This window comes from Streptomyces sp. R302, from assembly GCF_012927245.1.
Lineage (GTDB): Bacteria > Actinomycetota > Actinomycetes > Streptomycetales > Streptomycetaceae > Streptomyces.
In genome coordinates this window covers 55294-169557 of sequence record NZ_JABBGE010000002.1, presented here as the reverse complement: position 1 = coordinate 169557, position 114264 = coordinate 55294, and the positions used below count along the sequence as shown (strand labels likewise).

Sequence of the window (114264 nt, the reverse complement as noted above, 5' to 3'; positions counted from 1 at the left end):
CCGCCGCCACCGGCCTCCTGCTGCTCCTCGCCGCCGTCAGCGGCCTCAGCCTCCCCGTCGTCTACGGGCTCCGCGAGGGCCGGCTGCTGCTCGCCACCGCCAACGCCTGCCTCCTCGCCGCCGTCTGCGCCGCCTCCCGGCGCCCCGGCCTCGCCGCCCTCCCGCTCGCCGCCGCGATCGTCGCCGAGGCGCTGCGCGCCCACCCCGAGAGCCCCGGCTTCGGCGTCGGCACCGGACTCACCGTCGTCCACCTCACCGCCGCCTCGCTCTGGACCGGCACCCTGCTGTACGTCCTGCGGGTCCTGCGGGCGCGCGACGAGGGCGGGCGCGCGGTGCTCCTCCGGTACGCCCGGATGGCGGCCTGCGTCTACGCGGCCCTGGCCGTCACCGGCACCGTCTCCACCCTGCGCCGCCTCCCCCTGGAGGCCGCGTTCACCACCGCGTACGGCAGGGTCCTGCTGGTGAAGCTCGCCCTCTTCGGCGCCGCCAGCCTGCTGGCCCTCGCGGCCCGCTCCCGCCTGCGCTCCGACGCCGACGCCACGCCCCCGGCCCGCGTGGAACTCGCCGTCCTCGCCGTCATCGTCGCCCTCTCCTCCCTCCTCACGGTGGTCCCCGACCCGCACTGGCTGCTGTTCTGAGGGCCGGTCGTGCGAACGGCCGGCCCCGAACGCGAGACGGCCGGTCCCGTGGAGGCGGGACCGGCCGTTCCGTGAGCGAACGATTCAGCACTCGATGATGTTCACCGCGAGGCCGCCGCGCGCGGTCTCCTTGTACTTGACGCTCATGTCGGCGCCCGTCTCCTTCATGGTCTTGATGACCTTGTCGAGGGAGACCAGGTGGCTGCCGTCGCCGCGCATCGACATCTTCGCCGCCGTGACGGCCTTGACCGCCGCCATGCCGTTGCGCTCGATGCACGGGATCTGGACCAGGCCGCCGACCGGGTCGCAGGTCAGGCCCAGGTTGTGCTCCATGCCGATCTCGGCCGCGTTCTCCACCTGCTCGGGGGAGCCGCCGAGGACCTCGGCGAGGGCGCCGGCCGCCATCGAGCAGGCGGAGCCGACCTCGCCCTGGCAGCCGACCTCGGCGCCGGAGATCGAGGCGTTCTCCTTGAAGAGCATGCCGATCGCGCCGGCCGCGAGGAGGAAGCGGACGATGCCGTCCTCCCTCTCCTCTTCCGAGGCGCCGCCGGCCCCGAAGTTCATGTAGTAGTGCAGGACCGCCGGGATGATGCCGGCCGCGCCGTTCGTCGGGGCGGTGACCACCCGGCCGCCCGCCGCGTTCTCCTCGTTCACCGCCATCGCGTAGAGGGTGATCCACTCCATCGCGTGCATGGCCGGGTCGCCCTCGGAGCGCAGCTTGCGGGCCAGGGTCGCGGCGCGGCGGCGGACCTTCAGGCCGCCGGGGAGGATGCCCTCGCGGGACATGCCGCGCGAGACGCAGGCCTGCATGACCCGCCAGATCTCCAGGAGGCCCGCCCGGATCTCGTCCTCGGTGCGCCAGGCCTTCTCGTTCTCCAGCATCAGGGAGGAGATCGACAGGCCGGTCTCCTTGGTGAGGCGGAGCAGCTCGTCGCCGGTGCGGAAGGGGTGCTTCAGGACGGTGTCGTCCGGGATGATCGGGTTCTCGCCGGCCACGGCGTCCTCGTCGACGACGAAGCCGCCGCCGACGGAGTAGTACGTCTTCTCCAGGACGAGCCCGCCCTCGGCGTCGTACGCGAAGACCGTCATGCCGTTGGCGTGGTACGGCAGCGCCTTGCGGCGGTGCAGGATCAGGTCGTCGTCGAAGGAGAACGGGATCTCGTGGGCGCCGAGCAGGTTGATCCGCCCGCTCGCCTTGATCCGCTCGAACTCCTCGTCGGCGTGCTCCACGTCGACCGTGCGGGGCGAGTTGCCCTCCAGGCCGAGGAGGACCGCCTTCGGGGTGCCGTGGCCGTGGCCGGTGGCGCCCAGCGAGCCGTACAGCTCCGCACGGACCTTCGCCGTGTGGGCGAGCAGGCCCTCGTTCTTCAGCCGGCGGGCGAACATCCGGGCAGCGCGCATCGGGCCCACCGTGTGGGAGCTGGACGGGCCGATGCCGATCGAGAACAGGTCGAAGACCGAGATGGCCACGGGAGGACTCCTTGTGGGGCTAGACGCCGTTGTCTGCCGGGGTGGAGCAGAAAAGCGTGGAAGGCGGGGGTGGAGATGGGGGGTGGAGACGGGGGTGGAGACGGGGTGGAGACATGGGGCGGGGCACCGCGCTCACTGTCCAGTGTGCGCGGTGCCCCGGAGCTTTCGTACGAACAAAAGCGTACGAAATTACTTCAGGCCGGGGTACAGCGGGTGCTTCTCGGCCAGCGCGGTCACGCGGGCCTTCAGCGACTCGGCCTTCTCACCGTCGAAGCCGGGCTTCAGCGTCTCGGCGATGATGTCGGCGACCTCGGTGAAGTCCTCGGTCGTGAAGCCGCGGGTGGCGAGGGCCGGCGTGCCGATGCGCAGACCGGAGGTGACCATCGGCGGGCGCGGGTCGTTCGGAACGGCGTTCCGGTTGACCGTGATGCCGACCTCGTGGAGCCGGTCCTCGGCCTGCTGGCCGTCGAGCTCGGAGGCGCGCAGGTCCACCAGGACCAGGTGCACGTCCGTGCCGCCGGAGAGGACCGAGACACCGTGCGCCGTGACGTCGTCCTGGACCAGGCGCTCGGCCAGGATCCGGGCGCCGTCCAGGGTGCGCTGCTGGCGCTCCTTGAACTCCTCCGAGGCCGCGACCTTGAAGGAGACGGCCTTGGCCGCGATCACGTGCTCCAGGGGGCCGCCCTGGAAGCCCGGGAAGACGGAGGAGTTCAGCTTCTTCGCGAACTCCTTCTTCGCCAGGATGATGCCGCCGCGCGGGCCGCCGAGCGTCTTGTGCGTGGTGGAGGTCACCACGTCCGCGTACTCGACCGGGTTCGGGTGCAGACCGGCCGCGACCAGGCCCGCGAAGTGGGCCATGTCGACCCACAGGTACGCCCCGACCTCGTCGGCGATCCGGCGGAACTCCGCGAAGTCCAGCTGGCGCGGGTACGCCGACCAGCCGGCGATGATCACCTTCGGGCGGTGCTCCTTGGCGAGGCGCTCGACCTCGGCCATGTCGACCAGGCCGGCCTCGTCCACGTGGTACGCGACCACGTTGAACTGCTTGCCCGAGAAGTTCAGGCGCATGCCGTGGGTGAGGTGGCCGCCGTGCGCCAGGTCGAGACCCAGGATCGTGTCGCCCGGCTGGGCGATCGCGAAGAGCGCGGCCTGGTTGGCGGAGGCGCCGGAGTGCGGCTGCACGTTGGCGTACTCGGCGCCGAACAGGTCCTTGATCCGGTCGATCGCGATCTGCTCGGCCACGTCGACGTGCTCGCAGCCGCCGTAGTAGCGGCGGCCCGGGTAGCCCTCGGCGTACTTGTTGGTGAGGACGGAGCCCTGGGCCTCCATGACCGCGACCGGAGCGAAGTTCTCCGAGGCGATCATTTCCAGGGTGGACTGCTGGCGGCGGAGCTCGGCGTCGACGGCGGCGGCGACGTCCGGGTCCAGCTCGTGGAGGGGAGTGTTCAGAAGCGACATGAAGCGATCCCTAGGGGGTCTCGGTCAGCCTGCGGTGAAGGCGGTGTACTCGTCGGCGGTGAGCAGGTCGTCCTGCTCGGCCGTGAGGCGCACCTTGAACAGCCAGCCGCCCTCGAACGGAGCGGAGTTCACCAGCGACGGGTCGTCCACGACGTCCTGGTTCGCCTCGACGACCTCACCGGTCACCGGGGAGTACAGCTCGCTCACGGACTTGGTCGACTCCAGCTCGCCGCACTCCTCGGTCGCGGTCACGGTGGAGCCGACCTCGGGGAGCTGGACGAACACGATGTCACCGAGGGCGTTGGCCGCGTGCTCCGTGATGCCGACCGTGGCGACGCCGTCCTCGACGGCCGACAGCCACTCGTGCTCCTTGCTGTAGCGAAGCTGCTGGGGGTTGCTCATGACCTGATTCTCCTGTACCGGGGGAGTGCGGATGTACGTGGGTCTTGCGGGGTGAGACGGAATCCGGGACGACCGCGTCACGTCCGGAGCGGGTCCCGGGCGGAACCGCGCCTACTTCTGACGCTTGTAGAACGGCAGCGCCACGACCTTGTACGGCTCGTGGGTGCCGCGGATGTCCACCCCTACACCCTCGGTGCCGGGAGCCGCGTGCGCCGCGTCGACGTACGCCATCGCGATCGGCTCGCCGAGCGTGGGGGAGGGGGCGCCCGAGGTGATCTCGCCGACGACCTCGCCGCCGAAGACCACCTGCATGCCGGCGCGCGGGACGCGGCGGCCCTCGGCGACCAGGCCGACGAGCTTGCGCGGCGGGGCGGTCTCGGCGCGCTCGGCGGCGGCCTCCAGCGCCTTGCGGCCGACGAAGTCGCCCGGCTTCTCGAACTTCACGACCCGGCCGAGACCGGCGTCGAAGGGGGTGAGGGAGGTGGTGAGCTCGTGCCCGTACAGCGGCATGCCCGCCTCCAGGCGCAGCGTGTCGCGGCAGGACAGGCCGCACGGGATGAGGCCGACGCCCGCGCCCGCCTCGGTCAGCGCCTTCCAGACGCCCTCGGCGTGCTCCGGCTTCAGGAAGAGCTCGAAGCCGTCCTCGCCGGTGTAGCCGGTGCGGGCGATCAGCGCCGGGACGCCGGCGACGGTGCCGGGGAGGCCCGCGTAGTACTTCAGGCCGTCCAGGTCGGCGTCGGTGAGCTGTCCCAGGATGCCGGGGGACTCGGGGCCCTGCACGGCGATCAGGGCGTACGCGTCGCGGTCGTCGCGGACCTCGGCGTCGAAGCCGCCGGCGCGGGCGACCAGGGCGTCCAGGACGATCTGGGCGTTGGAGGCGTTGGCGACGACCATGTACTCGGTCTCGCCGAGGCGGTAGACGATCAGGTCGTCGAGGATGCCGCCGTCCTCCTGGCAGATCATCGTGTAGCGCGCGCGGCCGTTGCCCACGGTGGAGATGTTGCCGACCAGGGCGTAGTCGAGCAGGTCGACGGCCTGCGGGCCGGTGACGGTGATCTCGCCCATGTGGGAGAGGTCGAAGAGGCCGGCCCGGGTGCGGACGGCGTTGTGCTCGTCGCGCTCGCTGCCGTACCGCAGCGGCATGTCCCAGCCGGCGAAGTCGGTCATGGTCGCGCCCAGCGAACGATGCAGGGCATCGAGGGCGGTCAGGCGGGGGGTGGTGCTCATGATGGACGTGGCTCCCGGTTCCCGAAGGCGGAAAACATGACAGGCAAGGACGTTCCTCCCCATCTGTCATGGAACCTGAGAGGTTCACCGGGGGCATCCCCGGCTTGCACCTTGGGTGGGGACACGACGGGTGTCCCGCTTTTCAGATCTGCCTCATCCACGCGGTACGGGGCCTGAGAGATTCAAGGGAGGGTCTTGCTCCTTCGGCGCCCGGGCGGCCCAGGGGGCCGGTCCGGAACTCTCCCGCGCGGATTCGAGCGGCCGGTATGCGGTTGTACGGCGCAGCGCGCGCCTGGCGCGCACATCCTCGCATACGGTGTCGGCGCCGCAAATCGCTTGTCTCGGATTACCGTTTCTTTACACTTCGTGGGCAAGGGTCTTCCGTGAGGTCTCCCGACACGCCCCCGGGGACCCGACAGGGGGAGCAGCGATGAGGATCCAGCACACCGGCGTCTTCGCGGGCGATGCCGCCCTACCGGCCCAGCGGGCCCGCGCCAGGACCCGGCGGCGCGGGCGCGTGGTGCGGGACCTGCGCGACCGGGGCGGCCGCGGCCCGCGCGTCCTCGCCTTCGCCGCCGGGGACGTCGTGGTCGTCTCCGGGCTGCCCGGCAGCGGCAAGTCCACCCTGCTGCGGCGGGCCGCCGGCGGCCTCGGCATCGACTCCCAGGACGCCCGGGAGCGCTGGGAGGCCCGGATGCCCGCCTTCCTGCCGTACGCGTTCTACCGCCCGCTGGTCCGGGTCGCGCACTACGCCGGGCTCCACCGGGCCCTGCGCTCCGGCGCCGGGGTCGTCGTGCACGACTGCGGCACCCAGTCCTGGGTCCGCGGCTGGCTCGCCCGCGCGGCCGCCCGGCGCGGCCGCGCCCTCCACCTGGTCCTCCTCGACGTCGACCCGGCCACCGCGAGGGACGGCCAGCGGGAGCGGGGCCGGGGGGTGTCCGCGTACGCCTTCGCCCGGCACCGCAGGGCCGTCGGCCGGCTCGTCGCCGCCGTCGAGGCGGGCCGCCCGCCGCGCGGCTGCGCCTCCGCCACCCTCCTCGACCGGGACGCGGCGGCCGCGCTGCGCCGGATCGGCTTCCGCGCCCCGGTGTGAGGCCCGCGCGCCGGGGTTCTGGTCACAGCCGGGGCGGGGCGGCGTTAGGGTGCTGCGGGACGGCCGGGACCAGGGCCGTACGAGAAGGGGACGGAACCACCGTGGACGTGACGTGGCCGGGCAACGAGCTGGAGGAGGCGCTCGCCGCCGCGCTCGGGGAGCCCGCTGCCGGAGGCCGGCTCATCGAGGTGCTCGGCCGCAGCCAGGTGTGGGTCCCGCTGCCCAACGGCGGCGGCCCCGACAGCCCCGACCTGGACCTCGCCACGATGGAGATCGGCGGCGGTGCCTTCGTCCCCGTCTTCAGCTCCCAGGAGCAGTTCCTCGCCTGCGTCGGCGACCACATGTCCTTCACCGTCGCGCCCGCTCGTGAATTCGCCCGCGGCCTGCCCCCGCAGCTCGGCATCGCGGTGAACCCCGGCGGCACCGTCGGCGTCCCGCTGCCCCCGCCCGCCGTCGCCGAGCTCTGCCGGGTCGGCCGCACCGCCCTCGACGGGCCCGCGTCCGGCGGCCGGGTCCGGCTCTTCGAGCCCGACTGGCAGGACGACCCGGTCGACTTCCTCGCCGCCGCCTCCGCCGAGTTCGAGGCCGCCGGCGTCGTCGCCACCGCCCGCCGCGCCCTCGCCAGCGTCGAGGGCACCGAACCGGCCCTCTTCATCGGCGTCCAGCTCCTGGGCTGGGACGGCGTCGACCGCAACGCCCCGCTGGACGCGCTGGGCCGCGCCCTCGGCCGCGTCGAGGTCGCCTGGCCGGTGAACCTGATCCTCCTCGACATGGCGGCCGACCCCGTCGGAGACTGGATGCTGGAGCGGGTGCGCCCCTTCTACCAGCGCGCGGTCCACTGATCCACCGATCCACCGAACACGAGCCGTACGAGACAGACAGAGGGGCGGGACCCAGGGTGAGCGCGTCAGGCAGCGCCGCGACCGGAGAGGTCGAGCAGATGCTGCGCCAGGTGGCGCCAGGACGCTACGACGCGTACGAGGGCCTGCTGCACGCCCTGGCCGACGGCGAGCTGTACATGCTGCTCTGGCAGGGCGCTCCGGGTTCGCCCGACGCCCAGTACGGCAACATGGAGGTCGACGGGCACGGCTACGCGCCCTGCGTCACCTCGCCCGGCGAGCTCGCCGCCTCCGGCTGGCACCGCGCCCACGAGCGCGTCACCGGCCGCGAGATCGCCCGCTCCCTCTACCCCGAGCGCTGGGGCGTCTGGCTCAACCCGCACGCGCCCGGCGGCGGCGTCGGCATCCCGTGGGCGGATCTCCGCCGGATCGCCACCGGCCTCGACCGGATGCCCGCCGGGCCGCTGCGGGTCTCCGAACCCGCCCTGGAGATCCCGCAGTTCTACGCCCAGCTCACCCAGAACGCGCACCGGACCCCGGCCGTCCGCTCGCTGCGCCGCGGCTGGGTGCAGCCCGCGCTCGGGACTCCGTACCTGGTCATCGGCCTGGATCTGTACGACGGTTCGGCGGCGACCGTCGACGAGGTGCGGACGATGATGCGCCAGTCGATCGGCTCCGTGCCCGAGGGGCTGCCCGTCTCGACGGTCGCGCTCTCCGACGCGTACGACCCGGTGGCGCTCTGGCTGAAGGCGCACGCCCGGCCCTTCTACGACCGCGGCGCGCACGGAGCCCCGTCTCAGGATGCGGGATCCCACCGTCCGGGATACGGCTACCCGCCCGCGCAGCACCGCTGACTCCTTCTGCTCCACTCCTGCCCCGTTCTGGCCGAAATTCCTTGCCAGGGCGGGGTTTTGCGTCCGCTTTGGGACCACTCAGGCCGTCGATGTCCGGCATCGGACCGTTTTGGTGAGTGTCCGGGTCTCAGGTTGGTATCACCGCTATGCGGACTGTTCTCTGCCGCGTCACTCGCCAGTAGCGTTCGGCCGGTCAAGACCACAACAGGGCGAGCCAGGGGTGGACCCATGCGCATACTCAATTCCCGGTCGACCCGGGCTCTGACGGCGGCCATCGCGGTCGGCCTCATCGCCACGGGCTGTGCGAGCGAGCGGAAGGAGGGGGACAAGGGCGGAGCCAAGGACACCTTCGTGTTCGGCGCTCCGGGCGACCCCGCCTCCCTCGACCCGGCCCTCGCGAGCGACGGCGAGACCTTCCGGATCACCCGCCAGGCGTTCGAGGCACTCCTGGAGCACGAGTCCGGCGGCAGCGAGCTCGTCGGCGGGCTCGCCGAGAAGTGGTCGAGCAACCCCGAGGGCACCGTCTGGACCTTCAACCTCCGCAAGGGCGTGAAGTTCCACGACGGCGAGACCTTCGACGCGAAGGCGGTCTGCGCCAACTACGACTACTGGTTCAACTGGAAGGGCACCTACCAGTCGAGCGCGGTCTCGTACTACTGGCAGACCATCATGGGCGGCTTCAAGGCCAACGAGGACAAGGAGACGCCCAAGGCGAACTACAAGTCCTGCACGGTCAAGGACGACGCCACCGCCGTCATCGAGGTCTTCGAGCCCTCCGCCAACCTCCCCGGCGGCTTCTCCCTGAACGCCCTCGCGATCCACTCGCCGAAGGCCCTCCAGGAGTACGCGAAGCAGCAGCTCACCGAGGCCGGCGACGCCATCGCGTACCCCAAGTACAGCCAGGAGGCCGGCACGGTCGCCGGCACCGGCCCGTACAAGATCACGAAGTGGAACAAGGGCAACAAGGAAGTCAGCCTGGAGCGCTTCGACGACTACTGGGGCGAGAAGGCCAAGGTGAAGAACCTGGTCTTCCGCACGATCGACACCGAGGAGGGCCGTCGCGCGGCGCTCCAGGCCGGTGACATCGACGGCTACGACCTGGTCGCGCCCGCCGACATCAAGACCCTTGAGGGCGAGGGCTTCCAGGTCCCGACCCGTGACGTCTTCAACCTGCTCTACCTCGGCATGTCGCAGGAGGCCAACCCGGCGCTGAAGAAGCCCGAGGTCCGCCAGGCCATCGCGCACGCCGTCGACCGCGAGAACATCGTCAAGACCCAGCTGCCCGAGGGCGGCAAGGTCGCGACCCAGTTCATGCCGGACACCATCGCCGGCTACTCGGACAAGGTGAAGCAGTACCCGTTCGACACGGCCAAGGCCAAGTCGCTCCTCGCCGGCGCCGGCGCGGACAAGCTGTCGATCGACTTCTGCTACCCGACCGAGGTCACCCGGCCGTACATGCCGGCTCCGCAGGACATCTTCGAGCTGGTCAAGGCCGACCTGGAGAAGGCCGGCATCAAGGTCACCCCGAAGCCGAAGAAGTGGAACCCGGACTACGTCGACGCGGTGGAGTCGGGCGACTGCGCCCTCCACATCTTCGGCTGGACCGGTGACTTCAACGACGGCTACAACTTCATCGGCACCTGGTTCGCCGGCTACGGCAAGCAGTGGGGCTTCAACGACGAGAAGGTCTTCAACGCGGTGAAGGCCGGTTCGCTCCAGGGCGACCCGACCAAGCGCACGGACCTCTACAAGGCCGCCAACGAGGTGATCATGGAGTACCTCCCGGGCGTCCCGCTGACCTCCTCCCCGCCGGCCATCGCGTTCGGCAAGAACGTGGTCCCGCCGAAGGTCTCCCCGCTGACGCAGGAGAGCTTCGCCGAGGTCTCCTTCAAGTAACACACCCGTAAGCGGTCCGCCCGGTCACGCGTTCCTCTCGTGACCGGGCGTCCGCGCATCCACTCTCCACACGCAAGAAAGGGGCACGCGGGGTGTTGCGACTCGTCGTACGACGACTTCTCCAGCTCATACCCACCCTGCTCGGCCTGTCGGTTCTGCTTTTCATCTGGCTGAACCGGCTGCCCGGCGGACCCGCCTCAGCGATCCTGGGCGAGCGGGCGACCGAGGCCGATGTGGCGCGCATCAACCGCGCGCTGGGACTCGACCAGCCGATCTACGTCCAGTACGGACGCTTCCTCAAGCGCCTTCTCGACCTCGACCTCGGCACCTCGGTGCAGACCGGACAGCCCGTCTGGGACGAGTTCGTGCTGCGCTTCCCCGCCACCGTCGAACTCAGCGTCGCGGCCATGCTCATCGCCATCAGCGTGGGCATCCCGCTCGGCTACCTCGCCGCCCGCAAGCGCGGCGGCTGGCTCGACGTGGCCTCCGTCTCCGGCTCCCTCGTCGGCATCTGCATCCCGGTCTTCTTCCTGGCCCAGCTGCTCAAGGCCGCCTTCGGCGACATCTTCGGCACCTACGGCCGCCAGACCACCGGCCTCGACGCCACCAGCGTCACCGGCTTCGCCGTCCTCGACGGCGTGCTCACCGGCGAGCTCGACGCCGCCTGGGACGCCCTGATGCACCTGGTGCTGCCCGGCATCGCCCTCGCCACCATCCCGCTCGCCGTCATCGTCCGGATGACCCGCGCCAGCGTCCTGGAGGTCCTCGGCGAGGACTACATCCGCACCGCCGAGTCCAAGGGCCTGGAGCGCCGGGTCGTCCGCGGCCGGCACGTCCTGCGCAACGCGATGCTCCCCGTCGTCACCGCCGTCGGCCTGCTCACCGGCAGCCTCCTCTCCGGCGCGGTGCTCACCGAGTCCGTCTTCACCTTCGGCGGCATCGGCTCCTTCATCCGGACCGCCATCGACGCCCGCGACTATCCGGTGCTCGTCGGCTTCATCATGTTCATCGCCGTGATCTACGTGGTGATCAACATGCTCGTCGACCTCGCCTACAGCGTCATCGACCCGAGGGTGCGGGTGCACTGATGAGTCTGACCACCACCGCTTCCAAGATCGACCGGCTCGCCCAGCTCACGGCGAAGACCGAGACCTCCAGCGGCGCCAGCCTCTGGCGCGAGGCCATGCGCCGCATGCGCGGCAGCAAGATGGCCATCATCGGCGCCGTGATCATCGCCGGCTTCGTCCTGCTCGCGATCATCGGCCCGTGGATCGCCCCGTACGGCCCCGCCGAACAGACCTGGCGCGGCGAGGTCTTCTCCAACCGGGGCGAGTTCGTCGGCGCCCGCGCCGAGAACTGGTTCGGCCTCGACCACCTCGGCCGCGACCTCTTCTCCCGGATGCTCGTGGGCGCCCGCCAGACCCTGCTCGTCGGCGTCGTCTCCATGCTCATCGGCCTGCTGATCGGCGCCCTCGTCGGCATCGTCTCCGGCGCGGCCGCCACCCTCGGCGGGAAGGCCGGACGGCGGATCGACGACGCCATCATGCGCGTCACCGACATCCTGCTCGCGCTGCCCTCGCTGCTCCTCGCCGTCTCCGTCGCCGCCGTGATGGGCCAGTCGCTCACCACCGTCATGATCGCCGTCGGCGTCGTGCAGATCCCGGTCTTCGCCCGGCTGCTCCGCGGCGCGATGCTCTCCCAGGGCGGCAGCGACTACGTGCTCGCCGCCCGCTCGCTCGGCATCCGCAAGCGGCGGATCGTCTTCACCCAGATCCTGCCGAACTCGCTCAGCCCGGTGATCGTGCAGGCGACGCTCAGCCTCGCCACCGCCATCATCGAGGCCGCCGCCCTCTCCTACCTCGGACTCGGCAACCCCGACCCCGCGGTGCCGGAGTGGGGCGTCATGCTCTCCGCGGCCCAGCGCTTCTTCGACAACGAGCCGATGATGGCCATGTACCCGGCGGTCGGCATCGTCATCACCGCCCTCGGCTTCACCCTGCTCGGCGAGGCCATGCGCGAAGCCCTCGACCCGAAGCTGCGAGGCTGACATGGCACTGCTCACCGTGGACGAACTGACCGTCACCTTCGGCGGCCGCGGGCGCAAGGACGTCCGGGCGGTCAACGGCGTCTCCTTCAGCGTCGACCAGGGCCAGGTCGTCGGCCTCGTCGGCGAGTCCGGCTGCGGCAAGTCCGTGACCTCGCTCGCCCTCATGGGCCTGCTGCCCGCCAAGGGCGTCACCCTCGGCGGCCGCGCCGAACTCGACGGCACCGACCTGCTGAAGCTCGCCCCCTCGAAACTGCGCGACCTGCGCGGCCGCGAGATGGCGATGATCTTCCAGGACCCGCTGTCCTCGCTGAACCCGGTCATCCCCATCGGCGTCCAGGTCACCGAGATCCTCCAGCGCCACCGCGGCCTGAAGGGCGAGGCCGCCCGCAAGGAGGCCGCCCACCTGCTCGACCGGGTCGGCATCCCCGACCCGACCCGGCGCCTCAAGGAGTACCCGCACCAGCTCTCCGGCGGCATGCGGCAGCGCGCGCTCATCGCCATGGCGGTGGCCTGCGCCCCCCGCCTGCTCATCGCCGACGAGCCGACCACCGCGCTCGACGTCACCATCCAGGCCCAGATCCTCGAACTCCTCAAGGAACTGGTCGACCAGGAGGGCACCGCGCTGCTGATGATCACCCACGACCTGGGTGTCGTCGCCGGCCTCTGCGACCAGGTGAACGTCCTCTACGCCGGCAAGGTCGTCGAATCGGCGGGCCGCCGCGAGCTGTTCGCCCACCCGACGCACCCGTACACCCACGGCCTGCTCGGCTCCATCCCCCGGCTCGACGCCCCGCGCGGCGAACCGCTCCACCCGATCCGCGGGTCCATCAACGACCAGATCGCCTGGGCCGACGGCTGCGCCTTCGCCCCGCGCTGCGACCGGTACGAGATGGAGTGCCTCACCGGCACGCCCGAACTGACCGAACCGCGCGCGGCCGGCCACCGCGCCCGCTGCGCGAACCCGGTCCTCGCCACGACGGAGGTACCGGCATGAGCCTGCTCGAACTCGACGGCGTGAAGGTCCACTTCCCCGTCAAGAAGGGCATCCTCTTCGACCGCACCGTCGGCCACGTCTACGCCGTGGACGGCATCTCCCTCAAGGTCGAGGCGGGCCAGACGTACGGCCTCGTCGGCGAGTCCGGCTGCGGCAAGACCACCCTCGGGCGGGCCGTGCTGCGGCTCGTGGACGTCACCGACGGCTCCGTCGTCCTCGACGGCACCGACGTGGCCAAGCTGCCCGAGAAGGAGCTGCGCTCCTTCCGCCGCCGGCTCCAGATGGTCTTCCAGGACCCGCTGGGCAGCCTCAACCCGCGCCAGAACATCGAGTCGATCCTCAGCGAGGGCATGGCCGCGCACGGGATCGGCGCGAACCAGGACGAGCGGCGGGAGAAGATCCGGGAGATCCTCGCCAAGGTGGGCCTGCCCGCCAACAGCCTCTCCCGCTACCCGCACGAGTTCTCCGGCGGCCAGCGCCAGCGCATCGGCATCGCCCGCGCGCTCGTCCTGGAGCCCGACCTCATCATCTGCGACGAGCCGGTCTCCGCCCTCGACGTCTCCATCCAGGCGCAGGTCATCAACCTGCTCGAAGAGCTCCAGGAGTCGATGGGCCTGACCTATCTGGTCATCGCCCACGACCTCGCCGTCGTCCGGCACATCTCGGACGTCATCGGCGTGATGTACCTCGGCGCGCTGGTGGAGGAGGCGCCGAGCGACACGCTGTACGAGGAGCCGCTGCACCCGTACACGCGGGCGCTCATGTCGGCCGTGCCCGTCCCCGACCCGGAGGTCGAGGAGCGGCGCGAGCGGATCCTCCTCACCGGCGACCTGCCCTCCCCGGCGAACCCGCCGGCCGGCTGCCGCTTCCACACCCGCTGCCCGTGGGCCCAGCCGAAGTGCTCCCAGGAGCGCCCGGAGCTCACCGACGCGGGCGGCGGCCACAAGGTGGCCTGCCACTTCACGCAGGAGATCCGGTCCGGCGAGCTCCCCATGGCGGGCGCCACGGACGCGGCGGCGATCCCGGCGCAGGCGTCGAAGGAGCCCGAGGCGGCCGCGGAGGAGCCCGAGGAGGCTTCGGCTTCCGAGGAGGCTTCGGCTCCCGAGGAGAAGTAGGACAAGGGGAAGGGGCCCGGTCGCCGTGGTGCGGCCGGGCCCCTTCCGAACACACGGCACAATTGCTCGGTGCTCCACGATCTGTTCAGCCCGTCGGTCCAACACACGCTCGACCTCATCGGCATCTTCGTCTTCGCCATCTCCGGTGCCCTTCTCGGCGTCCGGAAGAACTTCGACGTCTTCGGCATGGCCGTCCTCGCCGAGGTCACCGCGCTCGGCGGCGGTCTGCTGCGCGACCTCATCATCGGAGCCGTGCCCCCGGCCGCCTTCACCGACCTCGGCTACTTCCTCATGCCGCTGGTCGCCACGGCGCTCGTCTTCTTCCTCCATCCCGAGGTGGAGCGCACCCAGACCGCCGTGAACGTCTTCGACGCGGCCGGCCTCGGCCTGTTCTGCGTGACCGGGACGACGAAGGCGTACGACTACGGGCTCGGCCTCACCTCCTCCGCGGCGCTCGGCCTCGCCACGGCCGTCGGCGGCGGTGTGCTGCGCGACGTCCTCGCCAACGAGGTGCCGTCCCTGCTCCGCTGGGACCGCGACCTCTACGCCGTGCCGGCCATCGTCGGCGCGACCATGGTGGTCCTCTTCCTCCGCTTCGACGTCCTGAACGCCTACACCAGCGCCGCCGCCGTGCTCACCGCCTTCCTCCTGCGGCTGCTCGCGATGCGCTACCACTGGCGCGCGCCGCGCGCCTGGAACCGCCGCTCGTCGGCGAGCGAGGAACCCGAAAAAGCTACCGCTCAGTAGTTTTCTGCTGTACGGTCGGCCGCATGAGCACGAGCATCGAGACGAGTCCCGCCGCAGAGACCGCAGCGCTCAGCGAGTTCGACCGGGACACCGCCGTCACCCGGCGCGAGCCCGGTGTCTACGACGCCGACCTCTCCGCGGGCTGGACGATCATCCAGGCCGTCAACGGCGGCTACCTCCTCGCCCTGCTCGGCCGCGCCCTCGGCGACCACCTGCCGCACCCCGACCCGTTCACCATCTCGGCGCACTACCTCACGCCGTCGGTGCCGGGCCCCGCGGTCATCCGCACCGAGACCGTCCGCACCGGCCGGACCCTCTCCACCGGCACCGCCTCCCTCTACCAGTACGCCGAGGACGGCACCGAGGTCGAGCGGATCCGCGTCCTCGCCTCCTACGGCGACCTCGACGCCCTCAGCGACGAGGTCCGCACCAGCGCCGTCCCGCCCGCCCTCGCCCCGATCGACCGGTGCTTCAGCGCCTCCGACGGCCCGGCCCCGCCGATCCCCGGCTCCTCCGCCATCACCGACCGGCTCGACCTGCGCCTCGACCCGTCCTGCGTCGGCTGGGCCGTCGGCGCCCCCTCCGGCAAGGGCGAGATGCGCGCCTGGTTCGGCCTCGCCGACGGCCGCGAGCACGACGCGCTCTCCCTGCTCCTCGCCGTCGACGCCCTGCCGCCGACCTCCTTCGAGCTGGGCCTCAAGGGCTGGACGCCCACCGTGGAGCTCACCACCCACGTCCGCTGCCGGCCCGCCCCCGGTCCGCTGCGGGTCTCCATCACCACCCGCAACCTCGCCGGCGGCTTCCTGGAGGAGGACGCCGAGGTCTGGGACAGCGCCGACCGCCTCGTCGCCCAGTCCCGCCAGCTGGCCCGCGCCCCGCGCGGCTGAGCCCCGGGGGCCTGGCCCGCAGGGACGAGCCGCGGCCGGGCCCACAGGGACGAGTCGCGGCCGGGCTCGTACGGGAGTGCCGTGGCCGGGCTCGTACGGGAGTGTCGCGGGCGGGCTCGTAGAATCGACCCACCATGGCTTACCTCGACCACGCCGCGACCACGCCCATGCTCCCCGAGGCGATCGAGGCGATGACCGCCCACCTCGCCGTCACGGGCAACGCCTCGTCCCTGCACGCCGCCGGGCGGCGCGCCCGGCGGACCGTCGAGGAGGGCCGCGAGACCCTCGCCGCCGCGCTCGGCGCCCGCCCCAGCGAGGTGGTGTTCACCTCCGGCGGCACCGAGGCCGACAACCTCGCCGTGAAGGGCCTCTACTGGTCCCGCCGCGCCGCCGACCCGCGCCGCACCCGCGTCCTCGCCAGCCCCGTCGAGCACCACGCCGTCCTCGACGCCGTCGACTGGCTCGCCGGCCACGAGGGCGCCGAGGTCGAGTACCTGCCGGTCGACGCGTACGGCAGGGTCCACCCCGAGGCGCTGCGCGAGGCGATCGCCCGCGACCCGGAGTCCGTCGCCCTCGCCACCGTGATGTGGGCCAACAACGAGATCGGCACCGTCATGCCGGTCCGCGCGCTCGTCGACACCGCAGCCGAGTTCGGCGTCCCGCTGCACGCCGACGCCGTCCAGGCCGTCGGCCAGCTCCCGGTCGACTTCGCCGCCTCCGGGCTCGCCGCCATGACCGTCTCCGGCCACAAGATCGGCGGCCCGTACGGCATCGGCGCCCTGCTCCTCGGCCGCGAGCACACCCCCGTCCCCGTGCTGCACGGCGGCGGCCAGGAGCGGCACGTCCGCTCCGGCACCCTCGACGTCCCCGCCGTCGCCGCCTTCGCCACCGCCGCCCGCCTCGCCACCGAGGGGCAGGAGGCCTTCGCCCGCGAGATCGGCGCCCTGCGCGACGCGCTCGTCACCGCCGTCCGTACGGCCGTCCCCGACGCGGTCCTCGGCGGCGACCCGGACGACCGGCTCCCCGCCAACGCCCACTTCACCTTCCCCGGCTGCGAGGGCGACTCCCTGCTCCTCCTCCTCGACGCCGCCGGCATCGCCTGCTCCACCGGCTCCGCCTGCACCGCCGGCATCGCCCAGCCCAGCCACGTCCTCCTCGCCACCGGCGCCGACCCCGACCTGGCCCGCGGCACCCTCCGCTTCTCCCTCGGCCACACCTCCACCGAGGAGGACGTGAAGGCCGTCGCCGACGCCATCGGCCCCGCCGTGGAACGCGCCAGGACCGCCGGCCTCAGCTAGACCGCGGCTCCGCCGAGGGCGCCGGCTTCGTCAGCTCCCGCCGCACCAGCCCCAGATACCGGTCCCAGTCCCAGTGCGGGCCGGGATCGGTGTGGTCGGTGCCCTCGACCTCGACGTGCCCGATGATGTGCTCCCGGTCCGCCGGTATCCCGTGCCGCCGGCAGATGTCCGCCGTCAGCCGCGCCGAGCCCGCGTACATCTCCGCCGTGAAGTCCTGCGGCCGGTCCACGAAGCCCTCGTGCTCGATGCCGACGCTCCGCTCGTTCATGTCCCGGTTCCCGGCGTGGAAGGCCACGTCGAGCTCCCGGATCATCTGCGCCACGTGCCCGTCCTTGCGGACCACGTAGTGCGTGGCCGCCCCGTGCAGCGGATTGCGGAAGACCTTCAGCGCCGTCGTGTACGAGCCCTGCACGACATGGATCACCACCCGGTCGATCGTGTAGTCGTCCGGCCGGTCCGCCCGCCGCCAGTTCGCCTGGTGCGCCGCCGTCCACTCGGCCGGCTCGTGGTCCAGCTCCCCGTCCGTGCGCGGCTTCGCCATCCCCGGCAGCCGCCACCAGGCCCGCGCCAGCTCCTCGCGCGCCAGGACCGCCGTGCCCGCCACGGCGGCGCCGCCGCCGATCAGCACGGTGCGGCGGCGCACCCCCCGCTTCTTTCCGGCCTTCTTCGCGCCGTTCTCGCTCCCCATGCCTACCGGAACGCTCGGTCCCGGCCGCGCGGTTCCCGCCGCCCCGTACCCTGGTAGGGCTATGACTGAGACTCCGCGCCCCCTTCGCGTCCTCGCCGCCATGTCCGGCGGCGTGGACTCCGCCGTCGCCGCCGCCCGAGCCGTCGAGGCCGGCCACGACGTCACCGGCGTGCACCTCGCGCTCTCCGCGAACCCGCAGTCCTTCCGCACCGGAGCCCGCGGCTGCTGCACCATCGAGGACTCGCGCGACGCGCGCCGCGCCGCCGACGTCATCGGCATCCCGTTCTACGTGTGGGACCTCGCCGAGCGCTTCCGCGCCGACGTCGTCGACGACTTCGTCGCCGAGTACGAGGCGGGCCGCACGCCCAACCCGTGCCTGCGCTGCAACGAGAAGATCAAGTTCGCCGCGCTCCTCGACAAGGCGCTCGCCCTCGGCTTCGACGCCGTCTGCACCGGCCACTACGCCACCGTCGTCCTGAACGGGGACGGCACCCGAGAGCTGCACCGCGCCTCCGACATGGCCAAGGACCAGTCGTACGTCCTCGGCGTCCTCGACGAGCAGCAGCTCGCCCACGCGATGTTCCCGCTCGGCGACACCCTCACCACCAAGGACGAGATCCGGGCCGAGGCCGAGCGGCGCGGCCTCGCCGTCGCCAAGAAGCCCGACAGCCACGACATCTGCTTCATCGCCGACGGCGACACCCAGGGCTTCCTCGCGACCCGCCTCGGCAAGGCGGAGGGCGACATCGTCGACGAGTCCGGCGAGAAGCTCGGCACCCACGAGGGCGCGTACGGCTTCACGATCGGCCAGCGCAAGGGCCTCCGCATCGGCCACCCGGCCGCCGACGGCAAGCCCCGCTACGTCCTCGACATCTCGCCCGTGAACAACACGGTCACCGTCGGCCCCGCCGAGGCGCTCGACGTCACCGCCCTCACCGCGATCAAGCCCCGCTGGTGCGGCACCGCCCCCGAGGGCCCCGGCCGCTACACCGCCCAGCTCCGCGCCCACGGCGGCGAGACCGAGGTGAGCGCGGCCCTGGAGGACGGCGAACTGAAGGTCACCTTCGACGAGCCCGTCCGGGGCGTCGCCCCGGGCCAGGCCATCGTCCTCTACGCCGGCACGCGCGTGGTGGGCTCGGCGACGATCGCCACGACGGTACGCCGCACGGCCGCCGCGCCCGCGTAGCGGCCGGAGCTCCGCCTCACTCCGCGAGCTCCGCCACGAACTCCGCGAGGACCGGCGCCAGCACATGGGGCGCCACCTCGTGGGTCTGCCCCGTCAGCGTCCGGTGCCGGGCGCGGGGCAGCCGTGCCGTCAGCTCCCGGGCCGCCCGCCGCACCGGCGCCGGGCTCGCGCCCCCGTCGACGACCAGCACGCGCGCGTGGACCTCGGGCACGGGCCGGAGCCCGTCGTACGGCGGCTCGAACACCGACACGGCCGTCACGGGCACCCCCGCCGCCGCGGCGGCCAGCGCGAGCACCCCGCCCGTCCCGGTGCCGTGCACCGCCGCCCCGGGACCGGCCGCCGCGAGCACCGCCGCCAGGTCCTCGACCTCCCGCTCGATCGCGTAGCCGCTCCCGCCGTGCCCCCGGCGGTCGTACACGTACACGGGGTGGCTCCGGGCCAGCAGCCGGGCGAGCGGCACCTCACCGCCGTCCGCCCCCGGGCCCCCGCCCACCAGCACCACCGCGGGCCCGCCCGCGGCCCCCGCCCCGTACCGCGCGTACGCGATCGGCGTCCCGTCCCGTGACACGACCGTCTTCACCTCGTCCATGGCAGGGCAGACCGACGGACGCACCGGAACTCATCGCCGCGGCCGGGGATTTCCCGAAGAGTCTCGAAAACCGCAGGTCAGGGCAGTACGCGGAATCCCGCGCCCTACGGTGTCGGCATGAACATCTGCGTCTTCCTCTCCGCCGCCGACCTGGACGAGCGCTACACCGCCCCCGCCCGCGACTTCGCCCGCCTCCTCGGCAAGGCGGACCACACCCTCGTCTGGGGCGGCTCCGACACCGGACTGATGAAGGTCGTCGCGGACGGCGTCCAGGAGGCCGGCGGCCGCCTCGTCGGCGTCTCCGTCGACTTCCTCGCCGCCAAGGCCCGCACGGACGCCGACGAGATGACCATCACGAAGGACCTCGCCTGGGGGTACCTCCCACGCCCTTTAGGCAGTGGGGGAGGAAGGCGCTCCTCCTCGCCAAGTCCGACGCGATCGTCGTCATGGCCGGCGGCACCGGCACCCTCGACGAGGCCACCGAGATCCTGGAACTGAAGAAGCACGGCAAGCACACCAAGCCCGTCGTCTTCCTCAACACCGCCGGCTTCTACGACGGCCTCAAGCTCCAGTTCCGGCGCATGGAGGACGAGGGCTTCCTCCCCCGCCCCCTCGCCGACCTCGCCTTCTTCGCCGAGGACGGCCCGGCGGCCCTCGCCCACCTGGAGAGCGAGATCGCCGCCCGCTGATGGGACGATGGTGCCCATGGCTACTCATGTGATCACCGGGGCCGGTTCCGGCATCGGCGCGGCCGTCGCGCGGCGGTTGCACGCGCGCGGGGACGAGCTCGTGCTGCACGCGCGCGACGCGGGGCGGGCGAAGGAGTTGGCGGCGGAGTTCCCCGGCGCCCGGACGCTCGTCGGGGACCTCGCGGACCCGGACCGGCTCTCCTGGGCGTTCTCGCACCAGAGCCTGCCCGACCGGGTCGACTCGCTGCTGCACGTCGCCGGTGTCGTCGACCTCGGCGGGGTGGGGGAGCTGACGCCCAAGGCCTGGCACCACCAGCTGAACGTCAACCTGATCGCCCCCGCCGAGCTGACCCGGCACTTCCTGCCGCAGCTGCGCCTCTCCCAGGGGCACGTCCTCTTCGTGAACTCCGGCGCCGGGCTGAACGCGCACGCCGAGTGGAGCGCGTACGCCGCCTCCAAGCACGGCCTGAAGGCGCTCGCCGACTCGCTGCGCCACGAGGAGCACGGCAACGGCGTCCGCGTCACCTCCGTCTACCCCGGCCGCACCGCCAGCCCCATGCAGGCCAAGGTGCACCAGCAGGAGGGCAAGGAGTACGACCCCGCGAAGTGGATCGATCCGGAGTCCGTGGCGACGACGATCGTGATGGCCCTCGACCTTCCGCGCGACGCCGAGGTCAATGACCTGACGGTTCGTCCGGGACGGTAGCCCCCTCATGAACGACATCGCACAGTGGGGCCCGGCCACCGGCGTCGGGTCCCTGCCCGGCGGCGACGCCCGCGAGGCCGCCAAGACCGTCACCGGCTCCTTCGAGGACTTCCCCTTCCTCGCCGAGCTGCCCGCCCGGGGCCCCGGCGCCGACATGATCGGCCGCACCCTCGGCATGCTCGTCGACCTGTACGCGCACGTGGAGCCCAGCGGCTGGCGGATCAGCGACCGGCCCGGCCGCGACACCCGCCGCGCCCGCTCCTGGCTCGGCGAGGACCTCGACGCCCTGGAGGAGTTCACCCAGGGGTACGAGGGCCCGCTCAAGGTCCAGGCCGTCGGGCCGTGGACGCTCGCCGCCGCCCTGGAACTCCGCGGCGGAGAGGCCGCCCTCGGCGACGCCGGCGCCTGCCGCGACCTCGCCGCCTCCCTCGCCGAGGGCGTGCGCGAGCACCTCGCCGACGTCGCCAGGCGCGTCCCCGGCGCCAGGATCGTGCTCCAGCTCGACGAGCCCTCGCTGACCTCGGTCCTCCTCGGCCAGGTCCGTACGGCCTCCGGCTACCGCACGTACCGGGCCGTCGACCGGCAGGTCGTCGAGGCAGCCCTGCGGGACGTGATCGGCGCCCACGACGGGCCCGTCACCGTCCACTCCTGCGCCCCCGGCGTGCCCTTCGGGCTGCTGCGCCGGGCCGGGGCCGCCGGCGTCTCGTTCGACTTCGGGCTGCTCACCGAACGTGACGAGGAGCCGATCGGCGAGGCCGCGGAGGCCGGCACGAAGCTCTTCGCCGGTGTGGTGCCGTCCACCGACACGGCATTGTCGGACCCGGGAGGTAGCGTCATGGGTGTCAGGACGCTGTGGCGCAGGCTGGGGCTGAATCCGGGGACTCTCGCCGAGTCCGTGGTCGTCACCCCGACGTGCGGGCTCGCGGGCGCCTCGCCCGCGTACGCCCGGGCGGCGCTCGCCCACTGCGCCCGGGCGGCGAGATCGCTCGCGGACAACCCAGAGTGACCGGGTTCTGAAGGCACGGGAGGACGGACGAAGGTGGCAGTCGAACAGGGGGCCCTGCCCGACGGAGGGGCGGTCGTGCCCGCCGAGGCGCGCGAGCGGCACGCCGAGCTGGCCGAGCAGGTCGAGGAGCACCGCTTCCGGTACTACGTGAAGGACCAGCCGGTCGTCAGCGACGCGGAGTTCGACAAGCTCCTGCGCGGCCTGGAGGCGCTGGAGGAGGAGTACCCGGAGCTGCGCACGCCCGACTCGCCGACCCAGAAGGTGGCGGGGCAGTACGAGACCGACTTCGCCTCCGTCGTCCACCGCGAGCGCATGCTCTCGCTGGACAACGCCTTCGACGACGAGGAGCTGGCGACCTGGGCCGAGCGCGTCGCCCGGGACGTCGGCACCCCCGACTTCCACTTCCTGTGCGAGCTCAAGGTCGACGGCCTCGCCGTCAACCTCACCTACGAGCACGGCCGGCTCACCCGCGCCGCCACCCGCGGCGACGGCCGCGCCGGCGAGGACATCACGCCCAACGTGCGGACGATCACCGACATCCCCGAGCGCCTCCAGGGCGACCGGATCCCGGAGCTCGTCGAGATCCGCGGCGAGGTCTACTTCCCGATGGAGGCCTTCGAGGCGCTCAACGCCCGCCTGGTGGAGGCCGGCGACAAGCCCTTCGCCAACCCGCGCAACGCCGCCGCGGGCTCGCTGCGCCAGAAGGACCCCAAGGTCACCGCCACCCGCCCGCTCCACATGGTCGTGCACGGCATCGGCGCCCGCGAGGGCTTCGAGATCGCCCGGCTCTCGGAGGCGTACGGGCTGCTGCGCGAGTGGGGCCTGCCCACCTCCACGCACAACAAGGTCGTCGCCGGCCTCCCCGAGGTGCGCGAGTTCATCGCGTACTACGGGGAGAACCGCCACTCCGTCGCCCACGAGATCGACGGCGTCGTCGTCAAGCTCGACGAGATCCCCCTCCAGGGCCGGCTCGGCTCCACCGCGCGCGCCCCGCGCTGGGCCATCGCCTGGAAGTACGCCCCGGAGGAGGTCAACACCAAGCTCGTCGACATCAAGGTCGGCGTCGGCCGCACCGGCCGCGTCACCCCCTACGCCCAGGTCGAGCCGGTCACCGTGGCCGGCTCCGAGGTCGAGTTCGCCACCCTCCACAACCAGGAGGTGGTCAAGGCCAAGGGCGTCCTCATCGGCGACACCGTGGTGCTCCGCAAGGCCGGCGACGTCATCCCGGAGATCCTCGGCCCGGTCGTCGACCTGCGGGACGGCACCGAGCGGGAGTTCGTGATGCCGGCCGAGTGCCCCGAGTGCGGCACGGCGCTGAAGCCGATGAAGGAGGGCGACATCGACCTCCGCTGTCCGAACGCCCGGACCTGCCCGGCCCAGCTCCGCGAGCGGCTCTTCTTCCTCGCCGGCCGCCAGTGCCTGGACATCGAGAGCTTCGGCGCGGTCGCCGCCGCCGCCCTCACCCGCCCGCTGGAGCCGGCCGAGCCGCCGCTCGTCGACGAGGGCGACCTCTTCGACCTCACCATCGAGCAGCTGCTGCCGATCAAGGCGTACGTCCTCGACGCCGACTCCGGGCTGCCCAAGCGGGACCCGAAGACCGGCGAGGAGAAGATCGTCACCGTCTTCGCCAACCAGAAGGGCGAGCCGAAGAAGAACGCGCTCGCCATGCTGGAGAACATCGCCGCCGCGAAGACCCGCCCGCTCGCCCGGTTCATCAACGGCCTCTCCATCCGCCACGTCGGCCCCGTCGCCGCCGAGGCGCTCGCCCGCGAGTTCCGCTCCCTGGAGCGGATCGAGCAGGCCACCGAGGAGGAGCTGGCCGCGGTCGACGGCGTCGGCGGCATCATCGCCACCGCCGTGAAGCAGTGGTTCTCCGAGGAGTGGCACCGCGAGATCGTGCGGAAGTGGCGCGCCGCCGGCGTCACCCTGGAGGACGAGGGCGCCGGGGAGGACGAGGGGCCGCGCCCCCTGGAAGGCCTGACGGTCGTCGTGACCGGCACCCTGGAGCAGTTCACCCGGGATGGCGCAAAAGAATCGCTCCAGAGTCGCGGAGCCAAGGTCACCGGTTCCGTTTCCAAGAAGACGAGCTTCGTCGTCGTGGGGGAGAACCCGGGCTCCAAGTACGACAAGGCGATGCAGCTGAAGGTTCCGGTTCTGGACGAGGAAGGCTTCAAGATCCTGCTCGAACAGGGTCCCGAGGCCGCGCGTGAGGTCGCACAGCCGGTCGAGGAGTAACCCTCAAGGGCTCCTTCCCGCCCCCGGAAGCTCACCCGTTCGGCGCATACCAGATCGTTACGGGTGGCCAGGTCGCATTCGGGCAAGAGAGGGAGAGCGCTGCCCCTCGGCGCCCTCGGCGGCCTAGTGTGGTGACCGTGCGTCTCGTCCCGCACCGCCGCGCGAGGGCTCTGCGCGGCCGTGCGACCGGACGAACGGCCCCGCGCCATGCGCCCCGCCCCGAAGCCGGCGGGGCGTACGAGCGGCGGCCGGACGCCACCACGGCCGCCTCGCCGCGGCCCATCGGACAGCGACGGCACCGCCGCCTGTGAGAGGGACGGGAATGGAACCGACCGAGAGTGCCGCACCGGTGTCACGGCCGCGTGGCCGGGTGCTCCCCGCGGGCTTCACCGGCCTGCCCGCCGCCGTGCTGGCCACGGCGGCCGCCGTGCTCGTCACCGGCCTCCAGCGGGCCCTGACCTCCGGTCACCCGCTCTTCCCCGGCGGCGTCGCCGGCTGGTCCCTCGCCCTCCTCACCGGGTTCATCGTCGGCCACCTCGTCGCCCTCGGCCGCGAGCGCTGGTGGGGCGGCACCGGCTCCGGCGCCGCCCTCACCCTCGCCGTCCTCCTCCTGTACGGCTGGGTCCCCGCCGGACTCGTCTCGCTCACCGTCGTCGTCCTCGTCAGCGCCGCCCGCCGGCACCGCTGGCGACAGGGCCTGCTGCACGGCGCCGCCGACATCCTCGGCGTCGGCGCCGCCGCCCTCGTCCTCGCCCTCTTCGGCGACGTCCCCAGCGTCGACCGCCCCTGGCAGCCGCTCGACTGGGGGATCGCCGACGCCCCGGAGATCGTCCTCGCGGCCGGCGCCTACCTCCTCGCGACCCGCCTGCTGCTGTGGTACACCCTCGCCCCGCCCGGCCGCGGCCTGCCCACCGTCGCCCGCACCGCCCTCCTGCGCCAGGGGCTCGTCGCCGTCGCCCTCCTCGGCATCGCCCCGCTGATCTGCGTCGTCGCCGCCGCCCGCCCGATCCTCCTGCCGCTCTTCGCGATCCCGCTGATCGCCCTCGACTCCACCCTCTGGATCGCCCGCGCCCGCGCCGAGGAACAGCTCAAGGACCCCCTCACCGGCCTCCCCAACCGCCAGTGGCTCCTGGAACGCACCTGGACGGCCCTGGAGGACGCCGAGGAGGAGCAGGCCCGCTCCGCCCTCGTCCTCATCGACCTCGACCGCTTCCGCTCCGTCAACGACACCCTCGGCCACCTCGCCGGCGACCGGCTCCTCCTCCAGATCGCCGACCGGCTCCGCCTCGCCCTGCCGCGCGGCGCCGAGGCCGCCCGGCTCGGCGGCGACGAGTTCGCCGTCCTGCTGCCCGTCGCCGACTCCACCACCAGCGCCCAGCGCGTCGCCCGCCACCTCGTCGCCGAACTCTCCTCCCCGCTCGACCTCGACGGCCTCGTCCTCGTCCTGGAGGCCAGCGCCGGCGTCGCCGTCTACCCCGACCACGCCCGCGACGCCGAGGGCCTGCTGCGCCGCGCCGACGTCGCCATGTACCAGGCCAAGCGCGACCGCACCGGCGTCGAGGTGTACGAGTCCAAGCGCGACTCCAACACCCCCGACCGCCTCGGCCTCCTCGGCGACCTGCGCCGCGCCCTGGACGCCGGCGAGGTCGAGCTCCACTACCAGCCGAAGGTCCGCTTCGACGGCCAGGTCGCCGGCCTGGAGGCCCTCGTCCGCTGGGTCCACCCGGAGCGAGGAAAGGTTCCACCGGACGAGTTCATCGCCATCGCCGAGTCCTCGGGACTGATGCCGCACCTCACCGAGTACGTCCTGGAGACCGCCCTCGCCCAGGTCGCCCGCTGGCGCGCCCAGGGCCTGGAGGTGCCCGTCGCCGTCAACGTCTCGCCCCGCGACGTCCACACCCCCGGCTTCGCCGGCGCCGTCGCCGCCCGCCTCGCCCGCCACGGCGTCCCGGCCGGCTCCCTCCAGCTGGAGATAACGGAACACGTCCTCCTGGAGGACCCCCAGCGCGCCGCCGACACCCTCAACGGCCTCACCGGCCACGGCGTCAAGATGTCCCTGGACGACTTCGGCACCGGCTACTCCTCCCTCGTCCACCTGCGCCGGCTCCCGGTCAGCGAGCTGAAGATCGACCGCTCCTTCGTCGCCCGGCTCGCCGTCGACACCGAGGACGCCGAGATCGTCCGCTGCACCGTCGACCTCGCCCACTCCCTCGGCCTGCTCGTCGTCGCCGAGGGCGTCGAGGACGACGAGACCTGGGAGCGGCTGCGCGACCTGGGCTGCGACGCCGTCCAGGGCTGGCTGGTCTCCGCCGCCATGCCGCCCGCCGAGACCACCGCCTGGCTGCGCGCCCGCGGCGAGCACGGCTGGCACCGGGCGGTCGACACCGCCCCCGTGACCGAGCAGGCCCCGGCCCCGACCCCCGGACACGTCGTGCAGTGACCCGGATGCCCCCGAGCGGACCCGGAAGTCCACGTGAGCGGACCCTCGGGAGAAGCCGGAAGACCCCCTGAGCGGACCCTTCCGGGTCCGCTCGGGGGCTTCTCGGGGCCGTCCGTTTCACGGGGAGCGGTGCGGGCCCCATAGGATTGGCCCAACACCATCAGACTCACCCCAGAGGATCGCTGCATGCCTGGCATCACGCGCGAGGAGGTCGCACACCTCGCTCGGCTGGCGCGTCTGGAACTCGCCGAAGAGGAACTCGACCACTTCGCCGGTCAGCTCGACGACATCATCGGCGCGGTCGCCCGCGTCTCCGAAGTCGCCGAGCAGGACGTCCCGCCGACCTCCCACCCGCTGCCGCTGACGAACGTCATGCGCGCGGACGAGGTCCGCCCTTCGCTCACCCCCGCGCAGGCGCTCTCCGGCGCCCCCGCCCAGGAACAGCAGCGTTTCAAGGTGCCGCAGATCCTGGGGGAGGACTGATCATGACGGACATCATCAAGCTCACCGCCGCCGAGACCGCCGCGAAGATCGCTTCCGGCGAGCTGACCGCGGTCGAGGTCACCGAGGCCCACCTGGCCCGCATCGACGCCGTCGACGAGAAGGTCCACGCCTTCCTGCACGTCGACCGCGAGGGCGCCCTCGCGCAGGCCCGCGCCGTCGACGAGAAGCGCGCCCGCGGCGAGGAGCTCGGCCCGCTGGCCGGCGTCCCGCTCGCCCTCAAGGACATCTTCACGACCCAGGGCGTGCCCACCACGGTCGGCTCGAAGATGCTGGAGGGCTGGATCCCGCCGTACGACGCCACGCTGGTCAAGCGCCTCAAGGCCGCCGACGTCGTCATCCTCGGCAAGACCAACATGGACGAGTTCGCCATGGGCTCCTCCACCGAGAACAGCGCCTACGGCCCCACCGGCAACCCCTGGGACCTCACCCGGATCCCCGGCGGCTCCGGCGGCGGCTCCTCGGCCGCGCTCGCCGCCTTCCAGGCCCCGCTGGCCATCGGCACGGACACCGGCGGCTCGATCCGCCAGCCCGCCGCCGTCACCGGCACCGTCGGCGTCAAGCCGACCTACGGCTCGGTCTCCCGCTACGGCATGGTGGCCTTCTCCTCCTCCCTCGACCAGGGCGGCCCCTGTGCCCGCACGGTCCTGGACGCGGCCCTGCTGCACGAGGCGATCGCCGGCCACGACCCGCTCGACTCCACCTCCATCGACCTGCCGGTTCCGCCGGTGGTCGAGGCCGCCCGCAACGGCTCGGTGGCCGGGATGCGCGTCGGCGTCGTCAAGCAGTTCCGCGGCGAGGGCTACCAGGCCGGCGTCATGCAGCGCTTCGACGAGTCCGTCGAGCTGCTGAAGGAGCTGGGCGCCGAGGTCGTCGAGCTGGACTGCCCGACCTTCGACCTGGCCCTCTCGGCGTACTACCTGATCGCGCCGTCCGAGTGCTCGTCCAACCTGGCCCGCTTCGACGGCCTGCGCTACGGTCTGCGCGCCGGCGACGACGGCACCCGCTCCGCCGAGGACGTCACCGCCCTGACCCGCGAGGCCGGCTTCGGCCCCGAGGTGAAGCGCCGCATCATCCTCGGTACGTACGCGCTCAGCTCCGGCTACTACGACGCGTGGTTCGGCTCGGCCCAGAAGGTCCGCACCCTCATCACCCGCGAGTTCGAGAAGGCCTTCGAGCAGGTCGACGTGATCGTCTCCCCGACGACCCCGACCACCGCCTTCCCGATCGGCGAGCGCGCCGACGACCCGATGGCGATGTACCTCGCGGACCTGTGCACCATCCCGACCAACCTGGCCGGCAACGCCGCCATGTCGCTGCCCTGCGGCCTGGCGCCGGAGGACGGTCTCCCGGTCGGGCTGCAGATCATCGCCCCCGCCATGCAGGACGACCGGCTCTACAAGGTCGGTGCCGCCGTCGAGGCCGCCTTCGTGGAAAAGTGGGGTCACCCGCTGATCGAGGAGGCTCCGTCGCTGTGAGTACCAGTGCACTGCAGAAGGCCAAGGGCTTCAAGAAGTCCAAGACCGGTACGTACCTGTCCATGGGCACCACCGCGTTCGGCGCGATCAGCGTGCTGAAGCAGGTCAAGAAGGCCCGCTCCGAGCACGACACGCTGCAGCTCGTCGACGCCGTCGTGTCCGCCGCCGCCATCGTCACCGGCCTCGCGATCCTGTACCGCGAGCTGAAGCGCCTCGGCGACGACGACGTCCTGCTGGGCTGAGAGGGAAAGTTCCACCGTGACTGTCACTGAACTGCTGTCGTACGAGGCGGCACTGGCCTCGTTCGACCCCGTCATGGGCCTGGAGGTCCATGTCGAGCTCGGCACGAAGACCAAGATGTTCTGCGGCTGCTCGACCGAGCTGGGCGCCGAGCCCAACGCGCAGACCTGCCCGACCTGCCTCGGTCTGCCCGGCGCGCTGCCGGTCGTGAACGAGATCGGCGTCGAGTCCGCCATCAAGATCGGTCTCGCGCTGCACTGCGAGATCGCCGAGTGGTGCCGCTTCGCCCGGAAGAACTACTTCTATCCGGACATGCCGAAGAACTTCCAGACCTCCCAGTACGACGAGCCGATCGCCTTCAACGGCTACCTGGACGTCCAGCTGGAGGACGGCGAGGTCTTCCGCGTGGAGATCGAGCGCGCCCACATGGAGGAGGACACCGGCAAGTCCACCCACATCGGTGGCGCGACCGGCCGCATCCACGGCGCCTCGCACTCGCTGCTCGACTACAACCGGGCCGGCATCCCGCTCATCGAGATCGTCACCAAGCCGATCGTCGGCGCGGGCGAGCGGGCCCCCGAGGTCGCCAAGGCGTACGTGGCCGAGCTGCGCGAGCTGATCCGCGCCCTGGGCGTCTCCGAGGCGCGCATGGACAAGGGCCAGATGCGCTGCGACGTCAACCTGTCGCTGATGCCCAAGGGTTCGAGCACCTTCGGCACCCGCTCGGAGACGAAGAACGTGAACTCGCTCCGCTCCGTGGAGCGGGCGGCGCGCTTCGAGATCCAGCGCCACGCGGCGGTCCTGGAGTCCGGCGGCACGATCGTGCAGGAGACCCGTCACTTCCACGAGGACGACGGCTCCACCACCTCCGGCCGCATCAAGGACAACGCCGAGGACTACCGCTACTTCCCCGAGCCGGACCTGGTCCCGGTCGCCCCGGCCCGCGCGTGGGTCGAGGAGCTGCGCAAGGGCCTTCCGGAGCTGCCGCGCGTGCGCCGCAACCGGCTGCGCGAGGAGTGGGGCGTCTCCGAGCAGGAGATGCAGTCCATCCTCAACGCGGGCGCGGTCGACGCGATCGTCGCCACGACCGAGGCGGGCGCGGACGCGGCCTCGGCCCGCAAGTGGTGGATGGGCGAGCTGGCCCGCAACGCCAACGAGAAGGGCGTCTCCCTGGAGGAGCTGCCCATCACGCCGGCGGACGTGGCCCGGGTCTCCGCCCTGGTCACCGGCGGCGACCTCAACGACAAGCTGGCCCGCCAGGTCATCGAGGGCGTCCTCGCCGGCGAGGGCACCCCGGACGAGGTCGTCGAGAAGCGCGGTCTGAAGGTCGTCTCCGACGACGGTGCGCTCGGCGCGGCCGTCGACGAGGCCATCGCGGGCAACGCGGCCATCGCCGACAAGATCCGCGGCGGCAAGGTCGCGGCGGTCGGCGCGCTGGTCGGCGCGGTCATGAAGGCCACCCGTGGCCAGGCCGACGCGGCGAAGGTCAAGGACCTGATCCTGGAGAAGCTGGGCGCCAGCGAGGGCTGAGCCCTCCTGCCCGTACGGGAACGAGAGCGGCCCCGCACCGGAGTTGTCCGGTGCGGGGCCGCTCTCTCGTACGCGTACGGGCTACCGCTTGAGCACGGGGGAGGCGATGACGACGAGCGCCTCCTGCGAGAAGGAGCAGGTGTCCTCGACGCGGATCCGCAGGCGCAGGGCGCCCTTGACCGAGATGCTCTTGGCGACCGGCTTGCCGAGCGACACCGCCTGGGCGAAGGGGGCGGGCTGGTCGTCCACGGAGATGGAGATCCGCGCCTCCTCGGTCGGCGAGTCGTCGTCGATGCCGGCGGTGAACTCCAGCGTCTCCCAGGCCCGGCCGAGGTTGAACTCCATGTACGACTCGTCGGAGCAGCCGGCCACGAAGGCGGAGCCGTAGTCCTTCGCGTTGAGCGTGGCGGAGGAGGTCACGGTGAAGCCGTCGAGCCCGTCGACCGGCGTCAGGCTGGTCAGGTCGGCCTGCTTGCTGTCGGGCACGGAGCCGGGGTCGACCGACGGGCTCGCGCTGTCGGCCGGCGCGTCCGTGCTCGGCTCCCCGGTCGGCGCCTCGCCGGTCGGCTCCTCCGTCGGCGCGTCGGTGGTGGGCTTGTCCGAGGGCGTCTCGGTCGTCGCTCCGGTGGTCGCCGACGTGGTGGCCCCTCCGGCCTGGTCGTTCTTGCCGTCCTCCGCGTCCTTGTCGGCGAGCAGCCGGACGCCGACCACCGCGAGGACGGCGACCAGGAGGACACCGGCGACGGCGCCGATCAGCGGCCCCTTGCGGCGCTTGCGCGGCGCCGGTGACCGCTGCGGCAGGGACCCGGTGGGCCCGCCGGGTCCGCCGACGGTGGGCATCCCGGCCGTCGGAGGCCCGAACCCCTGCCCGCCGTAGCCGGGCCCGCCGTACGCGGGGACACCGGCGGCCGGCGCACCGTACGCGCCCTGCCCGGCGTCGTACCCGACGGGCGCGGGCGTCGGCGTGGGCGTGGGCGTGGAGGCCGGCGGCTGAACGGGCTGGGCGGGCGGGGGAGTGGGCGCGGCGGCCTGGGGAGTCGGGGCCGGGGCCGGCTGGGCGGGCGGCTCGGCCGGCGGGGGGCCGACGGGCGGGGCGACCGGGAGCGGCGGCACGGTCGGCGCGTCGGCCGGGCGCGGCGGGACGGCGTCCTGCGGGGTCGCGTCCTTCGGGGCCGCGTCCTTCGGAGGCGCGTCCTGCGGGGTCGCCGGGCGGGAGGTGGTCGTCGTGGAGACGACCCCGTGCCGGACCTCCTTGACCCACGACGACAGCGACAGCGGGCGCTTGTCCGCGTCGGCCGCCGTGATGGCCAGCACCTTCCGGCGCTGCTCCTCGGGCAGCGCGGCGATCTGCGGCACCGTGACGAAGGCGGCCGCCAGCTGCTCGGGCGTGGCCGGCGGCGACTGGCCGCTCAGCAGGAAGTAGGCGATGGCCCCGAAGGCGTACCGGTCGGTGGCCGGGGTCCGCTTGCCCTCGAAGATCTCCGGCGCCGCGTAGCCGGGGGTGAACCACACCTCGGCGGTCTGGTGGTCGGCGGTCAGCTTGCTGAGGCCGAAGTCGACGAGGGTGGCCTGGCCGTGCTCGTCGACCATCACGTTGCCGGGCGAGAGGTCGCCGTGGACGACGGTGCGGCCGGACGGCGTGGCCTTCCCGGAGTGCAGCCAGTCGAGGACGTCGGCGAGCTGTTCGAGGGTCCGCATGACCTCGCGCCGCTCGGCCGGGGTGGCCAGGGTCCGCTCGGCGCGCCAGTCGCGCAGGTCGAGGCCGTCGACGTGGTTCATGACGAGGACGAGGGCCCGGCCGGTGAGGGTGCCGGACTCGCCGGGCGCGTGGATGGGCGATCCCTGGAAGTGCTCGCGCACGCCGACGACGCCGGGCCGGCTGACGAACCGCAGCAGCTCCGCCTGCTCGTTCCACTTGCGGCTGACCCGCTCGAAGATCTCCGGCGTGATCGTCGTCTTCGAGTCGAGGACCTTGACGACGACCGGCTCGGTACCGCCCGCGAGCTCGATCTCGGCGAGATAGAGCACGGCCTCGCCGCCGCGTCCGATGGACCGGAGCAGCCGGTACCGGTCCGGAGCTGAGTCGGGCCCGATGTGATGTGATGCGCTGCTCAAGTATTCCCCCATGACCCATGAGTTGACAGGCGATCAGCTTGCCGCCCGGGGAGAGGCGGGGTCAACCGAGCTGACCACCCATCACATTCCGGTCCGGTGAAGCTCGGACCGCGGCGCCGGCGAAGGCACTCCAGGAGGCCGGGGAGGCGGCGAGGCGGCGAGGCGGCGAGGTGGGCGGTGCTGGTCACAAATGCACACACTGTGTGGATCGTGCTGGAGTTGAATGCTGGAGTTGACCGGAAGGTGGTCGGACGTGGCAGTGTCGCTGTCGTGAATTGATCATTCGAGGGCCTACGCGCTGCCGTCGCCGTCGTCGCCGCCGAACACCGCACACGCCGCCAGAACCGGTCGAACAGGGGGACACGTTGTCCTGGAACGAGTGGGAACAGATCAAGGCCGAAACCGCTGAGCGGGACTCGACGCAGATGCGGCTCAACGGGTTGCCCGAAGAGTCGGGCTGGAGCACCGGGGGCGGGGACCTGGTGGTGCATGACGACCAGCTGGGCGCGATCGGGAACAAGGCCTACGACCTGCGGGAACGGTTCCGGGTCGACGCGGACCACGCGCGGCCGAGCACGTTCAAGGCGTCCGTGGACCTGTTCAACGACGGGCTCGACCTCGGCGCGGCGCTCACTGAGATGCACGACGCGTGGAACACCCAGCAGCAGGCGCTGAAGGAAGCCTGTGCCCACATCTCCAACCATCTGGACTTCACCCAGGCCCAGCACGCGAAGGACGAAGCGGACATCCAGACCGGCCTGCGGGACGCGACGGGCGACCTGATGACGGTGTCGCGGCTCGACGAGCTGTTCAAGTAGAGGTCGGACAGAGGGAACGGGGACGGACACTCATGGCTGCGGACACGATGACCGTGGACGAACTCCGGGATCTGCGCCTGGGCACGCTCAACACCGCGATCACCGACTGGAGGACCATGGTCGGCAGACTGGAGCGGCTGGCGACCGGCGACGCCGGCGGGGTCAGCGCCGCGGGCCTGTCGAAGAAGGCCGACGCGGCGGACTGGAAGGGCGACAACGCCACGGTGACGCGGAGCTTCGTCACCAAGACCGCGGCGCAGTTCTCGGACGCGGCGGCCGAGGCGAAGGGCGTGCTGGCCATTCTGAGCGGGGCCCACACCTCGTTCACCCAGCACAAGGCGGATCTGCAGACCGCCGTCGACGAGCTGGCGAAGCGCAACATCTACGTCAACGGCAAGGGCGGTGTGGTCGCCTCGGTGCCGCCGCCCATGGTCGCGGGGGACGCCGACATCCACAAGCCTTCGGACACGGAGCTGGACGTCGCGCAGAACAGGATCACGAAGATCCTGCGGGAGGCGAGCGAGACCGACCGCATCGCCGCCCGTGCCCTGCGTCAGCTCGCCGAGAACAAGTACGACTTCGCCGGCGAGGGCTCCGGCAGCCTGAAGAACGCCGACCGCGAGCAGGGCAAGGCGGACGCGGAGTACTGGCGCAAGGAGATCGCCAAGGGGAAGGTCGACGAGTGGAGCGACGAGAAGCTCGCCCGCTTCAACGAGGTCCTCGAGTACCAGAGCGACAACCCGGCCTTCACCGAGGCGTTCGCGGTCGGTCTCGGCCCGGACGGCACGCTGCAGTTCTGGCGCGACCTGGCCGACCCCGGCCAGGGACACACTCCGGAAGGGGACCGCGCCAAGCTCCTCGGTGACGTCCAGCAGAACCTCAGCCTGTCGCTGGCCAACGCCACGCACAGCCACTCCCCGGAGATGGAGGCGTGGAAGAAGGACATCATCGCGGCCGGCGGCAAGCAGTACGGCCACGAGGGCATCATGGTGAAGCCGTACGGCTTCCAGATCATGAGCAACCTCATGGTGAAGGGGAAGTTCGACAAGGAGTTCCTCGACGACTACGGCAAGGCCCTGCACACCTTCGAGACGGAGAAGCGCTACGACCCCGCCTCGATCTGGGGCAACCCGCTCATCGCGTCCCAGCTCGACTACACGGCGAAGGGGGAGGGCGACGACTACGGCACCCCGGGCAGCGACCCGATGGCCGGCTACCTCAGGGCCGTCTCCCACAACCCGGAGTTCGCGACCGAGCTGTTCAACCGCGAGGAGACGGCCGACTACCTCCTCACCGAGCGCGAGTACTACGACGAGGACGCCCCGTACGGCAAGGGCGACGGGACGGTGCAGTCCCGCGACGCCCTGGGCAAGGCGATGCTGGCGGCCGGTACCGGCCTGAACCCCGACGAGCCGCACGTCCTCGACTCGTACCAGCACACCGACGAGCAGCGGGACGCCTTCACCGGAGCGATGAGCCGCCTCGCGGAGAAGGGCGACGACTTCCCGCCCGAGCTGCGGGACGACATGGCGCTGCTCCTCGGGAACCACGGCGAGGACGTGCATCAGACGGCGAGCTCGATCAACACGAGCGAAGGCCGTCTGAACTACGAGGAACTCCTCGAAGTGTCCAAGCAGGTCTCCCGGGACCAGAACGCGTACGGCGTGCTCATGGAGGGCGTGAACCAGGCGATCGTCGCCGACATCCACGCCGAGCACAAGGGCGACGCCAAGGAGGAGCTCCTGAGGGCGGGGCAGACCGTCGGCTTCATGGAAACGGTCCGCAGCCAGGCGATCGATACCGACAAGGGCGACGCGTCCTGGCCCGCCAAGTGGGGGTACCACGCCCTCGGCGGTGCGGCCAATTTCATTCCGGTGGTGGGAGACGCGGTGCAGCGTGGGGTGGATGCGGGTGCCTATGCGTGGCAGCTGGAAGAGCAGAAGCGCATCGACGGAGATATCTCCGACAAGAAGGGCGAGAACTTCGATCTTCGGCAGGCGTATCTGACGGCGCTCGGTGCAGAGTGGATGAAGGCCAATCCGGACCACGAGTTGTCGCGGGCGGGGGAAGACGACAAGTACCTCGTTCAGGAGGCGATCGGAAGGGCGGCCTTCAACGGTAACGACACCGCCAACGGAGTTGCAGGGGCGTGACAGTGATGTTCGGTAGGACGTGTGGTCGGGCGTACGTGTGGGCGGGGGTGTCGCTGGCCGCGCTTGTCGGGGTTTCCGGCTGTACCGGATCTCCTTCCTATGAGATCCCCGAGACGCTGTGCGGGCGATCGATCGAGCCGGCATCCCTGCGGCCGCTTCTGTCGGACGGCAGGAAGGTCGTGGGGAAGGAGCAGGACCGCGACGAGAAGTTCGTCAGGTGCGCGATCTTCGTTGACAAAGACGCCGTCCTGATGATCTCCGAGTATCGAGACCATCATCGGTTCGACATAGCGGAGTACAAGAAGGAGCGGCACGTGACCGAAGATCCCGTGGATTCCAAGGTGCCGGGGGAATCGGTCATCTATGACGGTGGCTTCGTCTCGATGAACCCCTGTCCGGCGCGCGGCGAGAAGAGCAATTACATCCTCGACATCACCCTGACGAGGTCACCCGAGGACGGCAAGCGGCTCCGCAAGGAGCTGGAGGCGTTCGCCGCCTCCTACCTCCCGGAGGGGCTCAAGGCGATGGGGTGCGTGAAGTAGGCCCGTGAGGAGCGACTCGGTCGCTGCTGTGAAGTGATCGGCCCGCGGCCGGTCGGCTCGCCCGGGCCCGGCGACCACGCCCGGCCGGCGACCTTCGATTCCGAGGGCGCTGCCAACCGTTTCGCGTGGAGCCTCCCGAAATGCGCGACCCCTCGGCGTGGGCGCCGGCTGTGCCGGACGCTCCGCCCGGAAGTAGCGCCCCGGCACCGTGAGGCAGTGCCGGTGTCTTCCCCGGGCGATCTGTGAGGATCGACACGAAACGGGCAAACGATCACGTTTGGCTGCGAGAGTGGGCCGCGAGCACCGATCCAGGCAGGGAGCACGTCCTTTGGCAGCCATCGCACGGTGGTTCATCCGGCACCGCCTCGTCGCCGTCCTCCTGTGGGTTCTCGCCCTCGTCGGGGTCGGTGGCGCCGCCGCCTTCGCCGGCAGCGCGTACTCCAACGACTACGAGGTGCCCGGCACCGAGTCCGGGCGGGCCACCGCGCTGCTCGACCGGGGCTTCCAGGGGCTCGGCGGGGACACGGACACCATCGTCTGGCACACCGAGCGCGGCAGCGTCCGGGCCGACGACGTGCAGGAGCGGGTCGGGCCGATGCTGGCGGAGGTCGCCGGTCTTCCGGGCGTCGCCGCCGTCACCTCGCCGTACGGGGCCGGGGCCGCGCCCGGGCAGGTCAGCGAGGACGGGCGTACCGCCTACGCCACCGTGACCTGCCGCGAGCAGGCCGACGACATCCCCGTCGAGCAGGCGCGGGCCCTCGTCGACACCGCGAAGGCCGCCGGGACCGACGGGCTCCAGGTGGAGCTCGGCGGCAGCGCCGTCGCCCTCACCGAGAAGCCCGGCGGACACATCGCCGAGGCCGTCGGCGTGGCCGTCGCCGCCGTCGTCCTCTTCCTCGCCTTCGGTTCGCTGGCCGCTTCCCTGCTGCCCATCGCCACCGCCCTCGTCAGCGTCGGCATCGCCTACTCGGGGATCGTGCTCCTCGGGCACGTGATGACCGTGGCCGACTTCGCCCCGATGCTCGGCATGCTCATCGGCCTCGGCGTCGGCATCGACTACGCCCTCTTCATCGTCACCCGGCACCGCAAGGGCCTGAAACGCGGCCTGGGCGTCGCCGAGGCCGCGGAGACCGCCGTCGCCACCACCGGCAGGGCCGTCGTCTTCGCCGGCGCCACCGTCTGCATCGCCCTCCTCGGCATGCTCATCCTCCGGCTGAGCTTCCTCAACGGCGTCGCCATCGCCGCCTCGCTCACCGTCGTCCTCACCGTCGCCGCCTCCGTCACCCTGCTGCCCGCGCTGCTCTCCCTCATCGGGATGCGCGCCCTCTCCCGGCGCGAGCGGCGCGCGCTCGCCGAGCACGGGCCGCAGCCCGAGCTGCCCACCGGCTTCGCCGCCCGCTGGTCCGCCTTCGTCGAGCGCCACCCGAAGCTGCTCGGGGCCGTCGCCGCCGTCGTCATGGCCGTCCTCGCGCTGCCGACGTTCTCGCTCCACCTCGGCACCTCCGACCAGGGCAACAATCCGGCCACCTCCACCACCCGGCAGGCGTACGACCTCCTCGCCGACGGCTTCGGGCCGGGCGTCAACGGCCCGCTCACCCTCGTCGCGGGCCTCGACGGCGCCGACGACCGGGTCGCCCTCGACCGGCTTCCGGAGGCGCTCGCCGCCACCAAGGGCGTCGCCTCGGTCTCCCCGGTCACCTACAACGGCGCCGGCGACACCGCCTTCCTCACCGTCGTACCCGACTCCTCGCCGCAGTCCAAGGCCACCAGCGAGCTCGTCGACCGGCTCCGCCAGGACGTCGTCCCGGCCACCGAGGCAGGCACCTCCCTCGACGTCCACGTCGGCGGCATCACCGCCTCGTACGACGACTTCGCCGAGATCATCGTCGGCAAGCTGCCCCTCTTCGTCGGCGCCGTCGTCGCCCTCGGCTGTCTGCTCCTGCTGCTCGCCTTCCGGTCCATCGGCATCCCGCTGAAGGCCGCCGCCATGAACATCGCGGCCGTCGCCGCCGCCTTCGGGATCGTCGTCGCGATCTTCCAGTGGGGCTGGGGCGGCGAGCTCCTCGGCCTCGGCAGCTCCGGCCCGATCGAGCCCTTCCTCCCCGTGATCATGGTCTCGGTCCTCTTCGGCCTCTCCATGGACTACCAGGTGTTCCTGGTCAGCCGGATGTACGAGGAGTGGCTGGAGACCGGCGACAACCGGCGGGCGGTCCGGGTCGGCCTCGCCGAGACCAGCCGGGTGATCAACTCCGCCGCGGTCATCATGATCTCGGTCTTCCTCGCCTTCGTCCTCTCCGGCGACCGGGTCATCGCGATGTTCGGCATCGCCCTCGCCGCCGCCGTCGCCCTCGACGCCTTCGTCCTGCGCACCCTCCTCGTCCCCGCCCTCATGCACCTGCTCGGCGGCGCCAACTGGTGGCTGCCCCGGAGCCTCGACCGGATCCTGCCCCGGATCAGCATCGAGCCCCCGGAGTGCCGGACCGCCGCCGACGCCCGCGCCGCCGCCATACCCGCCCAGCGGGAGACCGGCAGCGAGTCCGGCAGCGGATCCGGCAGCGGGTCGGGCAGCGACACCGGCGCCGGGAACGGGACCGTACGGATGACCGAGGACACCGTCTAAGGCACCCCCGGGACCTCCCTAAGGCCCCCCGCCTCCCGAACATGCGGCACTCGCCCGATGCCCCGGCACCGGCTGGGCGAGGAAGGTGGAGGCATCGCAAGGAGCGATGCCGACACCACGGCCCGTCACCCAGGGAGCACCCCATGTTCGCGTACGAACTCCACCGCACCGCCCACGCCGAGCTGGTCCGCGAGGCCGCCGCCCAGCGCCTCGGCCGCGAGGCCGCCCGCGCCGCCAAGGCCGCCCGCGCCGCGCGGGCCGGCCACCGGGAACCCGAAGGGCGGGTGAGTACGGACCGCGACCGCTACGCCCGGGTCGCGTGACCCCCGTATGAGCGACCGGCAGGGCGCCTGTGCGATCCTCGGCGCTGTGGAGACCAGGTCAGTCAGCCCCGTCTTCGTCGGCCGCGCCGGCGAACTCACCGCCCTCACCGAGGCGCTCTCCCGCGCGACCGCGGGAGAGCCCCAGGCGCTGCTCGTCGCCGGCGAGGCGGGCGTCGGCAAGACCCGGCTCGTCGAGGAGTTCCGCGACGCGGCCTGCGCCGCCGGCGCCGTCGTCGCCCTCGGCGGCTGCGTGGAGCTCGGCGCCGACGGACTCCCCTTCGCCCCCTTCTCCACCGCCCTGCGCACCCTGCGCCGCCGCCTCCCCGAGGAGCTCACCGCCGCCGCCGACGGCCACGAGGGCGAACTGGCCCGCCTCCTCCCCGAGCTCGGCGACCCCGGCGCCGCGGACGCCGGCGACGAGGACGCCACCGCCCGCCTCTTCGAGCTCACCGTCCGCCTCCTGGAGCGGCTCGCCGCCGACCGCACCCTCGTCCTCGTCCTCGAAGACCTCCACTGGGCCGACACCTCCACCCGCCACCTCCTCACCTACCTGCTGCGCACCCTGCGCCGCGGCCGGATCGTGGTCGTCGCCACCTACCGCGCCGACGACATCCACCGCCGCCACCCGCTGCGCCCCCTGCTCGCCGAACTCGACCGGATGCGCACCATCCGCCGCATCGAGCTCTCCCGCTTCACCCGCACCGAGGTGCACCGCCAGCTCACCGGCATCCTCGCCGCCGAGCCAGCCCCCGGCCTCGTCGACGAGATCTTCGACCGCTCCGACGGCAACGCCTTCTTCGTCGAGGAGCTCGTCGCCTCCCGCTCCTGCGGCGGCGGCGCGAACCCACTCAGCGACTCCCTCCGCGACCTCCTCCTGGTCCGCGTCGAGGCCCTCCCCGAGGCCGCCCAGCAGGTCGCCCGGATCATCGCCGAGGGCGGCTCCACCGTGGAGCACGGCCTCCTCGCCGCCGTCTCCCGCCTCTCCGAGGACGCCCTCATCGAGGCCCTGCGCGCCGCCGTCGGCGCCAACCTCCTCCTCGCCGTCCCCGACGGCGACGGCTACCGCTTCCGCCACTCCCTGGTCCGCGAGGCCGTCAGCGACGACCTGCTGCCCGGCGAACGCTCCCGCCTCAACCGCCGCTACGCCGAGGCCCTGGAGGCCGACCCCGGCCTCGTCCGCCCCGACGAGCGGGCCACCCGCCTCGCCACGTACTGGTACCACGCCCACGAGCCGGCCAAGGCGCTCCCCGCCGTCCTCGACGCCTCCGTCGCCACCCGCAAGCGCCACGCCTACGCCGAACAGCTCGGCCTCCTCGAACGGGCCATGGAACTCTGGGACGAGGCCCCCGCCGAGATCCGCGCCGGCCTGCGCCCCATCGACTACGCCGAGTCCTACCCCGCCTGCGGCTGCGACCCGGAGACCACCCCGCTGCGCCACCTCGACCTGCTCGCCGAGGCCGCCGTCGCCGCCCGCCTCTGCGGCGAACGCGAACGCGCCCTGAAGATCGGCAGGATGGCGCTGCGCATCCTCGACGGCGAGGACGAGCACGACCCCCTGCGCGCCGCCTGGTTCTGGGCGGAGCAGGCCCGGCTCCAGTCCAACCTGGGCCGCGGTGACGGCTGGACCGAGATCTCCCGCGCCCAGGAGCTCGTCAAGGGCCTGCCGCCGTCCGCCGTCCACGCCACCATCCTGGCCGGCGCCGCCGGCTGGGGCATGCTGCGCAAGCCGGGACCCGAGGCCCTCGCCGCCGCCGAACGCGCCGTCGAGTACGCCCGCCTGGTCAAGGCGGAGCCGACCGAGCTCAACGCCCGCCTCACCCTCGGCACCATCATGGTCGCCGCCGGCGACCGCGACGCCGGTCTCGCCGAGATGCACGCGGTACGCGAACGGACCGCCGCGCTCGGCCAGTTCCACGAGACGGCCCGCGCCCACATCAACATCGTCTCCGCCCTGGAGTCCCTCGGCCGTTCCGTCGAGGCCGTCGAACTCGCCGACGCGGGTCTCGAACTGGCCCGCACCCGCGGCCTGGTCGAGTCCGGCGGCTGGATCCGCGGCAACAAGGCAGAGTCCCTCTTCTCCCTCGGCCGCTGGGAGGAGGCCCGCACCGAGGCCGAACGCCTCCTCGCCTCCGTCACCAGCACCAAGCCCCGCGCCTCCGCGCACCTCCGGCTCGCCCAGATCGCCGTCGCCCGCGGCGAGACGGCCACCGCCGCCCACCACCTCGACGAGGCCCGCGCCGTCTACGGCGGCCGCGACCCGATCCCGCAGTACCTCCTCCCGCTGGCCGGCATCGACGTCGCCGCGGCCGCCGCGGAGGGACGGCTCGCCGACGTCCGGGCCCAGCTCGTCGCCGTCGCCGAGGCCGGCTTCCCGCCCGGGACCCACCGCTACGGCTGGCCCCTCGTCCTCGTCGCCGTCACCGCCGAGGCCGACAGCCGCGGCCTGCCCGCCGCCGAGGAGGGCCGCGCCGAGGCCCTGGCCGTCCTCCGCCGCTGCGTCCGTGCCCTCGCCGCCCCCGCCCCCGTCTGGGCCGCGCATGCGGCGCAGGTCGGCGAGGAACTGGCCCGCGCCGAGGGCCGCGAGACCGCCGCCCGCTGGGCCGAGGTCGTCGAGGCGTGGACCCCGCTGGGGCTGCCCCACCCGCTGGCCCGCGCCCGCCACCGCCTCGCCGACGCCCTCCTCGCCGAGGGCGGCCGGCGCGAGGAGGCCACGGCCCTGCTCCGGCAGGCCCACGCCACCGCCGTCGCCCTCGGCGCCCGCCCGCTGCGCGAGGACGTCGAACTCCTCGCCGCCCGCGCCCGCGTGCCCCTCACCGCCGACCCCGGCCCCGCCGCCCCCGACGCGGAGCCCGGGGCCGACGCCTTCGGCCTGACCCCCCGCGAACAGGACGTCCTGGGCCTGGTCGCGGCCGGCCGCACCAACCGGCAGATCGCCGAGGAGCTGTTCATCTCACCCAAGACGGCGAGCGTCCACGTCTCCAACATCCTCGCCAAGCTCGGCGTCTCCGGCCGCGGCGAGGCCGCCGCCCTCGCCCACCGCCTCCACCTCCTCACCGCCCCCCGCTGACACCGCGCCCGGCCCGGGCACCCGTATCGTCACCCGCCCCGAGGCCAGGTCCATCGGCCCCCGGGGCGAAGAACGCGTCGAGCCCGCCGAACCCGCCCATCCCTCACCTCACCTCACCTCAAGGCGCAGGATCCGGTCGTCCCCGGCCTCCGGGGTGCCCCGGGTGTCCGTCTCGCTCGTCATCAGCCACAGCCGCCCCGCGCCGTCCGCGAGGACCGTGCGCAGGCGGCCGTACTCCCCGCTCAGGAAGGCCTCCGGCTCGCCGGAGAGCTCCGCGCCCGACAGCCCGATCCGCCACAGCCGCTCGCCCCGCAGGCCCGCCATCCACACCGCTCCCCGGGCGTACGCGATCCCGCTCGGCGAGGCCTCCGAGGTGGGCCACTGCGCCACCGGGTCCACGAACCCGGCCTTCCCGGCCCGCCCCTCGACCTCCGGCCAGCCGTAGTTCCGGCCCGGCTCGACGAGGTTCAGCTCGTCCCAGGTGTTCTGCCCGAACTCGGCCGCCCACAGCCGCCCTTCGGCGTCCCAGGCGAGCCCCTGGACGTTCCGGTGGCCGTACGAGTACACCACCGAGCCCGCGAAGGGGTTGCCCGGCGCGGGCTTCCCCTCCGGGGTCATCCGCAGGATCTTCCCGGCCGGCGACGCCCGGTCCTGCGCGAGCCCCGTCTCGCCGGTCTCGCCGGTCCCCGCGTACAGCATCCCGTCCGGCCCGAAGGCGATCCGCCCGCCGTTGTGGATCGTGCCCTTGGGGATGCCGGTGAGCACCGGCTCCGGTGCCCCCAGGCGGTCGCCGGCCCCGCCGCCGTACCGCATCCGCACGATCCGGTTGTCGGACTCGGCGGTGAGGTACGCGTACACCCACCCCTCGCGCACCGCGAGGCCCATCAGGCCGCCCTCGCCGCCCGGCACCACGCCCGGCACCTCGCCCAGCGGGGTCTTCGCCCCGCTGCGGCCGTCCACCCGGGTGACCGTCCGCTCGTCCCGCGAGGAGACCAGCAGATCGCCGCCGGGCAGCGCGGCGAGCCCCCAGGGCGAGCGCAGCCCCTCGGTGAGCGTCCCCGCCACCGTCACCCGCCCCGCCGCGGCGGGCGTGCCGGGCGACGACGACACGGCGGGCGGCGGCGAGGTGCCCCGTCCACCGCTGTCACCCGAGTCGCCGCCCGAGGAGCAGCCGGCCACGAGCAGCAGCGCGGCGGCGCCCCACAGGGCCTTCGGAACGGCGGGACGTCTCATGATCCGATCCCCTTCGGCAGGACGGGCGGCCGAGCGGCGGCCTCCCCTCCTTGATACCCCGCCGATCCCCCGCCCGCCCCGGTCACGGCCCGCCTCCGGCCGGTTCCTCAGTCCCAGGACTCCCGCGCGCCGGGCAGCGTGGCGAGCTCCGCCAGGTCGCCGGCCGTGAGCCGCAGCCCCGCCGCCCCGGCGTTCTCCACCGCCCACCGCTCCCGCTTCGTCCCCGGCACCGGCACCACGTGCCGCCCCTGCGCGAGCACCCACGCCAGTGCCACCTGCGCCGGGGTCACCCCGTCGCCGTGCCGCCGCGCCACCCGGCGGAGGCCGGCCACCAGCGGCTGGTTCGCCGCCATCATCTCGGAGGTGAAGCGCGGGTGCCTGGCCCGCGGGTCGTCCGGCTCGAAGCCGCCGCCCGGCGTCAGCGTCCCGGTGAGGAAGCCGCTGCCCAGCGGCATCGCCGCGAGCAGCCCGACGCCGCGCGCCGCGCACCAGGGCAGCAGCCGCGCCAGCGCCTCCGGCGCCCACAGCGACAGCTCGGCCTGGACCGCCGCCACCGGGAACACCTGCTGCATCCGGGCCAGTTGGCGGATCGTTCCCTCGTACAGATCGCCGGGAAGCGAACGCCGGCTCCGCCGCACCCCGACCGCGCTCAGGCCGAGCGCCCGCACCTTGCCCGCCGCCACCAGGCCCGCCATCGCGCCCCAGGTCTCCTCCACCGGGACCTCGGGGTCCGCGCGGTGCAGCAGGTACAGGTCGAGGACGTCGGTCTGGAGCCGCCGCAGGGACGCGTCGCAGGCCCGGCGCACGTACTCCGGCCGGCCGTTGGCCACCACGTGCCCGTCGCCGACGAGCAGTCCGCACTTCGTCGACACGAAGACGTCCGACCGGCGCTCCCTCAACACCCGCCCGAGCAGCAGCTCGTTGGTGAACGGCCCGTACATGTCGGCCGTGTCGAGCAGGCTCACCCCGGCGTCCAGGGCCGCGTGCACGGCCCGCAGCGAGCGGTCACCGCGCTGCTGCGAGCGGCTGTAGCCCCAGTTCATCGGCATGCAGCCGAGGCCGATGGCCCCCACGCCGAGCGCCGTCGCCCCGATAGTCCTGCGCTCCACGTGCCGCTACCCCTCCCTGTGCCGCCCCCCAAAGTAACCAATGGCGCACGGGATTCTTCGCATAGCCTCCCGGTCATGACACTCGCACCCACCACCGCCGACGTGTGGCTCCCGATACCCGCCGACGAGATCGACGGGCTGCCCGACCCGGGCGCGTCGGGGCTGAACTACCGCTTCTGGGACGGCGGAGCCGACTTCCCGGCCGATCCCGCCGACTGCGGCTTCTACGTCGTCCCGTACATGAAGGGCTCCGCGATCGCGGTCCGGCCGCTCGCCGCGATGACCTCGCTGCGCGTCGTGCAGACCCTCTCGGCCGGCATCGACCACGTCGTCCCCGGGCTCGGCGCACTCGGCCCCGGCGTCTCGGTCTGCAACGCCAAGGGCGTCCACGAGGCCAGCACCGCCGAACTCACCCTCGCCCTGATACTCGCCTCCCTGCGCGGCATCCCGCGCTTCGTGCGCGGCCAGGACGCCGAGGAGTGGCGGGACGGCTTCTACCCGGCGCTCGCCGACAAGTCCGTGCTGATCGTCGGGTACGGATCGATCGGCGCGGCGATCGAGGACCGGCTCGCGCCCTTCGAATGCGCGCGGGTGGCGCGCGTCGCACGCTCGGCGCGCACCACGGCCCGCGGCCCGGTGCACGCCCTCGCCGACCTTCCGGCGCTGCTCCCCGAGGCGGACGTGGTGGTGCTGTCCACCCCGCTCACGCCGGAGACCCGGCACCTGGCCGACGCCGGGTTCCTCGCCCGGATGAAGGACGGGGCGCTGCTCGTCAACGTCGCGCGCGGCCCGGTGGTGGAGACGAACGCCCTGCTCAAGGAGGTGGAGAGCGGACGGATCACGGCGGCGCTCGACGTCACGGACCCGGAGCCGCTGCCGGCCGGGCACCCGCTCTGGCACGCTCCCGGGGTGCTCGTGACGCCCCATGTCGGCGGCTCCACCTCGGCGTTCATGCCGAGGGCGAAGCGGCTGATCGCGGCGCAGGTCGGACGGTACGCGGCGGGGGAGGCGCTCGCGAACGTCCTCCGCACCACCTGAGGACCACCTCTCCGGGGGATCCGGGGGCCCGCGGATGCGAGTGCGCCCCCATGGCGCGCCGCCCGCGAGCCCCCAGTCCGTCACGGAGAGTACTGCGACCCTGTCCCTGAGTGACGGTACTGGTGTATCGTCCCGGATCGGGGGACATGCGTCTGTACGGGCTGACGCTGGGGAGCGACGTGACGGGTCATCAGAATCCGAGGGGGGTGACGGGTGAGGCACGGCCGACGGACCGACGGTCCGGCGCGACGACGCCGCCAGGGCGCCTCCCGTTCTTCCCTGCCGACCTCGCGCGTTCGGTGCCGGACCAGGCCGCGCCACACCGCGCGGAGCGCCTGGACGGTCCGTCGCGCGCCGACACCGCGGGCCTGCCGCGGGTCCCGGGGCCCGGGACCGCACCGACCGTCCCGGGGGCGCACGCCCACGGCTCCGGCGCACCCGGCCCGGCCCCCGCGCGCACAGGGCGCGACGTGCCCGCCCCGCGCGGCGGCGAGGGCGGCGGCCCCGGGCGCGACGCGGGGTGGGGGAGCGCGGTGAACGGCACCGGCGCCACCGCGCTGATGCGGCGCGGGCCCGCCCCCGCGGGGCCGCCCGGACCCCCGGGTCCGCCCGGAACCGATCAGCCCGCCCCCGGCTCCGGCCCCGAGTGCGGGGCCGCCTGGGCCGGCTCGTTCCTCGCGCAGATCGCCCTCGGTCTCGTCTGCGCCGGCTACACCACCGGCGCCTCCCTCGGCTGGGGCTCGCCCCGACTCGCCCTGTTCATGGGGGACTTCGGGCTGAGCGCCGCCGCCTTCACCGCCGCCGTCTCCTGCTTCCTCTACGCCAGGACCGAGCCCGGAGGCACCCGCCCCGCCTGGCTCCTCTTCGCCTTCTCGTCCTTCATGGCCGGCGCCGGGAACGCCGTCTGGGGCTGGTACGAGGTCGTGCTCGGGCAGGACGTCCCCGAGTCCTCCGTCGCCGACCTGTTCTTCTTACTCTTCGCCCCGCCCGCCATCGTCGGCCTCCTCGTCCTCGCCAAGAAGCCCGTCACCCGGGCCGGCTGGGTCTGCCTGGGGCTCGACGCCTGGCTCATCGCCGGATCCCTGCTGACCCTCTCCTGGAGCCTCGCCCTCGCCCACACCGCCCACTTCCAGGGCGAGTCCGTGGCCCAGGCCGCGCTGTCCCTGGCGTACCCGCTGCTCGACATCGTGCTCGTCAGCATGGTCCTCGCCCTCCACTTCCGGCGCTCCCCGGCCAACCGCTCGGCGGTCAACACCGCGATCGCCGCGCTCGCCCTCACCGTGCTCTGCGACGCCCTCTTCACCTCGCCGCTGCTGCGCGCCAACTACGTCTCGGGCCAGCTGCTCGACGCCGGCTGGTTCGCCGGCTCCCTGCTGCTCGCCTACGCCCCCTGGGGGGTCCACCGCCCGCCGGAGGCGACGGCGGCCCGCGCCCCGGTGCCCGCCAGCCGGCCCATCGCCGGCTCGCTCGCCGCCCTCACCCCGTACCTCGCCGCCGCCGTGTGCACCCTCGGCATCCTGTACAACGTCGTCGAGGGGCGCCGGGTCGACCGCGTCGTCGTCCTCACCGGCTGCGCCGTCGTCCTCGCCCTCGTCGTCCGCCAGGGCATCATGCTGATCGACAACATCGCCCTCACCCACGAACTGGCCCAGAAGGAGAACCACTTCAGGTCGCTCGTGCAGAGCTCCAGCGACGTCATCATGATCGCCGCGCCCAACGGCGTCCTGCGGTACGTCAGCCCCGCCGCCGCCGGGGTGTACGGCCGGGACGCCGAGGAGCTCATCGGCTCCGAGCTGGCCGCGCTCATCCACCCCGAGGACCTCGGCGCCGTCGTCCACGAGATCCGCCGCTTCCTCGCCGCCTCGCCCGCCGAGGAGCCCACCACCCGCATCGAGTGCCGCTTCCGCTCCGGCCCCGCGGGCGCCCACCGTCCCGCCGAGACCGAGATTGAGGCCGAGGCCGAGGCCGAGGGAGAGGGAGAGGGCGAGTGGCTCAACGTCGAGTCCACCGTCAACCGCCACCAGGGCGGCCTGATCTTCAACAGCCGCGACGTCACCGAACGGGTCCGGCTCCAGGCCCAGCTGCAGCACAACGCCGAGCACGACCCGCTCACCGACCTGCCCAACCGCGCGCTCTTCACCCGACGCGTCGGACAGGCCCTCGGCGGCCGCCGCTCCTCCGACCCCGGCACCGCCGTCCTCTTCATCGACCTCGACGGCTTCAAGGCGGTCAACGACCGGCTCGGCCACCAGGCCGGGGACGACCTCCTCGTGCAGGCCGCCCGCCGCCTCCAGGAGGCCGTACGCGCCGGGGACACCGCCGCCCGGCTCGGCGGCGACGAGTTCGCCGCCCTCATCCTCGGCGACGGGCACCACGACCGCGCCGCCCGCCAGACCCAGGTCCAGGAGATCGCCGACCGGCTCCGGCTCACCCTCTCCCGCCCCTACCGGGTCGACGGCGGCACCGAGGTCCGGGTCGCCGCCTCCATCGGCGTCGCCTTCGCCGAGCCCGGCATCGGCGCCGGCGACCTGCTGCGCAACGCCGACCTCGCCATGTACCGGGCCAAGGCCGGCGGCAAGGACCGGGTCGAGCTGTACGTCCCCCAGATGCAGGCCGAGGTCGTCCGGCGCACCGAGCTCGCCGCCCGGCTGCGCAGCGCGCTCCACGACGGCGAGTTCGCCCTCCTCCACCAGCCCGTCGTGGACCTCGCCACCGGCCGGGTCTCCGCCGTCAGCGCGCAGGCCCGCTGGCGCTCCGCCCAGGGCATCCTCTTCACCCCCGCCGAGTACCTCCGCGTCACCGACGACGGCGAGCGCACCGCCGAGCTCGGCCGCTGGGTCCTGGAGGAGGCCGTCGAGCAGGCCGCCGAGCGGGCCGGCGCCGGCCACCGCACCCCGGTCTCCGTCCGGGTCTCCGCCCGCCGGCTGCTCGACCGCTCCCTGCCCCTCGGCTCCGTCGAGGCCCTGCTCGCCCGGCACGGGCTGCCGTCCGGCTCCCTCGTCGTCGAGCTGGCCGACACCGACGAGCGGACCCCCCTCGACGAGCTGGAGCAGCGCCTGGTCGCCCTGCGCCGGCTCGGCGTCCGCGTCGCCCTCGACGGATTCGGCAGCGGACACGTCGCCGTCCACGCCCTCAGGCGCCTCCCGGTCGACATACTGAAGCTGGACAGGGCACTCGTCGAAGGCGTGGTCGAATCCGCCCGGCTCCGCAAGATCACAAGTGGGGTGCTCCGCATCGCCGGCGAGCTGGGCCTGCAGACCGTCGCCGAGGGCGTCGACGTCCCCGAGCAGGTGCTGGCCCTGCGGTCCATGGGCTGCCGGCACGCGCAGGGCATGGCCTTCTCGGGCCCGCTCGACGAGTACCGGCTGCGGCGCGCCCTCGTACGGGGCGACTATCCGCTGCCCGGAGCCGTCTCCGTACCGGCCGGCAAGGGGTCCGAGGAGCGGCGGAATCCCTCCCCCGAACCGTTCACATGATGAGACGTGCGTCCCACCCACTTGACAGTGGTGTGGCCCGGGAGGGAGGGTCAGTGCCATGCGCACCCGAATTCTCGTACTTGGAAAGCGCGTCGGCTGAAGCCGGGCCCCTGAAGGCCGGCTGAGAACCACCCGACGCGCTCCCCTCGCTTGCCTTCTGGCACGAGGGGTTTTTTGTTGCACCGGTTCTCCCGGACGTCGACGCCAAACCCCGCAAAACCCCCGCAAAAACCCTCTGCTTCGAGAAGAGATGCTGATGACCGAGCAGGCCACCGGGCACCATCCGCAGCCGCGGCCCCGCAGCGGCGCGACGCCCGCCCCCACCGTCGAGCACGTCACGGGCGCGCAGTCCCTCATCCGCTCTCTCGAAGAGGTGGGCGCGGACACCGTCTTCGGCATTCCGGGCGGCTGCATCCTCCCGGCGTACGACCCGATGATGGACAGCGAGAAGGTCCGCCACGTCCTGGTCCGCCACGAGCAGGGGGCCGGCCACGCCGCCACCGGCTACGCCCAGGCCACCGGCAAGGTCGGCGTCTGCATGGCGACCTCCGGTCCCGGCGCCACCAACCTCGTCACCCCCATCGCCGACGCCCACATGGACTCCGTCCCGCTGGTCGCGATCACCGGGCAGGTCGCCTCCAAGGCGATCGGCACCGACGCCTTCCAGGAGGCGGACATCGTCGGCATCACCATGCCGATCACCAAGCACAACTTCCTGGTCACCAGGGCCGAGGACATCGCGAAGACCATCGCCGAGGCCTTCCACATCGCCTCCACCGGCCGCCCGGGCCCGGTCCTGGTCGACATCGCCAAGGACGCCCTCCAGGCGAAGACCACCTTCTCCTGGCCGCCGCAGACCGACCTGCCCGGCTACCGCCCGGTGACCAAGCCGCACGCCAAGCAGATCCGCGAGGCCGCGAAGCTGATCTCCGCCGCGAAGCGCCCGGTCCTGTACGTCGGCGGCGGTGTCATCAAGTCCGGCGCCACGGCCGAGCTGAAGGTCCTGGCCGAGCTGACCGGCGCCCCGGTCACCACCACCCTGATGGCCCTCGGCGCCTTCCCCGACAGCCACCCGCAGCACGTCGGCATGCCCGGCATGCACGGTGCCGTCACCGCCGTCACCGCGCTCCAGAAGGCCGACCTGATCGTCGCCCTCGGCGCCCGCTTCGACGACCGCGTCACCGGCAAGCTGGACAGCTTCGCCCCGTACGCCAAGATCGTCCACGCGGACATCGACCCGGCCGAGATCGGCAAGAACCGCGCCGCCGACGTGCCGATCGTCGGGGACGCCCGCGAGGTCATCGCCGACCTGGTCCAGGCCGTCCAGGCCGAGCACACCGAAGGCAGGAAGGGCGACTACACCGCCTGGTGGTCCGACCTGAACCGCTGGCGCGAGACCTACCCGCTCGGCTACGACCTGCCGGAGGACGGCAGCCTCTCGCCGCAGCAGGTCATCCAGCGCATCGGACAGCTCGCCCCGGAGGGCACGGTCTTCACGGCCGGCGTCGGCCAGCACCAGATGTGGGCCGCCCACTTCATCGACTACGAGAAGCCCGCCACCTGGCTGAACTCCGGCGGCGCCGGGACCATGGGCTACGCCGTCCCGGCCGCCATGGGCGCCAAGGCCGGCATGCCCGACCGCACGGTCTGGGCGATCGACGGCGACGGCTGCTTCCAGATGACCAATCAGGAGCTCGCCACCTGCGCCCTGAACAACATCCCGATCAAGGTCGCCATCATCAACAACGGCGCCCTCGGGATGGTCCGCCAGTGGCAGACCCTCTTCTACAACCAGCGCTACTCCAACACCGTCCTGCACTCCGGCCCGGACGACGTCAACCCGGAGGCCAAGGGCACCCGCGTCCCGGACTTCGTGAAGCTCTCCGAGGCCATGGGCTGCGTGGCGATGCGCTGCGAGTCCCCGGAGGACCTCGACAAGGTCATCGCCGAGGCCAACGCCATCAACGACCGGCCGGTCGTCATCGACTTCATCGTCCACGAGGACGCCCAGGTCTGGCCGATGGTCGCCGCCGGCACCTCCAACGACGAGGTCATGGCCGCCCGGGGCGTCCGCCCCGACTTCGGCGACGGCGAAGACGACTGAGCAGCGACGAGCCACAGGGAAGAGACCCACACACCATGTCCAAGCACACGCTCTCCGTCCTGGTCGAGAACACGCCCGGCATCCTCGCCCGGATCGCCGCCCTGTTCTCCCGCCGCGGCTTCAACATCGACTCCCTCGCCGTCGGCGTCACCGAGCACCCCGACATCAGCCGCATCACCATCGTGGTCAACGTCGAGGACCTGCCCCTGGAGCAGGTGACCAAGCAGCTCAACAAGCTGGTCAACGTCCTGAAGATCGTCGAACTCGAGCCCAGCGCCGCGATCCAGCGCGAGCTCGTCCTGGTGAAGGTCCGCGCCGACAACGAGACCCGCTCCCAGATCGTCGAGATCGTCAAGCTCTTCCGCGCCAAGACCGTCGACGTCTCGCCCGAGGCCGTCACCATCGAGGCCACCGGTTCGGGCGACAAGCTGGACGCCATGCTCAAGATGCTGGAGCAGTTCGGCGTCAAGGAGCTCGTCCAGTCGGGCACCATCGCCATAGGGCGCGGCGCCCGGTCCATCACGGACCGGTCCCTGCGGGCGCTCGACCGTTCCGCCTGACGAGACCAGAAGACTTCCTGTCCACCACCCGCCGTACGGTGGGACGCAACATCAGCACACCAAGGAGAATCCCAGTGGCCGAGCTGTTCTACGACGCCGACGCCGACCTCTCGATCATCCAGGGCCGCAAGGTCGCGGTGATCGGTTACGGCAGCCAGGGCCACGCCCACGCGCTGTCGCTCCGCGACTCGGGTGTCGACGTCCGCGTCGGTCTGCACGAGGGCTCGAAGTCCAAGGCCAAGGCGGAGGAGCAGGGCCTGCGCGTGGTCACCCCCGCCGAGGCGGCGGCCGAGGCCGACCTCATCATGATCCTGATCCCGGACCCGATCCAGGCCAAGGTCTACGAGGAGTCCATCGCCCCGAACCTGAAGGACGGCGACGCGCTGTTCTTCGCCCACGGCTTCAACGTCCGCTTCGGCTTCATCAAGCCCCCGGCCGGCGTCGACGTCGCCCTGGTCGCCCCGAAGGGCCCGGGCCACCTGGTGCGCCGCCAGTACGAGGAGGGTCGCGGCGTCCCCGCGATCGCCGCCGTCGAGCAGGACGCCACCGGCAACGCGTTCGCCCTGGCCCTGTCGTACGCGAAGGCGATCGGCGGCACCCGCGCCGGCGTCATCAAGACCACCTTCACCGAGGAGACCGAGACCGACCTCTTCGGCGAGCAGGCCGTCCTCTGCGGTGGCGCCTCCGCGCTCGTCAAGGCGGGCTTCGAGACCCTGGTCGAGGCCGGCTACCAGCCGGAGATCGCCTACTTCGAGTGCCTCCACGAGCTGAAGCTGATCGTCGACCTCATGTACGAGGGCGGCCTGGAGAAGATGCGCTGGTCCGTCTCCGAGACCGCCGAGTGGGGCGACTACATCACCGGCCCGCGCGTCATCACCGCCGACACCAAGGCCGAGATGAAGAAGGTCCTCACCGAGATCCAGGACGGCACCTTCGCCAAGAACTGGATGGACGAGTACCACGGCGGCCTGAAGAAGTACGACGAGTACAAGACCCAGGACGAGAAGCACCTCCTGGAGACCACCGGCAAGGAGCTGCGCAAGCTCATGAGCTGGGTGAACGACGAGGAGGCGTAAGCCCCTCGGCGCGGGGCCGGACACGTCGTCCGGCCCCGCGCCGCATCCTTGGACACCCCGTCCAACCACGGACGGGTGATCCTTCCAACGAGGCGTACGACGTGCGCCGATGCGGCACTACACTGCTCAAACAACATCGCGTCTGGCCCACAGCGTCGTGCGCTTCCACGCGGCAAGCCCCCTCCACCGCCTGCGGCCGTCGGGACGGCCGTCCGCACTGCCTCTGTGAGGACTCACGTGAGCTCGAAACCTGTCGTACTCATCGCTGAAGAGCTGTCGCCCGCCACCGTCGACGCCCTGGGGCCGGACTTCGAGATCCGGCACTGCAACGGCGCCGACCGCGCCGAGCTGATCCCCGCGATCGCCGACGTCGACGCCATCCTCATCCGCTCGGCGACCAAGGTCGACGCGGAGGCCATCGCCGCCGCCAAGAAGCTGCGGGTCGTCGCCCGCGCCGGCGTCGGCCTGGACAACGTGGACGTCTCCGCCGCCACCAAGGCCGGCGTGATGGTCGTGAACGCGCCGACCTCCAACATCGTCACCGCCGCCGAGCTCGCCTGCGGCCTCCTCGTCGCCACCGCGCGCAACATCCCGCAGGCCAACACCGCGCTGAAGAACGGCGAGTGGAAGCGGAACAAGTACACGGGCGTCGAGCTCAGCGAGAAGACCCTCGGCGTCGTCGGCCTCGGCCGCATCGGCGTCCTGGTCGCCCAGCGCATGTCCGCCTTCGGCATGAAGGTCGTCGCGTACGACCCCTACGTGCAGCCGGCCCGCGCCGCCCAGATGGGGGTGAAGCTGCTGACCCTGGACGAGCTCCTGGAGGTCGCCGACTTCATCACCGTCCACCTGCCGAAGACCCCCGAGACCCTCGGTCTCATCGGCGACGAGGCGCTGCACAAGGTCAAGCCGAGCGTCCGCATCGTCAACGCCGCCCGCGGCGGGATCGTCGACGAGGCCGCGCTGTACTCGGCCCTCAAGGAGGGCCGCGTCGCCGGCGCCGGCCTCGACGTGTACGCCAAGGAGCCCTGCACGGACTCCCCGCTCTTCGAGCTCGACCAGGTCGTCTGCACCCCGCACCTCGGCGCCTCCACCGACGAGGCCCAGGAGAAGGCCGGCATCGCCGTCGCCCGGTCGGTGCGCCTCGCGCTCGCCGGCGAGCTGGTGCCGGACGCGGTCAACGTCCAGGGCGGCGTCATCGCCGAGGACGTCAAGCCGGGCCTGCCGCTCGCCGAGAAGCTCGGCCGGATCTTCACCGCCCTCGCGGGCGAGGTCGCGGCCCGCCTCGACGTCGAGGTGTACGGCGAGATCACCCAGCACGACGTCAAGGTGCTCGAACTCTCCGCGCTCAAGGGCGTGTTCGAGGACGTCGTCGACGAGACCGTGTCGTACGTCAACGCCCCGCTCTTCGCGCAGGAGCGCGGTGTCGAGGTCCGCCTCACCACCAGCTCCGAGTCGCCCGACCACCGCAACATGGTCACCGTGCGCGGCACCCTCTCCAGCGGCGAGGAGGTCTCGGTCTCCGGCACCCTGGCCGGCCCCAAGCACCTCCAGAAGATCGTCGCCGTCGGCGGCTACGACGTGGACCTGGCGCTCGCCGACCACATGGTCGTGCTCCGCTACGAGGACCGCCCCGGCGTCGTCGGCACCGTCGGCCGGATCCTCGGCGAGGCCGGTCTGAACATCGCGGGCATGCAGGTCTCCCGTACGGAGGAGGGCGGCGAGGCGCTCGTCGTCCTCACCGTCGACGACACCGTCCCCGCGGCCGTGATCGCCGAGATCTCCACGGAGATCGGCGCCACCTCGGCCCGCTCGGTCAACCTGATCTGACGCACCGCGTCACAGATCCCACCCCGACCCGGCCGGCTCAGTAGCCGGCCGGGTCGGCGGCACCGGCGGTCAGCGCCCGCAGCGTCTCCAGCAGGGTGCGGACCCCGAAGCCCGTCGCGCCGTGCGGGACCTCCCCGTAAGGCGGCTCGTCGTTCCAGGCCGGCGCCGCGATGTCCAGATGGGCCCACCGGGTGCCCGGGGCGAGGAACTCGGAGAGGTACAGCGCCGCCTGCACGGTGTCCCCGTGCCGGTGCGAGCAGTTGACCCGGTCGGCGACCGCCGAGCGCAGCCGCCGCCGCTCGTGGGCAAGGAGCGGCAGCCGCCACAGCGACTCCCCGGCCCGCTCGCCCGCCCTCCGCACCAGCTCCGCGAGCCCGTCGTCGGGGGAGAAGACCGCGCCGGTACGGGTGCCGAGCGCGTGCACCGCGGCCGAGGTCAGCGTGGCCACGTCGAGGACGACATCGGCGGCGCCGGGCGCGCTCGCCCGCAGCAGGACGTCCGCGAGCACCACCCGCCCCTCGTTGTCCGTATGGGTGATCTCGGTGGTCGTGCCGTCGAGGTGCCGCACCACGTCGCCCACCCGCAGCGCCCCGCCGTCCGGCATGTTCTCCGCCAGCGGCAGATGCGCCCGCACCCGGACCGGCAGGCCGAGCCGGGGCAGCGCCACCAGGGCGCCCAGGACGGCGGCGGCCCCGGCCATGTCGGCCTTCATCGTGTGCAGCTCGCCGGAGGGCTTGAGGGACAGGCCGCCGGAGTCGAAGGTGACGCCCTTGCCGACCAGGGCCACGGTGAGCGCGGCCGGCCCGGTCGGCTCGTACACCAGCTCCACGTACCGCGCGGGCTCGGCGGAGCCCCTGCTCACCGCCGTCAGGCCGGCGAGGTCCAGCCGGGCCAGGTCCTGACCCTCGTACACCGCGCAGGACAGCCCGGCCGCCGCGGCCTCGGTCTCGATCCGGCGGGCGAACGCGGCCGGGGTCAGCGCCCCGGGCGGGGAGTTGACCAGGTCCCGGGCGAGACAGGTGCCCTCGGCCGCGGCCAGCGCCGCCGCGAGCGCGGCAGGCCGGTCGCCCGTCACCCTGAGCTCGGCGGGCGGGGGCTGCCCGCGGCCGGTACGGAAGCCGTCGAAGCGGTACAGCGCGAGCCGGGCGCCCTCCGTGACGGCGGCGACCCGGTCGGCGGCCGTCACCCCGGTCCGCTCGGTGAGCGCCAGGTCGAGGCGGACGGTCCTGGCCGGCCCGGCGGCCCGGACGGCGGCCGCGGCCGCCTGCCGGAGGGCGGCGACGTCGGCGGTGGCCGCCGGGCCGAGCCCCACGTGCAGCAGGACGCCCCGCCCGTCCGCCGAGGGCTCGGCCACCACCTGCCCGACCCGGCCGAGGAAGCCCCGGCGGCGGGCGAACGCGCCGGCCTCGGCGGCCGTGTGCCGGGGCAGGGCCACCACGTCGGCCGGCTCGTCCACGGCGCCGGCGCGGATCAGGGTCACCTCCGGCGCCCGCTCAGGCCCGCTGGTAGCGCGCCGTGGCGTCGTCCCGCAGCAGCAGCCCCTCGTCGACCAGGGCGCGCCGCAGCGAGACCCAGTCGTCGAGCCAGCCGCCGCAGACGGCGTTCACCTTGGACTCCTCGTAGACGGTGCCCTTCTCGAAGGAGTCGGCGACCACGGTGAGCACCCGTCGGCGCACCTCCGCCTTGCCGGGGATCGAGGTCAGCCGGCCCTTGCGGAAGTAGGCGCCCGCGCCGTCCCCGCCGCCCCGGCCGGTCAGCCGCACCTCCTCGCGCACCGCGAGCCGGAAGGTGTCGTCGAGCAGCGTGTAGCCGCCCTCGGGGTCGTGGCAGGCGATCCGGCCCTCCACCAGCTTCTGCAGGGCCATCGCCGCTGCCGCCGGGCGGAGCCCGGTGCGCTCGGCGACCTGCGGCAGGCTGGTGGCGCCGAGGACCAGGGCCGCGTAGGCCGACCGCCGGTCGTCCTGGGCGAGCAGTCCGACCAGGTCGCGGCAGGACGGCGGACGCTCACCGCCCTGCGGTCCGCCCTCCGGTCCGCCCTCCGGGGCGGGGGCGGTCGGGGCGGCGGTGCCGGGGGTGTACTCGCTGGTCAACTCTCTGCCCTCGGATTCTCGTGCGGGCGCCGGGTCCGCCGGGGCGGCGGTCCGGGCGCGGCGGGTCGGGGACGGCGGCCCCGTGCCCCCAGGACTACCGTGCGGCGGGCCCGTCGGGAAACGGCGTTCGGCGGCATGCGCGCGGTTTCGGCCAGATCCCGTACGGCTCGGTCAGGGCCGGGTGGTGAGCGTGAGGGGGACGGGGGTGCGGGCCCGCCGGGGGGTGCCCTTCGGCGGCGGGGTGCGGTAGGCGGACGGCGTCGCCCGGGTGGCCAGCGCGATCACCTTCGTCCCCTCGCTGTGGACCCACCGCCTGCGCTCCCAGCCGGCCAGGGTGGCCCGTACCCGCTCCGGGTCCCCGCCGGTCAGGTCACGGTGGCGCGCCCCGCCGATGACGGCGCGGTAGAGGCGGGCGTCGTCGCCGGTGAGGACGGTGTCCTCGGCGGGGAGCCCGGGGCGCCGGTCGGTCAGGGTGACGGAGTCGAAGCCCAGCCGGTACGTGAACGAGGCACGCCGGTACTGGGCCCGCCACAGCCCCACCCGGGCCCCGAGGACCCGGCGCAGCGCGTCGCCGGGGGGACAGGTACGGAGAGAAGCGGTCTCCCAGCTCGTGTCGACCGTCGGCGTGGCCGGGCTCGCCCTGCTGCCGCCGGTGCCGGTGCTCGTCGCCTGCGCGGTGCTGGCCGGCGTCGGGGCGGGACCGCTGCCCGCGCTCTTCCTCGTCCTCGTCGGCGAGCGCGTCCCGGAGGAGGTGCGGGGCAGGGTCCTCGGGCTCCAGAACGCCGTCTCCATGACGGCCGTCCCGGTGAGCACCCTCCTCGCCGGACTCGTCGTCGAACGGGCCGGGCTCCGCGAGACGGGCGTGGCGCTCGGCATCGCCTGGTGCGCGGTCTCGGTGCTCCTCCTCGTCGTACCGGCGATGCGGGGCCTGGACGGCCCCGAGGGCGGGGGAGCGGACGAGACCGAGGACGCGGACGAGGACGGGGCTGCCGCCGCGGGTGTGCCCCGGCCGGCCACCGCCCCCGACACCGGTCCGGCGCCCGAGCCGGCGCCCGGTCCGGCCACCGTCCCCCGGGCGGAGTGAAGGCCGCCCGCTACAGCCGGGCCGCCTTCAGCGCCATGTGCAGCAGGAGGCGGTCCTCGCCGGAGTCCAGGTCGAGTCCGGTGAGCTGTTCGACCCGGGAGAGGCGGTAGTAGAGCGTCTGCCGGTGGATGCCCAGGGCCGCCGCCGTGCGGCCCGCCTGGCCCGCGTGGTCGAGGAACACCTCGGCCGTGCGGGCCAGTTCCGTGTGCGCGGGGGCGAGCAGCGCCCGTACGGCCGGGTCGGGCTCGGCCTGCGGGAGGGCGGTGAGCAGCCGGTACGCGCCGAGCTCCGACCAGTGGGCGAGCGGGCCGAGCCGGGGCTGGGAGTGCGCGGTGCGGGCGGCGGCCGAGGCCTCGCGCCAGGAGAGGTCCAGCTCGCCGAGGCCCCGCCGGGGCGCGGCGATCCCGGCGACGGCGGCCTGCCCGGCCGTGCCCCGCAGCCGCCCGGCGGCGGTGGTCGCGGGGGAGAGGTTGTCGCCCGAGCGCAGCCGCACCAGCACGGCGAGGGCCCGCTGCGGCCCGGGCCCGGGGGCGTACCCCCCGTCGGACGGAGCTCCGGAGGAGGGTCCGTGTCCGGGCGCGGTGCCGCGGGCGGAGCCCGTACCGCCGGACGCGGCGCGGGCCCCCCGGGCCGGGCCGGGTCCGTGGACCGCTTCGCCCCGGGAGGCCCCCGCCTCGGAGTCGCGGCCGGGGGCGCCGGCGTAGGGGCCGCCCGGGCCCCGCCACGGGAGGGCGCAGACGACGGCCGCGCCGGGGACCGTACGGGGGGAGGGGGAGTCCTCGCCGGTCCAGGGGGCCACGCAGACCAGGGCGTGGAGGCCGTCCGCGTCCGGGCCCAGGGCCGTGCGGAGGGCGGCGACGGCCATGTCGTACTGCCAGCCGCGCTCCGCCGTGAGGACGGCCCGCAGCTCGCGGGAGAGGTCGGCGCCCGCCCGCTCCTCGTCGGCGAGGAGCTCGCCGATCCTCGCGGCGACCTCCATCGCGGCGGTGAGCCGCTCGTGCGAGGGGCCGGGTTCGGCGTCCAGGAGCCAGACGTAGCCGAGGACGACACCCCGATGGCGTACCGGGAGGCAGATCCGGTCCCGGTAGACGCCCGCGTCCGGCGCGGCCGGGATGCGGACGGGGCCGGTGGCGCGGGTGATGCCGAAGCCCTCGAACCAGGCGCGGACCGCCGGGGTGGACTTGCGGGTCAGGATCGAGCGGGTGCGCACCGGGTCCATCGCGCTGTCGTCGTCGCTGTCGTGGGCGCCGAAGGCGATCAGCCCGAAATCGCGGTTCTCCAGGGTCGCCGGGGTGCCGAGCAGCGTCGAGATCTCGTCCACCAGCTCCTGGTAATCGCCCTTCACGGGGCCCATTCTCGCACCGCCGACCGGTTGCTTCAGACAGTTGTCTGAGGGCGTGTTCACGGATGCGTGACAGCTGTAGATGGCGCAGGATCGGAGCGATCCTTAGGTTTCACGGTGGTTACCCGTGCTGTTCCCGGTTCGTACCCCCGCGACCGGTAATGGCCCTGTTCTTCCTCGCCCCTTTGGAGGTGCCCCGTGCTGGGTCCCGTGATCCTCGCCGCCTCGCGCAGCGACAAGATGCGCCGTCTCGTGTCGGCCGCGCCCGGGACCAAGCAGGTCGTGGCGCGCTTCATCGCCGGCGAGATCGTGGACGACGTCGTCCCGATCGTCCGGGACCTGACCGCCCGCGGCCTGGAGGTCACCCTCGACGTCGTCGGCGAGGACATCACCACCGTCGAGCAGTCCTACGCCGCCCGGGACGCCTACCTGGAGCTGATCGGCCGCCTCAAGGAGCTGGGCCTCGGCGAGCGCGCCGAGATGTCCGTCAAGCTGTCGATGTTCGGCCAGTCGCTGGAGAAGGGCCACGAGCTGGCCCTCGCGAACGTCCGGCCCGTCGTCGCGGCCGCCGCCGAGATCGGCACCACGGTCACCCTGGACGCCGAGGACCACACCACCCTCGACTCGATGTTCGCCATCCACGAGGAGCTGCGGAAGGACTTCCCGCAGACCGGCTGCGTCATCCAGGCCTACCTCTTCCGCACCGAGGAGGACGCCCGCCGCCTGGCCGCGAACGGCTCCCGCGTGCGCATCGTGAAGGGCGCCTACAAGGAGCCCGCCGAGGTCGCCATCCAGGACAAGCCCGAGATCGACAAGGCGTACGTCCGGATCATGAAGATCCTGATGGACGGCGAGGGCTACCCGATGATCGGCTCGCACGACCCGCGCCTGATCGCCATCGGCCAGGAGCTGGCCCGCCGCGCCGGGCGCAAGCTGGACGAGTACGAGTTCCAGATGCTGTACGGCATCCGCTCCGAGGAGCAGAACCGGCTCGCCGCCGAGGGCCACCGCATGCGCGTCTACACGGCCTACGGCACCGACTGGTACGGCTACTTCATGCGCCGTCTCGCGGAGAAGCCGGCCAACCTGCTCTTCTTCGTCCGCTCCATCCTGACCAAGGGCTGAGCCCACTACCCCTCTTTGAAGGAGTCAAGACCCTCATGGACGCTGTGACCCAGGTCCCCGCTCCCGTCAACGAGCCGGTGCACGGTTACGCCCCCGGTTCCCCGGAGCGCGCCCGTCTGGAGGCCAAGCTCAAGGAGCTGGCCGACAACCCGCGCGAGCTGCCGATGACCATCGGCGGCGTGAAGCGCATGGGCGGCGGCGAGCGCGTCGACGTCGTGCAGCCGCACAACCACAAGTCCGTCATCGGCACCTTCGCCGGCGCCACCCAGCAGGACGCCCAGGACGCGATCGACGCGGCCCTGGCCGCCGCCCCGGCCTGGCGCGCGATGTCCTTCGACGACCGCGCCGCGATCATCCTGCGCGCCGCCGAGCTGCTCGCCGGCCCCTGGCGCGAGACGCTGGCCGCCTCCACGATGCTCGGCCAGTCGAAGACCGCCCAGCAGGCCGAGATCGACACCCCGTGCGAGCTCGTCGACTTCTGGCGCTTCAACGTGGCGTACGCCCGCCAGATCCTCGCCGAGCAGCCGCCGGCGAACTCCCCGGGCGTCTGGAACCGTCTGGACCACCGCCCGCTCGAAGGCTTCGTCTACGCGATCACGCCGTTCAACTTCACGGCCATCGCGGGCAACCTGCCCACCGCCCCCGCCCTCATGGGCAACGTGGTCGTCTGGAAGCCGTCCCCGACGCAGACCCACTCCGCCGTGCTCCTCATGGAGCTCCTGGAGGAGGCCGGCCTGCCGAAGGGCGTCATCAACCTGGTGACCGGCGACGGCATCGCCGTCTCCGAGGTGGCCCTGAACCACCGCGACCTGGCCGGCATCCACTTCACCGGCTCGACCAAGACCTTCCAGCACCTGTGGAAGACGGTCGGCACCAACATCGAGAAGTACCGCTCCTACCCGCGGATCGTCGGCGAGACCGGCGGCAAGGACTTCGTCGTCGCCCACCCCAGCGCCGACCGCGCCGTCCTGAAGACCGCGCTGACCCGCGGCTCCTTCGAGTTCCAGGGCCAGAAGTGCTCCGCGTCCTCGCGGGCGTACATCCCGGCGTCCATCTGGAACGACGGCTTCAAGGAGGAGTTCGCGGCCGAGGTCGACGGCATCGCCATGGGTGACGTCACCGACCTGTCGAACTTCATCGGTGCCGTCATCGACGACCGCTCGTTCGCCAAGAACAAGGCGGCGATCGACCGTGCCTCCTCCGACCCGAGCTGCACGATCATCGCCGGCGGCACCTACGACGACTCGGAGGGCTACTTCGTCCGCCCGACCGTCATCGCCTGCACCGACCCGGAGAACGAGGTCTTCAAGGCCGAGTACTTCGGCCCGATCCTGGCGATCCACGTCTACGAGGACGACCAGTACGACGCCATGCTGGAGCAGATGGAGTCGGTCTCCGACTACGCCCTGACCGGCGCCGTCATCTCCAACGACCGCGCCGCCGCCGCGCACACGATGGAGAAGCTCCGCTTCGCCGCGGGCAACTTCTACATCAACGACAAGTCGACCGGCGCCGTCGTCGGCCAGCAGCCCTTCGGCGGCGGCCGCGCCTCGGGCACGAACGACAAGGCCGGCGCCCCGCAGAACCTGATGCGCTGGACGCTGACCCGCGCCATCAAGGAGACGCTGGTCCCGCCGACCGAGTACGGCTACCCGCACATGGGCTGAGCCCCGCCCGCCGCGTGAGCGGCCCCTGATCACCGCCCCCCTCTCCGGTCCCCCCAGGCCGGGGACGGGGGCGGTATTCATTTCCCGCCTACGCCGTCACGTGCCGCTCCAGGAAGTCCCCGATCAGCTCGGCGACGCGCGGCGCGTGCGTCTCCAGGGCGAAGTGGCCGGTGGGCAGGAGGTGGATCTCGGCGTCCGGGAGGTCGCGGCGGAAGGCCTCGGCGCCGGCCGGGACGAAGACCTCGTCGCCCTCGCCCCAGACGGCGAGGAGCGGCACCCGGGAGGTGCGGAACCACTCCTGGAAGGCCGGATAGAGGGCGAAGTTGGAGCCGTAGTCGGCGATCAGGCCGAGCTGGATGCCGTCCTGGCCCTCGCGGGCCATCAGGGCGGCGTCGTGGTGCCAGGCGTCCGGGCTGAGGCGGTCCCGGTAGGCGGCGGGGACGCCCGTCTCGTACTGCCACCGGATGCCGTCGAGGGAGCGGATGGCCCGGACCGGGGCCTCGGTCTCGGGGGTCCGGTCGGCGATCAGGGCGAGGACGGGGGCCCAGGCCTCCGTGCCCAGGCCCTCCTCGTACGCGTTGCCGTTCTGGGTGACGACCGCGGTGATCCGCTCGGGGTGGGCGAGGGCGAGGCGCAGGCCGATGGGGGCGCCGTAGTCCTGGATGTAGATCGCGAAGCGGTCGAGGCCGAGCGCCTCGGTGAACTCGCCGGTGAGCGCGGCCAGTTCCGCGAAGGAGTAGGCGAAGGCGTCGGCGGAGGGCGCGGCACTGCGGCCGAAGCCCAGGTGGTCCGGGGCGATCAGCCGGTACCGGTCGGCGAGGCGGGGGATCAGGTCGCGGAACATGTGCGAGCTGGTCGGGAAGCCGTGCAGCAGGAGCAGGACGGGGGCGTCGGCCGGTCCGGCCTCCCGGTAGAAGATCTCGTGGCCGCGGACGGTGACGGTGCGGTGGCGGGTGGGCAGCACGGACATGGTCTCTAACCCCTCAACTCTCAAGAAGCGGTTAAGGGGATTCGATCAGGGGCTACTTAACCCGTCAAGGGCACTAAGGGGGTTAGGTGAGGGGTGGGGGTTGCTGTGGGAGGGTGAGGGGATGACCGTGAGGACCGCACCCACCCACGAACTCGGCGCGGAGCGGCTCACGGCCGTCCGCGCGCTGCTCGACGCTGCCTTCGACGGCGACTTCTCCGCGGAGGACTGGGACCACACCCTGGGCGGGGTCCACGCCTGGATCGAGGACGCGACCGGGCTCCTCGCCCACGGGGCCGTCGTCCAGCGCCGGGTGCTGCACCGCGGCCGCTCGTACCGGACCGGGTACGTGGAAGGCGTCGCCGTCCGGGCCGACGCGCGGCGCCGGGGGTTCGGCGGGGCCGTCATGGACGCCCTGGAGCGGGTGATCGACGGCACCCACCGCTTCGGCGCGCTCTCCGCCTCCGACGAGGGCGCGGCGCTCTACCGCGCGCGCGGCTGGGAGGTGTGGGGCGGGCGGATCGAGGTGCTCGGCCCCGACGGCACCGTCCCGCTCCCCGAGGAGGAGGGCGGCGTCTTCGTCCGCCCGGCCGGCGGACTCGCCCTGCCCGACCCGACCGCCCCGCTCGTCTTCGACTGGCGAGACGGCGACGCGGTCTGAGCCCGCGGCAGGCCCCACCGGCCCTGATCGGCGCCGTGGCACCTACACCGCGGGTTGCTGCTGGGTGATGCAGTGGATGCCGCCGCCCGACGCGAAGATCGTCCGGGCGTCGACGAGGACGACCTCGCGGTCCGGGAAGAGGCGGCGGAAGATCTCGGCGGCGAGCTCGTCGTGGGGGTCGTCGAAGGCGCAGAGGATCACGGCGCCGTTGCAGAGGTAGTGGTTGATGTAGGAGTAGTCGACCCAGTCGCCCTCCTCGTCGGTGAGGACGGTGGGGGCGGGGACCTCGATGACCTCCAGGGGGCGGCCCTGGGCGTCGGTCTGGGCGCGGAGGATGTCCGCGTACAGCCGGGAGCGGCCGTAGTCGGGGTGGCGGGGGTCCTGCTGGCTGTGGACGAGGACGGTGCCGGGGCGGGCGAAGGCGGCGACGATGTCGATGTGGCCCTGGGTGCCGTAGAGGCCGTAGTCGCCGGCGAGGCCGTGCGGGAGCCAGATCGCCCGGGTGGTGCCGAGCTTGGCGTGGATCTCCCGCTCGACCTGCTCGCGGCTCCACTCGGGGTTGCGGCCGGAGCCGAGCTGGACGGTGTCGGTGAGCAGGACGGTGCCCTCGCCGTCGACGTGGATGCCGCCGCCCTCGTTGACCAGCTCGCTGCTCAGTACGGGCACCTCGGCCGCGTCCGCGACATGGCGGGCGATCTTGGAGTCGTGCTCCCAGCGGGCCCAGTCCTGGGCGCCCCAGCCGTTGAACACCCAGTCGACGGCGGCCAGCCGGCCCTCCGCGTCCTTCACGAAGGTGGGGCCGATGTCGCGCATCCAGGCGTCGTCGAGCTCCCGCTCGACCAGCTCGACGTCCTCGCCGAGGAGTTCCCGGGCGCCCTCGGCGTCGCCGGGGGCGACGACCATCGTCACCGGCTCGAAGCGGCGGACGGCGCGGGCGACGGCGGCCCAGGCCCCGCGGGCCTCCGCGAGCTCCTCGTCGCTGGTGAAGGTGGGGTTGGGGCTGGGCCAGGCCATCCAGGTCCGCTCGTGCGGGGTCCACTCGGCGGGCATGCGGTACGAAGTCATCTCGGCGGGTCCTAGAGGAAGTAGAGGCGGTTCAGGGAGACGGAGTCGGCCGGCTCGGAGCGGATCGGGGAGCCGTCGAGCGAGACGAGGCCGGTGCGGTCGTCCACCTGGACGGAGCCGGTACGGGAGTTGAGGAGCAGGTCGGCGGGGCCGATCCCCCGGGTGCCGCGCACCGGGACGCGGCGGCGCCGGGTCGGCATCCGGTCGCCGCCGAGGTCGACGGCGGCCTGGGCGACGAAGGCGACGGAGAGGTCCGCGGCGGCGGCGCCGTGGGCGCCGAACAGCGGGCCGAGGACGAGGGGTTCGCAGGTGTCGGTGGCGGCGTTGGGATCGCCCGTGACGCCCCAGGCGGGGAAGCCGGCCTTGAGCACCATCTGGGGTTTGGCGCCGAAGAACTCGGGCCGCCACAGCACGATGTCGGCGAGCTTGCCGACCTCGACGGAGCCGATCTCGTGGGCGAGGCCGTGGGCGATCGCCGGGTTGATGGTGAGCTTGGCCAGGTAGCGGAGCACGCGCGCGTTGTCGTCGTGCGCGCCGTCGCCCTCCAGCGGGCCGAGCTCGGCCTTCATCTTCCCGGCCATGGCGAAGGTCCGGCGTACGGTCTCGCCGGCCCTTCCCATCCCCTGCGCGTCGGAGGAGGTGATCCCGATCGCGCCGAGGTCGTGCAGGACGTCCTCCGCGCCCATCGTCCCGGCCCGGATCCGGTCGCGCGCCATGGCGGCGTCGCCGGGGAGGTCGGTCTTCAGGTCGTGGACGGAGACGATCATCCCGTAGTGCTCGGCCACCGCGTCGCGGCCGAAGGGCAGGGTGGGGTTGGTGGAGGAGCCGATGACGTTCGGCACGCCCGCCATCTTCAGGACGTTGGGGACGTGTCCGCCGCCGCAGCCCTCGATGTGGAAGGCGTGGATCGTACGGCCTTCCAGGACGGCGAGGGTGTCCTCCACGGACAGGCACTCGTTCAGGCCGTCGCTGTGCAGGGCGACCTGGACGTCGTGCTCCTCGGCGACCCGCAGCGCGGTGTCGAGGGCGCGGGTGTGGGCGCCCATGTCCTCGTGGACCTTGAAGCCGGAGGCGCCGCCCTCTGCGAGCGCCTCGACCAGCGGCGCCGGGTCCGAGGAGGAACCCCGGGCGAGGAAGCCGATGTTGACGGGCCAGGCGTCGAAGGCGTTGAAGGCGTGGTGGAGCGCCCAGGGCGAGTTGACGCCGACGCCCCAGACGGGCCCGAACTCCTGGCCGATGATCGTGGTGACGCCGGAGGCGAGCGAGGCCTCCATGATCCGCGGCGAGAGCAGGTGGACGTGGGTGTCGACGGCGCCTGCGGTGGCGATGAGCCCCTCGCCGGAGACGATCGAGGTGCCGGTGCCGACGACGACGTCGACGCCGTCGAGGGTGTCGGGGTTGCCGGCCCGGCCGATGGCGTGGATCCGGCCCTCGCGGATGCCGACGGAGACCTTGCGGATGCCCTGGACGGCGTCGATCAGCAGGACGTTGCTGATGACGACGTCGCAGGTCTCGCGGACGGCGGCGGCCTTGAGGTGGAGGCCGTCGCGGGCGGTCTTGCCGAAGCCGGCGAGGAACTCCTCGCCGGGCTTCTGGGAGTCGGCCTCGACCCGGACGACGAGTCCGGAGTCGCCGAGGACCACCCGGTCGCCGGCCCGGGGGCCGTGCACGGAGGCGTACTCGTACGGGTCCATCAGTCGTCCTCCTTCGGGGCCGTGACGCCCAGGTAGCCGCAGGCGGCGGCGCGCCGCAGGGCCTCCGCCTTCGCGCCGGGCGCGTCCAGCGGCCCGTCGACGAGGCCGGCGAAGCCGATGGCGACGCGGGCGCCGCCGATGGGCACGAGCCCGACCTCGGCGGCGCCGCCGGGGTCGAAGCGGAAGGAGGCGCCGGCGGGGATGGCGAGGCGCATGCCGTAGGCGGCGGCGCGGTCGAAGTCGAGGCGCGGGTTGGCCTCGAAGAAGTGGAAGTGGGAGGTGACGCTGACCGGGACCGTCGCCGTGTTGCGTACGGCGAGGGTGAGCGCGGGCTCCGGCTCGGGGTGGCCGGGGCCGGGGAGCAGCGCGCCGGGCGCGCCTGCGCCGAGCGTGCCCCCGCCGATCGGGTCGGTGACGACGGCGAGCCGGGAGCCGTCGTCGAAGACGGCCTCGACGTGGACCTCGGTCACCACGTCGGCGACGCCGGGCAGCACGTCCTCGGGGCCGAGGACGGAGCGGGCCGCCTCGATGGCCTCGGCGAGCCTCCGGCCGTCGCGGGCCGCCTCGCAGACGGTGTCCGCGACGAGGGCGGTCGCCTCGGGGACGTTGAGCCGAAGGCCGCGGGCCCGCCGGGCCCGGGCGAGCTCGGCGGCGCCGAAGAGCAGCAGCCGGTCGCGCTCCGTGGGGGTCAGTCGCACGTCATGCACCTCCTGTTTGAGCGACACTCTAAATGCTGGACGGAATGCTTCCAAGTATTGACTCGCCCGTCAGGCGCGGGTCACATTGAGCGCCACTCAAAAACATCCCTTCCGCTCCCCCGGAGGTCCCATGGCGACGATCGAACAGCACGGAGTCGACACCATCCCCGAGGCCGAACGCACCAGCGGCCCCCGCGACCTCGTCGCGATCCTGCTCGGCTCCAACCTCTGCCTGGGCGTGATCGTCTTCGGCTGGCTGCCGGTCTCCTTCGGCCTCGGCCTGTGGGGCTCGGTGACCTCCGTGGTCGCCGGCACCCTCGTCGGCGTCGCCGTCACCGCCCCGCTGGCGCTGGTCTCGCTGCGTACCGCCACCAACCTCTCCACCTCCTCCGGCGCCTTCTTCGGCGTCCGCGGCCGGCTCGTCGGCTCGGTGGTGGGGCTGCTGCTCTCGCTCGGCTACACCGCCCTGACCCTGTGGATCGGCGGCGACGTCGTCGTGGGCGTGCTCGCCCGGCTCACCGGGGCGTCCACCGGGGACGGCGCGCACGCCCTCGTCTACGCGCTGCTCGCGGCCTGCACGGCGGTGGGCGCCGTGTACGGCTACCGGCTGCTGCTGCGGCTCAGCAAGGGGCTCGCCGTGGGCATGACCGCCCTGCTGGCCCTCGGGCTCGTCGCGTACGCCGGCGACTTCACCGCGGCGCCCGCGCCGGACACCCCGTACCTGCTCGGCTCCTTCTGGCCGACCTGGCTGCTCTCGGCGGTCGCCGCGGGGCTCAGCGGCCCGGTCGCCTTCATCACCCTGCTCGGCGACTACACCCGCTACGTCTCCCCGGCCCGGCACAGCGCCCGCGCCGTCCGCCGGGCCACCTGGCTCGGCCTCCTCGTCGGCCTGCTCGTGCCCCAGCTCTTCGGTACGTACACGGCGCTGGCCGCCCGCGCGGGCCTCGACTACGCGGGGCCGCTGGTCGCCGTCTCCCCCGGCTGGTACCTGGTCCCGCTGCTCCTCGCCGCCACCGCCGGCTCGGTCGGCAACGCCGGTCTGATGCTCTACTCGATGGGCCTGGACCTGGACGCGATCCTGCCCCGGGCCACCCGGGCGCGGGCCACCGTCGTGGTGGCGGCGGTCGCCACCGGCTTCGTCTTCCTCGGCCACTTCGCCTCGGACGCCCAGTCGGCGATGACCTCGTTCGTCCTGCTCCTGACGGCGATCGGCACCCCGTGGGCGGTGATCACCCTCATCGGGCACGCCCGCTGCCGCGGGGAGTACGACCCCGAGGCGCTCCAGGTCTACAACCGGCGCTCGCGCGGCGGGATCTACTGGTACGCGGCCGGCTGGCACCCGCGCGCCACCGCCTCCTGGGGGCTCGGCGCGGCGGTCGGCCTGGCGGCGGTCTCCACCCCGCTGTACGAGGGTCCGCTGCTGGCCCTGACCGGCGGGGTCGACTGCAGCTTCGTGCTGTCGGGCGTGGTGGGCGGCGCGCTGTACGCCGCCCTGACGCCGCGCGGGGCTCCCGGGACCGTGACGGACCCGGAAGCCCCGGAAGCCCTGGTGGCGTCGGAGTGACCGACGGAGCGGCTACTTGCCGAGCTCGTGCATCCAGCCGTGGGCGTCCTCGGCCTTGCCGGTCTGGATGGCGAGCAGCGCCTCGCGCAGCTTCATCGTGACCTCGCCGGGCTCGCCGCCCGACTGCTGCCACTCGCCCCGGGCGGACTTGACCGTGCCGACCGGGGTGATGACGGCGGCGGTGCCGCAGGCGAAGACCTCGGTGAGGGTGCCGTTCGCGGTGTCGGCCTGCCACTGGTCGATGGAGACGCGGGCCTCCTCCACCTCGTGGCCGAGGTCGGCGGCGAGCTTGAGGAGGGAGTCGCGGGTGATGCCCTCCAGGATCGAGCCGCTCAGGGACGGGGTGACGATCTTGTTGCCGTACACGAAGTACAGGTTCATGCCGCCGAGTTCCTCGACCCACTTGTGCTCGACCGCGTCGAGGTAGCAGACCTGGTCGCAGCCCTTGGCGGCCGCCTCGGCCTGCGCGAGCAGGGAGGCCGCGTAGTTGCCGCCGGTCTTGGCGTCGCCCATGCCGCCGGGGACGGCGCGGACGCGGTCCTCGGAGGCCCAGATGGAGACCGGCTTGACGCCGCCGGGGAAGTACGGGCCGGCCGGGGAGGCGATGACGACGAAGAGGTACTCGTTGGCCGGGCGGACGCCCAGGCCGACCTCGGTCGCGATCATGAACGGGCGGAGGTAGAGGGAGGCCTCGCCGCCGTGCTCCGGGACCCAGGCCTCGTCCTGGCGGACCAGCGCGTCACAGGCCTCGATGAAGGTCTCGACCGGCAGCTCGGGCATGCCGAGCCGGTGCGCGGAGCGCTGGAAGCGCCGGGCGTTGGCGTCCGGGCGGAAGGAGGCGACCGAGCCGTCGGGGCGGCGGTACGCCTTCAGGCCCTCGAAGATCTCCTGGGCGTAGTGGAGCACGTTGGTCGCCGGGTCGAGGGAGAGCGGGCCGTACGGCACGAGCTGGCCGTCGTGCCAGCCGCGGCCCTCGGTCCAGCGCACGGTGACCATGTGGTCGGTGAAGTGGCGGCCGAATCCCGGATTGGCCAGGATCGCCGCGCGCTCCGCGTCGGACAGCGCGCTGGAGGAGGGCTTGAGCTCGATCGTCGTCATGGGTGCTTGTCCTTCACCGGTTGTGTGTGTCGGACCGCGCCCACGTCCGTCCCGGCATGACTGCTAGGACGTCCGAGCTTTCCCGCATGTGGCGGCCCACGTCCGATTATCGCGCGTGGGAACCCGGGTACGAAAGGCGGGTGAGGCGGTCCGGGGTCGATGGTGGCACCCCGCGACCGTACGAGAACAGCCGCCGGGTGCGTGGGAGACCCGGCGGCTGCTGAGTGGTGTCAGTGACGCGCGGGTCAGCTCGCTACTCGAGCGGCGAGCGCGTCGCCGATCTCGTCCGTCGTGCGAACGGTGGCGCCCCGCTCGGTGAGGTCGGCCTCGACGGCCGCCTCGACGCGGGCGGCCTCGGCCTCGTAGCCGAGGTGGCGCAGCAGGAGGGCGACGGAGAGGACGGTGGCCGTGGGGTCGGCCTTGCCCTGGCCCGCGATGTCCGGCGCGGAGCCGTGGACCGGTTCGAACATGGACGGGAAGTCGCGGCTCGGGTTGATGTTGCCCGAGGCGGCGACGCCGATGCCGCCGGAGACGGCCGCGGCGAGGTCGGTGATGATGTCGCCGAAGAGGTTGTCGGTGACGATGACGTCGAAGCGGGCCGGGTCGGTGACGAGGAAGATCGTCGCCGCGTCGACGTGCAGGTAGTCGGTGGTGACCTCGGGGAACTCCTGGGCGACCCGGTTGAAGATGTCGGTCCAGAGGTGGCCGGCGAAGGTCAGCACGTTGTTCTTGTGGACCAGCGTCAGCTTCTTGCGCGGACGGGCCTGGGCGCGGGCGAAGGCGTCCCGGACCACGCGCTCGACGCCGAAGGCGGTGTTGACCGAGACCTCGGTGGCGACCTCGTGCTCGGTGCCCTTGCGGATGGTGCCGCCGTTGCCGGTGTACGGCCCCTCGGTGCCCTCGCGGACCACGACGAAGTCGATCGCGGGCTGGCCGGCGAGCGGGGTCGCGACGCCGGGGAGCAGCTTCGAGGGGCGCAGGTTGACGTGGTGGTCGAAGGCGAAGCGCAGCTTCAGGAGGAAGCCGCGCTCCAGGACGCCGGACGGGACCGAGGGGTCGCCGATCGCGCCGAGCAGGATGGCGTCGTGCTTCTTGAGGGAGTCCAGGTCGGCGTCGGTGAGGGTCTCACCGGTGGCGTGGTAGCGCCGGGCGCCGAAGTCGTACTCCTCGGTCTCCAGCTTCACGTCCTGGGGAAGCGCGGCCGTGAGGACCTTGAGGCCCTGGGCCACGACCTCCTGGCCGATGCCGTCGCCGGGAATGACTGCGAGATTGATGCTGTGAGACATGGCGGCACCCTACTCTTCGTCCCATCGTCTGACACGGAACGTCCATCATGTGGACGAACGGATGACGCCGGACGGGCGGCGGACAAGACGTCGGCCAGACGTCGGACGGGCCTGGACCGGACCGGACCGGCCGGACGGATCAGTGGCCGGTGGAGCCGCCGTTGTCGCGGCGGTCGAGGGCGCGCTGGAGGGCGGCGGCGGCGTTCTGCCGGGCCTCGTCGCTGGGGCGGGCGGCGGAGTGGCGGACGCGGGGGGCGGTCTGAACGGCCATGGGGGATCGACTCCTTGAGATCAGTGGTGATCCGGGCGTGCGGAGATCAGTGGTGATCGAAGGCGCCGGAAGGGGCGGGGAGCGCCGCCGCAGGGGTTGCCTGCACAGGGCGTCGCGCTCTCGACCGCCATTCGCTGATGAAGCGAGACGTTCGGCTCCTACAAAGCTAGGCCAGGGACCCGCATCTGTCTCCACAATTACTCGGACTTCCTACTATCTGAGACGCCCGGTTTCGCACGGTCAGCACCTCGCCACGGCTACCTAGCTTGCATTCCTACCTAGGTGGTGATGCAATGCGCTCATGGCCGCAGACCGCAGATCCAGCTGGCTCAAGGGAGTCCTCGACCTGCTCGTCCTCTCCCGCCTGACCGACGGGGAGAGTTACGGGTACGAGATCGCCAAGGCGCTCGCCGAGGCGGGCCTCGGCGAGATCAAGGGCGGGACGCTCTATCCCGTACTGAACCGCCTGGAGGAGGCGGGCCTGGTGGAGGCCGAGTTCCGGGCCGCCGAGCGCGGCCCGGGCCGCCGCTACTACCGGCTGACCCCCCTGGGGCGCGAGCGCCTCGCCGGGGAGAGCCGGGCATGGCGGGAGTTCCACCGCACCGTCGACACCGCGCTGGCCGACCACACCGCGCCGGCCGACGACACCGCACCACGACCAGGGGGAAGCACCGCATGAACGACGACGCCTACTTCGCCGAGGTGGCCGGGGTCCTCGCCGCCGCCGGCGTCCCGTCCGCGCAGATCGAGGCCACCGTGGAGGACCTGCGGGCCCACCTCGCCGAGACCGGCACCTCCCCCGCGGAGGAGTTCGGCCCGGCCGCCGGGTTCGCGGCCCGGCTCGGCGGGCGGGCCCCCGAACCGGACGGCCCCGACGAGGCGGCCGAGCACTGGACCTGGACCACGGACATCTTCAACGACCGGCGGATGCTGGCGGTGCACGGCGCCCAGGGCTGGGAGGTCGAGTCCCTCGACCCCCTCGGCCGCTTCGTCTGCCGCCGCACCCCCGGCACGGCGCTCCGCTGGGAGTACCGCCGCGAGGTGATCGCCGGCCGGCGGCGCGCCCGGATCGAGGACGAACTGACGCCGGAGGGCTGGGAGCTGTGCGGCGAGTGGCTGGTGTACGGCTACTTCAAGCGCCCGGCGGCGGCGACGGCCGGCCCGGCGGGCGCGGTGGCCGCCCCGCCCGCCGCCCCGCGCCAGTGGCTCTTCCTGAGCCGCCGGGGCAAGGCGGCGCTCGCGGCGTGGGTGCTCCTGACGGCCGGCGCGACGGTGGCGTTCTTCGCCGGCGGCCTCGGCGCCCCCGGCTTCGCCCTCGCCATCGCACTGACCTCGTCCCTCCTCGGCGTCTGGACGGCCTCCCTGGAACCGTCCACCGGCCACGACCGCCGGGCGGCGGCGAAGTAGGACGGCGCAGTAGGACGACAGACCCAGGCGAAGCAGGACGACAGACCCAGGCGAAGCAGGACGGCGGGCCCCGGGGAAACGGGACGGCGGGCGCCGCGGGCTCAGACCGCGTCGCCTACGCGCCAGTCGAAGACCGGGCCACTGTCATCCCCAGCCATGCCGCGGATCGCGCGCCGCGGCCGGCCGCCCGCATGCTGCTGGAGGTGGTGGGACGGTCCCGCTGCCGATCAGGCCCCAGCCGTGCCCGCCGGGCTCGTCGAGCCAGACGCGCTGCTCCGGTCCCGTCACGCTCACCCCGTATCGGCCGGGGCCGGGCGAATCCGCGTCGACGAACACGTCGTGTGCGTCCTCGATCAGCGCCCACAGACGGCGCGGACCCGCCTCCCGTACGGAACCGTCAGCGGCCAGCGAGGCGATCGATCCGTCCGGCGCCCAGACCCGCGCTGCCTCCGGCTTCCCCTCCTGGGTGAGGTCGTACTGCCACACGAGGCCAGGGGCGACGACGCTGACGAGGAACCGGAAGTCGTTGTCGGCGAGGAGCGAGGCGCCCACCGAGGACTGCCGGGCGCGGCCCTCAGGCAGCGGGGGCCGTCGGCTGACCCCGGTGTCGGCCCCGCCGCGCCGCATGGCCATGAAGAACGCGCGCGACAGGAAGCGCCCCTCGGCGGCGTCGGACCCGGTGCGGCGCAGGAGCGCAAGCGCGCCGCCGAGCGGGGCGAGGAGAAGACCATCGGCCGTGAGCTGCTGAAGCAGCGGAAGCGGGATCGCGTGCAGCCTGCACGTGGCGATGATCCGGTCGTACGGCGCTCCCGACGGCCAGCCGTCGACACCGTCCCCCGTGACGACGAACGGTGAGAGGCCGGCGGCCGCGAGGTGGGCCCGCGCGGGCCCGGTGATGTCGGGGGAGAGGTCGACGGTGACGACCTGGGCACCCCCGAGGCGGTGGGCGAGCAACCCGGCGTTGTACCCGGTGCCGGTGCCGATCTCCAGGACACGCATGCCGTCCTCGACGTCCAGGGCGTGCAGCATCTCGGCCATGAGCGAGGGCTCCGTGCTCGACGAGGTGGCGACTCCGTCGGTTCGACGGGTGACCAGGGGACGGTCGTCGTGTACGGCTGCGAACCATTCCGCCGCCGTACCAGGGTCGTCCCCGCGGATGAGCCGGCCGGTGTGATCGTAGAAGGCGGGTACGAAGAGATGCCGGGGGACCTCCCTGAACGCCGCACGCCAGGCGGGATCGGTGATGACGCCGGCGTCGGCGAGGGACTGGGTGAGCTGCGCCCGGGCGGTGGACGCCTCGGTGTCGAGGTCGTGGGCTGTCATCGGGGGTGGCCCTTCTCCAGGAGGTCGGCGAGCGCGTGGGTGATGGCGTCGCGGGTCAGGTCGATCCAGGCCCACTGGCCGTTGGGGTTGACGTCGATGAGGAAGTACGTGCCGCGGCTGTCGACGATGAAGTCCAGCGCGGCGTAGACGAGCCCCAGGCGTCGCATCATCACGCGGACGCCCTCGCGTACGGGGTCGGGCATCGTGACCGCACTGTAGGAGTGGCCGGCGGAATCGCGCCGCCAGTCGAGCTGCTCGGGGCCGGCTGCGGCGTGGACGGCCACCGGGAAGAGCTGCCCGTCGACGACCGCGACGCGCACCTCGTACGCCTTGTCCGTGATCTCGCGCTGGAACAGGTGAGCGGTCAGGGCGATGCGCGAGTCCGCGTACTGTTCGGGCGGCACCCGGCGGGTGTAGAGCTGACCCCGCTTGCCGTCCTCGGTGTGGACGATCCCGCCGAGGACTTTGGTGATGACCGGTCCACCGACGCGCTCGGCGAACTCGGCGACTGCGGCCGGTTCGTTGGTGATCAGGGTCTCCGGGACGTGCAGCCCGGACTCCACCGCCACGGCAAGCTGGCGGGGCTTGGTGCAGTCCGCGTTCGCCTCAGGGCGGTTGACCCAGAGCACATCAGGAAGGGAACCGAGGACTCCGGAAAGAGCGTGCTTGGCTTGGGTCCGGGCGAAGCGCTGCTCGGGCTCGCTCATGGTCGTGGGGAAGGCGTACGGGGTGGGCTTGCGCCACCAGACGGCACGCAGCTCGGACAAGTCGATGCCGTGGACGTCGCCCCGCATGGTGCCGCCCCAGCGGCCGGACGATCCGAGCGCGGCGGACAGACGGGTGTGCGCGGGGAAGCCGGCGAGGTCCGTCCGCCAGAACGGGACGCCGCGGCGGTTGAGTTCGCGGAGCACGTAGTCCGCGGTGGGGTCGAGGGCGAAGGTGACGACGAGCACGCGCGGCGAGGATCCGCCGCGCGTGCTCTGTCCCGAGGGGGGCATCAGTCGTCGTTCTGGTCGTAGTCGACCGCGATGGCGTCGCGCCCGTCGCTCTCCGTGTTGCACGCGGTGCCGTTCATGCCCGGGGTGTCGATCGCCGGGCGGCCGTCGACGAGCGAGAGCTGCGTGATGGGGTCGACGCCGAGGAGCGGTCGGCGGCCGGACACGGAGGCGAGGCCGGTGAGCGAGTCGAGCCCGAACGGCCGGGTGGCCACGGGCCCGGTCGGCGCGGTGCTGATGTCGTGGGAAACGGTGGGGGCGCGCTCGGCGATCAATGCGGACATGGGGCCCTCTCTCTGTTGGTGTTCTTGGCGTTGTGCACCCGTTCGACGGCAGCCGGCAGCCGCCGTGAAGGGAGTCAGTGGGCGATGCCGTAGACGAGAGCGGCGAGGATCGCGAGGACGGTGAGGAAGTACAGGGCCTGCCGCCAGCGCTCCGTCACGGAGTGTCCGTGGCGACGGGCGGCAGAACGGTCCGGCCGATGAACCGCGCTGCGGACGCAGCGTTCTGCCGGTACTCGCGGATGGCGGTCATCATGTCCCGGGCGCAGTGCGCGAGGTGCCGGGGGTAGGACCACGTGCCCAGGGGCCCGTCGGCCGGGCCGTCCGTCCGCAGCTGGTCCCACGCGACGAGGGCGGCCTGACCGCGCGTGCACAGGTCACCGTCGGGAACGGTGTCGAGACCGTTGGCGAGGACGGTGCAGTAGGTGAGCAAGTCGTTCGTGATGCGGGCGAGCTCGGCCTCGCCGGGGTGGTCCCGCATCGCGAGGACGCGGTGGATGGTCCCCTCGGCGAGCCGTTCAGCGCGCCGGTCTACCGACGGGCCGTCCTCCAGGAGCAGGCTCCCGATGGGGATGGCCCGTGTGTTCTCGTGCGGCCTGACGTGCTGGATCTGCTCAGACATCTCGCTCCCTACCGTCGGCGTGACCTGCGGTACACACGACGGTAGGGGCGGTGAAAGAGGGGTGAGGGTAGGAATCCTCCCCCTCGTCAGGCGGCCAAGAGGCCCATCTCGACAGCGAGTTCGGATGCGCGGCGCCGACGGGAGGTGACCTTGGACTCGCATGCCTCCAGGAGGATGCTGCGGGCGTACCCGTTGTAGCGGATCGTCTCCGGGGCCGCCTCGTGTGCCATCGCCAGAGTTGCGAGGGCGACGTCCGGCTGTCCGTCGAGGTGGTAGCCACGGGCCTCCTCGATGCGGTGGCGCGCGCGGCGAGGCCTGGACGGGATGGTGGTGGCGTCGGCGCGGGCCGCCTGCCGCACGGACTCCGCCCCTTGGTGCAGCTCGACCGCGACGGTCACGGCGTGGGCGCCCATGATCGCCTCGGAGAAGCTGGTGATGGGGTGGTAGTAGCCCTCGGGGAGCCGTTCCGCCATCTCCCGGGCGGTGTCCCAGCGACTCCAGGCGGTGGCCGTGGCACCGCGTCTGGCGGCGGTGTAACCGGCCTCGAACTGGAGGGCACCCGCCACGGCGAGCACCGTGGCGTCGGCGTCGGGCAAGAGAGGCTCCAGGTATTCGATCGCCTGGGCGGTGATGTCGTCCGCCGCATCGTAGTGACTGGGGCCGGTGTCCCGGTGGGCCTGGGCGAGGAGCCACGCGGAGACCCCGACAGCGTGAGGGTCCCCGGACTGCCGGGCCGCGACCATGCTCCGTTCTGCGACCCGCCACAGCAGGGAGGCGTCAGGCTGGTACGCGAGGAAGAACTGCGCCAGGGAATACGTCTCGGCCAAGACGGCTTGGGCGGCGCGCCAGTCGCTCGGGGTCTCGGCGTGCTCCACCGCGAGCTGGGCATCTCGGATCAGGCCCGGGAGTATGGCGCCGATCCGGTCGCGGTGATCGGGTGCCCTGTGCCGGGCGGTCCATGCCACCTCCAGGCGCGCCGCGAGGTGGGCGGGGGTCGGCGGCGGGTTGCCCGCGGTGCCGAGCGACAGTTGCTCGATCGCCTCGCGTACGGCCCCGAGACGGGGGTGCCCGGGCCCGGTGAAGAGGTTCACGGTGTGCTCGCCATGTCCGGTGAGGTCGGCCAGCTCACGTACGCGCAGCGCCTCGGCGATGCGGTAGACCATCTCCAGGCCCGGTGCCTGCATGCGGCCGGCCTCGACGGACTTGACCCAATCGGGGGACCGGCCCAGGAGGCCCGCGAGCACCTGGCGGGTCATGCCCCGCCGCTCCCGGAGGATCTGCATGCGCTGCCCGAAAGCGATCGGGCTGGCGTAGGGGTCGGGGGTAGCATGAGACGACATGGCCTTGCTCCTTCTCTGACCGGCTCGACATCGCCAGGGTAGGGGCAAGGCCCTTTCTCGTGCTTGGACATGACGAAGGCGCCCCTCCGGCACGGAGGGGCGGTCAGCCTTGCAGGGGTTCGACGACGATGTCGGACCGGAGATCGGCCCGACATCACGGAAGTTGTGCCGGAGCCCATTCCGGCGGACGGAGCCAGCTCTGTCCACTGCATCACCGGCAGCGGCCGCGGTGTAGAACGTACGAGTGAGTCAGCAGAGCAGCAAGCCCCCCGCCCCCCGCCGTCGCAACCAGGCCGCGCCGCCCCGGGAGGAGGTCTTCGCCGCGGCCATGGACACCGTGGCCGAGCGGGGGCTCGACGGGCTGACCATGGCCGGGCTCGGTCGGCAGGTGGGGATGAGCAGCGGCCACCTCCTCTACTACTTCCGCACCAAGGACGAGCTGCTGCTGCAGACCCTGGAGTGGAGCGAGGGCCGGCTCGGGGCCGAGCGGGGCGCGCTGCTCTCCCGGCCCGGCAGTGCCCGCGAACGGCTCGACGGATACGTCGAGGTGTACGTGCCGGACGGGCCGCGCGACCCGCACTGGACGCTCTGGCTGGAGGTCTGGAACCGCTCGCAGAACGCCGACGACGAGGCCCGGGCCCGCCAGGCCGCCATCGAGCGGGCCTGGCACCGGGACCTCGTCGCGATCCTCGCCGAGGGCATCTCGCGCGGCGAGTTCCGGGCCGTGGACCCGGACCGCTTCGCGGGCCGGATGCGTGCCCTCCTCGACGGCTACAGCGTGCACGTGGCGGTCGGTCTTCCGGGTACCGGGCGGGCCGAAGTCCTCGCCCAGGTCAGGGAGTTCGTCGACGAAACCCTGATTCCGCGAACGTAACGCACGCAAGTACTCCCGATCGTTGCCCCCTGCACCCTTGCCCGCCGCGGGCGGGGTCCGGCACGGTTCCGGGCCATGGGAAGAGATCACTGGAAGAAGATCTGGGTCGGCTCGGCGGGGAACATGGTCGAGTGGTTCGACTGGTTCGTGTACGCGAGCTTCGCGACCTACTTCGCGGGGGCCTTCTTCCCCGAGGGGAACGACACGGCCAAACTCATGAACACCGCCGGCATCTTCGCCGTCGGCTTCTTCATGCGGCCCGTCGGCGGCTGGCTCCTCGGCCGGGTCGGCGACCGCAAGGGCCGCAAGGCGGCGCTCACCCTCACCGTCACCCTCATGTCCGCCTCGGCGCTGCTCATCGCCGTCGCCCCCACCTACGCGGTCGCCGGCTACGGCGGCGCCGCCGTCCTCCTCGTCGCCCGCCTCCTCCAGGGACTCTCCGTCGGCGGCGAGTACGCGGCCAGCGCCACCTACCTCACCGAGGCCTCCGCCCCCGAGCACCGGGGCTTCGCCTCCAGCTTCCAGTACGTCTCCATGACCGCCGGCCAGATCCTCGGCCTCGGCCTCCAGATCGTCCTCCAGCGGACCATGTCCACCGATGCCCTGCACAGCTGGGGCTGGCGCATCCCCTTCATCGTGGGCGCCCTCGGCGCCGCCGTCGTCTTCTACCTGCGGCGGAACATGCTGGAGACCGAGGTGTACGAGGAGACCGCCGACGACGGCGTCGGGCACGGCCGGAAGGGCACCCTCAAGGCCCTGTGGGCGCACCGGCGCGAGGCCTTCCTCGTCATCGCGCTCACCATGGGCGGCACGGTGGCGTACTACACGTACACCACCTACCTCACCAAGTACCTCTCCAACTCCGCCGGCCTCTCCAAGCAGACCGCCACCCTGGTCTCCTTCTGCGCCCTGATCGTCTTCGCCTGCCTCCAGCCGCTCGCCGGCCGCCTCTCCGACCGGATCGGCCGCCGCCCGCTGCTCATCACCTTCGCGGTCGGCTCGACGCTCCTCACCGTGCCGATCATGACGATGCTCAAGCACGCGGGCTCCTTCTGGCCGGCCCTCGGCCTCTCGCTGCTCGCCCTGCTCGTCATCACCGGCTACACCTCGATCAACGCCTGCGTGAAGGCCGAGCTCTTCCCGACCGGCATCCGCGCCCTCGGCGTCGCCCTGCCGTACGCCATCGCCAACGCCCTCTTCGGCGGCACCGCCGAGTACGTGGCCCTCTGGTTCAAGGACTCCGGCATCGAGTCCGGCTACTACTGGTACGTCGCCGGCTGCGCGGCCGTCTCGCTGATCGTGTACCTCACCATGCGGGAGACCCGCGACATCGACCTCGGCCGGGTCGGCACGTCCGTGCCGGGGCAGCGGCGGGACCGGCTGCCCGTATCGTGAGACCGGCGTCCGGCTAGACGCCCCCCTGTGGCAGACTTCCGGCGTGCTTGCTTCCACGATGATTATCGGCAGCAGCGCGCCGGTCCGCAGTGACCGCTGAATCGCGGAACGAACCCCCCGCGGCAGTGGACACCGTGCCCCAGACCCGCGCGCAGACCTCTCGCACCCGCGAGGGGTTTTTTCGTTTTCCGGCCCCACCCGCGCCGGAGACGGACAGCGCGTGAGAATGGGGGCAAGTGGATCCATACCTTCCGGAGCCACATCCGACAGGAGCCATCAGAGCCATGACCACGGAGAACGCCGAGGGCTCGCGCCTCGACGACAGTTTCCATGTCTTCGACACCACGCTGCGCGACGGGGCGCAGCGCGAGGGCATCAACCTCACCGTCGCGGACAAGCTGACCATCGCCCGGCACCTCGACGAGTTCGGCGTGGGCTTCATCGAGGGCGGCTGGCCCGGCGCCAACCCGCGCGACACCGAGTTCTTCGCCCGCGCCCGCCAGGAGATCGACTTCCGGCACGCGCAGCTCGTCGCCTTCGGCGCCACCCGCCGGGCCGGCGGCAGCGCCGCCGAGGACCCGCAGGTCAAGGCGCTCCTGGACTCCGGCGCCCCGGTGATCACCCTGGTCGCCAAGTCCCACGACCGGCACGTCGAGCTGGCCCTGCGCACCACCCTCGACGAGAACCTGGAGATGGTCCGCGACACCGTCTCCCACCTGGTCGCCCAGGGCCGCCGCGTCTTCGTCGACTGCGAGCACTTCTTCGACGGCTACAAGGCCAACCCGGACTACGCCAAGGCCGTGGTCGCCGCCGCGCACGAGGCCGGGGCCGACGTCGTCATCCTCTGCGACACCAACGGCGGCATGCTCCCCGCCCAGGTCCAGGCCGTGGTCTCCACCGTCCTCGCCGACACCGGCGCCCGCCTCGGCATCCACGCCCAGGACGACACCGGCTGCGCCGTCGCCAACACCCTCGCCGCCGTCGACGCGGGCGCCACCCACGTCCAGTGCACCGCCAACGGCTACGGCGAGCGGGTCGGCAACGCCAACCTCTTCCCCGTCGTCGCGGCCCTGGAGCTCAAGTACGACAAGCGGGTGCTGCCCGCGGGCGCCCTCGCCGAGATGACCCGCATCTCGCACGCCATCGCCGAGGTCGTCAACCTCACGCCCTCCACCCACCAGCCGTACGTCGGCGTCTCCGCCTTCGCCCACAAGGCCGGGCTGCACGCCTCCGCCATCAAGGTCGACCCCGACCTCTACCAGCACATCGACCCCGAGCGGGTCGGCAACACCATGCGGATGCTCGTCTCCGACATGGCGGGCCGCGCCTCCATCGAGCTCAAGGGCAAGGAGCTCGGCGTCGACCTCGGCGGCGACCGCGCCCTGGTCGCCCGGGTCGTCGAGCGGGTCAAGGAGCGCGAGCTCCAGGGCTACACGTACGAGGCCGCCGACGCCTCCTTCGAGCTGCTGCTGCGCTCCGAGGCCGAGGGCCGGGCCCGCCGCTACTTCCGCACCGAGTCCTGGCGGGCGATCACCGAGAACCGCCCCGACGGCACCCACGCCAACGAGGCCACCGTCAAGCTCTGGGCCAAGGGCGAGCGGATGCTCGCCACCGCCGAGGGCAACGGCCCGGTCAACGCCCTCGACCGCGCCCTGCGGGTCGCCCTGGAGCGGATCTACCCGCAGCTCGCCAAGTTCGAGCTGGTCGACTACAAGGTCCGCATCCTCGAAGGCCGGCACGGCACCGAGTCCACCACCCGCGTCCTCGTCACCACCAGCGACGGCAACGCCGAGTGGTCCACGGTCGGCGTCGGCGAGAACGTCATCGCCGCCTCCTGGCAGGCCATCGAGGACGCCTTCACCTACGGGCTCCTCCGCGCCGGGGTCGACCCCGCCGAGTAGCCGATTTCCGCCCCAATGTTCGATCGGCATGTCTAGTTCGCACCCATTCGGGTAATTTCGAACCATGAGGACCAGGGCGATTTCCGTGGGGTCGGCCCTCGCCGGGCTGATCCTCCTGCTGCTCCTGGCCCTGGCCCCCGCGTCGGCGGGTGTCAGGGCCGCGGGCGTCCCGGACGCGGCCGCCGCCCTCAGACAGGGCCCGGTCTACGTCGACCCGGGCGCGGCGGGACAGCTCTCGACGGCCGACGCGGCCGCCCTCGCGGAGAAGATCGAGGACGCGGACAAACCGCTCTTCGTCGCCGTTCTCCCGGAGAGCGCGGAGTACCCGCCGAACGGGCTCATCGAGAACCTCCGCGAGCAGACCGGCCTCGCCGGCGTGTACGCCGTCCGGCTCGGTGACGACTTCGCCGCCAAGGCCGACACCCGCGTCCTGTCGGCCGCCGCCGTGAACAACATGGTCACCGTCGCCGACCGGCCCGGCGCCGACGCCGCCGCCGAACTGAACGCCTTCGCCGACCAGGCCCTGCCCGCGATGCGCGGCTCGGCGCCCGCCGCCTGGCCCGGCGGCGCCGCGGAGGACTCCGGCGTCCCGGTCGCCGGCCTCGTCACCCTGGGCGCGGTCGCCGCCGCCGGCGGCACCGCCGCCTATGCCGTGGTCCGCGGCCGGCGCAAGCGCAAGGAGGCCGAGGAGCGGGCCGCCCTGGACCGGCTCCGGGTCGTCGTCGACGAGGACATCACCGCCTTCGGCGAGGAGCTGGAACGGCTCGACTTCCACCCCGCCGAGGCGGGCGCCGACGAGGCGATGCGCGCCGACTACGAACAGGCCCTGGACTCCTACGACCGGGCGAAGACGCGGATGGGCGCGGTGGAGCACCCGCACGAGGTCCGCGGCGTCACCGAGGTCCTGGAGGACGGGCGCTACTCCCTGGCCGTGCTCGACGCCCGCCGGGCCAAGCGCCCGCTGCCCGAGCGCCGGCCCCCGTGCTTCTTCGACCCGCGCCACGGCCCGTCCACCGAGGACCGCACCTGGACCCCGGCCGGCGGGACCTCCCGCGAGGTCCCGGTCTGCGCCGCCGACGCGGCCCGCCTGGACGACGGCCGGGACCCCCTCGCCCGCACCGTCGAGACCGACGCCGGCCGCCGCCCCTACTGGGAGGCAGGCCCGGCCTACGGCCCCTGGGCGGGCGGCTACTTCGGCGGCGGCCTCCTCCCCGGCCTCCTCATGGGCACCCTGCTCGGCTCCGCCCTCTCCACCCCCGCGTACGCGGCGGAGTACGGCGGCGGCGACTTCGGCGGCGACATCTCCTCCGGGGACTTCGGCGGCAGCGACTTCGGCGGCGGGGACTACGGAGGCGGCGGCGGAGGCTTCGGCGACTTCGGGGGCGGTGGCGACTTCGGCGGTGGCGGCTTCTGAGGGCAGGTTCGGTTCCGCGCCGCCCGGCCGTCAGACCAGCGGCTTCACCGACATCAGCAGATGCCGGTGGCCGCCGTCGGCGCCGTCGGCGAGGAGGGCGCGCTGGCCGGGGCCGAGCAGGAGGAGCCGTACCTCCTCGGCGGTGAAGCGGGTCAGGGCGTCGAGCAGATACCCGGGGTTGAAGGCGACCGTCATCGCCCCGGCGCCGTCGAGGACCGCCGGGAGCGTCTGGGAGGCGATGTCGTCCTCGTACCCCGCGCGCAGCAGGAGCGTCGTCCCCTCGAAGGCGAGCTGGACCGGGCTGTCGCCCTCCGCGACCACCGCGACCCGCTTCACGGCCTCCACCAGGGCGGCCCTGCCGGTGACCGCGACGGCGTGGTCACCGAGGGCGAAGAGCTTGTCGTGGCGGGGGAGCCGGCCGTCGAACAGCCGGGCGGTGGTGCGCCGGCCGGCGTGCTCGAAGCCGATGGAGTGCGCGTCGAGCCCGATCCCGGCCCGTCCCGCGCCCGCGAAGGAGCGGGCGGTCTCGGCGAGGCGGCGGGCCGGGACGACCACGTCGGCGGGGTCCGCGAACGAGGCGTCCGGGTGCCACTCCAGGGTGCGGACCGCGTACCGGTAGCGGTCCGTGGCGGCCAGCGTCATCACGGACCCGTCCAGGGCGAGCCGTATCCCGGTGAGGACCGGCAGCGAGTCGTCCCGGCCGGCCGCCGCCGTGACCTGGCCGACCGCCTCGGCGAAGGCGCCGCCGTCGACCTCGCCGAGGACCGGCGGCAGCTCCGGGGCGGCCGGATAGGAGTCGAGCGGCAGCAGCGAGAGGCCGAAGCGGACGTCGCCCGCGCCGACCGAGAGCCGGGCCTCCTCCACGGCGACCGCGATCCGCCCCGGCGGCAGCACCTTGCAGATGTCGAGCAGCCGCCGGCCGAGCACCAGGGCACGCCCCGCCACCACGGTCTCGGCCTCGACCGCCACGCGCGCGGAGGCCTCGTGGTCGAGTCCGGAGACGCTCAACGTGCCGTCCTCGCCGGCCTCCAGGAGGAGTCCGCCGAGCACGGGCATCGGGGAGCGGGCGGGCAGCACGCGCGCGGCCCACGCGACGGCATCGGTCAACACGGCGCTGTCGATACGGATTTCCATGCGTCCGACGCTAACGACCACCACTGACAACGCCCCTGGGAGCGGCCGAAGGAGCCGTCCGGTCGCGGGGAATGCGACGGCGTCCCCGTTCGTTCCGGGGGTCAGTGCATGATCACGAACGAAGGGGGAGCGCGATGGGCGAGGTCCACGGCACGGTGGAGCCGGGCTTCGAGCCGGTACGGGAGGTGTTCGCCGGGGTCGCGGCGGACGAGGCGCGGGACGGCGGCGCGCAGCTCGCCGTCCACCACCGGGGCCGGCTTGTCGTGGATCTGTGGGGCGGCGACGGCGTCGACGGCGACTCCCTGCTCGCCCTGTACTCCTCCGCCAAGGGCGTCACCTCCGTGGTCGTCGCCCTCCTCGTGCAGGAGGGCGCGCTCGACCTCGACCGGACGGTGGCCTCCTGGTGGCCGGAGTACGCGGCCGAGGGCAAGGGCGGGACCACCCTGCGCGCCCTCCTCGCGCACCGGTCGGGGTCGATCGGGGTCGACGGCGGGTTCACCCTCGCCGAGCTGGCCGACGACCGGGTGGTCGCCGCCCGGCTCGCCGCCCACCGCCCCTCCTGGGAGCCGGACTCCGGCCACGGCTACCACGGCCTCACCTTCGGCGCCCTGGTCGGCGAGGTGGTGCTGCGGGCCACCGGCCGTACGGTCCAGGAGCACTACGAGGAGCGGCTGCGCGCGCCGTACGGCATCGACTACCATCTCGGCCTCCCCGAGGAGCTCGAAGCCCGCTTCGCCCCCGCCCTGCCGCTGGTGCCCACCCCGGTGCAGCGGGCCTTCCTGGCGGCGAACCCGGTCGCCCCCGGCAGCCGCATGGCCGTCGCCTTCGGCCTGGACTCCGAACCCCCGATCGACCTCGTGGAGTACGGCAACTCCCGCGCCGTGCACGCCGCCTCGCCGCTCTCCGGCGGCGGCATCGGCACCGCGCGCGGCCTCTCCCGGCTGTACGCGGCGGTCGCCGGCCCGCTCGACGGCCGGCCCCCGGTGCTGACCGCCGGGACGCTGGCGGAGTTCGCCCGGATCCACTCCGAGGGCACCGACCTGGTCACCGGCCACGAGAACGCCTTCGGGCTCGGCCTGGTCCCGCTCGCCACCGTCTACCCCTCCCTCGGCCCGCTCGCCGTCGGGCACAGCGGCGCCCCCGGCACCCAGTCCTTCGCCGACGCCACGACGGGCCTCGCCTACAGCTACGCCCGCCGCCGCTTCGGCTTCATGGCCGGGCCCGGCGCGCCGGAGAACGCCCGCCTGATCGAGGCCGTCGTCGAGGCGGCCCGCGCGCGGGACTGACCCGGGAGACGCCGAGCGCCCGCCGTCCGCATCGTCGCGGAGGGCGGGCGCGCTCGTGTCGCACGGGTCCCGGGGGAGGGGAGGAGGGAGGAGGGTCAGGCGGCGTTCTTGATCGCGGAGATGTCGAAGTTCAGCTTGACCTTGTCGCTGACCATGACGCCGCCGGTCTCCAGGGCCGCGTTCCAGGTCAGGCCCCACGCGGAGCGGAGGATCTCGGCGGAGCCCTCGAAGCCGACGCGCTCGTTGCCGTACGGGTCGGTGGCGGTGCCGTTGAACTCCAGGTCGATGGAGAGCGGCTTGGTGACGTCCTTGATGGTCAGGTCGCCGGTGATCCGGTACGTGTCGCCGCCCAGGTGGGCCGCCTCGGTGGAGCGGAAGGTCATGAGCGGGAACTGCTCGGCGTCGAAGAAGTCGCCGCCGCGCAGGTGGTTGTCGCGGTCGCCGATGCCGGTGTCGATGGAGGCGATCCTGACGTCGATGGCGGCGCTGGAGGCGGACGGGTCGCTGCCGTTCAGCTTCAGGGAGCCCTCGTGCTCGCCGAAGGAGCCGCGCACGTTGGTCACCATGGCGTGGCGGACGGTGAAGCCGATGCTGCTGTGGGCGGCGTCGATGGTGTAGTCGCCGGTCAGGGCGGCGAGGGCCGGGTCCACGGGGCGGGGGGTGGTGTCGACGGCGGTCGAGGTGTTCTTGCGGCCGAAGATGCCCATGACGTGCTCCTTGGTGGGGGGTTGTTGAACCTTCAACGAGAACGACTGTAACGCCATTCCGTTCAACTTTCAACATCTCTTGCGGGCGTTCCCCCGGACGGCCCAGCGCCGGACCCCGACGCCCTCTGGCGGACGCGCGTAGAGCTGCGGCATCATCCCCGTGCGCGCAGAGCACCACCTGCACAGCCGTCCGCGTTCGTCACGGTCACCAGCAGGAGGCATCCCCCGTGAAGCTCCGCTCCGTCCTCACCGCCCTGGCGCTCGTCCTCGGCGCCCTCTTCGCCCCCGGCTTCGGCGCCCTCACCACCGGCGGCGAGGCCCACGCCGTCACCAAGATCAGCCACGCCACCGCGACCTCGATGTTCCGCAACTCGGGCATCACCTGGTCGTCCTCCGGCGGCTGCTCCGACCGGTACAACCCCACCTGCACCTCGTTCGAGCAGCTCAACCTCGCCACCGCCCAGGGCGCCCAGACCCTCAAGAGCGCCAGCGGCTGCGCCCTCAACATCACCGGCGGCACCGAGACCGGCCACGCGGGCGGCACCTACTCGCACTGGAACGGCTACAAGCTGGACTTCAGCAAGTACACGTGCGTCGGGAACTACATCAAGAACACGTTCACCTACATCGGCCTCCGCGGCGACGGCGCCCCGCAGTGGCGCTCCGGCGCCGGCAACGTCTACGCCGACGAGGGCAACCACTGGGACGTGATCTTCTACAACTGCGGCGGCTGCTGAACCGCGCACCGCCACCGGGCGCGGGCCCCGGCAACCCGGAGGCCCGCGCTCTGCTTTTGTGCACTCCCCACAAGCGGAGGGGCCTCCGGGCTGTGGACTCGCTCCGGTGGCCCCACGGTTCTGTCCGTCCCCGCCAGGAATCGACACGCGAGACTGTACGGAGTCGACGGCGGAGTTTCCTTGGTCGAGTTCGTAGGGTCGGTACATGACCCTTGTCGACGAGATCCCGAGCGAGCCCACCGACGCACGAGGCCGCGTCGCCGAACTGCACGTCCTGCGCGAGCAGGCGCTGGCCGGCCCCGGCGAGCGCGCGACCGCGGCCCAGCACGCCAAGGGCAAGCTGACGGCGCGCGAGCGCATCGAGCTGCTCCTGGACGCGGGGTCCTTCAACGAGGTCGAGCAGCTGCGCCGGCACCGCGCGCAGGGCTTCGGCCTGGAGGCGAAGAAGCCGTACACCGACGGCGTCATCACCGGCTGGGGCACGGTCGAGGGCCGCACGGTCTTCGTCTACGCCCACGACTTCCGCATCTTCGGCGGCGCCCTCGGCGAGGCCCACGCCACGAAGATCCACAAGATCATGGACATGGCCATCGCGGCCGGCGCGCCGCTGGTCTCCCTGAACGACGGCGCCGGCGCCCGCATCCAGGAGGGCGTCTCCGCCCTCGCCGGCTACGGCGGCATCTTCCAGCGCAACACCAAGGCCTCCGGCGTCATCCCGCAGATCTCGGTGATGCTCGGCCCGTGCGCCGGCGGCGCCGCCTACAGCCCCGCCCTCACCGACTTCGTGTTCATGGTCCGCGAGACCTCGCAGATGTTCATCACCGGCCCGGACGTCGTCAAGGCGGTCACCGGCGAGGAGATCAGCCAGAACGGCCTCGGCGGCGCCGACGTCCACGCCGAGACCTCCGGCGTCGCGCACTTCGCGTACGACGACGAGGAGACCTGCATCGCGGAGGTCCGCTACCTCCTGTCGATGCTCCCGCAGAACAACCGCGAGAACCCTCCGACCGTCGCCTCCGAGGACCCGGCCGACCGCCGCTCCGACGTCCTGCTCGACCTGGTGCCCGCCGACGGCAACCGCCCGTACGACATGCACAAGGTCATCGAGGAGCTCGTCGACGACGGCGACTTCCTGGAGATCCACGAGCGCTGGGCCCGCAACATCATCTGCGCGATGGCCCGCCTCGACGGCCAGGTCGTCGGCATCGTCGCCAACCAGCCGCAGTCCCTGGCCGGTGTCCTGGACATCGAGGCCTCGGAGAAGGCCGCCCGCTTCGTGCAGATGTGCGATGCGTTCAACATCCCGATCATCACCCTTCTGGACGTACCCGGCTTCCTGCCCGGCGTCGACCAGGAGCACGGTGGAATCATCCGGCACGGCGCGAAGCTGCTCTACGCCTACTGCAACGCGACCGTGCCCCGGATCTCGCTGATCCTGCGCAAGGCGTACGGCGGCGCGTACATCGTCATGGACTCCCAGTCGATCGGCGCCGACCTGACGTACGCCTGGCCCACCAACGAAATCGCGGTCATGGGCGCCGAGGGCGCCGCCAACGTGATCTTCCGCAAGCAGATCGCCGAGGCCGAGGACCCCGAGGCCATGCGCACCCGCATGGTCAAGGAGTACAAGGCCGAGCTGATGCACCCGTACTACGCGGCGGAGCGCGGCCTGGTCGACGACGTCATCGACCCCTCCGACACCCGCCAGGTGCTCATCCGGTCCCTCGCCATGCTCCGCACCAAGCACGCCGACCTGCCCTCCCGCAAGCACGGCAACCCGCCCCAGTAAGACCGCCCCGGCCACAAGGAGTCCACAGAAGTGACCACGCCTGCCACGGCCAACCTTCTCCGAGTCGAGAAGGGCCACGCCGACCCCGAGGAGCTCGCCGCCATCACCGCGGTCCTGCTCGCCCGCGCCGCCTCGCAGCCCGAGCCGGCCACCGCCGGCCACGGCCGCACCTCCGCCGGCTGGCGCCGCCTGGAGCGCGAGGGCGGCTTCCGCGCCCCGCACAGCTGGCGCTGACGCCCCTGGCGCCGACGCCCCGGACGCACGGCAAAGGGCCCCCGCTCCTTCGAGGAGCGGGGGCCCTTTCGCGTGGCGTTGCGCCGACGACCGTCGGGACGGTTACCGCAGCCGGGCCATGAGGGCGTGCTCGACGAGGGTGATGAGCGCGCTCTTGGCGTCCGCGCGGTGGCGGGCGTCGGTGGTGATGATCGGGGTGTCCGGGCCGATCTGGAGGGCCTCGCGGACTTCCTCGGGCTGGTACGGCTGGTTGCCGTCGAAGCCGTTGAGGGCGATGACGAACGGCAGGCCGCTGTTCTCGAAGTAGTCGACCGCGGGGAAGCAGTCGGCGAGGCGGCGGGTGTCGACGAGCACGACGGCGCCGATGGCGCCGCGGACCAGGTCGTCCCACATGAACCAGAAGCGGTCCTGACCGGGCGTACCGAAGAGGTACAGGATCAGGTCCTGGTCCAGCGTGATGCGGCCGAAGTCCATGGCGACAGTCGTCGTCGTCTTGTCGCCGGTGTGGGTGAGGTCGTCGATGCCCGCGGACGCGGACGTCATGACGGCCTCGGTACGCAGCGGGTTGATCTCCGAGACGGCACCCACGAACGTGGTCTTGCCCACGCCGAAGCCACCCGCCACCACGATCTTCGCGCTGGTGGTTGAACGGGCCGCGCCGCCGCTAGAGCTTGCGAAGTCCACTGAGCACCCTTTCGAGCAGTGTCACGTCTGGCTGACCGCCGGCGGCCTCGTCGCCGCCGGGCTGGTGAATGGCGACAAGTCCGGCCTCGGCCAGGTCGGCGACGAGGATCCGGGCAACGCCGAGGGGAATGGAGAGAAGGGCCGAGATCTCCGCGACCGACTTGATCTCGAAGCACAGCCGGCAGATCCGCTGGTGCTCGGGCAACTGCCCCTGCAGCCTGGCCGGATCGGCGGTGGTGCTGACCAGCGCCTCGATGGCGAGCTGGTAGCGCGGACGGGTCCGGCCGCCCGTCATCGCGTACGGCCGCACGAGCGGGTTGTGCCCGCCGGCGGAAGAGGAGCCCGCCGCACGCGGGGGTACCGGCTGCGCCTGCGGCTGCCCGTAGGACTGGGGGACACCCTGTCTGCTGGGTGCGGAAGGGAAGTTGTACCGGTTCTGCGCGGTGTCGCCGGGCGGCGCCTGATGCGCGTCGAAACCGTTATAGGGGTTCGCCCCCGGGGGTGTTCCCACGTCTCCTCCTCCGACTGCTTCGCGGTCCATGTCCCTTGGAGCCGCGTCACCGCACCCTAACGGTGCGGTGACGTGAAACGCACTGTCTGTCTGTTAGTTGAGAAGACTTCCCTGGAGCTCCGCCCGCAGGTCCGGGGTGAGGACGGAGCCCGCCCGGTCCACGAGGAGGGCCATCTCGTAGCCCACGAGACCGATGTCCGACTCGGGGTGGGCGAGGACGGCCAGCGAGGAACCGTCCGAGACCGACATGATGAAGAGGAAGCCGCGCTCCATCTCCACCACGGTCTGGTTGACCGCGCCGCCCTCGAAGATCCGGGACGCGCCCGCCGTCAGCGAGGTCAGCCCGGAGGCCACCGCCGCCAGCTGGTCGGCCCGGTCCCGGGGGAACCCCTCGGACATGGCCAGCAGGAGTCCGTCGGCGGAGACCACCACCGTGTGGGACACCCCGGGGGTGTTGTCCACGAAGTTGGTGATCAACCAGTTCAGATTCTGCGCCGCCTGGCTCATCGCGCTCACACTAACGCTCCTGGTCGTAGGTACTGCCCGGGCCGAAGCCCGATCCGTTCGTGTCCGATCCCGCGGTGCGGCCCTGCTGGACCCCGCGGCGCAGGTTGCTCAACCTGCCCCGCACGTCCTCGGGTGCCCGGGAGACCTGGGGGCCGCCCTGCGGCGTCTGCTCCGCCGTGCCCTCGACCAGGTTGGCCTTGGGGACGCGCCGGGGGAGGCCGGAGGAGGTGACCCCGCCCGCCTTCGGCTCGCGGAGCTTCTTGGCCTGCTCCCAGCGCTCGTCATTGGCCGAGCGCCATTCGTCGGAGGCATTGTTCTGGTTCTGCTCGTCCTGCCCCACCGGCCGCTCGGGCTCGGCCGGCGGCACGGGCCGCTGCGCCTGGGACGCCTGCGGGGCGACGCCGCCGCGGCGCGGCAGACCGGCGTCGGTCAGTCCGTGGCCGGTGTCCGGAGCGGGACTGGGAGCCGGGGCCGGACGGTCGAAGCCTACGCGCTCGGCGCCCTGTTCGGGAGCGCGCTGCGAAGATTCCGATTCCGGACGGTAACCCTGGTCGAAAGCGCCCTGGTAGGAGCTCTGCTCCGACCACTCGCCCTGGTGGGACTGGGGTTCGAACGCCTGCTCGTAGCCGCCCTGGGCCGGCTCCTGGGAGCCGTACGCCGCTTCCGCATACGTCTGCTGCGGGTACGCCTCGGCCTGCGGGGCGTACTCCTCGTACCCCTGCTGCGGGGCATAGCCGTAGCCGTCCTGCGGCTGCTGCTGGTACTCCTGCTGCTCCTGGCCGTACTCGGGGGCGTACCCCTGGCCCTGCTCGTAGCCCTGGGCGTACTCCTGGCCGTAGCCCTGCTCCTGGCCGTACTCGGAGCCGTACGCCTGGCCCTGCTCGGGCTCCTCGTACGGCGCGGAGTCGGCGCCGTGCACCTGGGCCTCCAGGGCCGCGCGGCGCTCCTCGCGCATCAGCGAGCGGTTGACCGGGTCCAGCTGCTGGCCCTCGCCCTGCTGCTCGTAGCGCGAGTCGTCGAAGCCGAGCTCGGCCGCGGTGCGCATCGGAGCCGCCTGGGGCTCGAAGCCGCCCTGCTGCTGGTGCGGGATGATCTGGGAGACCGTGAAGTCGTCCTGGACCGGCTGCTCGCCACCGCCACCGTGGGTGATCGCGTCCGGCAGCATGACCAGCGAGGTGGTGCCGGCCTGCTCGCCCGAGGGGCGGAGCTGGACGCGGATGCCGTGCCGGTCGGAGAGCCGGCCGACCACGAAGAGGCCCATGCGCTGGGAGACGGCGGCGTCCACGGTGGGCGGGTTCGCCAGCTTGTGGTTGATGTCCGCGAAGTCCTCGGCGGTGAGGCCGATGCCCTTGTCGTGGATCTCGACCATCACGCGGCCGTCGGGGAGACGGGTCGCGGTCACACGGACCTTGGTCTGCGGGGAGGAGAACGTGGTGGCGTTCTCCAGGAGCTCGGCGAGCAGGTGCACGAGGTCGGTCACGGCCTGGCCGTGGATCTCGGCCTCCGGCACGCCGGCGATCTCGATGCGCTCGTACTGCTCCACCTCGGAGGAGGCGGCGCGGAGCACGTCGACGAGGGGGACCGGCTGGTCCCAGCGGCGGCCCGGCTCCTCGCCGGCGAGGACCAGGAGGTTCTCGCCGTTGCGGCGCATACGGGTCGCGAGGTGGTCCAGCTTGAAGAGGTTCTCCAGCTGGTCCGGGTCGGCCTCGTTGTTCTCCAGGTCGGTGATGAGGGTCAGCTGGCCCTCGATCAGCGACTGGTTGCGGCGCGACAGGTTGGTGAAGATCGCGTTGACGTTGCCGCGGAGCATGGCCTGCTCGGCGGCGAGCCGCACGGCCTCGCGGTGGACCTGGTCGAAGGCGCGGGCGACCTCGCCGATCTCGTCCTGGGAGTCGATCGGGATGGGCTGCACCCGGGTGTCGACCCGGCCGGGCTCGGTACGGGAGAGCTGGTCGACGAGCATCGGCAGGCGCTGCTCGGCGATGCCGAAGGCGGCCGTGCGCAGCTCGCGCATCGAGCGGCTCATCTGGCGGGCCATCATCCCGGCGAGGATGAAGGCGGCGAGCAGGGCGACGACGACGCTGGCGCCCATGACCCAGGCGTCGGTCTTGGCCTCGTCGGAGATCGCGGTGGCCTCGGCCACGGCCTTGTCGACGAGGGTCTTCTCGACCTCGCTGTAGCCGTCGAACTTGGCGGTGGCGATCGCCATCCAGGTCTCGGCGTTGATCTTCTTGGCCGCCAGGGCCTTGATCGCGTCCGCGTCCTCGGCGGAGCCGATCGCGGTGGCGACGCCGGAGTAGACCGAGCCGTCCTTGCCCTTGGGCAGGGTGATGTCGGCGGCCTGCATCCTCCGCTCGCCCTCGGCGGCCTTGCCCGCCATGACCTTCTTCAGGCGCTCGACGTCCTCGGCCGTGCCACCGGAGTTGTACTCGCCGAGGGCGATCTGCTCCAGGTAGTTGTACGAGTTGAAGGCGACCGACTGCTGGGCGAAGACGGCGTCCTTGGCGCTGGGCCGGACGAGCAGCTGGGTGCCGATGGAGCGCTGGAGCGAGCCGGCGGCCTTGGCCAGCTGGATCGCGTAGACGGTCCGGCCGTAGCTGGTGATGTTGCCGGTGCCCAGGCCGAGCTCGTTGGAGAACTCCATGAGGTAGTGCTGCACGCCGGTGTAGCCGAGCTGGGTGTTCACCGGGTCGAGCGCGGCCGTGTAGGCGGCCTTGCGGAGGGCCGCGAGCTTGGGCTCCTCGTTCTTGAACGCCTGCAGGCGGCGCTCCAGGCCCTGGCCCGAGGGCATGTTCTCGACGGCCTTGTCGAAGTCGGCGCGGGCCGCGTCGGTGGCCGCGTGCGCCCGGGTGATCTCGTCCGAGGCCCGGTCCTTGCCGGAGAGCAGCGGGACGGCCGTCAGGTCGCGCTCGTTGAGGAGGGCGTTGGAGTACTGCGAGGCGGCGCGCACGATGAGCGCCGTCTTCTCGGCGTCCTGCGCCTCCTGCCAGGTGTCGATCGATCCCTTGACCTGGAAGCCGCCCATGACGAGGCCGACGAGCACGGGTATGAGGAGGATGGCGTTCAGCCGGGTGGGCACCCGCCAGTTGCGCGGGGACAGCTTGCTGGAGCTGCCCTCGGGGGCGGGCGCGGGCGCGGGAGTCACCGGTACGTCCGCGGGCGACAGCGCGCTGCGCGACGGCGGGGTGAAGTTGCCCCGCGCCTCCTGCTCCGCGGAGCCATCCATGCTTCGCCTCACTCGACCAACAACCTCTCCGCGTCGGCACCTACGTCGTGCCGGTGTTTCATTCAGGGCCGTACTACTCGGGAGTTCATGAATTGCAGCACGTGAAGGGGGTCCCTTCCAAACAGTGGGACGGGACGGCTTCCCGTGGTGCATGCCTCAGATAAAACGGGCATAAAGAACGAGCCCCGCCAAAAGGCGGGGCTCATGTGAGCACAGCGACACTGATCGGATGCGTCGGGTGTCCGAGGCGCCCGAATTCTCTGTCGAAATGTTATGAAGCCCGGGGCGGGTCGTGTCGAAGGCCACAGATCGACTCCGGCCGCCCCCGAGCGGCGGCATATGACAACTGCCCCGACGGAAAACCTACTTGAGCCGGGCCATGAGGGCGTGCTCGACGAGGGTGATGAGCGCGCTCTTGGCGTCCGCGCGGTGGCGGGCGTCGGTGGTGATGATCGGGGTGTCGGGACCGATCTGCAGCGCCTCGCGGACCTCGTCCGGCGTGTACGGCTGGGCGCCGTCGAAGCCGTTGAGGGCGATGACGAACGGCAGGCCGCTGTTCTCGAAGTAGTCGACCGCCGGGAAGCAGTCGGACAGACGGCGGGTGTCGACGAGGACGACGGCGCCGATGGCACCGCGCACCAGGTCGTCCCACATGAACCAGAAGCGGTCCTGACCGGGGGTGCCGAACAGGTACAGGATCAGGTCCTGGTCCAGCGTGATGCGGCCGAAGTCCATCGCCACCGTGGTGGTGGTCTTCCCGCCGGTGTGCGTGAGGTCGTCGATCCCGGCGGAGGCCGCGGTCATCACGGCCTCGGTGCGCAGCGGGTTGATCTCCGAGACGGCGCCCACGAACGTGGTCTTGCCCACGCCGAAGCCACCGGCCACCACGATCTTCGCGCTGGTGGTCGATCTGGCCGCGCCGCCGTTAGAGCTTGCGAAGTCCACTGAGCACCCTTTCGAGCAGTGTCACGTCCGGCGTGCCGCCGGCTTCTCCGTTGCCCGGCTGGTGGATCGCCACCATGCCCGCCTCGGCCAGGTCGGCCACGAGGATCCGGGCGACGCCGAGCGGCATCGACAGCAGGGCGGACACCTCGGCCACCGACTTGACCTCACGGCACAGGTGGCAGATGCGCTGGTGCTCGGGCAGGAGCGTGGCGAGGTGCGCCGGGTCGGCGGTGGTGCTGACCAGCGCCTCGATGGCGAGCTGGTAGCGCGGCCGGGTCCGGCCGCCGGTCATCGCGTACGGACGGACCAGCGGCTGGTCGCCCTCGTGACCGTACGGGTCGTCCAGCGACGAGCCACCGTACGGATCGTGAGAGGCGGGGGGCGGGGTCATGAATCCTCCGGGCGTGACAGCAAGACCTCTGCCGTCTGATGGGGCCGGTGGGGGGCCGGATGGGGCGGCCGGACGATTGAACGGTGCCGGGTGCGGTACGCGTGGGGTCGTACCGCCCCGGCGGGAAGGCGGGGTGCCGCGGACGGGTGGGGACCGCTAGTGCAGCAGGCTGCCCTGGAGCTCCGCGCGGAGATCCGGGGTGAGGACGCTGCCGGCCCGGTCGACCAGCAGCGCCATCTCGTAGCCCACGAGGCCGATGTCGCACTCCGGGTGTGCGAGCACGGCCAGCGAGGAACCGTCCGAGACCGACATGAGGAAGAGGAAGCCGCGCTCCATCTCCACCACGGTCTGTGCCACGGGACCGCCCTCGAAGATCCGGGAGGCGCCCGCGGTCAGCGAGGTGAGCCCGGACGCGACCGCCGCCAGCTGGTCGGCACGATCGCGGGGGAATCCTTCGGACATGGCCAGCAGAAGGCCGTCGGCGGAGACCACCACCGTGTGGGACACCCCGGGGGTGTTGTCCACGAAGTTGGTGATCAACCAGTTCAGGTTCTGCGCCGCCTGGCTCATCGCGCTCAACTATCGCTCCTGCTGGTGGTTCGGACCGAGGTGGAAGCTACCCGTGGTCGAGTTGCCCGCCTGTCGGCCCTGCTGGATACCGCGGCGCAGATTGGTGAGTCGGCCGCGGACGTCGTCGGGTGCACGCGAGACCTGGGGGCCGGCCGTGTGGGCCTGCTCCTGTGCGGTCCCGGGTACGAGGTTGGCCTTCGGCACACGGCGCGGAAGACCGGAGGTGGTGACCCCGCCGGCGGAGGGCTTGCGCGCCCGCTCGGCCTGGCGCACCAGGTCGTCGTTGGGCGAGGGCCGCCAGTTGGCCGGCCGTCCGCCGTCGGGAGCCTGGCCGGGGGCCGGGCGCTGCGCCGCCGGGGCGGGCTGCGGGACGACCGGGGTCTGCATGGTCCGGTCGAACTCGGGCGCCTGCGGCTGCGGCTGCTGCTGCTGCTGCGGCCGGCCCTGCGGGGCGGCCGGGGCCTGCTGCTGCCCCTGCTCCTGCTGGAACCAGTTGGTCTCCAGCGTGTCGTAGAGCGGGGTGCGTCCGTCGCCCGCGGCCGGCGCCGGCGGCAGGGCCTCCGGACGACGCGGCCGGCCGAGCTGCGGCTGACCGGGCTGCTGCTGACGCGGCTGGGCGGCCTGCGGGGCGGCCTGCTGCTGACCGGGCTGGTGCTGACCGGGCTGCGGCTGACCGGGCTGGGCGAAGCCCTGCTGCGGGAGGCCGGGCTGGGGGGCCTGCCGGTTCTGCGGGACCTGCGGGGCCAGGGGCGCCTGCGGTACGAAGGGCTGGCTGCCGTACGGCGGCTGGGCCTGGTACTGCGGTGCCTGGGGGGCCTGGGGGGCCTGGGGTGCCTGCGGGGCCTCGAAGTCCGGCCGAGGGAAGGCCGCGGTGGACGCCGGGTCCTGGTACTGCGGGACCTGCGGGGCCATCGGCGCCTGCGGAGCCACGGGCGCCTGCGGGGCGTTGAAGTCCGGCCGCGGGAACTGGCCCGTCGAACCCGGGCCCTGCGGGGCGCCGGGCGCGGCGAACGAGCCCGTGGTCTCCAGGTCCTCGTGGCCGCGCGGAGCGTCGAGCGGCGTCATGTCCTGCTGCGGGCGGCGCACCGGCTGCTGGGCCGGGTCGCTGCCCCAGCTCGCGGCCTGCGGGCGCTGCGGCTGCGGGTTGCCGCCGGGAAGCTCGGCGCGCGGGAAGCCGTTCGGGGCACCCAGCGGGTCCTGCTGCTCCGGGGCCTGAGGGGACTGAGGCGCCTGCGGGGTGCGCGGGCTGCCGCCCCACACGTCCGTGCGGGACGGGATGGCGCTGGCCGCGCCGCCGATGAGACCCGCGCCCGGGCCGGGCTGCGGAGGCTGGGGGAGCTGCGGCAGCTGACCGGTCTGCTCCAGCTGCGCGTCGGCCGGCTGGGGCTGCTGCGGGGCCGGGGCCTGCGGCGCGCCGTCCCGGGCGGGCAGCGCGGTGCGCGCTCCGCCGGCGGGGCCGACCTGGGGACGCGAGGCACCGGGGCCCGCGCCGAGCCGGCCGGCCGGGGCCGGGGAGCCGCCGAGACCCGGACGTCCGGCGCCGGGGCCACCGGCGGCCGGTCCGCCGAGCGCGCCGGGACCGCCGGCCGAGCCGGGGCCGCCGCCCGCGCCGGGGCCGCCGGGGAGCCGGCCGCCGGGGGCGTTGCCGCCCTGCGGGGCCGCGCCCTGGGAGCCGGGGCCCGACTTGGGGGCCGGCTTGCGGCCGCCCTGGGCGACGTCGACCGGGAGCATGACGAGCGCGGTGGTGCCGCCCGAGTCGGAGGGGCGCAGCTGGATGCGGATGCCGTGTCGCAGGGACAGGCGGCCGACCACGAAGAGGCCCATGCGGCGGGAGACGGAGACGTCCACGGTGGGCGGCGAGGCGAGCCGCTCGTTGATCGCCGCGAGGTCCTCGGGGGAGAGGCCGATGCCGGTGTCGTGGATCTCGACGAGCACGCGGCCGTCGGGCAGCGCGTGACCGGTGACCCGGACCTTGGTCTGCGGGGAGGAGAACGAGGTGGCGTTCTCCAGCAGCTCGGCGAGGAGGTGCACGAGGTCGTTGACGACCCGGCCGGCGACGTCCGTCGCCGGGACCGCGGCCAGTTCGATGCGCTCGTACTGCTCCACCTCGGAGGCGGCGGCACGCAGGACGTCGACCAGCGGGACCGGGCGGGTCCAGCGGCGGCCCGGCTCCTCGCCGGCGAGGACGAGGAGGTTCTCGCCGTTCCGGCGCATACGGGTCGCGAGGTGGTCGAGCTTGAACAGCGAGGAGAGCTGGTCCGGGTCGGCCTCGCGGGACTCCAGCTCGGAGATGAGCGAGAGCTGGCGCTGGATGAGGCCCTGCGAACGGCGCGAGAGGTTGGTGAACATCGCGTTGACGTTGCCCCGGAGGAGGGCCTGCTCGGCGGCGAGGCGGACGGCCTCGCGGTGCACGTCGTCGAAGGCCGCGGCCACCTGGCCGATCTCGTCCCGGGAGTGCACACCGACGGACTCGACGGAGGTGTCGACGTCCTGCGGGTCGGACTCGGAGAGCTGCTTGACGAGCTCGGGCAGGCGTTCCTGGGCGACCTTGGTGGCGGTGTCCTGGAGCCTGCGCAGCGAGCGGATCATGGACCGGGCGACGACGAAGGCGCCGATGAGGGAGACGCCGAGGACGAGCAGGATCAGCGCACCGTTGATGATGGCCTCGCGCTGCGACTCCTGGCGCAGCTCACGGGCCATCGTGTCCATGTCGCCGAGGAGCTGCTCCTCGATGCGGGCCATGGCCGCGATCTTCGTCTCGTACTCGTCGGTGAAGTTGAGGTAACCGCGGCGCACGCCGCCCGGCATGGCGCCGTCGGAGGCCAGCACGCGCTCGGCGTACTTCTCGGCGTCCAGGATCGTCGGGTTGCCGGTGTGCAGCGAGTCGGTGAGGGAGGTGGCGTCGCCGCCGGTCCCCTCGTAGATCGCCGTGAACGACTTGAAGGCGTTGTTCTCACTCTTGAGCGCGGCCTCGCCGTAGAGGCGGTCACCGGGCTGGATCCGGCCGGCGGTCTTGTCGCTGGCCGGCAGGGCGCCCGCGATGATCGCCTGCTGGATGGAGGCGTACTCCTTGGCGGACGAGAACGCGGCGAGCGCGCGGGTCCGCTTGATCATCTCGGGGCTGCTGGTCGCCTGCGCCATGTCCTGCGAGAGGCTGAGCAGCGAGCGGATGAGGCGGCTGTACGCCTCGACCGTCACGGACTGCTGGACGCCCTTCTGGTAGGCGTTCGTCCGGATGTTGTGGAGGTCGATGACCTGCGCGGCGATGGTGCCGACGTTGGAGCGGATGCTCTGCAGCGCCTCGTCGTCCTCGCTGTTCGGGATGGCCCGGGTGGCGTCGAGGAAGGCGTCGTAGGCGCGGTCCGTGCGGCGGCGCGGGTTGGCGACCTGGTAGTCGCTGACCGGACGGCCGTTGGCGAGCGGGCCCGCGGAGAGGTCGCGCTCGGCCTGGAGTGCCTGCGCGAGGTCGGTCGCCTCACGGGTGAGCTTGGTGAGCAGCTGCATGTGGTCGAGCTGCTGCATGTCCTGGAGCGACTCGTTGATGCGGATGCCGCCGAGGCTGGTGGCCGCGACCACGGGGAGGGTCAGCAGGGCCACCAGGCGGGTGGAGATGCGCCAGTTCCGCAGGGCTATTCGGGGGCCGACCGCGTTCTCGGGCGTCGCGGGCGTGGTGCCCTTGTCGCCGCGCGCGGCGGCCGCGCCGGACTGTTCGCCGGACTCGCCGTCCGGCCGCGACCCCTTGCCCTTGCCCTTGCCCTTGGCCTGCGGCTTGGCCGGGGGCTTGCCCTGGCCGCCCGCGCCGGGCGCCTGCTGGGTGGGGTGCGGGGCCGCGGGGCCGCGGTCGGCCCCGGCGCGCGGTTCCTGCTCCGACGGAGCCTCCGCGCGGCCCTTGCGGGCCTGGGCAGAGCCCGTGCCATCCCTCTTGAAACGTCCCTGCACTAGCGTCGCAACCTCTGGACCAGGCGTCCTTCCGGGTGGAACCGGAGTGGACGGTGTCGGCGTCGTCGGGACGCATCGGTGCGCCCCGGGTGGTCGTCGGTGACCGGCGCAGATCCCCCTTCTCCGCCACTCGGCCGGCGCTGCGTTGCGCCCCTGCGTGCCGGCCTCGAACCCGCGGCGGTGCGTGGAATTCCAGCACAGTGCCGGAACTCCAACAAGGGCTGCGGTCTGTACCGCAGGGGGGATGACCAACCGTACGCGCCAGATCACGGGGTGTAGAAGATGATCACGGAGGATTCGGACTTTTCCGCACCAAAGATCCGGCATCCCCGTGTGTCCCAGTCGCGATGATCAGGAGCGGAATGACTGGTTCAGTGGCGTAATGTCCCTTTCCGTGACCTGACATGCGCGTCCGTAATGCCCGGAAAATCCACCCAGTGGTGAGCAAACTCACACCGGAATCGATGTCTTGGCCATGTATTCGAAGGGAACGCCTTGATTTAGCCTGACGCTTTACACCATTCTCGCGCCCGCACGGGCGCCCGTCCCAGGACAAGGTCTGCCAGCGCGATGACTGCACCCACGCCCGCCACCACGGCCAACCCGCGCCGTTCCACCCTCGCCCACCTCGCGGACGCCGCCGCCCTCGGCCGCGGCGCCACCCCCGAGTACGCGACGGAGCTCCCCGGCTCGACGGCCAACCCGCGCCGCACGGTCCTGATGCAGGCCCCCGCGCCGTACGTCCCGGCCTACCTCGCCGAGGCCTGAGCCGAGGCCCGATCGGGCACTCCACCCGCCCGCCACCGGCGAGAACCGCCGGGCGGCCGCCCCGCGCCGCGTTAGCCTGGAGCGTCAGACTCCAGCCAGTACCAAGTGAGGGGCGACAGCACTCGTGCGCATCGCCAGATTCTCCATCGACGGCAATGTCGCCTTCGGCGCGGTCGAGGGCGAGGGGACCGTCGAGTCCGGCGGCCTCGTCCTCGACATCATCAAGGGCATCCCGTACACCGACTTCGAGCTCAGCGGCACCAAGGTCCCGCTGAGCAAGGTACGGCTCCTGCCGCCGGTGCTCCCCAACAAGGTCGTGGCCGTCAGCCGCAACTACGCGGAGCACGCCAAGGAGCTCGGCAACGAGGTCCCCGAGGCCCCGGTCGTCTTCTTCAAGCCGACCACCTCGGTCATCGGCCCCGGCGACGCCATCGAGTTCCCCTCCTTCTCCAGCGAGCTGCACCACGAGGCCGAACTGGCCGTGGTGATCGGCCGCATGTGCCGCGAGGTGCCCCGGGAGCGCGTCAAGGACGTGATCTTCGGCTACACCTGCGCCAACGACGTGACCGCCCGCGACGTCCAGAAGCGCGAGGCCCAGTGGGCCCGCGCCAAGGGCTTCGACACGAGTTGCCCGCTGGGCCCCTGGGTGGAGACCGACCTCGACCCGAGCGACCTGACCGTCCAGGCCACGGTCAACGGCGAACAACGCCAGCTCGGTCGGACGAGCGACATGATCCGCTCCATCGAGGACCTGGTCGTCCACATCACCGAGGCCATGACGCTGCTCCCGGGCGACGTCATCCTCACCGGCACCCCCGCCGGGGTCGGCCCCCTCACCGTCGGCGACGAGGTCGCCGTCACCATCGAAGGCATCGGCACTCTCACCAACAGGGTGATCAAGCGTGGCTAACGCGATCCGCGTCCGTTTCTGTCCGTCCCCGACCGGCAACCCCCATGTGGGCCTGGTCCGCACCGCCCTCTTCAATTGGGCCTTCGCCCGGCACAACCAGGGCAGCGGTGCCCAGTTCGTATTCCGCATCGAGGACACCGACGCGGCCCGCGACTCCGAGGAGTCGTACGAGCAGCTGCTCGACTCCCTCAAGTGGCTCGGCCTCGACTGGGACGAGGGCCCGGAGATCGGCGGCCCGCACGCCCCGTACCGCCAGTCGCAGCGGATGGACATCTACAAGGACGTCGCGGAGAAGCTGCTCGCCGGCGGGTACGCGTACCCCTGCTACTGCACCACCGAGGAGCTCGACGAGCGCCGCGAGGCCGCCCGCGCCGCCGGCCGCCCGTCCGGCTACGACGGCCACTGCCGCGACCTCACCCTGGAGCAGAAGTCCGCGTACGAGGCCGAGGGCCGCGCGTCGATCGTCCGCTTCCGGATGCCCGACGAGCCGATCACCTTCACCGACCTGGTCCGCGGCGAGCTCACCTTCACCCCGGAGAACGTGCCGGACTACGGCATCCTCCGGGCCAACGGCGCCCCGCTCTACACCCTCGTCAACCCGGTCGACGACGCCCTGATGGAGATCACCCACGTCCTGCGCGGCGAGGACCTGCTCTCCTCCACCCCCCGCCAGATCGCCCTCTACAAGGCGCTGATCGAGCTGGGCGTCGCCAAGGAGATCCCCGCCTTCGGCCACCTGCCGTACGTCATGGGCGAGGGCAACAAGAAGCTCTCCAAGCGCGACCCCCAGGCGAGCCTCAACCTCTACCGGGAGCGCGGCTTCCTCCCCGAGGGCCTCCTGAACTACCTGTCCCTGCTCGGCTGGTCCTTCTCCGCCGACCAGGACATCTTCACCATCCCCGAGATGGTGGCGAAGTTCGACATCGCGGACGTCAACGCCAACCCGGCCCGCTTCGACCTCAAGAAGGCCGAGTCCATCAACGCGGACCACATCCGCATGCTGGACGTGAAGGCCTTCGCCGAGGCCTGCGAGCCCTGGCTGCGCGCCCCGCACGCCCCCTGGGCGCCCGAGGACTTCGACCGCGCGGCCTGGGAGCGGATCGCCCCGCACGCCCAGACCCGCCTGACCGTCCTCTCCGAGATCACGGCCAACGTCGACTTCCTCTTCCTGCCCGAGCCGGTCTTCGACCAGCCCTCCTGGGACAAGGCGATGAAGGGCGAGCCCGCGGCCCTCCTCACCACCGCCCGCGAGAAGCTGGAGTCGGCCGACTGGAACGACCCCGAGTCGCTCAAGAGCGCCGTCCTCGCCGCCGGCGAGGCCCACGGCCTCAAGCTCGGCAAGGCCCAGGCCCCGGTCCGCGTCGCCGTCACCGGCCGCACCGTCGGCCTCCCCCTCTTCGAGTCCCTGGAGATCCTGGGCAAGGAGAAGACCCTGACCCGCATCGACGCGGCCCTGGCGAAGCTCGCCGCGTAACCGCGCCACCCGTACGACCACGGGGGCGGCACCCGGAACACCCTCCGGGCGCCGCCCCCGTCGGCGTACCAAGATCCAGAGATCCCCTCCCGGCCCGGCCCTCCGGGGCGTACGGTCGGTTCCATGACCATCCGGGCCGTCCTCTGGGACGTGGACGACACGATCTTCGACTACGCGGGTGCCGACCGCGCCGGCATGCGTGCCCACCTGGCCGCCGAGGGGCTGAGCGGCCTGCACGGCTCCGTCGAGGACGCCCTGCGGCTCTGGAAGGAGCTCACCGAGCTCCACTGGCGGCGGTACGAGGACGGGCTCGGCGACTGGCGGCAGCAGCGCCGCTGGCGGGTCCGCGACTTCCTGGACCGGCAGGAGCTGGCCGACGCCGAGACCGACGCCTGGTTCGACCGGTACGTGGCCCACTACGAGGCCGCCTGGGAGCTCTTCCCCGACGCCCTGCCCGTCCTCGACCTGCTCGCCGCCGAGTACCGGCAGGCCGTCCTGTCGAACTCCAGCCTCCACGCCCAGGAGCCCAAGCTGCGCGCCCTCGGCGTCCGCGACCACTTCGAGGCCGTCCTGTGCGCCGCCGAGCTGGGCGCCGCCAAGCCGTCCGCCGAGGCCTTCCACGCCGCCTGCGCGGCGCTCGGCCTCGCCCCGCACGAGGTGGCGTACGTGGGGGACCGCCCCGACATCGACGCGCTCGGCGCCGAGGAGGCGGGGCTCCACGGCATCTGGCTGGACCGCGCCGACACCGGCGGACAGCCCGGCCTGCGGCGGATCACCGACCTCCACCAGCTCCCTCCGCTGCTCCGCGGGGATACCCGTTTTGGAGCACCGTCCACCTTCGGGTAATGTTCTTCCTGCGCCGAGGGGAGCAAGCCGAAAGGCAAGAACCCGGAAAGCGCAAGCCGAGCAAGATCCCCCGCACGGGGAAGTTGCCCCGGTGGCCTATGGTGTAATTGGCAGCACGACTGATTCTGGTTCAGTTAGTCTTGGTTCGAGTCCAGGTAGGCCAGCTCGCAGAGCTCATCTGCAAACCAGTGGATTGGCATCCACGAGCCCCCGTTGTGTAGCGGCCTAGCACGCCGCCCTCTCAAGGCGGTAGCGCCGGTTCGAATCCGGTCGGGGGTACAGATCCTTCCCGCGGGGTCACCTGGGTAGCTCCCGGTGACGCCGATGCAGGATCGCTAGGGCCCCCGTTGTGTAGCGGCCTAGCACGCCGCCCTCTCAAGGCGGTAGCGCCGGTTCGAATCCGGTCGGGGGTACGACGCTGGTCTAACCACGTATTGGTCTATGGTGTAATTGGCAGCACGACTGATTCTGGTTCAGTTAGTCTAGGTTCGAGTCCTGGTAGACCAGCTCGGATCTGCGGCGGAAACGCCCGCATGATCCAAAGCCCCCGTTGTGTAGCGGCCTAGCACGCCGCCCTCTCAAGGCGGTAGCGCCGGTTCGAATCCGGTCGGGGGTACGCGATCGAAGAAGCCCTTCCCTTCGGGGGAGGGCTTCTTCGCTGTTCCGGCACGGCGCGCACAACTCCGGCCCACCGCTGCGGCGTTGGAGCGGTGGGCCGGAGAACGTACAGATGAACAGAGGAAGATCAGCCGTTGCGGCGGAGCGCCTCGCTGAGGCGGGCGGCGGCGTCGATGACCGCCTGGGCGTGCATACGGCCCGGGTGACGCGTCAGGCGCTCGATCGGACCCGAGACCGACACGGCGGCCACCACGCGGTTCGACGGGCCCCTCACGGGCGCGGAGACGGACGCGACGCCCGGCTCCCGCTCACCGATCGACTGGGCCCAGCCGCGGCGCCGTACGCCCGACAGGGCCGTCGCCGTGAAACGGGCGCCCTGGAGACCGCGGTGCAGCCGCTCGGGCTCCTCCCAGGCCATCAGGATCTGCGCCGACGAGCCGGCCTTCATGGTCAGCGTCGAGCCCACCGGGACGGTGTCCCGCAGGCCGGACAGCCGCTCGGCCGCCGCCACGCAGATCCGCATGTCGCCCTGGCGCCGGTAGAGCTGCGCGCTCTCCCCGGTCACGTCCCGCAGATGCGTGAGCACCGGACCGGCCGTCGCGAGGAGCCGGTCCTCGCCGGCCGCCGCCGCGAGCTCCGCGAGCCGCGGGCCGAGAATGAAACGGCCCTGCATGTCGCGGGCCACCATCCGGTGGTGTTCCAATGCCACGGCCAGTCGGTGGGCCGTGGGTCGTGCGAGTCCCGTCGCCGCGACCAGTCCTGCGAGGGTGGCCGGACCGGACTCCAGGGCGCTCAGGACAAGGGCTGCCTTGTCGAGAACGCCTACGCCGCTAGAGTTGTCCATGCAACGATATTCGCGTCTCACTCTGTGAAACGCAAGTTCAATTTCCCGAGGAACTTGTCACTCTGGTGGGGCGGCCGCACAACGGACCGCGCAACGGTCTCTAGTGGTGTCGGCGCAGCCGCCGGCCGGAGGGAAAGCGATGGGTAGGACACTCGCGGAGAAGGTCTGGGACGACCATGTCGTCCGGCGCGCCGAGGGCGAGCCCGACCTCCTCTTCATCGATCTTCACCTGCTGCACGAGGTGACCAGCCCCCAGGCCTTCGACGGCCTCCGCCAGAACGGGCGGCAGGTGCGGCGCCTCGACCTCACCCTCGCCACCGAGGACCACAACACCCCCACCCTCGACATCGACAAGCCGATCGCCGACCCGGTCTCCCGCGCCCAGCTGGAGACCCTGCGCAAGAACTGCGCCGAGTTCGGGGTACGGCTCCACCCGCTCGGCGACGTCGAGCAGGGCGTCGTCCACGTGGTGGGACCGCAGCTGGGCCTGACCCAGCCCGGCATGACCGTGGTCTGCGGCGACTCCCACACCTCCACCCACGGCGCCTTCGGCGGCCTGGCGTTCGGCATCGGCACCAGCCAGGTCGAGCACGTCCTGGCCACCCAGACGCTGCCCATGGCCCGCCCGAAGACCATGGCCATCACCGTGAACGGCGAGCTGCCCGCCGACGTCACCGCCAAGGACCTGATCCTCGCCGTCATCGCGAAGATCGGCACCGGCGGCGGCCAGGGCTACGTCCTGGAGTACCGGGGCTCCGCCATCGAGAAACTCTCGATGGAGGGCCGCATGACCATCTGCAACATGTCCATCGAGGCCGGCGCCCGCGCGGGCATGATCGCCCCCGACGAGACCACCTTCGCCTACCTCAAGGGCCGTCCCCACGCCCCCGAGGGCGAGGACTGGGACGCCGCCGTCGCCTACTGGAAGACCCTGAGGACCGACGAGGACGCCGTCTTCGACGCCGAGGTCGTCATCGAGGCCGCCGAGCTGGCCCCGTTCGTCACCTGGGGCACCAACCCCGGCCAGGGCGCCCCGCTTTCGGCGAACGTCCCCGACCCGGCTTCGTACGAAGACCCCTCGGAGCGCCTCGCCGCCGAAAAGGCCCTGGAGTACATGGGGTTGACCGCCGGGCAGCCGCTGCGCGACATCAAGGTCGACACCGTCTTCGTAGGCTCCTGCACCAACGGCCGCATCGAGGACCTGCGCAACGCCGCCTCCCTCCTGGAGGGCCGCCAGGTCGCCGACGGCGTCCGCATGCTGGTCGTCCCCGGCTCCGTCCGGGTCGCCCTGCAGGCCGTCGAGGAGGGCCTGGACAAGGTCTTCAAGGCCGCCGGCGCCGAATGGCGGCACGCGGGCTGCTCCATGTGCCTGGGCATGAACCCCGACCAGCTGGCCCCCGGCGAGCGCTCCGCGTCCACCTCCAACCGCAACTTCGAGGGCCGGCAGGGCAAGGGCGGCCGCACCCACCTGGTCTCCCCCCAGGTCGCCGCCGCCACCGCTGTCCTCGGCCACCTGGCCTCCCCGGCCGACCTGTCCGACACCGTCACCACCGCGGGGGTCTGAGAACCATGGAAGCCTTCACCACGCACACCGGCCGCGCCGTCCCGCTGCGCCGCAGCAACGTCGACACCGACCAGATCATCCCCGCGCACTGGCTGAAGAAGGTCACCCGCGACGGCTTCGAGGACGGCCTCTTCGAGGCCTGGCGCAAGGACTCCGAGTTCGTCCTCAACCGCCCCGAGCGGCAGGGCGCCACGGTCCTGGTCGCCGGCCCCGACTTCGGCACCGGCTCCTCCCGCGAGCACGCCGTCTGGGCGCTGCAGAACTACGGCTTCAAGACCGTCATCTCGGCCCGCTTCGCCGACATCTTCCGCGGCAACTCGCTGAAGAACGGTCTGCTGACGGTCGTCCTCCCGCAGGAGACGGTCGACGCCCTCTGGGCGCTGACCGAGGCCGACCCGACCGCCGAGATCACCGTCGACCTGGAGGCCCGCAAGGTCCTGGCGGCCGGGATCGACGCCGACTTCGAGCTCGACGAGAACGCCCGCTGGCGGCTCCTGAACGGCCTCGACGACATCAGCCTCACCCTTCAGAACGAAGCCGACATCGCGGCCTACGAGACGGCCAGGCCGTCCTTCAAGCCCCGTACAATTACGGCCTGAGCAGCGCTTTTCCACGACTGCGCCCCCCACTCTCCGGTGGGGGGCGCAGTCGCTTGTTGAGACCCTGTCGGGCGACAACTCGCCCTAGATGGCACAATCGGTGCATGGAACGCGACAACCAACTCAAGCTCTACGAGGAAGTCGCCGACCGATTGAAAGAAGCGCACTCCCGAGTGCGCGCACTGCAAGTCCCGGAGGGCGTAAGGATGGCGCTGTCCCGGAAGCTGCTGGTCGTCACGGCCGCGGCGAAGCACGATCTCGCGGACGCGGCGACGCGTCTGGACCGGTTGATGAAGGACCTCGACGAGGGTCGATTCCCTGAAGACGACTGACACCAGGAACTCCGCAACGGCACTTCCGCGTTGCGGCACTAGGGTGATTAGACCGTTTCGTGTTTGATTTGCGGTATATACATGCCTAACGTGCGAAAAAGCTTGAACAGTTTCGTTCCGGCAAAGTCTCCGAAGGGGAAGACGTGAACAAGGCGCAGCTCGTAGAAGCGATTGCCGACAAGTTGGGCGGTCGCCAGCAGGCCGCCGAAGCCGTCGACCACGTGCTCGACGCCATCGTGCGCGCCGTGGTCTCCGGCGACCGTGTCTCGGTCACGGGCTTCGGCTCGTTCGAGAAGGTCGACCGCCCGGCCCGCTACGCCCGCAACCCGCAGACGGGCGAGCGCGTGCGGGTCAAGAAGACCTCCGTTCCGCGCTTCCGCGCGGGCCAGGGCTTCAAGGACCTGGTCAGCGGCTCGAAGAAGCTCCCCAAGGGCGGCGAGGTCTCCGTCAAGAAGGCCCCCAAGGGCAGCCTGACCGGCGGCGCCTCCGCCACCGTGAAGAAGGCCGCGGCGAAGAAGGCCACCACGGCCAAGAAGGCCGCCGCCAAGAAGGCCACGCCGGCCAAGAAGACCACGGCCGCCAAGAAGGCGACCCCGGCCAAGAAGACCACCACCGCGGCCGCGAAGAAGGCGACCGCCACGGCCAAGAAGGCCGCCGCCAAGAAGGCGACCCCGGCCAAGAAGGCCACCACGGCCGCCGCGGCCAAGAAGACGGCCGCCAAGAAGACCGCCCCGGCGAAGAAGGCCGTGGCGAAGAAGGCGCCCGCCAAGAAGACCACGGCGCGCAAGACCGCCACGGCCAAGAAGGCCGCCGCCAAGAAGTAGGGCCGCCAGGAAACAGTACGGTCACCGCGCGTCCGCCGGGCCGGGCTCCCACCACGGGAGCCCGGCCCGCGGCGCGTTCCCGGAGCCGCGTACGGCCGTACGACGGCGGGGGAGGGCGCTCAGAAGGTCTGCAGCGTCACCAGCGTGATCCGCGGGGCGGCGCCCGGGGCGCCCGGCTCCGTCTCGATCCGCACCCGCTGCCCCGGACGCAGCAGCCGCAGCCCGCCCGCGTCGAAGGCCTCCGCCCCGAACTCCACCGGGGTGCCGTCGTCGAGCAGCACACTGCCGCTGCGGGTCTCGGGGTCGTACGTGTACGCGGTCGCCTGCATGGGCCGCAGCCTATCCGGCCGTGGCCGGACGCCGGGCCGCCGTCCGCGGGCCCAGACCCAGCGAACCCGCCGCCGCCAGATCCTCGCCGGTGTCCACGTCCCGGCGCACGGAATCCACCCCGGACAGCGTGATTTCCACCGCGCCCGAAGACAAATGCCGAAGCCGCGACGCACCACCGAATGCCGGTTCCAATTCCACCCCCGGAGCCGCCGAGAGGAATGTCGTACCGATTTCGGCGGCATCCGCGAGAAATGCCCTCGGGAATTGCCGGGCGGCCGCCAGGACCCGGGCCAGCTCCGCCGGACGCAGCGCCGGGAGATCCGCGTTCAGTGCCGCCACGCGCGCGTGCGGCCGCCGTGCCCGTACCGCCCGGGCGCCGTGCGCGAGCGCCGCGTTGAGCCCCGCCGCCGGTGCGTCCGGCACCACCAGGGCCCCCAGCGCGGCCAGCGCACGCCCGGCCGCCGGATCGTCCGTGACCACCACCACGTCCCGGACCTCCGGGCAGTCCAGGGCCGCCGCCACCGTGTCCTCGGCGAAGGCCAGGGCGAGACGGGGCCGCAGCAGCTCCCCGGCGGCGGGGGCCAGCCGGCTCTTCGCCAGGACCAGGGGCTTCAGGGGTACGACCAGGGACCAGCCGTCGTCCGCATCCGTGTTCATCGCGGCCCATTCTGTCCCGCCCCGGCGGTACGGGCCGGTCCCCGGGGCGTACGGTGTCACTCGACACAGCAGGAGCATGGGGCGACACTTGACCCCCTGCCAGCGAGACCCAGCGGGTCTCAGCAAGACCCGGAGAAAGGTGCGCCGAGTGCCCCGCCGCAGAATCGGCTTCTGGTACCGCCTCGCGGCGGTCATCGCCAAACCCCCCCTGGTGGTTCTGTTCAAGCGGGACTGGCGCGGCATGGAGCACATTCCGGCCGACGGCGGCTTCATCACCGCGGTCAACCACAACTCCTACCTGGACCCGCTCTCCTACGCGCACTACCAGTACAACACCGGCCGGGTGCCCCGCTTCCTGGCCAAGGCGGGGCTCTTCAAGGGCGGATTCGTCGCCACCATGCTCCGCAACACCGGTCAGATCCCCGTCTACCGCGAGACCGCGAACGCCCTGGACGCCTTCCGCGCAGCCGTGGACGCCATCGAGCGGGGCGAGTGCGTCGCCTTCTACCCCGAGGGCACCCTCACCCGCGACCCCGACATGTGGCCCATGCCGGGCAAGACCGGCGCCGCCCGCGTCGCGCTGCTCACCAAGGCGCCCGTCATCCCGGTGGCCCAGTGGGGCGCCAACCTCGCGATGCCGCCGTACGCGAAGAAGGACAAGTTCAGCTTCTTCCCGCGCAAGACGCTCATCGTGCAGGCCGGCCCGCCGGTCGACCTCTCCCGCTTCGACGGCCTGGAGCCCACCCCCGAGGTGCTGCGCGAGGCCACCGAGACGATCATGGCCGCCATCACCGCGCTCCTGGAGGAGGTCCGCGGCGAGCAGGCCCCCGCCGAGCCGTACGACCCGCGCCGCGCCCGTCAGGCACTGCGCCGCAAGACCGCCGAGGGAGGCGCCGCATGACCAAGGCCGCCGTCTTCGGCAACGGTTCCTGGGGCACCGCCTTCGCCATGGTGATGGCCGACGCGGGCTGCGAGGTGAGCCTCTGGGGCCGCCGCCCCGCCCTCGCCGAGACCATCAACAAGACCCGTACCAACCCCGACTACCTGCCCGGCGTCGAACTCCCCAAGGGCATCACGGCCACCGCCGACGCGGCCGAGGCCGCCGAGGGAGCCGACTTCGCCGTCCTCGTCGTCCCCTCCCAGACCCTGCGCGAGAACCTCGCCGCCTGGGCGCCGAAGCTCGGCCCCGACACCGTGCTCGTCTCCCTCATGAAGGGCATCGAACTCGGCACCGCCAAGCGGATGAGCGAGGTCATCACCGAGGTCGCCGGCGTCCCCGCCGAGCGCGTCGCCGTCCTCACCGGCCCCAACCTGGCCCGCGAGATCGCCGCCCGGCAGCCCGCCGCAGCCGTCGCCGCCTGCGTCGACGAGTCGGTCGCCCAGCGGCTCCAGGCCGCCTGCATGACCCCGTACTTCCGCCCGTACACCAACACCGACGTGGTCGGCTGCGAGCTCGGCGGCGCGGTGAAGAACGTCATCGGCCTCGCCGTCGGCATCGCCAACGGCATGGGCCTCGGCGACAACTCCAAGGCCACGCTCATCACCCGCGGCCTCGCCGAGACCACCCGCCTCGGCCTCGCCATGGGCGCCGACCCGCTCACCTTCTCCGGCCTCGCGGGCCTCGGCGACCTCGTCGCCACCTGCTCCTCGCCGCTCTCCCGGAACAACACCTTCGGCACCAACCTCGGCCGCGGGATGACCCTCCAGGAGGCCGTCGCGGCCACCAAGCAGACCGCGGAGGGCGTCAAGTCCTGCGAGTCGGTGCTCGATCTGGGCCGCCGCCACGGCGTCGACATGCCCATCACCGAGACCGTCGTCTCCATCGTCCACGACGGGAAGCCGCCGACGGTCGCCCTCAAGGAGCTCATGTCGCGCAGCGCCAAGCCCGAAAGGCGCTGACCCGGGCGCGCTGAGCCGTCCGCGCGAGACGGCGCGCGGGGCGCTCAGGAGTTCGGACACCGCAAGGTACGCTCATCGCGATATGAGCGAGAACACCCAGAGCCCCCGCAAGCCGCGCGTGGCCGTCGTCTTCGGCGGACGCAGCTCCGAGCACGCCATCTCCGTCGTCACCGCCGGCGCCGTCCTCAAGGCGATCGACCGGACCAAGTACGACGTGCTGCCCATCGGCATCACCCGGGAGGGGCGCTGGGCCCTGACCGCCGACGCCCCCGAGCGGATGGCGATCGCCGAGCGCTCCCTGCCGGACGTCGGCCAGCTCGCCGAGTCCGAGACCGGCAACGTGGTCCTCCCCGTCGACCCGGCCGGCCGCGAGGTCGTCCTGCACGAGCCCGGCTCGCTGCCGCAGGCCCTCGGCGAGGTCGACGTCGTCTTCCCCATGCTCCACGGCCCCTACGGCGAGGACGGCACCCTCCAGGGCCTCCTGGAGCTCTCCGGCATCCCGTACGTCGGCGCGGGCGTCCTCGCCTCCGCCGTCGGCCAGGACAAGGAGTACATGAAGCGGGTCTTCGTCTCCTACGGCCTGCCCGTCGGCCCGTACCAGGTCATCCGGCCGCGCGAGTGGGACCGCAACCCGGCCGAGGCCCGCAAGAAGATCGTCGAGTTCGCCGCCGACCACGGCTGGCCGCTCTTCGTGAAGCCGGCCCGCGGCGGCTCCTCCGTCGGCATCACCAAGGTCGACGACCTCTCCGGCCTCGACGAGGCCGTCGAGGAGGCCCGCCGCCACGACCCGAAGATCATCGTGGAGGCACTGCTGCGCGGCCGCGAGATCGAGTGCGGCGTCCTGGAGTTCGAGGACGGCCCGCGCGCCAGCGTCCCCGCCGAGATCCCGCCGGTCACCGACCACGACTTCTACGACTTCGAGGCCAAGTACATCGACTCGGCCTCCGGCCTGGTGCCCGCCCCGATCGGCGACGCGGCCACCGCCGAGGTCCAGCGCTTGGCCGTCGCCGCCTACGAGGCGGTCTCCTGCGAGGGCCTGGTCCGCGCCGACTTCTTCCTCACCGAGGACGGCGACTTCGTCATCAACGAGATCAACACCATGCCCGGCTTCACCCCGATCTCCATGTACCCGCGCATGTGGCAGGAGAGCGGCGTGAGCTACCCCGAGCTGGTCGACCGGCTGATCCAGGCCGCGCTCACCCGCTCCACGGGCCTGCGCTAGGCCTGATCCGCCGGACACCCTGACCCCGGAAGCCCTGGGGCCCCGGTCACCGGGGCCCTAACGGCACTCGGGCTCCAGGGCGCAGGGCACCGTCCGGTCCACCGGGCCGGCCAGGTCCACCAGCGGGCCGATGTCGTGGGCGTACCGCTCGTCCAGGGCGACCTCGACATAGGTCTTCCGGTACACCGAGGTGAAACGGGGGCCGCCCTGCTCGGGCTGCTCCAGCATCCAGCGCACGCCCTCGGCTGAGACGGCCCGCGCCTGCGGATCGCTCATCTTTTCGGGCCGGTCGACCCCGCAGCGCAGTACGATCGCTCCGTCTCCCCACCCGGCGGTCAGCTCGGAGTCGGGAGACGGATCGCTCCGCTCCTGTCCCGCCACGGTGTCCGGGAGCTCCTCCGCCAGCTCACGGCAGAGCGCCGCCTCCGCCGCGGGCGGAGTCGGCACCCGCACGGACGCCTGGGCGCCGGAGGAGCAGCCGGTCATGGCCAGCAGCAGGACGGCGGCCGCGACGGGCAGGCCGAGAGGCCGGTGGGAAGAGGTCACCGGCCAAGGGTAGACGGGGGCTACAGATGGACGACCGGGCAGGTCAGGGTGCGCGTGATGCCGTCCACTTGCTGGACCTTCGCGACCACCATGCGGCCGAGCTCGTCGACCGTGTCGGCCTGGGCCCGCACGATCACGTCGTACGGCCCGGTCACGTCCTCTGCCTGGATCACCCCCGGGATCTTGGAGATGGTGTCGGCGACGAGCGACGCCTTGCCCACCTCGGTCTGAATCAGGATGTACGCCTGTACCACGGAACCTCCAGGGCGGCCACGAGGATCTTGTGGGAGAAAGAGACGCCACGGTACCGCGTCGCCGGAAGGCGCGGGGAGACCCGCGCCTTCCGGACCGCCCGGGGCGTGGCGCACACAGGACGGAAGTTGACGGTCAACTTGACGGTACCCAGCACGGTGACGGCCCGCGACCCGCGGCGCGAGCGGACACTCCGCCGACGGCCGGCCGGCACGACGACACGAGGTGAGACGCGGTGAAGGGCACAGTCGGAGAACTGGGCGAGTTCGGGCTCATCAAGGAGCTCACGTCCCGGCTCACCTCCACCCCGGCGGTACGGATCGGGCCGGGCGACGACGCCGCCGTGGTCTCCGCCCCGGACCGGCGCGTGGTGGCCAGCACGGACATCCTGCTCGAAGGACGGCACTTCCGCCGCGACTGGTCGACGGCGTACGACGTCGGCCGCAAGGCCGCCGCGCAGAACCTCGCCGACATCGCCGCCATGGGCGCGGTCCCCACCGCCCTCCTCCTCGGCCTCGTCGTCCCCGCGGAACTCCCCGTCACCTGGCCCACGGAACTCATGGACGGGCTGCGCGACGAATGTCAGGTCGCGGGCGCGGCGGTGGTCGGCGGCGACGTCGTCCGCGGCGACACGATCATGGTCTCCATCACCGCCCTCGGCGACCTCCGCAACGCCGACCCGGTCACCCGGGGCGGCGCGCAGCCCGGCGACGTCGTCGCCTACACCGGCTGGCTCGGCTGGTCCGCCGCCGGCTACGCGGTCCTCTCCCGGGGCTTCCGCTCGCCGCGCGCCTTCGTCGAGGCCCACCGCCGCCCCGAGCCGCCGTACCACGCGGGTCCGGCCGCCGCCGGGCTGGGCGCCACCGCCATGTGCGACGTCAGCGACGGCCTCATCGCCGACCTCGGCCACATCGCCGAGGCCAGCAACGTCCGCATCGACCTGCGCTCCGGACTCATCGACATCCCCGGCCAGATGCACGACATCGGCCAGGCCGTCGGCGTCGACCCGCTCCAGTGGGTCCTCACCGGAGGCGAGGACCACGCGATCGTCGCCACCTTCCCGCCGGACGTGAAGCTGCCCGCCCGCTGGAAGGTGATCGGCGAGGTCGTCTCCCCCTCCGCGCTGCCCCAGGTGACCGTCGACGGCGCCCCCTGGCACAGCGCCGGCGGCTGGGACCACTTCGGGGAGACCGAGTGAGCCCCGCCCCGCCGCTCGTCCTCACCGTCGCCGGATCCGACTCCGGCGGCGGCGCCGGCATCCAGGCCGACCTCAAGGCCATGCTCGCCCTCGGCGTCCACGGCATGAGCGTGATCACCGCCGTCACCGCGCAGAACTCGCGCGGGGTCCACGGCGTCTGGGAGCTCCCCGAGGAGGCCGTCCGCGCCCAGTACCGGGCCGTCGTCGACGACATCGGCGTCCACGCGGTCAAGACCGGGATGC

General features: G+C 72.4%; 101 protein-coding genes, 5 tRNA genes, 1 pseudogene and 1 riboswitch (2 of these 108 cut by a window edge). Of the genes and pseudogenes, 67 read left to right on the top strand and 40 right to left on the bottom strand.

Going from position 1 to position 114264, the window contains the following annotated elements; translation table 11 throughout:
- Positions 1-638: the 3' portion of a CopD family protein gene (locus tag HHL19_RS38425; RefSeq protein WP_169086625.1), read on the top strand. 289 nt of this gene lie to the left of the window's left edge; the window shows 638 of its 927 coding nt (coding positions 290-927); its start codon lies beyond the left edge, outside the window; its stop codon occupies positions 636-638.
- An 84-nt stretch (positions 639-722) separates the two neighbouring features.
- On the opposite strand, the gene HHL19_RS06720 is transcribed toward HHL19_RS38425, so the two are convergent.
- The 4 genes from HHL19_RS06720 to gcvT form a co-directional block, all read right to left on the bottom strand.
- Positions 723-2108, bottom strand: coding sequence for an L-serine ammonia-lyase (locus HHL19_RS06720; RefSeq protein WP_169086623.1), 1386 nt, complete (start codon positions 2106-2108; stop codon positions 723-725).
- Positions 2109-2297: 189 nt separating this feature from the next.
- A complete protein-coding gene (gene glyA / locus HHL19_RS06715) occupies positions 2298-3566 on the bottom strand; it encodes a serine hydroxymethyltransferase (protein ID WP_169086621.1) in 1269 nt (422 codons plus the stop codon).
- Positions 3567-3590: 24 nt separating this feature from the next.
- Positions 3591-3968: a glycine cleavage system protein GcvH gene (gene gcvH, locus HHL19_RS06710; RefSeq protein ID WP_031010399.1), complete on the bottom strand. Its 378-nt coding sequence runs from the start codon at positions 3966-3968 to the stop codon at positions 3591-3593.
- A gap of 111 nt (positions 3969-4079) precedes the next feature.
- Entirely contained in the window at positions 4080-5195 is a 1116-nt protein-coding gene (gcvT, locus tag HHL19_RS06705) for a glycine cleavage system aminomethyltransferase GcvT (protein WP_169086619.1), read from the bottom strand.
- Positions 5196-5347: 152 nt separating this feature from the next.
- A riboswitch (glycine riboswitch) is annotated at positions 5348-5451 on the bottom strand.
- Between the two features lie 174 nt (positions 5452-5625).
- Between gcvT and HHL19_RS06700 the strand changes: the two genes are divergently transcribed.
- From HHL19_RS06700 to HHL19_RS06650, 11 genes are all read left to right on the top strand, one after another.
- A complete protein-coding gene (locus HHL19_RS06700; RefSeq protein ID WP_169086617.1) occupies positions 5626-6288 on the top strand; it encodes an AAA family ATPase in 663 nt (220 codons plus the stop codon).
- A 101-nt stretch (positions 6289-6389) separates the two neighbouring features.
- Positions 6390-7130, top strand: a complete 741-nt coding sequence (locus HHL19_RS06695; protein WP_169086615.1) for an enhanced serine sensitivity protein SseB — start codon at positions 6390-6392, stop codon at positions 7128-7130.
- Between the two features lie 56 nt (positions 7131-7186).
- A complete protein-coding gene (locus HHL19_RS06690) occupies positions 7187-7981 on the top strand; it encodes an enhanced serine sensitivity protein SseB C-terminal domain-containing protein (RefSeq protein ID WP_169086613.1) in 795 nt (264 codons plus the stop codon).
- Between the two features lie 228 nt (positions 7982-8209).
- On the top strand, positions 8210-9877 hold the full coding sequence (locus tag HHL19_RS06685; RefSeq protein WP_169086611.1) for an ABC transporter substrate-binding protein: 1668 nt from the start codon (positions 8210-8212) through the stop codon (positions 9875-9877).
- 92 nt (positions 9878-9969) lie between these two features.
- A complete protein-coding gene (locus tag HHL19_RS06680; protein WP_169086609.1) occupies positions 9970-10965 on the top strand; it encodes an ABC transporter permease in 996 nt (331 codons plus the stop codon).
- A complete protein-coding gene (locus HHL19_RS06675; RefSeq protein ID WP_169086607.1) occupies positions 10965-11924 on the top strand; it encodes an ABC transporter permease in 960 nt (319 codons plus the stop codon). The genes HHL19_RS06680 and HHL19_RS06675 overlap by 1 nt, the downstream gene beginning before the upstream one ends.
- Position 11925: 1 nt before the next feature.
- Positions 11926-12918, top strand: a complete 993-nt coding sequence (locus HHL19_RS06670) for an ABC transporter ATP-binding protein (RefSeq protein WP_169086605.1) — start codon at positions 11926-11928, stop codon at positions 12916-12918.
- Complete coding sequence (locus tag HHL19_RS06665) at positions 12915-14033, top strand: oligopeptide/dipeptide ABC transporter ATP-binding protein (RefSeq protein WP_240981464.1); 1119 nt, start codon at positions 12915-12917, stop codon at positions 14031-14033. Before HHL19_RS06670 ends, HHL19_RS06665 begins: the two co-directional genes overlap by 4 nt.
- Positions 14034-14102: 69 nt before the next feature.
- Entirely contained in the window at positions 14103-14780 is a 678-nt protein-coding gene (locus tag HHL19_RS06660) for a trimeric intracellular cation channel family protein (RefSeq protein WP_169086603.1), read from the top strand.
- Positions 14781-14803: 23 nt separating this feature from the next.
- On the top strand, positions 14804-15667 hold the full coding sequence (locus tag HHL19_RS06655; protein WP_169086601.1) for a thioesterase family protein: 864 nt from the start codon (positions 14804-14806) through the stop codon (positions 15665-15667).
- 134 nt (positions 15668-15801) lie between these two features.
- A complete protein-coding gene (locus HHL19_RS06650; RefSeq protein WP_169086599.1) occupies positions 15802-16965 on the top strand; it encodes a cysteine desulfurase family protein in 1164 nt (387 codons plus the stop codon).
- Here HHL19_RS06650 and HHL19_RS06645 read toward each other — a convergent pair.
- A complete protein-coding gene (locus HHL19_RS06645; RefSeq protein WP_169086597.1) occupies positions 16958-17653 on the bottom strand; it encodes an N-acetylmuramoyl-L-alanine amidase in 696 nt (231 codons plus the stop codon). The two genes, HHL19_RS06650 and HHL19_RS06645, sit on opposite strands and share 8 nt — an antisense overlap.
- 61 nt (positions 17654-17714) lie before the next feature.
- Between HHL19_RS06645 and mnmA the strand changes: the two genes are divergently transcribed.
- Positions 17715-18839 carry a tRNA 2-thiouridine(34) synthase MnmA gene (gene mnmA / locus HHL19_RS06640; RefSeq protein ID WP_169086595.1) on the top strand — a complete coding sequence of 375 codons (1125 nt, stop codon included), beginning with the start codon at positions 17715-17717 and terminating at the stop codon, positions 18837-18839.
- A 16-nt stretch (positions 18840-18855) separates the two neighbouring features.
- Here the strand turns inward: mnmA and HHL19_RS06635 are convergent, their stop codons facing one another.
- Complete coding sequence (locus tag HHL19_RS06635; protein ID WP_169086593.1) at positions 18856-19428, bottom strand: alpha/beta fold hydrolase; 573 nt, start codon at positions 19426-19428, stop codon at positions 18856-18858.
- Between the two features lie 117 nt (positions 19429-19545).
- Between HHL19_RS06635 and HHL19_RS06630 the strand changes: the two are divergent.
- From HHL19_RS06630 to gatB, 9 genes and pseudogenes are all read left to right on the top strand, one after another.
- Positions 19546-20117, top strand: a pseudogene (locus tag HHL19_RS06630) (TIGR00730 family Rossman fold protein).
- Positions 20118-20124: 7 nt separating this feature from the next.
- Positions 20125-20823 (top strand): SDR family oxidoreductase, encoded by a 699-nt coding sequence (locus tag HHL19_RS06625; RefSeq protein WP_169086591.1) that lies wholly within the window; start codon positions 20125-20127, stop codon positions 20821-20823.
- Positions 20824-20830: 7 nt separating this feature from the next.
- Positions 20831-21829: a methionine synthase gene (locus HHL19_RS06620; RefSeq protein WP_169086589.1), complete on the top strand. Its 999-nt coding sequence runs from the start codon at positions 20831-20833 to the stop codon at positions 21827-21829.
- Between the two features lie 33 nt (positions 21830-21862).
- Positions 21863-24064: an NAD-dependent DNA ligase LigA gene (gene ligA, locus HHL19_RS06615; RefSeq protein ID WP_169086587.1), complete on the top strand. Its 2202-nt coding sequence runs from the start codon at positions 21863-21865 to the stop codon at positions 24062-24064.
- Between the two features lie 322 nt (positions 24065-24386).
- Positions 24387-26504, top strand: coding sequence for a bifunctional diguanylate cyclase/phosphodiesterase (locus HHL19_RS06610; RefSeq protein ID WP_240981463.1), 2118 nt, complete (start codon positions 24387-24389; stop codon positions 26502-26504).
- Positions 26505-26690: 186 nt separating this feature from the next.
- The gene (gene gatC / locus HHL19_RS06605) at positions 26691-26987 is read left to right on the top strand and encodes an Asp-tRNA(Asn)/Glu-tRNA(Gln) amidotransferase subunit GatC (protein ID WP_030750846.1); all 297 of its coding nucleotides are present in this window, start codon (positions 26691-26693) and stop codon (positions 26985-26987) included.
- 2 nt (positions 26988-26989) lie between these two features.
- On the top strand, positions 26990-28483 hold the full coding sequence (gatA, locus tag HHL19_RS06600) for an Asp-tRNA(Asn)/Glu-tRNA(Gln) amidotransferase subunit GatA (RefSeq protein ID WP_169086585.1): 1494 nt from the start codon (positions 26990-26992) through the stop codon (positions 28481-28483).
- Positions 28480-28725 carry a hypothetical protein gene (locus tag HHL19_RS06595; protein ID WP_169086583.1) on the top strand — a complete coding sequence of 82 codons (246 nt, stop codon included), beginning with the start codon at positions 28480-28482 and terminating at the stop codon, positions 28723-28725. The genes gatA and HHL19_RS06595 overlap by 4 nt, the downstream gene beginning before the upstream one ends.
- A 16-nt stretch (positions 28726-28741) precedes the next feature.
- Positions 28742-30253, top strand: a complete 1512-nt coding sequence (gene gatB / locus HHL19_RS06590; RefSeq protein WP_169086581.1) for an Asp-tRNA(Asn)/Glu-tRNA(Gln) amidotransferase subunit GatB — start codon at positions 28742-28744, stop codon at positions 30251-30253.
- Between the two features lie 81 nt (positions 30254-30334).
- On the opposite strand, the gene HHL19_RS06585 is transcribed toward gatB, so the two are convergent.
- On the bottom strand, positions 30335-32368 hold the full coding sequence (locus HHL19_RS06585; RefSeq protein ID WP_169086580.1) for a serine/threonine-protein kinase: 2034 nt from the start codon (positions 32366-32368) through the stop codon (positions 30335-30337).
- 365 nt (positions 32369-32733) lie between these two features.
- Between HHL19_RS06585 and HHL19_RS06580 the strand changes: the two genes are divergently transcribed.
- From HHL19_RS06580 to HHL19_RS06555, 6 genes are all read left to right on the top strand, one after another.
- On the top strand, positions 32734-33186 hold the full coding sequence (locus HHL19_RS06580) for a hypothetical protein (protein WP_169086578.1): 453 nt from the start codon (positions 32734-32736) through the stop codon (positions 33184-33186).
- A 32-nt stretch (positions 33187-33218) separates the two neighbouring features.
- Positions 33219-35339, top strand: coding sequence for a hypothetical protein (locus HHL19_RS06575; protein WP_169086576.1), 2121 nt, complete (start codon positions 33219-33221; stop codon positions 35337-35339).
- Positions 35336-35881 carry a hypothetical protein gene (locus HHL19_RS06570; protein WP_169086574.1) on the top strand — a complete coding sequence of 182 codons (546 nt, stop codon included), beginning with the start codon at positions 35336-35338 and terminating at the stop codon, positions 35879-35881. Before HHL19_RS06575 ends, HHL19_RS06570 begins: the two co-directional genes overlap by 4 nt.
- Positions 35882-36209: 328 nt before the next feature.
- Positions 36210-38501, top strand: coding sequence for an MMPL family transporter (locus HHL19_RS06565; protein WP_169086572.1), 2292 nt, complete (start codon positions 36210-36212; stop codon positions 38499-38501).
- A gap of 143 nt (positions 38502-38644) precedes the next feature.
- The gene (locus HHL19_RS06560; RefSeq protein WP_169086570.1) at positions 38645-38824 is read left to right on the top strand and encodes a hypothetical protein; all 180 of its coding nucleotides are present in this window, start codon (positions 38645-38647) and stop codon (positions 38822-38824) included.
- 7 nt (positions 38825-38831) lie between these two features.
- Positions 38832-41891, top strand: coding sequence for a helix-turn-helix transcriptional regulator (locus HHL19_RS06555; protein ID WP_169086568.1), 3060 nt, complete (start codon positions 38832-38834; stop codon positions 41889-41891).
- Positions 41892-41999: 108 nt separating this feature from the next.
- Here the strand turns inward: HHL19_RS06555 and HHL19_RS06550 are convergent, their stop codons facing one another.
- Both HHL19_RS06550 and HHL19_RS06545 read right to left on the bottom strand, forming a co-directional pair.
- Positions 42000-43124 (bottom strand): PQQ-dependent sugar dehydrogenase, encoded by a 1125-nt coding sequence (locus HHL19_RS06550; protein WP_169086566.1) that lies wholly within the window; start codon positions 43122-43124, stop codon positions 42000-42002.
- Positions 43125-43231: 107 nt separating this feature from the next.
- On the bottom strand, positions 43232-44233 hold the full coding sequence (locus HHL19_RS06545; protein ID WP_169086564.1) for an aldo/keto reductase: 1002 nt from the start codon (positions 44231-44233) through the stop codon (positions 43232-43234).
- A gap of 75 nt (positions 44234-44308) precedes the next feature.
- Between HHL19_RS06545 and HHL19_RS06540 the strand changes: the two genes are divergently transcribed.
- The 6 genes from HHL19_RS06540 (at position 44309) to serA (ending at position 54314) form a co-directional block, all read left to right on the top strand.
- Positions 44309-45271: a 2-hydroxyacid dehydrogenase gene (locus HHL19_RS06540; protein WP_169086562.1), complete on the top strand. Its 963-nt coding sequence runs from the start codon at positions 44309-44311 to the stop codon at positions 45269-45271.
- Positions 45272-45831: 560 nt separating this feature from the next.
- Positions 45832-48747: an EAL domain-containing protein gene (locus tag HHL19_RS06535; protein ID WP_169087553.1), complete on the top strand. Its 2916-nt coding sequence runs from the start codon at positions 45832-45834 to the stop codon at positions 48745-48747.
- Between the two features lie 256 nt (positions 48748-49003).
- Positions 49004-50851 (top strand): acetolactate synthase large subunit, encoded by a 1848-nt coding sequence (locus HHL19_RS06530; protein ID WP_169086560.1) that lies wholly within the window; start codon positions 49004-49006, stop codon positions 50849-50851.
- A gap of 35 nt (positions 50852-50886) precedes the next feature.
- Complete coding sequence (gene ilvN / locus HHL19_RS06525; RefSeq protein WP_169086558.1) at positions 50887-51411, top strand: acetolactate synthase small subunit; 525 nt, start codon at positions 50887-50889, stop codon at positions 51409-51411.
- A 74-nt stretch (positions 51412-51485) separates the two neighbouring features.
- A complete protein-coding gene (ilvC, locus tag HHL19_RS06520; protein WP_169086556.1) occupies positions 51486-52487 on the top strand; it encodes a ketol-acid reductoisomerase in 1002 nt (333 codons plus the stop codon).
- Between the two features lie 237 nt (positions 52488-52724).
- Positions 52725-54314 (top strand): phosphoglycerate dehydrogenase, encoded by a 1590-nt coding sequence (gene serA, locus HHL19_RS06515; protein WP_169086554.1) that lies wholly within the window; start codon positions 52725-52727, stop codon positions 54312-54314.
- A gap of 37 nt (positions 54315-54351) precedes the next feature.
- Here the strand turns inward: serA and HHL19_RS06510 are convergent, their stop codons facing one another.
- The 3 genes from HHL19_RS06510 to HHL19_RS06500 all read right to left on the bottom strand — a co-directional run bounded on the left by HHL19_RS06510 (position 54352) and on the right by HHL19_RS06500 (position 56944).
- Positions 54352-55794, bottom strand: a complete 1443-nt coding sequence (locus HHL19_RS06510) for a leucyl aminopeptidase family protein (protein ID WP_169086552.1) — start codon at positions 55792-55794, stop codon at positions 54352-54354.
- Between the two features lie 13 nt (positions 55795-55807).
- Entirely contained in the window at positions 55808-56296 is a 489-nt protein-coding gene (locus HHL19_RS06505) for a DUF2087 domain-containing protein (protein WP_240981488.1), read from the bottom strand.
- 279 nt (positions 56297-56575) lie between these two features.
- Positions 56576-56944, bottom strand: coding sequence for a hypothetical protein (locus HHL19_RS06500; protein WP_206325475.1), 369 nt, complete (start codon positions 56942-56944; stop codon positions 56576-56578).
- A 70-nt stretch (positions 56945-57014) separates the two neighbouring features.
- On the opposite strand from HHL19_RS06500, the gene HHL19_RS06495 reads away from it, so the two are divergent.
- Positions 57015-57488: an MFS transporter gene (locus HHL19_RS06495; RefSeq protein WP_346768473.1), complete on the top strand. Its 474-nt coding sequence runs from the start codon at positions 57015-57017 to the stop codon at positions 57486-57488.
- 10 nt (positions 57489-57498) lie between these two features.
- On the opposite strand, the gene HHL19_RS06490 is transcribed toward HHL19_RS06495, so the two are convergent.
- A complete protein-coding gene (locus HHL19_RS06490) occupies positions 57499-58833 on the bottom strand; it encodes a PucR family transcriptional regulator (protein WP_169086546.1) in 1335 nt (444 codons plus the stop codon).
- A 195-nt stretch (positions 58834-59028) separates the two neighbouring features.
- Here HHL19_RS06490 and HHL19_RS06485 point away from each other — a divergent pair, with 195 nt between their 5' ends.
- Together HHL19_RS06485 and pruA are read left to right on the top strand one after the other, a co-directional pair.
- On the top strand, positions 59029-59955 hold the full coding sequence (locus HHL19_RS06485; RefSeq protein WP_169086544.1) for a proline dehydrogenase family protein: 927 nt from the start codon (positions 59029-59031) through the stop codon (positions 59953-59955).
- Positions 59956-59990: 35 nt separating this feature from the next.
- Positions 59991-61622, top strand: a complete 1632-nt coding sequence (gene pruA, locus HHL19_RS06480; RefSeq protein ID WP_169086542.1) for an L-glutamate gamma-semialdehyde dehydrogenase — start codon at positions 59991-59993, stop codon at positions 61620-61622.
- Positions 61623-61710: 88 nt separating this feature from the next.
- On the opposite strand, the gene HHL19_RS06475 is transcribed toward pruA, so the two are convergent.
- A complete protein-coding gene (locus HHL19_RS06475) occupies positions 61711-62592 on the bottom strand; it encodes an alpha/beta fold hydrolase (RefSeq protein WP_169086540.1) in 882 nt (293 codons plus the stop codon).
- A gap of 121 nt (positions 62593-62713) precedes the next feature.
- Here HHL19_RS06475 and HHL19_RS06470 point away from each other — a divergent pair, with 121 nt between their 5' ends.
- Positions 62714-63250, top strand: a complete 537-nt coding sequence (locus HHL19_RS06470) for a GNAT family N-acetyltransferase (RefSeq protein WP_169086538.1) — start codon at positions 62714-62716, stop codon at positions 63248-63250.
- Positions 63251-63292: 42 nt separating this feature from the next.
- Here the strand turns inward: HHL19_RS06470 and HHL19_RS06465 are convergent, their stop codons facing one another.
- The 3 genes from HHL19_RS06465 to ureA are packed head-to-tail and all read right to left on the bottom strand — an operon-like array spanning position 63293 to position 66707.
- Positions 63293-64315: an agmatine deiminase family protein gene (locus HHL19_RS06465; RefSeq protein ID WP_169086536.1), complete on the bottom strand. Its 1023-nt coding sequence runs from the start codon at positions 64313-64315 to the stop codon at positions 63293-63295.
- Between the two features lie 11 nt (positions 64316-64326).
- A complete protein-coding gene (locus HHL19_RS06460; RefSeq protein WP_169086534.1) occupies positions 64327-66009 on the bottom strand; it encodes an urease subunit alpha in 1683 nt (560 codons plus the stop codon).
- The gene (ureA, locus tag HHL19_RS06455) at positions 66009-66707 is read right to left on the bottom strand and encodes an urease subunit gamma (RefSeq protein ID WP_169086532.1); all 699 of its coding nucleotides are present in this window, start codon (positions 66705-66707) and stop codon (positions 66009-66011) included. Before ureA ends, HHL19_RS06460 begins: the two co-directional genes overlap by 1 nt.
- A gap of 130 nt (positions 66708-66837) precedes the next feature.
- On the opposite strand from ureA, the gene HHL19_RS06450 reads away from it, so the two are divergent.
- The gene (locus HHL19_RS06450; protein ID WP_169086530.1) at positions 66838-68271 is read left to right on the top strand and encodes a cytosine permease; all 1434 of its coding nucleotides are present in this window, start codon (positions 66838-66840) and stop codon (positions 68269-68271) included.
- Between the two features lie 12 nt (positions 68272-68283).
- Here the strand turns inward: HHL19_RS06450 and HHL19_RS06445 are convergent, their stop codons facing one another.
- From HHL19_RS06445 to HHL19_RS38050, 3 genes are all read right to left on the bottom strand, one after another.
- Positions 68284-69369: a branched-chain amino acid aminotransferase gene (locus HHL19_RS06445; RefSeq protein WP_169086528.1), complete on the bottom strand. Its 1086-nt coding sequence runs from the start codon at positions 69367-69369 to the stop codon at positions 68284-68286.
- A 245-nt stretch (positions 69370-69614) separates the two neighbouring features.
- Positions 69615-70655 carry a 3-isopropylmalate dehydrogenase gene (locus tag HHL19_RS06440; RefSeq protein ID WP_169086526.1) on the bottom strand — a complete coding sequence of 347 codons (1041 nt, stop codon included), beginning with the start codon at positions 70653-70655 and terminating at the stop codon, positions 69615-69617.
- A gap of 139 nt (positions 70656-70794) precedes the next feature.
- The gene (locus HHL19_RS38050) at positions 70795-70926 is read right to left on the bottom strand and encodes a hypothetical protein (protein WP_268256548.1); all 132 of its coding nucleotides are present in this window, start codon (positions 70924-70926) and stop codon (positions 70795-70797) included.
- A gap of 301 nt (positions 70927-71227) precedes the next feature.
- Between HHL19_RS38050 and HHL19_RS06435 the strand changes: the two genes are divergently transcribed.
- Together HHL19_RS06435 and HHL19_RS06430 are read left to right on the top strand one after the other, a co-directional pair.
- Complete coding sequence (locus HHL19_RS06435) at positions 71228-71605, top strand: PadR family transcriptional regulator (protein WP_169086524.1); 378 nt, start codon at positions 71228-71230, stop codon at positions 71603-71605.
- Positions 71602-72333 (top strand): hypothetical protein, encoded by a 732-nt coding sequence (locus tag HHL19_RS06430; RefSeq protein ID WP_169086522.1) that lies wholly within the window; start codon positions 71602-71604, stop codon positions 72331-72333. Before HHL19_RS06435 ends, HHL19_RS06430 begins: the two co-directional genes overlap by 4 nt.
- 144 nt (positions 72334-72477) lie before the next feature.
- Here the strand turns inward: HHL19_RS06430 and HHL19_RS06425 are convergent, their stop codons facing one another.
- The 5 genes from HHL19_RS06425 to HHL19_RS06405 all read right to left on the bottom strand — a co-directional run bounded on the left by HHL19_RS06425 (position 72478) and on the right by HHL19_RS06405 (position 76894).
- Entirely contained in the window at positions 72478-73656 is a 1179-nt protein-coding gene (locus tag HHL19_RS06425) for a methyltransferase domain-containing protein (protein ID WP_169086520.1), read from the bottom strand.
- On the bottom strand, positions 73653-74609 hold the full coding sequence (locus HHL19_RS06420) for an MvdC/MvdD family ATP grasp protein (protein ID WP_169086518.1): 957 nt from the start codon (positions 74607-74609) through the stop codon (positions 73653-73655). The genes HHL19_RS06425 and HHL19_RS06420 overlap by 4 nt, the downstream gene beginning before the upstream one ends.
- A 44-nt stretch (positions 74610-74653) precedes the next feature.
- A complete protein-coding gene (locus HHL19_RS06415) occupies positions 74654-74935 on the bottom strand; it encodes a hypothetical protein (RefSeq protein WP_169086516.1) in 282 nt (93 codons plus the stop codon).
- Between the two features lie 154 nt (positions 74936-75089).
- The gene (locus HHL19_RS06410; protein ID WP_169086514.1) at positions 75090-75554 is read right to left on the bottom strand and encodes a hypothetical protein; all 465 of its coding nucleotides are present in this window, start codon (positions 75552-75554) and stop codon (positions 75090-75092) included.
- 86 nt (positions 75555-75640) lie between these two features.
- On the bottom strand, positions 75641-76894 hold the full coding sequence (locus tag HHL19_RS06405) for a helix-turn-helix transcriptional regulator (protein WP_169086512.1): 1254 nt from the start codon (positions 76892-76894) through the stop codon (positions 75641-75643).
- 328 nt (positions 76895-77222) lie between these two features.
- Here HHL19_RS06405 and HHL19_RS06400 point away from each other — a divergent pair, with 328 nt between their 5' ends.
- The 4 genes from HHL19_RS06400 (at position 77223) to HHL19_RS06380 (ending at position 82478) form a co-directional block, all read left to right on the top strand.
- Positions 77223-77768 (top strand): TetR/AcrR family transcriptional regulator, encoded by a 546-nt coding sequence (locus tag HHL19_RS06400; protein ID WP_169087551.1) that lies wholly within the window; start codon positions 77223-77225, stop codon positions 77766-77768.
- Positions 77769-77843: 75 nt separating this feature from the next.
- Positions 77844-79163, top strand: a complete 1320-nt coding sequence (locus tag HHL19_RS06395; protein WP_169086510.1) for an MFS transporter — start codon at positions 77844-77846, stop codon at positions 79161-79163.
- Positions 79164-79447: 284 nt separating this feature from the next.
- A complete protein-coding gene (cimA, locus tag HHL19_RS06385; RefSeq protein WP_169086508.1) occupies positions 79448-81064 on the top strand; it encodes a citramalate synthase in 1617 nt (538 codons plus the stop codon).
- A 64-nt stretch (positions 81065-81128) separates the two neighbouring features.
- On the top strand, positions 81129-82478 hold the full coding sequence (locus tag HHL19_RS06380) for a hypothetical protein (protein ID WP_169086506.1): 1350 nt from the start codon (positions 81129-81131) through the stop codon (positions 82476-82478).
- Between the two features lie 30 nt (positions 82479-82508).
- Here the strand turns inward: HHL19_RS06380 and dnaN are convergent, their stop codons facing one another.
- Positions 82509-83612: a DNA polymerase III subunit beta gene (gene dnaN, locus HHL19_RS06375; protein ID WP_169086504.1), complete on the bottom strand. Its 1104-nt coding sequence runs from the start codon at positions 83610-83612 to the stop codon at positions 82509-82511.
- Positions 83613-83746: 134 nt separating this feature from the next.
- On the opposite strand from dnaN, the gene HHL19_RS06370 reads away from it, so the two are divergent.
- Positions 83747-84898, top strand: a complete 1152-nt coding sequence (locus HHL19_RS06370; protein WP_169086502.1) for a serine hydrolase domain-containing protein — start codon at positions 83747-83749, stop codon at positions 84896-84898.
- Positions 84899-84993: 95 nt separating this feature from the next.
- On the opposite strand, the gene HHL19_RS06365 is transcribed toward HHL19_RS06370, so the two are convergent.
- The gene (locus HHL19_RS06365; RefSeq protein WP_169086500.1) at positions 84994-85605 is read right to left on the bottom strand and encodes a YceI family protein; all 612 of its coding nucleotides are present in this window, start codon (positions 85603-85605) and stop codon (positions 84994-84996) included.
- Positions 85606-85832: 227 nt separating this feature from the next.
- Here HHL19_RS06365 and HHL19_RS06360 point away from each other — a divergent pair, with 227 nt between their 5' ends.
- The 3 genes from HHL19_RS06360 to HHL19_RS06350 all read left to right on the top strand — a co-directional run bounded on the left by HHL19_RS06360 (position 85833) and on the right by HHL19_RS06350 (position 88365).
- On the top strand, positions 85833-86342 hold the full coding sequence (locus HHL19_RS06360) for a hypothetical protein (protein WP_169086498.1): 510 nt from the start codon (positions 85833-85835) through the stop codon (positions 86340-86342).
- A 205-nt stretch (positions 86343-86547) separates the two neighbouring features.
- Positions 86548-88131 (top strand): acyl-CoA carboxylase subunit beta, encoded by a 1584-nt coding sequence (locus HHL19_RS06355; RefSeq protein ID WP_169086496.1) that lies wholly within the window; start codon positions 86548-86550, stop codon positions 88129-88131.
- 30 nt (positions 88132-88161) lie between these two features.
- A complete protein-coding gene (locus HHL19_RS06350) occupies positions 88162-88365 on the top strand; it encodes an acyl-CoA carboxylase subunit epsilon (protein WP_169086494.1) in 204 nt (67 codons plus the stop codon).
- 102 nt (positions 88366-88467) lie between these two features.
- Here the strand turns inward: HHL19_RS06350 and HHL19_RS06345 are convergent, their stop codons facing one another.
- From HHL19_RS06345 to HHL19_RS06310, 8 genes are all read right to left on the bottom strand, one after another.
- Complete coding sequence (locus tag HHL19_RS06345; RefSeq protein WP_015036414.1) at positions 88468-89049, bottom strand: ATP/GTP-binding protein; 582 nt, start codon at positions 89047-89049, stop codon at positions 88468-88470.
- Complete coding sequence (locus HHL19_RS06340; RefSeq protein ID WP_169086492.1) at positions 89030-89560, bottom strand: DUF742 domain-containing protein; 531 nt, start codon at positions 89558-89560, stop codon at positions 89030-89032. The genes HHL19_RS06345 and HHL19_RS06340 overlap by 20 nt, the downstream gene beginning before the upstream one ends.
- Positions 89561-89653: 93 nt before the next feature.
- Entirely contained in the window at positions 89654-90067 is a 414-nt protein-coding gene (locus tag HHL19_RS06335) for a roadblock/LC7 domain-containing protein (protein WP_030496939.1), read from the bottom strand.
- A gap of 10 nt (positions 90068-90077) precedes the next feature.
- A complete protein-coding gene (locus HHL19_RS06330) occupies positions 90078-93305 on the bottom strand; it encodes a nitrate- and nitrite sensing domain-containing protein (protein ID WP_169086490.1) in 3228 nt (1075 codons plus the stop codon).
- 351 nt (positions 93306-93656) lie between these two features.
- On the bottom strand, positions 93657-94238 hold the full coding sequence (locus HHL19_RS06325; protein ID WP_169086488.1) for an ATP/GTP-binding protein: 582 nt from the start codon (positions 94236-94238) through the stop codon (positions 93657-93659).
- Positions 94219-94629, bottom strand: coding sequence for a DUF742 domain-containing protein (locus tag HHL19_RS06320; protein WP_031013914.1), 411 nt, complete (start codon positions 94627-94629; stop codon positions 94219-94221). The genes HHL19_RS06325 and HHL19_RS06320 overlap by 20 nt, the downstream gene beginning before the upstream one ends.
- A 156-nt stretch (positions 94630-94785) precedes the next feature.
- On the bottom strand, positions 94786-95199 hold the full coding sequence (locus tag HHL19_RS06315) for a roadblock/LC7 domain-containing protein (protein WP_030496942.1): 414 nt from the start codon (positions 95197-95199) through the stop codon (positions 94786-94788).
- Between the two features lie 9 nt (positions 95200-95208).
- The gene (locus tag HHL19_RS06310) at positions 95209-99138 is read right to left on the bottom strand and encodes a sensor histidine kinase (protein WP_169086486.1); all 3930 of its coding nucleotides are present in this window, start codon (positions 99136-99138) and stop codon (positions 95209-95211) included.
- Positions 99139-99708: 570 nt separating this feature from the next.
- On the opposite strand from HHL19_RS06310, the gene HHL19_RS06305 reads away from it, so the two are divergent.
- From HHL19_RS06305 to HHL19_RS06265, 9 genes are all read left to right on the top strand, one after another.
- Entirely contained in the window at positions 99709-99906 is a 198-nt protein-coding gene (locus HHL19_RS06305) for a hypothetical protein (protein WP_169086484.1), read from the top strand.
- Between the two features lie 124 nt (positions 99907-100030).
- On the top strand, positions 100031-100816 hold the full coding sequence (locus tag HHL19_RS06300) for a fumarylacetoacetate hydrolase family protein (protein WP_169086482.1): 786 nt from the start codon (positions 100031-100033) through the stop codon (positions 100814-100816).
- The gene (gene gltX, locus HHL19_RS06295) at positions 100809-102290 is read left to right on the top strand and encodes a glutamate--tRNA ligase (RefSeq protein ID WP_169086479.1); all 1482 of its coding nucleotides are present in this window, start codon (positions 100809-100811) and stop codon (positions 102288-102290) included. Before HHL19_RS06300 ends, gltX begins: the two co-directional genes overlap by 8 nt.
- 123 nt (positions 102291-102413) lie before the next feature.
- Entirely contained in the window at positions 102414-103136 is a 723-nt protein-coding gene (locus tag HHL19_RS06290) for an HAD family hydrolase (protein ID WP_169086477.1), read from the top strand.
- A 92-nt stretch (positions 103137-103228) separates the two neighbouring features.
- Positions 103229-103300: transfer RNA gene (locus tag HHL19_RS06285), tRNA-Gln, on the top strand.
- A gap of 42 nt (positions 103301-103342) precedes the next feature.
- Positions 103343-103415, top strand: a tRNA-Glu gene (locus HHL19_RS06280).
- Positions 103416-103476: 61 nt separating this feature from the next.
- Positions 103477-103549, top strand: a tRNA-Glu gene (locus HHL19_RS06275).
- A 22-nt stretch (positions 103550-103571) separates the two neighbouring features.
- Positions 103572-103643: transfer RNA gene (locus HHL19_RS06270), tRNA-Gln, on the top strand.
- A gap of 36 nt (positions 103644-103679) precedes the next feature.
- Positions 103680-103752: transfer RNA gene (locus tag HHL19_RS06265), tRNA-Glu, on the top strand.
- Between the two features lie 129 nt (positions 103753-103881).
- On the opposite strand, the gene ndgR is transcribed toward HHL19_RS06265, so the two are convergent.
- Entirely contained in the window at positions 103882-104598 is a 717-nt protein-coding gene (gene ndgR / locus HHL19_RS06260) for an IclR family transcriptional regulator NdgR (protein WP_005311436.1), read from the bottom strand.
- A 139-nt stretch (positions 104599-104737) separates the two neighbouring features.
- Between ndgR and leuC the strand changes: the two genes are divergently transcribed.
- The 4 genes from leuC to HHL19_RS06240 all read left to right on the top strand — a co-directional run bounded on the left by leuC (position 104738) and on the right by HHL19_RS06240 (position 107917).
- A complete protein-coding gene (gene leuC, locus HHL19_RS06255; RefSeq protein ID WP_169086475.1) occupies positions 104738-106162 on the top strand; it encodes a 3-isopropylmalate dehydratase large subunit in 1425 nt (474 codons plus the stop codon).
- A gap of 5 nt (positions 106163-106167) precedes the next feature.
- A complete protein-coding gene (gene leuD, locus HHL19_RS06250; protein ID WP_169086473.1) occupies positions 106168-106761 on the top strand; it encodes a 3-isopropylmalate dehydratase small subunit in 594 nt (197 codons plus the stop codon).
- Positions 106762-106865: 104 nt separating this feature from the next.
- Positions 106866-107093 (top strand): hypothetical protein, encoded by a 228-nt coding sequence (locus HHL19_RS06245; RefSeq protein WP_030750706.1) that lies wholly within the window; start codon positions 106866-106868, stop codon positions 107091-107093.
- Between the two features lie 143 nt (positions 107094-107236).
- Positions 107237-107917: an HU family DNA-binding protein gene (locus HHL19_RS06240; RefSeq protein WP_169086471.1), complete on the top strand. Its 681-nt coding sequence runs from the start codon at positions 107237-107239 to the stop codon at positions 107915-107917.
- 119 nt (positions 107918-108036) lie between these two features.
- Here the strand turns inward: HHL19_RS06240 and HHL19_RS06235 are convergent, their stop codons facing one another.
- On the bottom strand, positions 108037-108246 hold the full coding sequence (locus HHL19_RS06235) for a hypothetical protein (RefSeq protein WP_169086469.1): 210 nt from the start codon (positions 108244-108246) through the stop codon (positions 108037-108039).
- Positions 108247-108256: 10 nt separating this feature from the next.
- Entirely contained in the window at positions 108257-108904 is a 648-nt protein-coding gene (gene cofC / locus HHL19_RS06230) for a 2-phospho-L-lactate guanylyltransferase (protein WP_169086467.1), read from the bottom strand.
- 148 nt (positions 108905-109052) lie between these two features.
- On the opposite strand from cofC, the gene HHL19_RS06225 reads away from it, so the two are divergent.
- The 3 genes from HHL19_RS06225 to HHL19_RS06215 all read left to right on the top strand — a co-directional run bounded on the left by HHL19_RS06225 (position 109053) and on the right by HHL19_RS06215 (position 112025).
- On the top strand, positions 109053-109805 hold the full coding sequence (locus tag HHL19_RS06225) for a lysophospholipid acyltransferase family protein (RefSeq protein ID WP_169086465.1): 753 nt from the start codon (positions 109053-109055) through the stop codon (positions 109803-109805).
- Positions 109802-110803, top strand: coding sequence for an NAD(P)H-dependent glycerol-3-phosphate dehydrogenase (locus tag HHL19_RS06220; RefSeq protein ID WP_169086463.1), 1002 nt, complete (start codon positions 109802-109804; stop codon positions 110801-110803). The genes HHL19_RS06225 and HHL19_RS06220 overlap by 4 nt, the downstream gene beginning before the upstream one ends.
- An 82-nt stretch (positions 110804-110885) precedes the next feature.
- Positions 110886-112025: a D-alanine--D-alanine ligase family protein gene (locus tag HHL19_RS06215; protein ID WP_169086461.1), complete on the top strand. Its 1140-nt coding sequence runs from the start codon at positions 110886-110888 to the stop codon at positions 112023-112025.
- Positions 112026-112082: 57 nt separating this feature from the next.
- On the opposite strand, the gene HHL19_RS06210 is transcribed toward HHL19_RS06215, so the two are convergent.
- Entirely contained in the window at positions 112083-112511 is a 429-nt protein-coding gene (locus tag HHL19_RS06210) for a DUF3515 domain-containing protein (RefSeq protein ID WP_169087549.1), read from the bottom strand.
- An 80-nt stretch (positions 112512-112591) separates the two neighbouring features.
- A complete protein-coding gene (locus HHL19_RS06205; RefSeq protein ID WP_169086459.1) occupies positions 112592-112825 on the bottom strand; it encodes an Lrp/AsnC ligand binding domain-containing protein in 234 nt (77 codons plus the stop codon).
- 233 nt (positions 112826-113058) lie between these two features.
- On the opposite strand from HHL19_RS06205, the gene HHL19_RS06200 reads away from it, so the two are divergent.
- Positions 113059-114021, top strand: a complete 963-nt coding sequence (locus HHL19_RS06200) for a thiamine-phosphate kinase (RefSeq protein ID WP_169086457.1) — start codon at positions 113059-113061, stop codon at positions 114019-114021.
- Positions 114018-114264: the beginning of a bifunctional hydroxymethylpyrimidine kinase/phosphomethylpyrimidine kinase gene (thiD, locus tag HHL19_RS06195; protein WP_169086455.1), read on the top strand. The gene runs 557 nt beyond the window's last position; the window shows 247 of its 804 coding nt (coding positions 1-247); the start codon lies at positions 114018-114020; its stop codon lies beyond the right edge, outside the window. Before HHL19_RS06200 ends, thiD begins: the two co-directional genes overlap by 4 nt.

What these genes read in the sequence shown, in the direction of transcription:
- glyA (WP_169086621.1), bottom strand. Translation starts at nt 3,566, where the DNA reads ATGTCGCTTCTGAACACTCCCCTCCACGAGCTGGACCCGGACGTCGCC.
- gcvH (WP_031010399.1), bottom strand. Translation starts at nt 3,968, where the DNA reads ATGAGCAACCCCCAGCAGCTTCGCTACAGCAAGGAGCACGAGTGGCTG.
- gcvT (WP_169086619.1), bottom strand. Translation starts at nt 5,195, where the DNA reads ATGAGCACCACCCCCCGCCTGACCGCCCTCGATGCCCTGCATCGTTCG.
- HHL19_RS06700 (WP_169086617.1), top strand. Translation starts at nt 5,626, where the DNA reads ATGAGGATCCAGCACACCGGCGTCTTCGCGGGCGATGCCGCCCTACCG.
- HHL19_RS06685 (WP_169086611.1), top strand. Translation starts at nt 8,210, where the DNA reads ATGCGCATACTCAATTCCCGGTCGACCCGGGCTCTGACGGCGGCCATC.
- HHL19_RS06675 (WP_169086607.1), top strand. Translation starts at nt 10,965, where the DNA reads ATGAGTCTGACCACCACCGCTTCCAAGATCGACCGGCTCGCCCAGCTC.
- HHL19_RS06670 (WP_169086605.1), top strand. Translation starts at nt 11,926, where the DNA reads ATGGCACTGCTCACCGTGGACGAACTGACCGTCACCTTCGGCGGCCGC.
- HHL19_RS06665 (WP_240981464.1), top strand. Translation starts at nt 12,915, where the DNA reads ATGAGCCTGCTCGAACTCGACGGCGTGAAGGTCCACTTCCCCGTCAAG.
- HHL19_RS06655 (WP_169086601.1), top strand. Translation starts at nt 14,804, where the DNA reads ATGAGCACGAGCATCGAGACGAGTCCCGCCGCAGAGACCGCAGCGCTC.
- HHL19_RS06650 (WP_169086599.1), top strand. Translation starts at nt 15,802, where the DNA reads ATGGCTTACCTCGACCACGCCGCGACCACGCCCATGCTCCCCGAGGCG.
- HHL19_RS06645 (WP_169086597.1), bottom strand. Translation starts at nt 17,653, where the DNA reads ATGGGGAGCGAGAACGGCGCGAAGAAGGCCGGAAAGAAGCGGGGGGTG.
- mnmA (WP_169086595.1), top strand. Translation starts at nt 17,715, where the DNA reads ATGACTGAGACTCCGCGCCCCCTTCGCGTCCTCGCCGCCATGTCCGGC.
- HHL19_RS06635 (WP_169086593.1), bottom strand. Translation starts at nt 19,428, where the DNA reads ATGGACGAGGTGAAGACGGTCGTGTCACGGGACGGGACGCCGATCGCG.
- HHL19_RS06625 (WP_169086591.1), top strand. Translation starts at nt 20,125, where the DNA reads ATGGTGCCCATGGCTACTCATGTGATCACCGGGGCCGGTTCCGGCATC.
- HHL19_RS06620 (WP_169086589.1), top strand. Translation starts at nt 20,831, where the DNA reads ATGAACGACATCGCACAGTGGGGCCCGGCCACCGGCGTCGGGTCCCTG.
- HHL19_RS06610 (WP_240981463.1), top strand. Translation starts at nt 24,387, where the DNA reads ATGGAACCGACCGAGAGTGCCGCACCGGTGTCACGGCCGCGTGGCCGG.
- gatC (WP_030750846.1), top strand. Translation starts at nt 26,691, where the DNA reads ATGCCTGGCATCACGCGCGAGGAGGTCGCACACCTCGCTCGGCTGGCG.
- gatA (WP_169086585.1), top strand. Translation starts at nt 26,990, where the DNA reads ATGACGGACATCATCAAGCTCACCGCCGCCGAGACCGCCGCGAAGATC.
- HHL19_RS06575 (WP_169086576.1), top strand. Translation starts at nt 33,219, where the DNA reads ATGGCTGCGGACACGATGACCGTGGACGAACTCCGGGATCTGCGCCTG.
- HHL19_RS06560 (WP_169086570.1), top strand. Translation starts at nt 38,645, where the DNA reads ATGTTCGCGTACGAACTCCACCGCACCGCCCACGCCGAGCTGGTCCGC.
- HHL19_RS06555 (WP_169086568.1), top strand. Translation starts at nt 38,832, where the DNA reads ATGAGCGACCGGCAGGGCGCCTGTGCGATCCTCGGCGCTGTGGAGACC.
- HHL19_RS06550 (WP_169086566.1), bottom strand. Translation starts at nt 43,124, where the DNA reads ATGAGACGTCCCGCCGTTCCGAAGGCCCTGTGGGGCGCCGCCGCGCTG.
- HHL19_RS06540 (WP_169086562.1), top strand. Translation starts at nt 44,309, where the DNA reads ATGACACTCGCACCCACCACCGCCGACGTGTGGCTCCCGATACCCGCC.
- HHL19_RS06535 (WP_169087553.1), top strand. Translation starts at nt 45,832, where the DNA reads ATGCGGCGCGGGCCCGCCCCCGCGGGGCCGCCCGGACCCCCGGGTCCG.
- HHL19_RS06530 (WP_169086560.1), top strand. Translation starts at nt 49,004, where the DNA reads ATGACCGAGCAGGCCACCGGGCACCATCCGCAGCCGCGGCCCCGCAGC.
- ilvN (WP_169086558.1), top strand. Translation starts at nt 50,887, where the DNA reads ATGTCCAAGCACACGCTCTCCGTCCTGGTCGAGAACACGCCCGGCATC.
- pruA (WP_169086542.1), top strand. Translation starts at nt 59,991, where the DNA reads ATGGACGCTGTGACCCAGGTCCCCGCTCCCGTCAACGAGCCGGTGCAC.
- HHL19_RS06475 (WP_169086540.1), bottom strand. Translation starts at nt 62,592, where the DNA reads ATGTCCGTGCTGCCCACCCGCCACCGCACCGTCACCGTCCGCGGCCAC.
- HHL19_RS06470 (WP_169086538.1), top strand. Translation starts at nt 62,714, where the DNA reads ATGACCGTGAGGACCGCACCCACCCACGAACTCGGCGCGGAGCGGCTC.
- HHL19_RS06465 (WP_169086536.1), bottom strand. Translation starts at nt 64,315, where the DNA reads ATGACTTCGTACCGCATGCCCGCCGAGTGGACCCCGCACGAGCGGACC.
- HHL19_RS06460 (WP_169086534.1), bottom strand. Translation starts at nt 66,009, where the DNA reads ATGGACCCGTACGAGTACGCCTCCGTGCACGGCCCCCGGGCCGGCGAC.
- HHL19_RS06450 (WP_169086530.1), top strand. Translation starts at nt 66,838, where the DNA reads ATGGCGACGATCGAACAGCACGGAGTCGACACCATCCCCGAGGCCGAA.
- HHL19_RS06445 (WP_169086528.1), bottom strand. Translation starts at nt 69,369, where the DNA reads ATGACGACGATCGAGCTCAAGCCCTCCTCCAGCGCGCTGTCCGACGCG.
- HHL19_RS06440 (WP_169086526.1), bottom strand. Translation starts at nt 70,655, where the DNA reads ATGTCTCACAGCATCAATCTCGCAGTCATTCCCGGCGACGGCATCGGC.
- HHL19_RS38050 (WP_268256548.1), bottom strand. Translation starts at nt 70,926, where the DNA reads ATGGCCGTTCAGACCGCCCCCCGCGTCCGCCACTCCGCCGCCCGCCCC.
- HHL19_RS06435 (WP_169086524.1), top strand. Translation starts at nt 71,228, where the DNA reads ATGGCCGCAGACCGCAGATCCAGCTGGCTCAAGGGAGTCCTCGACCTG.
- HHL19_RS06430 (WP_169086522.1), top strand. Translation starts at nt 71,602, where the DNA reads ATGAACGACGACGCCTACTTCGCCGAGGTGGCCGGGGTCCTCGCCGCC.
- HHL19_RS06425 (WP_169086520.1), bottom strand. Translation starts at nt 73,656, where the DNA reads ATGACAGCCCACGACCTCGACACCGAGGCGTCCACCGCCCGGGCGCAG.
- HHL19_RS06415 (WP_169086516.1), bottom strand. Translation starts at nt 74,935, where the DNA reads ATGTCCGCATTGATCGCCGAGCGCGCCCCCACCGTTTCCCACGACATC.
- HHL19_RS06410 (WP_169086514.1), bottom strand. Translation starts at nt 75,554, where the DNA reads ATGTCTGAGCAGATCCAGCACGTCAGGCCGCACGAGAACACACGGGCC.
- HHL19_RS06405 (WP_169086512.1), bottom strand. Translation starts at nt 76,894, where the DNA reads ATGTCGTCTCATGCTACCCCCGACCCCTACGCCAGCCCGATCGCTTTC.
- HHL19_RS06400 (WP_169087551.1), top strand. Translation starts at nt 77,223, where the DNA reads ATGGACACCGTGGCCGAGCGGGGGCTCGACGGGCTGACCATGGCCGGG.
- HHL19_RS06395 (WP_169086510.1), top strand. Translation starts at nt 77,844, where the DNA reads ATGGGAAGAGATCACTGGAAGAAGATCTGGGTCGGCTCGGCGGGGAAC.
- cimA (WP_169086508.1), top strand. Translation starts at nt 79,448, where the DNA reads ATGACCACGGAGAACGCCGAGGGCTCGCGCCTCGACGACAGTTTCCAT.
- HHL19_RS06380 (WP_169086506.1), top strand. Translation starts at nt 81,129, where the DNA reads ATGAGGACCAGGGCGATTTCCGTGGGGTCGGCCCTCGCCGGGCTGATC.
- dnaN (WP_169086504.1), bottom strand. Translation starts at nt 83,612, where the DNA reads ATGGAAATCCGTATCGACAGCGCCGTGTTGACCGATGCCGTCGCGTGG.
- HHL19_RS06370 (WP_169086502.1), top strand. Translation starts at nt 83,747, where the DNA reads ATGGGCGAGGTCCACGGCACGGTGGAGCCGGGCTTCGAGCCGGTACGG.
- HHL19_RS06365 (WP_169086500.1), bottom strand. Translation starts at nt 85,605, where the DNA reads ATGGGCATCTTCGGCCGCAAGAACACCTCGACCGCCGTCGACACCACC.
- HHL19_RS06355 (WP_169086496.1), top strand. Translation starts at nt 86,548, where the DNA reads ATGACCCTTGTCGACGAGATCCCGAGCGAGCCCACCGACGCACGAGGC.
- HHL19_RS06335 (WP_030496939.1), bottom strand. Translation starts at nt 90,067, where the DNA reads ATGAGCCAGGCGGCGCAGAATCTGAACTGGTTGATCACCAACTTCGTG.
- HHL19_RS06320 (WP_031013914.1), bottom strand. Translation starts at nt 94,629, where the DNA reads ATGACCCCGCCCCCCGCCTCTCACGATCCGTACGGTGGCTCGTCGCTG.
- HHL19_RS06315 (WP_030496942.1), bottom strand. Translation starts at nt 95,199, where the DNA reads ATGAGCCAGGCGGCGCAGAACCTGAACTGGTTGATCACCAACTTCGTG.
- HHL19_RS06305 (WP_169086484.1), top strand. Translation starts at nt 99,709, where the DNA reads ATGACTGCACCCACGCCCGCCACCACGGCCAACCCGCGCCGTTCCACC.
- HHL19_RS06290 (WP_169086477.1), top strand. Translation starts at nt 102,414, where the DNA reads ATGACCATCCGGGCCGTCCTCTGGGACGTGGACGACACGATCTTCGAC.
- ndgR (WP_005311436.1), bottom strand. Translation starts at nt 104,598, where the DNA reads ATGGACAACTCTAGCGGCGTAGGCGTTCTCGACAAGGCAGCCCTTGTC.
- leuC (WP_169086475.1), top strand. Translation starts at nt 104,738, where the DNA reads ATGGGTAGGACACTCGCGGAGAAGGTCTGGGACGACCATGTCGTCCGG.
- leuD (WP_169086473.1), top strand. Translation starts at nt 106,168, where the DNA reads ATGGAAGCCTTCACCACGCACACCGGCCGCGCCGTCCCGCTGCGCCGC.
- HHL19_RS06245 (WP_030750706.1), top strand. Translation starts at nt 106,866, where the DNA reads ATGGAACGCGACAACCAACTCAAGCTCTACGAGGAAGTCGCCGACCGA.
- HHL19_RS06235 (WP_169086469.1), bottom strand. Translation starts at nt 108,246, where the DNA reads ATGCAGGCGACCGCGTACACGTACGACCCCGAGACCCGCAGCGGCAGT.
- cofC (WP_169086467.1), bottom strand. Translation starts at nt 108,904, where the DNA reads ATGAACACGGATGCGGACGACGGCTGGTCCCTGGTCGTACCCCTGAAG.
- HHL19_RS06220 (WP_169086463.1), top strand. Translation starts at nt 109,802, where the DNA reads ATGACCAAGGCCGCCGTCTTCGGCAACGGTTCCTGGGGCACCGCCTTC.
- HHL19_RS06215 (WP_169086461.1), top strand. Translation starts at nt 110,886, where the DNA reads ATGAGCGAGAACACCCAGAGCCCCCGCAAGCCGCGCGTGGCCGTCGTC.
- HHL19_RS06210 (WP_169087549.1), bottom strand. Translation starts at nt 112,511, where the DNA reads ATGACCGGCTGCTCCTCCGGCGCCCAGGCGTCCGTGCGGGTGCCGACT.